This is a genomic window from Mycobacterium sp. NTMscope_Eco_3, from assembly GCF_976985685.1.
On sequence record NZ_CDRJYZ010000001.1, the window covers coordinates 288,357 to 402,736 of the forward strand.

Below are 114,380 nucleotides of genomic sequence, written 5' to 3' on the forward strand. Positions count from 1 at the left end.
TGACGGCTATGAGGAGAAGCAGGGTCGGAATCATCACGGCCATCACACTCCTGCGCATCCGCTCCGTACCTCCCGCCACCGTGCGGAAGACATCGAATGCGACCGATTTGTGCTCAAGTTCCTCCACGGCATGCCAGTTCAGCACGTTCCACACCTGCAACTCGCCCGGAATCGCCTGGATTTCCTCTTCGCCCAGCGTGCGCTCAGCAAGTACGGCGGTGAAGTGTTCTGCAGCTGCTGTTACCGCCAGGGGTAGCCGCGCAGGCAGCCGCTCCTCCAGTCGCTTGACCCAGTCGTTAAACTTCTTCGAATCCCACCAAGCGATCGGGTAACCCATGTCGATGAGTTTCTCGTTCAGCAGGCGGTGTTGCTGTCCGTGGACCGATTCCTGGCCGATGAAGCCCGCCACCCGTTTCTTCAACGTGGGATCGGTGACCTGACCGGAAAATAGACCCAGGTGACCGGACGCGGCGGAGCCACCCGGCGCAGCCGGGTGTTCTTTCTCGCAGTTGTCGGGTTGTGTTGTGGGAGTTGGCCGGTGTCAGGCGACGGGTTCGAGGGTGACGCGATAGCCCAGGGCTGCGAGCTGCGCGACGTGGTTACGGGTCCGGCGTTCGGTGTTGATGCGGGTCGCGTGGTAGTCGGCACCGAGATCGTGGAAACGGGCCGTGGGGTCGTGCAGCAGGTTCCAGATGATGACCAGGATGGATCGGGCAACAGCGACGAGGGCCTTGAGCTTGCCGCGGCGTTTGACGATGCGCCGATAGCGTTCACCGAGGAAGGTGTTGGTCTTGGCAGCGGCTGTCGCGGCTTCGCCGAGAGCACCTTTCAGATATGGGTTGCCTTTGCCCGCCTTGCCCGAACGTTGCACCGGACCGGACTGGATGGTGCGTGGACACAGTTTTGCCCACGACACCAGGTGTCCGGCCGTGGGGAACCGGCTCATGTCGAGCCCGATCTCGGCGAGAATGATCTGCGCGTTCACCGGGCCGACGCCGGGAATCTCATCGAGTCGGTCGATCGTGGTCAACTCGCCGGCTTTGCGCGAAGCGGGGTTTGCTCCGCCGGTGGCGTCCCCACCGTTGACAGGTTCGGGCTCCATTGCAGCCAACAGTTGGTCGATGCGGGTGGTGAGCCTGCCGATCTTGGCGTCCAGCGCGTCGATCTGATCGAGCAGCATCTGGGCAAGTTCGGCGTGGTGATCGTCGAATCTGCCGGTCAGCGCCTCGACCAGAGCGGCTTGCTTGGGTCTCATCTTGCCGCGCGCCAGCCCGGCCAGCCGGCGCGGGTCCCGCTCGCCAGCGATCAGCGCCTTGAGCATGTCGCGCACCGACAGGGTGTCCAGAGTCGAGGCCACCGACGACACCTTGATCAGCGCGTCCTCGAGCAGCTTCTCGATCCGTTGCCAGTACCGGGAACGTTCGCGAGTCATATCGATCCGTAACCGGGTGTAGTCGCGTAACTCGCGGATCGGCGCCGGCGGCACGAAACTTGGCCGCAGCAGACCTTTCTCGGTGAGCTTGGCTAGCCAGACCGCGTCGAGTTTGTCGGTTTTGGGCCGACCGGGCACGTTCTTCACGTCGCGGGCGTTGACCAGCTGCACGTCGAGCCCGGCCGCCTCCAGCAGGTAGTACCAGATCCGCCAGTAATCCGACGTGGACTCCACAGTGACCTTCTCAATCCGCTCGTCAACGAGGTAGTCGGTCAACTCACCGACTGCGCCGGACGTGGCGGCCACGTCCCACACTTTGCTGACCCGCCTGCCCGCGCGGCTGCCCACACGCACGCACACCTTGCCCGAGGCCTTGGCTACATCGATCGCGCACACACGCTCGATCACCAACTCATGCTCGGTGTCAGCAATCTCCTCCGGCTGCTGCTGCTTCAACTCGCTTGCCCTCCATCAACATCGACGCTCTCAACAAGGCGGGCCGCCCGGGGGCCTCGGTTCAGGGAATCGAAATTCTGACCGGCGTGCTCGAAGCAACAGTGCGTGACCCTTCCAGGTCGGGCCCCGGCACCAGGCTCATCAACAGGCTCACAAAACCCAAGTTAACGTCGGCGTCGGCAGGCAACCCGACCCCCATTTTCACGCCTGCGAGGCGTCACCCGAAGGGAAACAGGGGGCTCATCTGAGAATCGACGCACCGACCGAATAAACAACTCCTCCCCTGACGGGAACGCACCCGATAGGTTCGCCACGAAGTGGCTGAACACGATGTCGTCGTTGACGAAGTACTTGCCGTGTGTGCCGCCGTCGCCGCCAAACGGAAAGCTTATCCGTCGGGTCCTCGGATAACGGGATCCAGCGCTCGCTGCGGTCACCGACTTTGCCTCTTGCCTTGCGTGGTCACTCGCCATGAATGCTAGCCCCTTCCTTGAACGTGTGACGTGTAGTTCCAGGTACCAATAGTACTAGGTGTTGGAACCACGCTACTGCGGATCCACGAGGTCGGCAAGCATCCGGCAAGCATCACGAAAAGTGCCCGCGAAACGCCCTCGGTGCATCACGTAAGAATGCCCGCGAAACGGTGATCCCCGCCAGGCATGGAGAGTGGGCTGTCGATGTCGTCTCGTGCCGAGATCACCGCGAAGTTCGCCAAGGCGTATGTGAAGGCGTCGAAGGCGAATAAGGGGCAGATTCTGGATCAGGTGGTGGAGGTCACCGGCTGGTCGCGTGACAATGCTCGGCGCCGGTTGACGGCCGCGGCCCGGCCGCCGGGAGCGGGCCGGCAGGTCGCCAAACGACCTCGCCGGCAGCGCAAGCCGAAGTATTCCTATGACGCGCTGAAGGTGCTGGGCCACTGGAGCGAACGGCGACGTGCAGTGTCGGTTTGTCGTCGTCTGACTCGTCTGGGCGGGAGACTTGATCCCACATGGTGTCGATCATCGGTTGCAGGAAGAGCTGTCCCAGCTGTCGGACCATGATGTCGATGATCTGGGTGGATCCGCTTCGCTCCGCATTTGCGATACCGGCGTCGCGGGCTTTGATGAGCTCCGTTCGGGTCAGCTCTGTCAATCGCTGGAGCAGTTGGCCTTTAGACCCTGCGGGGTCCAGTAGCGCGCGGCGCAGATAGTTGACGACGGCTGGGTTCGATTCGAGCATCTCCTTCACAGCCACGTCACGCGCCGTGGCGACTTGTCTTGGTGTTCCATCAACGGGGACCTGCGCGATCGTCTGCGCGAAGTAGTCGACGACGAGTTGTTCAACGGCGCGGCGGATTCCGTCCTTGGTCTTGAAGTGGTGGACAACCAGCCCGACCGTGACGCCGGCTCTCGAGGCGATATTTCGCATCGACGTGCGGTCCTCCCCGAACTCCGCGAACAGGTCCATCGCGGCGTTGCGAATGCGCGCCTTCGCGGTCAGGTCGTCTGCGCCTGCGCGTGGATCGGCGAACGGTCCCATGCGTCTCCTTCGTTCCGGGCAAGTGTACAGTGAACATCACTTCTTGTACAGATAGGAAGCTTCCTGTACAGTCGTACGGTATCAATTGAAGGACCACATGGTGCAGGGCAGTCTGAACGGCGTTCGCATCGTGTCGCTTGCGGTGAACATCCCGGGCCCGCTCGCGGCGGCACGGCTGGCGCGCTTCGGCGCGTCGGTAACAAAGGTGGAGCCCCCTACCGGAGATCCCTTGGCCGCGGTCGCGCCCGGCTGGTACGCAGAGCTCGCCAGCAAGCAGACGGTCTTGGTTCTGGACCTCAAGGACGCCGGCGACCGCGCCAAGCTGGACGTCGAGCTGACTTCCGCCGATGTGTTGCTCACCGCCATGCGCCCTTCGGCGCTACGCAGGCTCGGGCTCGACGACGCGCATGTCAGGTATCCGGGGCTCTGTCACGTCGAAATCGTGGGCTACGACGGTGACCTCGAGGAGCGTCCTGGCCACGACCTGACCTATCAGGCCACGCACGGCACCCTGCAGCCCCCGTTGATGCCGGCGGTTCCGGTCGTGGACCTCCTGGGTGCCGAACGTGCCGTGTCCGGGGCCCTGTTGGCGCTGCTTGATAGGCCGAATTCCGGTGCCGGCCAACACGTCCGGATCGTACTGGCGGACGCCGCAGCCGACGCCGGCGCAGCCGTGCGGTACGGCGTCGCAGGGCCCGGCGACCCGCTCGGTGGCGCGACTCCGACCTACGGGATCTACGCCAGTGCCGACGGCTATATCGCCCTGGGCGCAATCGAACCGCATTTCCAGAAGCGGACCCTCGAGGTCCTGGGCGCAGCAGATACCCACGAGGATCTCGCACGAGTCTTTGCCGGACAAAGCACGCGCCACTGGGAAGAAGTCGCCGAGACGGTTGACATCCCCATCGTTGGAATTCGTACACCGGAACAAGGAGGAGTGGAACATTGAACGCGCGCGAAGCAGTGATTGTCGGGGCGGTGCGCACGCCGGTGGGTAAACGAGGTGGCGCTTTGAGCCGGTGGCATCCGGCCGACTTGCTCGGTCACACCTTGCGAAACCTGGTGGAGCGCAGTGCGATCGATGCCAAAGACATCGATGACGTCATCGTCGGCTGTGCGATGCAGCATGAGCACCAGTCCGGAAATATCGGGCGGCACGCGGTGCTGGCTGCGGGTCTACCCGAATCGGTGCCGGCGGTCACCATTGATCGCCAATGCGGGTCCGGTCAGCAGGCGGTCAACTTCGCTGCATTCGGCGTCACCGCGGGCATCTACGAGCTGGCGATTGGGTGCGGTGTGGAGTCGATGTCGCAGGTGCCGATGCCTGCGTCGTTCATGCCGGGCGCGCCGCTCGGTCCGCAGTACTCGCCCGTGGAGTTGGCCCGCTACGACGACAACTTGGTGGCGCAAGGGGCGGCGTCGGAGTTGCTGAACTCCAAGTTCGGTATTTCTCGCGAGGAACTCGACGAATTCAGTATCCGAAGCCATGAGCGAGCATTCGCCGCGACCCGGGCGAAAAAGTTTCGCGCGCAGTTGGTGCCGATCACCGTCGATCCGCTGGATCCGTCGGCGGCGCCCGTCAGTGCCGACGAAGGAATCCGTGAGCAGTTGGATCCGGCGAAGATCGCGTCGCTGGAGCCTGTTTTCGCGGCCGACGGCCGCACAACCGCGGCCAATTCTTCCCAGATCAGCGACGGGGCAGCGGCGTTGCTGATCGCCGAGCGTGGCTACGCAGAACGCAGCGGGCTGGTTTCGCGGGCGCGGTTCCTGGCGATGACGGTCGCCGCGGCGGACCCGGTACTGCAGTTCACCGCGGTACTGGACGCCACCCACAGGGCGCTCGAGCGCGCCAACCTGAGTGTCAGCGACATCGACTTGTTCGAGGTCAACGAGGCCTTCGCCGGGGTGCCGCTGATGGTGCAACGCGAGTTCGGCATTCCCGATGACAAGCTCAACGTCAACGGAGGCTCGGTCGCAATCGGGCATCCGCTCGGGTCGACCGGGGCCCGCATGCTCACCGATCTGCTGTGCGAACTCGAGCGCACCGGACAGCGCTACGGCCTGCAGACCATCTGCGAGGCCGGCGGAACCGCCAACACCACCATCATCGAACGAATCTAAGGCACAGACATGGTCAGGGAAATCGTGAAGGGCGTGCCGTCGACGCACGGCGACCACTACCAGCTCAACACCACCAACCTGATCAGACATGCGGCGCGCACCTATCCCGAGCAAGAGGTCGTCTACCGCACCACGGAGGGCGACTGGCAGCGGTACACCTACGCAGACTTGTACGTTCGGGTCAAGCGGGCGGCGAACGCGCTCAGAGGAATAGGGATCGGCCCGGCCGACACAGTCGGAGTGCTCGACTGGAACAGCAAGCGGCACTTTGAGCTCAGCTGGGCCATTCCCGGCATCGCCGCGGTGATGCTGCAGATGAATCTGCGGCTGGCCACCGAAGACCTGAGCTACGTCACTGACCACGCCGAGGCGCAATGGATCCTGGTCGACGAGACACTCCTTCCGGTCGCCGAGGCGTTGGCTCCACACGTGCCGAAGGTCAAGGGCTGGATCGTAATGTCGGATAAGCCGCTCACCGAGATCGACACCACGCTGGAAAACGTCTTTCACCTCGAGGACCTGATGGCCGAGTCCGACACCGAGATCGACTGGCGGGTCATCGACGAAACCTCTGCTTACAGCGCGTGTTACACATCGGGAACGACGGGTCGGCCGAAGGGCGTCTACTACTCGCATCGTGGCAGCTACCTACACGCGATGGCGATGGCAGCAGCGATCAATCTCCGTCGCGAGGACACCGCGATGCTCATCACCCCGATGTTTCACGGCCAGTCGTGGGGGCTTCCGCACACCGCGATGTGGACCGCGGCGAAGGTGATCCTACCCGGCCGCTACCTGGCCGAGAACACGCAAATGCTCGTCGACGTGATGATCGCGGAGAATGTGACCGTCGCGAACGGCGCACCGGCGATTTTCCAGCCGATGCTGGACTACATCAAGACCCTTGCTGTGAAGCCAGATTTCAGCAGGACGAGACTGCTGTCCGGTGCGACCGAGCCGGCGAAGTCGCTGATGCGCGATTTCCACGAGCTCACCGGCGCCGATTTTGTGCAGGGCTACGGTGCGACCGAGACGACGCCGCTGATCACGATGAACATGGGCATCAAACCGTCCCTGCAGGGCACGATCACCGACGACGAGAAATGGGATTTCAAGCGTTTTCAAGGGCTGCCCGCTTCCGGTATCGACATCCGGATCGTCGACGACAACGGCAATGACCTGCCGCACGACGGTAAGAGTGTCGGCGAGGTACTGATGCGTGGGCCCTGGGTCATCGAGCGATACCACCAGCTCGACGACGACGACAACGCCGACCGCTTCCTCGACGGTTACTGGCGCAGCGGCGATGTCGGCACAATCTACCCGAACGGGTATCTCAAGCTCACCGACCGCCTCAAGGACGTAGTCAAGAGCGGCGGTGAATGGATTTCCTCTATCGATATGGAGAACGCCATCGTCGGACATCCGCTGGTGAAGGAGGCCGCGGTTGTGGGGATCAGCCATCCGAAGTGGCAGGAACGTCCGCTGGCCATCGTCGTGCCCGTCGAAGGTGGCGTGCTGACCCGCGATGACATCGTCGGTTGTCTGCAGGGGCAGTTCGCCAAGTGGCAGATGCCCGACGCGGTTCTCTTCGTCGAGGCGTTGCCGCGCACCAGTGTCGGCAAATTGGACAAGAAGATCCTGCGGGCCGAACACGCCGACGTTTACCGGGATGCGGTCACGTGAACAAACAAATTTTGCGATCGACTCGCGACGGTGCGGTGGCCCTGCTGGAGATCAATCGCCCGAAGTCGAAGAACAGCCTCAACGACGAGCTGTTGGGCGCGATGGGGGCCGAGCTGGCGGCGTTGCGGTCCGACACGGCCGTGTTGGCCGTGGTCATCGCGGGCGCCCACGGCATGTTCTGCGCCGGCGCCGACATCACGGCGTTCGACGAGATCCGGGCCCGGCCACTGGTCACCGGAGAGTCCAATGAGAGCTTCTGGTCGATACTGGCTGCGTTTCCGAAGCCGGTCATCGCCGCGGTCGAGACATACGCACTCGGGGGCGGCTGTGAGCTGGCGTTGGCCTGCGACATTGTCATCGCCGGCGAGTCGGGCCAATTCGGACTTCCCGAGGTGAAGATCGGCGCAATCCCTGGCGCTGGCGGAACTCAACGCCTCATTCGGGCGATCGGCAAATCCAAGGCTATGGCAATGCTTTTGACGGGCGATTCCATCAAGGCCCAGGAGGCGTGCGATGCAGGGTTGGTAGCCGAAGTCGTCGCCGACGGCGAGGCCGTGCCACGGGCGCTGGCGATGGCGCAACGGATCGCGACGAACTCCCCGCTAGCGGTGGCGCTGGCCAAGGATGCCGCTGTGCACGCGTTTCAGACATCACTGACGCAGGGACTCGAACACGAGAAACGGAATTTCTACGTGGCGGTGCATTCCGCCGACAGTCACGAGGGCCAGGCGGCATTCCTCGCCAAGCGCGCGCCCCAGTTCACCGGAAAGTAGGTAAAGCATGCCCGGACTCTTATTCCCGGACTACGTCGTTCCGTGGGAGACCGAGGATCAAAAACTCCTGCGCAAGCACGCCGCCGAGTTCTTCCGCAAGGAAGCGACTCCCAACCAAGCCAGGTGGGCGAAACAGCAGAAGGTGGACCGAGAATTTTGGAACAAAGCCGGCGCTGCCGGGCTTTTGGGCCTCGACCTGCCCGAGCAATACGGCGGTGGTGGCGGCAGTTTCGGTCACGAGGCGGTGGTGATGCAGGAGCGCGCCTACGCGCACGACACCGCGTTCGGTTTCTCCGTGCATTCGACGCTGGCTTCCCACTACATCGCCGAGTATGCCTCCGAGGAGCAGAAGAAGCGCTGGATCCCGAAGATGGTCAGCGGGGAGATGGTGATCGCCGTCGCGATGACCGAACCGGGCACCGGGTCAGACCTGCAGTCGATTCGCACCACCGCGGTTCGCGACGGCGACGAGTACGTCATCAACGGCTCGAAGACCTTCATCTCCAACGGTTCCCACTGCGACCTGGTGGTGATCGTGGCCAAAACTGAGTCCGGACTGTCGCTGATGGTGGCCGAAACCGAAGGGCTGGCGGGTTTCCAGCGCGGCCGGGTTCTGGAGAAGGTCGGCCAGCACGGCCAGGACACCCGGGAGCTTGCGTTCACCGACATGCGGGTGCCGGCCGCAAACCTGCTCGGCGGCGTTGAGGGCAAGGGCTTCGCCCAGTTGATGGAGCAACTTCCGCGCGAGCGGTTGACCATCGGGGTCGAGGCGATCGCGATGGCGGAGGCGGCGGTAGTAGAGACGATCCGTTATGTCAAGGAGCGCACCGCGTTCGGCAAGCCCCTCCTCGCCTTCCAGAACACCAAGTTCGTGCTGGCCGAATGCAAGGCGGAGGTGCTGGCCGGCAAGGCGCTGATCGACTACTGCACCGGCCGGTACCTCGACGGAAAACTCGATGCCGCAACCGCATCGATAGCCAAGATGTGGGGATCTGACAAACAAGTAGAGGTCACTGACAAGTGCCTGCAGCTTTTCGGTGGATACGGCTACATGATGGAATACCCGATCGCGCAGATGTATGCGGCGGCTCGGGTGCAGAAGATCTACGGCGGCACCAACGAGATCATGAAGGTGCTGATCGCGCGAAGCCTGTAGACAGACACACAAAAGGAGCAGCCGAATGGACATCGCAGCTAGCAGCGCGGTCGTCACCGGTGGCGCGTCCGGGCTCGGTTTGGCGACGGTGGAGACGCTGGCGCGGTCCGGAGCGCGGGTGGTCGCCGTCGACCTGCCCAATGCAAACACGGACGCGCTAAGCCTCCTCGGCGACACCGTCCGGTTCGCGCCCGCCGACGTCACCGACGAGGATGCAGTGACCAGGGCCATCGAGATCGCCAACGCGGACAAGACATTGCGTATCATCGTCAACTGCGCCGGCGTCAGCGATGGCACCAAGACCGTCAGCAAGAAGGGCCCTTTCCCGCTCGACGCGTTCGAGAAAGTAATCAAGATCAACCTGATCGGGACCTTCAACGTCGTGCGCCTGGGCGCATACGCAATGTCGCAGAACGACCCCGTCGGCGGCGAGCGTGGCGTGATCGTCAACACTTCCTCCGGCGCGGCCTTCGACGGCCAGATCGGGCAGGCGGCCTACTCCGCTTCCAAGGGAGGTGTGATGGCGGCGACGCTGCCGATCGCGCGTGATCTGTCGTCGTACTTGATCCGGGTCAACACGATCGCTCCGGGGCTGTTCGAAACCCCGCTTCTCAACTCACTTCCAGAGGCTGCGCTAACCGCTCTCAAGGCGCTGACGTTGCACCCAAACCGACTCGGTGATCCTGCCGAGTACGCACACCTGGTCGTAGCCATCGTTGAGAATCCGATGCTCAACGGCGAGACGATCCGTCTCGATGGCGCAGTACGGATGCCTCCGAGGTGATGTCCGGCCGTCAGAGTTGCTGATTGGATCCCACAACTCCAGGAGAGAATCAACGTGCAGGACAGTGTCCGCGTCGTCGTCGACCATGTGAACGAACACGGAAAATCGCGGCTGAGCGAGCGGCGGGTGGTGGCATCGGTGGGCCAGGCACTGCGTTGCAAGATGCGCAACGAGCGTGAACGCAGTTTCGTCTTCGTCACTCCGAGTCGGAGTCGGAGAGAGAGAGGCTTAGTCACGTTAGCCAACAGTCGACGAGTTCCTGAGCCCACGGGTATCGCCCGTTAGCCCTTTCAACGCCTGGAACAGCCGTTGTTGGCGTGTCCCTCCATCAAAACTCTCTGATGAACCGGCATCATTCTTGCTGACTGAATAGTTGATCAGATGATGTTTCTTCACTTTAGGTGAAGTCGAGGAGGCGTGGGTTGGCTCTGGCTGTGGTCCGCGATCTGCGGGAACATCGAGTACCGGCGAGCGAGGAGGAGCTTGCCGACTTCGAGACCGATGTGTTGGCCGGGTTCGTGCTGGCACGGGCGTCGGCCGGATTGGTCGACAGCACGATCCGCAACGACATCAACCACCTCGAGCTGATCCACGACTGGTTCGGCCGGCCGCTGTGGGAGATGCGGCCCGCCGATGTCGACGTCTATTTCGGCAAGGTGCTGCGCGACGCCAACCCCTCGACTCGCACCGGGCGGGCGGCGGCACTGACCGTGTACTTCCAGTTCTTGGAGCTTCGGCACAAGATCGACCTGCACAACATGACAGGTCGGGTCGTCGAGTGCCCGCTGGACGAGATCAACCGGCCGCGAGCCTCGGTCGATCCGCAGCTGCGTATCCCTCCGACCGCCGACGAGGTGGAGCAGCTGTTCGCCGGGTGGCGCCAGGAACTGGCTGGATTCAATCGGTCGTTGCAACACCTCGATTCCTCGGAGGTGTGTGGTGGCGTATGGGAAGCGGCAGTTGGAGGTTCGTGCGTATCGGGGGCAGATGCCCTCCCCGGGGCGGCCGTCGGTGGCCTGGCGGCAGGACAGGGTCCGGTTCTGGGCGGGGATCGCTGCCGGAGCGATGACCGAGGACGCCGCTACCGAAGCGGGCGTGTCTTCGCCGGTCGGGTTCCGCTGGTTCCGCCATGCTGGCGGCGTGAATCCACGCTTGCCAGAAACTGTTTCGGGCTGCTACCTATCCTCGAATGAGCGCGAAGACATCGCTTTATGGCGTGCCCATGGTGCCGGAGTGCGCGAGATAGCCAGGAGGCTGCGCAGGGCGCCGTCGACCATCTCGCGTGAGCTGCGCCGTAACGCCTCGACGCGCACGTATCGGCTCGACTACAAGGCCTCGGTCGCGCAGTGGCATGCCGAAAGGCGGGCGAGGCGCCCGAAGACGGCCAAGCTGGTCGGCAACGACCGGCTGCGCCAGTACGTCCAGGACAAGCTCTCCGGTGTCGTTCGTGGCGCTTACGGGCAGATCATGGCTGGTCCGGCCGCGACGCCGTGGAAGGGACGCAACAAGCCGCACCGAGGGGATCGGGCCTGGGTGACAGCATGGAGTCCTGAGCAGATCGCCCATCGGATCAAGCTTGACTTCCCTGATGATGAATCCATGCGGATCAGCCACGAGGCCATCTACCAAGCGCTCTACGTGCAAAGCCGCGGTGCGCTCAAGCGGGACTTAATCACCTGCCTGCGCCGGGGTCGGGCATTGCGGGTGCCGCGGGCACGGTCTCGGCAGAAAGCGTGGGCGCACGTCACGCCGGAGACGTTGATCAGCGCTCGGCCGCCGGAGGTCGCTGATCGCGCGGTCCCGGGACACTGGGAGGGAGATCTGCTGATCGGGTTGCAGCGCAGCGCGATCGGCACGCTGGTCGAGCGCAGCAGTCGGTTCACGATGTTGATCCATCTTCCGCGGGAGGCCGGATACGGGCTGATTCCGCGGACCAAGAACGGGCCGGCTCTGGCCGGCTACGGCGCCCTCACGATGGCCAACGCCCTAGCGCAGACGATCACCTCGCTGCCCGAGGAACTGCGCCGGTCGCTGACCTGGGACCGGGGAAAGGAACTGTCGGCGCATGCCCAGTTCTCGATCGCCTCCGGGGTCAAGGTGTACTTCGCCGACCCGAAGAGTCCGTGGCAGCGTGGCACGAATGAGAACACCAATGGCCTGTTGCGCCAATGCTTTCCGAAGGGCACCGACCTATCCCGGTGGAACGCCGACGACATCGCGGCGATCGCTCACACCCTCAACACCCGACCACGCAAGACCCTCGGATGGCGCACCCCGGCCGAAGCGTTCAACGAACACCTACACTCACTTCAGCAAGCCGGTGTTGCAACGACCGATTGAATCCAGCCTGGTCACCTGCCGCAAGTTCGCCCCGGCCGCCCGCAACTACGCGGTCGCCCGGCTGGCGGCCGACGTGGGACTGCGCATCAACGAGGCGCGGATGCTCGACCTCGACGATGTGCGGTGGGAGCTGGGGCGGTTCGGCAAGCTGAACGTCCGTCACGGCAAGGGATCACGCCGCAAAGGCCCCAAACCGCGACTGGTGCCGCTGATCAACGGCGCCGACCGCAGCCTGAGATGGTTCATCGAAGACGTGCTTGGACTGTTCGATATCGACCCGAATAGCCATGCCGCGCCACTGTTTCCGTCCGAACGCAAGAACATCGACGGGACGTGCATGCGCGCGACAGCTGACGTCTATCGCCGATCGTTGGCGGAGGCGGCGGACCGGCATCTGCCTGCGTGGTCGGGGAAGCTGACCCCGCATGTGCTGCGGCACTTCTGCGCGTCCCAGCTTTACCTCGGCGGAATGAACCTGTTCGCCATCCAGGAATTATGTGGTCACGCCTGGACGGCCACGACGGCTCGATATATCCACGTCCACGCCACCCACGTCGAAGATGCCTGGGTCACAGCACAACGTAACAACACGAAGTAACTGCACCTACGAACTTAAGGATTGGCTCAATGAAGTGGAATCTACGCCTGACCGCGGCCAACCGCGGCATTTGGAAGGCCAGCGAACTCCAACGGATGCTGGCCGAGCGCGGCCTGGTGATCAGCGCCGGCAAGATGTCGGGCTTGTGGTCGGGCAACCCCAACGCCATCAAGCTCCACGATCTCGATGTATTCTGCGCCGTGCTCGACTGCGCCATCGACGAACTGCTGATCCCCGAGCCCGAAACCGTGGCCGCACCCACGCCGAAGGGTAGCGAGGAGGCCGCCGCTGCGGCCGGTGAGGCACGTCCCGTCACCCCGCGCGCTCGGACGGGAAGGTCGCTGCCGCCGCGATGAATTGCCTGCAATGCGGAGCCGAACTGCCAGCCAACGGTCGCCGCGACCAAAAATACTGCGGCAGAAGCTGTTCAAAAAAAGCGCACTACTATCGCGGAAAGGCGGGACTGCCTGCTCGCCCGCCCCGGCGGCATCCAGCCTTGGAATCCGACGACCCCGTGCTCGTGGCCGCTGCGGTATACGCCCGGGAACGCGCTGCCGCCCACGATTGGTGCGGTGAGACCACAAACCGATGCCTCGACGCCCTGGTCACCCTTCTGGCCGGTCGGCCCCCCGGTGATCGCGTGCCGCTCAAAGAGGTTCGAACACGGCCGCATCGGCTCGCGTCCCGTCGCAGGCTTGTCGAAATCCTCTCCCACTTCGACCTGCTGACAGACGACACCGAACCTCCGATCCGTGCCTGGATCGACCGCGTCACCGCGGAACTTCCGCCAGGGTTCGCCGAGCCGTCGCACCACTGGCTCCTTACCCTGTTGGTCGGCGGCGCACGTGCTCGCCCACGATCGCCCAGGACCCTCTACAGCTACTTCGGCGCGGTCAGGCCCCTTCTCGCGCACTGGTCCACCTCCTACGACCATCTCAGGGAGGTCACCAGGGCCGACGTCGACGCGACGCTGCGGCCGTTTCAGGGAAACCAGTGCCACAATCTGATCAAGGCGCTGCGGTCGCTGTTCCGGCACGCCAAGAAGAATGGTCTGGTCTTCAGCAACCCAACAGCGGGTTTGAAGAGCCAACCAGTAGACCAAGACCTCGTGCCCATCACCGATGATGAGGTGCGCTCGATCGAACAGCTCGCGAGCGAACCGCGTGCACGCCTAGTTGTGGCATTGAGCGTCGAACATGCCTGCCGCACAAGCGTTATACGCAAACTGGTGCTCGACGACATTGACCTGCCGAACCGGCGGATCACCCTTGCTGGACAACCAACGGCTCGGCGAGCTCACCCACAGAGCGCTGATCACATGGCTCGACCACCGCCGGGACAGATGGCCCCACACTCCGAACCGGCACGTTCTACTCACGACGAAAACTGCATTGCGCACAACGCCGGTGAGTCAAACATCGGTGAAACAATCGTTGAGCGACAATGGGTTCACGATCGAACGCATCCGTGCCGACCGAATCCTTCACGAAGCGCTGACCGCAGGCCCCGACCTGCTGCATCTGTCTCTCTCGTTTTCGGCATCTCCCACAACACCGCGCGGCGCTACACCACCGCGAGGGAGTATCCGAAATTCGGTGTAAGTGGCCCGACACGCCGGGTGTGAGCCTGGCGGGGAAGGTCCACGATGACCGAAACGATGAGGGCTGTGACAGCAACAGCCGATGTCCACGATGATGAAGTGATGGTCAGCTCTCCGACACCGGAGGAGCTGGCGACGGCCCGCGAGCTGGTGCGGGCGGCCCAGGCCCGCGGGGTGTCGTTCGCCGATACCGCTGACGGGGTGCTTAAGGCGCTGACCAAGACGGTGGTCGAGACCGCGCTGGAAGAGGAGCTCGCCGATCACCTCGGCTATGACAAGCACGATCCGGCCGGGCGGGGGGCGCCGAATTCACGCAACGGCACCCGCACCAAAACCGTGTTGACCGACACGGTCGGACCGGTCGAGATCGCCGTGCCCCGCGACCGCGGCGGCAGCTTCGAGCCCCAGATCGTCAAGAAAGCATCAACACCGGTTGACCCGGGTCGATGAGATCGTGTTGTCGTTGTATGCCAAGGGATTGACCACCGGGGAGATCGCCGCCCACTTCGACGAGCTCTACGACGCCAAGATCTCCCCGGACACCATCAGCAGGATCACCGACAAGGTCCTGGCCGACATGGCGGAGTGGACCGCGCGGCCGCTCCGTCTACGCCGCAATCTTCATCGACGCGCTGAGCGTGAAAGTGCGCGACGGTCAGGTCGCCAACCGACCGTTCTACGCCGCGATCGGGGTCGATCTGGCCGGGCACAAGGACGTGCTCGGACTGTGGGCCGGCGACGGCGCCGGGGAATCAGCCAAGTTCTGGTTCGCCGTATTGACCGACCTGCGCAACAGAGGCGTCACCGACACGTTCTTCTTGATCTGCGACGGACTTAAGGGGCTGCCCGACGTTGTCGGTGAGGTGTGGCCGGCCACCATCGTGCAGGCCTGCACCGTGCATCTGATCCGCAACAGCTTCCGCTACGTACCGCGCCAGCACTGGGACGCCCTGCGCCGCGATCTCAAACCGATCTACACCGCCCCGACAGCGGCGGCCGCAGAAGCGGCGCTCGAGGCGCTCGCCGACCGCTGGGGCAGCCGATATCCGGCCCTGATCCGACTGTGGCAGTCGTGTTGGAATGAGTTCATCCCGTTCCTGGATTACGACACCGAGATTCGGCGGGTTCTGTGTAGCACCAACGCAATTGTTATCTGGAGTCCTCCGGGCGGTGTCCTTGATGTCCGACACGAGGCGTTCAGATCCCAGGTTCTGCGTGGTGGACGTGATTATCTGCAGTCGTCCAGGAGGCAAGAACCTGCGGAGGGACGATGCAGATTGCGGTCAAGTCCAGGGACGTGGTGTACGACGTCGTCGTGTGATTCTTCGACTTGGTGGTTTAGGCGGTCAGTGCCGCCGGGGTGTCCTCCTGTTCTGTTGATGGCGTGTGGTCGGCGCGGGATTTGCTGAGGACGTCGAGGCCGAGGTAGCGGCGGGATTCGGCCCATTCGTCGTGTTGTTCGGCCAGCACCGCGCCGACGAGGCGGATTAGGGCGTTGCGGTCGGGGAAGATTCCGACGACGTCGGTGCGCCGGCGGATTTCCTTGTTGAGTCGTTCTTTTATCCGGCCCTCGGGGGCGGGTCAACCCGTCGGGGTGGGATGTTCATCGATCGAGGCGCTGGAGGTGGTCGGTAAGGGCGTGGGCGACGCGGTCGTGGCGGGCGGCTTCGTCGGTCCAGCCGCGGCACTCGGCGTCGGTTCTGAGGGCCTGGACGTCGGCGAGTTGGTCGGTGAGCGTGTCGCGGAATTCGGGGGCGGTGACGTAGTTGTCGCAGGTTTCGCAGATGTTGGCATAAGGGCACGCGCCCGCGGATTCGTGGCGAGCGCAGTATCCGTGTGCAACGCGGGTTTTCAGCATTTCACTGTGCAGCCAGCCGACCTTGTCGGGCAGGATCGGTTTGCCGACCGGGGTGAGGGTGAACTGGCGGCGCATCTTGCCCATCGCTTCGTCGTAGGCCGCGCGCAGGGTGGGCGAGGCCAGGGTGGCGTAGCGGATCGTCATTTGTGGAGTGACGTGCCCGAGTAAGGACATCAAGGCCTGCAGACTCATCCCGGCGTTGGCGAGTTCGGTGGCCCAGGTGTGGCGCAACTGATGTGGAGTGACCATCAGGACGCCGCCGTCGGGACGGTGCAACCCGGCGGATTCAGCGGCGGTGAGCAGCCCGTTGCGCAGCCGGGTGTAGCCCAGGCGGCGTCCGTGCCGGGTGAACAGAAAGTCGGTGAGCACGCCGGTGCGTGGGTGCGGCAGCGGCCGGTGCGTGCCGCGGAGGGCGACCCACTCGTCGAGCGCGGCGAGGGTCGCGGCGGAGAGCGGGACCATGCGTTCGGTGGCGAGCTTGCCCAGTGGCACCTTCAGCCAGGTTCCGGCCGGTCCGTAGTCGATGATGCTGCCCAGTTCGAGGTCGAGCAGTTCCCCCGCCCGCAGGCCGGCACCACGCAGCACGGTCAGGCCGATGCGGGCGAACGGATCCTGCAGGTGGGCAACGGCGTTCATCACTGCCGCGTCCACATCGGGTGCTAGCGCGCGTGGCAACGGCTGGTCGAGTTTGGGGACGTCGGCGGCGAATACCAACCGCCGTGGTGGGGCCTGCGCCCAGCCCCAGGCGGTGATGTCGTCGAGCAGGTTGCGCAGACTGAGCACTGCCGACTGGGCCACCGCGGCCGAGACGGTGCGCCCGGCGCCCGCGGCGGCGCGCTGACCACGCCAGCCCCGGGTGCGATTCCATTTCAGGTAGCCCTCGATGCAGCTCCGGTCGAGTTCACGCAGGCTGATGACGTCGGGATGGTGAGCGGTGAGGTATTCGGCGAAGGGCAGCAGGTCGTTGATCAGCGACTCGACCGATTTGGGCCGCAGCACCGCCGCGCGCACGCCGATGTAGCGCAGCAACGTCTGACGGATCGGGTCGGGCATCTCCACCTCGGTGAAGCGCTGCTCGAGGCTACGGGCCCACCGCCGGCGTTTCGGCGCGGTGTCGATGACCGCGGTCTCGAACAACAGCTGCCGCAGGCTGGCCAGCCGCCCCCTGTATGCCCGCCGCGACGATGGCGGCACCACGGTACGTGACAGCGCGGCGTCGAAGTCGTCGAGCGCGTCGCCGGTCAGGTCGGCGACCATTCCGCCGTGGTGTGCCAGCACTACCGCCAGACATTCGCCGAGGACCGTCTCGACCCAGGAACTCCTCCAGCCCAACCGAATTCCCGCATTCCGCAACGCGGCGAATCCGCTCGGATCCCGGTCCTCCACTGCGCGGCCCAGCCCGGTCAACTGTTTGACCGCGGCCAGCTCGACGTCCAGCCGTAACCGGCCGGTGCCGATCGTGTGACAGATCAGCGGCCACGCCCCGGTGTCCCGTATCTCGGCGATCCGCTCGGCTGCCGGCAGCGTCATCCAGGCGTGCAGGTCGCGGTGGCGTGCGGTGAAGTCGCGAGCGATCCGAATCCGGTCGCGTACCGCCCGCCCGCTCAAACCCAGGGTGGCGACGTGGTCGAGATAATCCGCCACCACCTCGTCGGCGCCTACGGGTTGGCCGACCAACACCGTGGTCACTGCCGGGCTCCGGCCAACGTCGCACGAGCAGCACCGTATTCGGCGGCGAGCTGCTCGATCGACAAATGCACGTAGCGGGCCGTGGTCTCCGGCGAGACATGCCCCATCAACGCCCGCAACGCCAGCAGATCGATTCCGGCCGCCGACAATTCGGTGCCGTAGGTATGCCGTAAACGGTGCGGGCGGACTCTTGTGGCGCCAGAGGTCTCCCGGTGCCGACGGAACAGGCTGCGCAGCCCGGCCTCGCTGACCGGTGCACCGGTCGTCGGGCCGCGCAGCACTACGAAGCACTGCGGCGTCGCCAACCCCGGCGGCCGCTCCCATCGCAGGTAGGCGGCGAGCTCGGTGAAGAACGCCGCATCGACCGGGACATGACGTTCCTTGCCGCCCTTGCCGATCACCCGAAGCCGGCGCCGGCCCATATCGACGTCGGCGAGCAGCAGGCCACGCGCCTCGGCCGAACGCAGCCCTCCGAGTAGCATCACCAGCACCATCGCCCGGTCCCGGTGCGTTGCCAGTGTCGCCAGGAACGCGTCGACATCGTTGGTGGACAACGATTCCGGAAGACGCTGCGGCTGACGCACCAACCTACCGCCACTGCGTGCACGCCCGGGACCCAGATGACCGAGCAACCCCCGCTGCGACTGGCGCAGCCCCTGTCCCCGCCGCGGCGACGGCACCGGATTGTCGGTGCAGACACCGGTCATCACCAGATACTCGAATAACGCGCGCACTGCCGCGACCCGGCGGTTCACCGTCGAAGCTGCCGGCGGGGTCGACGAGCGGTGACCGCCGGTGGGCTGGTCCGTTCGGCGGACGCCTTGCCAGTCGATCCAGTCGAACACCAACGGCGCATCGACCGCGGCGAGCCCGACCGCTTGCTGGACGAGGAACCGGCTCAAATTGGCGACGTCGAATGCGTAGGCCCGCACCGTGGCCGCGCTGAACCCCCGTCCCGCCAAATGGTTGAGAAACGCGTTCACCGCGTCCTGCCCGTCCCAGTCGCCCTCCAGGACATATCCGCTGTCGCTCTTGAGTACCCGCATCGCCGCTCCGCCTTCCCCCACCGAGATGCAGACAGCATCCATCCGTGCTCAGCGCTTGTGCGTGAACCTCACGCTGCAGCCCGAACCGTGTCCCCGGAGAGCCGGTTAACGGATAGTGGGTTGTTGGACCAGATCTGCCGCCAAATTTGTTTGGGGAAGGCGGTGAAGGCGAGCAGGTCGGCGCGGGCGTCTTCGAGGTGGTCGGCGACCTTGGGGAGCTTGTCGGCCAGTGCGTCGATGATGCGGTCATATTGGGCTGCAACGGAACCGGCGTCAGGTTGATCGAAGACCGAATGCAGTAGTGTGCGTACCCACGGCCACGATGATTTCGGAGTGATGGCCATCAGGTTGGTGGCGTAGTGGGTGCGACACCGTTGCCACGATGCCCCAGGCAGGGTGGCGCCGATCGCGGCCACCAGACCGGCGTGGGCGTCGGAAGTGACCAGACGGACCCCTGATAGGCCGCGGGCGGTCAGCGACCGCAGGAAGGTCAGCCAGCCGGCCCCGTCCTCGGCGGTGGTGACGTCGATGCCCAGGATTTCGCGGTAGCCCTCGGCGTTGACCCCGGTGGCGATCAGCGCGTGCACGTTGACCACCCGGCCTGCTTCGCGAACCTTGAGCACCAGGGCGTCAGCAGCCATGAACGTGTACGGGCCTGCATCCAGTGGCCGGGTCCGGAACGCCTCGACCGCGGCGTCGAGCTCTTTGGCCATCACGCTGACCTGGGACTTCGACAAGCTGGTGATGCCCAGAGTCTCGACGAGTTTGTCCATCCGCCGCGTCGAAACGCCCAGCAGGTAGCAGGTAGCCACCACCGTGGTCAGGGCCCGCTCGGCGCGTTTGCGCCGTTCCAGCAGCCAGTCCGGGAAGTACGAACCTTGCCTTAGCTTGGGAATCGCCAGATCCAATGTGCCTGCGCGGGTGTCAAACTCGCGGTGCCGATACCCGTTGCGGGAATTGGTGCGCTCGCTGCTGCGCTGGCCGTAGCCGGCACCGCACACCGCGTCGGCTTCGGCGCCCATCAGGGCGTGAATGAAGGCGGCCAACAACTCGCGCAGCACATCAGGGTGCGTGGTGGTGAGTCGTTCGGCCAGCACGGCAGACAGGTCGATATCGTGGGCAATGGTCATCGCGTTGATTCCTTTGCTCGAGTGACTTTGGTCGGTCCCTCGAAGAATCACGCGATGACCTTCATTCATCCGGCTACGACACGCCGGTCATCACCGGCTCGTACACCACTCTGCTGGACGCAACTCAGATTGCACGAGTTATCTCGCCGGTCTCGTTGCGTGAGTCGTGGACCGTTCTCGGCGACGACGATGCTCCGGTAGCGCCGGTCGACCGGTATCTGGCGTATCTGACCGACATCGAGCGATCACCGAACACGGTCAAGGCATACGCGCACGATCTCAAGGACTGGTTCGGTTTTCTCGCCGAGCGTGGTCTGGACTGGCGGGGCGTTCGGCTCGACGATCTCGGTGAGTTCGTGGCCTGGCTGCGGCTTCCGCTGCAGGCCCGGCATGGGCAGGTCGCGGTGTTGCCGTCGGTGCCGCATCATTGCACGGAATCGACTGTAAACCGCAAACTTTCGGCCGTCGGGGCGTTTTACACCCACGCTGCACGAGATGGGGTGGATGTCGGTGAGCTGCTGACCTCGTGGCAGGTCGGCGGCGCGCGCGGCGGTTGGAAGCCGTTCCTGCACCACATCAGCAAGGGCACGCCGAGGTCGAGGCGGGTGATCGCGTTGAAGACGCCGAAGAAGCTGCCGCGGGTGCTGTCGCCGGACGAGGTGCAGGCGATCCTGGACGGCTGCGGCCGGTTGCGGGACCGATTGCTCTTCGCCGTGCTCTACGACACCGGGATGTTCTCCAGGGCTCGGCCCCCGTGCGCCAGCGTGATTCTCTGAGTTTGTGCAGCTCAGAAGCTGATGTCGGAGATGCTATCCACCGCAACAGGTGTGGTGCAAGCAGACTCGCGCGTGTCATCGCAGCCGGGTTGGTGTGTTGAGTCGGGCCATGAGTTCGCGGTTGGCCGCCCGGGCTGCGGCGAGGTCTTCCTCGCGTTCGTCGAGTTGTTGCTTAAGGTCGAGGTTGTGCTGCTCGAGCTGGCTGATGCGCTGGTGGAGGGCGTCGATATCGGTGCGGGCGCCGAGCCCGGACTCGCGCCACGTCTGTTCACCGAGCGCTTCGGACAGCCGCTTCTCCAGCTGCTGGATGCGCGCGCCGAGCCGGGCGGCGCGTTCGTGGGCAGCGAGCAGATCGGCCTGCAGTGAGGCTCGGGTGACCCCAGGGCCGGTGTGCTCACTCGGGACTGGATCTGCTTGCAGCGCATGGATTTTCTCGAGCAGGTCGGGGTGTCGGTAGAGGAATGTGCGGTCAACGGCGGCGGCGCGGGCGATCGCGGTGGCGCTGAGCCGGTCGCCGGCGGCGGCGGCTTGGTCGATCGCGGCCAGCACGCGCCGGCGTCGGCGCATCGAGTCGTCGCGCCGGCCGTCAAGCATCGATCGGGTGCGTGTTGTCGACGAGACGGATTGTGCGGGTGTGTGATTCGACGTGGTAGCGGTGGTGGTCATGCGGTGGCCTCCGAGGCGATGGTTGTCGGTGCGGGTGGGGTGAGGCTGGGCATGCCCAGCGGGACGGTGTGGGCCGCGCGGTGACGGCGCACGATAGCGATCGCGTCGTCGATGCGGGCTTGCTCGGTCTCGTTGAGGTCGGCGACGTCTGCTTTGATGCGGTTGATCAGCCGCCGGATGCGGGTGATCTCCTCGTCGGTGGGGGTGGCATCGGCGCGGGCCCAGTCATCGACCCCGTCGATGGTGGCGGCCAGCCGTTCCCGGGTGCGTAGCAGATCATCGAGGTAGGCCTGCAGGTCGGGCAGGAACGCGATGTTGGTGCGGAAGTGATCGCAGCCCACGCAGCGGAACCGGACCGGGCAGGCCCCGCCGCCGGCCTTGACGTTGGTGGGTTCGGTGCAGGTGCCGTAGGGGACGGCGACCTCGCCGACGGCGTGGCGGGCGCGTTCGGATTCCAGCAGCATGCGCGCGTCACGCCAGATCCGGTTGCCGTGCCGGTCGAAACTGAGCGCGGTGACGGTGTCGACGGCGTCGCGGCGACGGTCCTCGCCGATGCGGTAGTAGCGCCGGGTCATGGAATAGCTACGGTGATCGAGCAATTCGGCCAGAACGTCGATCGGCACCCCGGCATCCGCGTGACGTTGGGCATAACAATGCCGATAGGCATAGGGCGTGACCTTGGTCTTGTCGACCTCGACCCCGTCGCGGGTGCGCAACACGGGCAGGGTCGAGATCCACTCGCGGTGCCGGTTGTCGAGCGTATCGATGCTGATCGGCTTTCGCCCCTCGGGGTTGCGGCGTGGTGTGGGCAGCAGTGTCAGTTCTGCGGGCGGGGTGTGAGGAAACATCGCCCGCACCCGGTCCTGCTGAGCGGCAATGACTTTCGCGGTAGCTTCGCCGATCGGCACACGCCGTCCGAGACGGTTGGCCTTGGCGTTGTCGTAAACCAGCACCGCCGATCCGTCCTTGTCGCGGTGCAGGCAGTTCAACGGCAAGGCGAGAATGTCCTCGGGCCGGCGCCCGGTGTCGATGCCGATCTGGGTGGCGACCCGCACCTCGACGGGTTCGAGGGCATCGAGGTGGGCGCACAGGATGGCCAGGACCTCCGGTGGCAGGTCGCGGCCGGGTTCGCCGCGTTCGGGTTCGGCGGGGATATCGCCGCGCTCGATGGCGAAATCGCCGGCCAGTCCGGCGGCTGTCTGCCCCGGCCGGGTCAGGCCGAGGGCGCGGATCCCGGCCAGCACCTCGCGCATGTCACGGCAGATGCCGTTGCGCCGGTATCGGCTGATCTCGCCGACGGACTCCAGATAAGCGAGTCGGTTGAGGAAATCCTCGATGTCGCTGCGGCCCAACGCCGAAGCGACGAGTCCACCATCGGGTCTGCGGCCGAGGAACTCCGACAGCAGCCGCAGCGCGTTGATCTTGCCGCGCACTCTCGCGGCGCCGCGACCTCGGTGGCGCGGGAGTTGTTCTGCTGCCCACCGCTTGACGGACTGGGCCAGCCAGGCCTGGCCGATCCCGGTGAACGACAAAGACCCGCGATGGCCGAAGACCGCGAGATCCCATGTGTCCTTTGCCTGTTCGCTGCCGGGATCGGCCAGAGCCCGCCGGACGTGCTGGGTCAGGGCGCTCCGCAGCGACCGCACGGACTTGTTGCGGGTGATCTCGGCCCGGTCGGTGGTGATCGAGGCGGCCTGTCGCCGGCGCAGCCCGTCGCAGAGCACCCGCAGCTCTACCTCGGTGATCTTCGCCCCGCCCCGGACGCGCTGCTGAACGCCGAACAGCACCTCGACCACCACCAGCACCGGCAGCGCGCGCAGGTTCACCCGCCCGCACTCGGCCACACCCGATTCCTGGGCTTGCCACCGATGCGAATCGAACTCAGGGTTGGTACCGAGCGCGCTACGCCAGCGCTGGTAGTGGGTGTTGCAGTAGCCGCGCGCGCTGTCGGCGGGCCGGGTGCACGCGGCCACCGCGCACGCGGGCATCGGCGGCAACGGCCGCACTCGCGGGTCGGCCAGGAACTGCTGCATCGACACCGGCGGTCGCCGCAGGCGGAACTTCTTGGCGTGCGGCTCGCACAACACCGCGTGCCGCACCGTCGGCACACACCGGCATCCCGGCACCGCGCACCGCGTCGCGGACGCGGGTTCGGCGGGCAGGCATGCGGCAGCGGCGATCTCGGCCGTGTTCATTCCCCGCCGAGTCAGGCGCGTGCAGCACCGATGACACACCGTGAGACCGGATTGCACGGTGTTCTGGCATCCCTCGGCCCGGCACACCGTCCGGCCCAACAATCGATGCTCCGCGAGCAACGACAACACCCTGGTCCGCGGATCCCACCCCGCCTCGTCCAAGAACCTGCGGTCGAGCATCCTCGCCAGCCGCGCGGCCGTGCCGATCACCACGACCCCGTCCAACACGTGCGGGGACTCGCCGCAGTCCTGCTCGACCGCGATTCTTTCAGCCAGCCCCACGGCGGTCACCGGGTCACCTGGGCCTGCTCGCGGGGACTGGGCACCGCATCCACGGCGGCCCGCAGCCGGGAGGAGTCCGGATGCAGGTAAACCTGCGACGAGGACACCGCGGCGTGGCCCATCAGGTCGGCGACCACATCGATCCCGGCCCCGGCATCAACAACGTTGCTGCCGAAGGCATGTCGCAACTGGTGGGGCCGCACCGCGACGTCGAGTCCGGCCCGCCGGGACGCCGCGGCCATCAACTCGCCGATCGCATCCGGCCGCATCGGCGCACCGATCCTGCCGCGGAACAGGTTAACGAACACGAAGTCACTGTCGGCGGCGCCGGTGACACGCATGCGTTCGAACTCGTAGACGTCGAACAGTTGCACCACAAGGAAATCCAGCGGCACCACCCGCTCCCGCCGCGACTTGGCCCAGGCCTGGTTCGGGTTGTCGTCTCGGCGCACCACATGCAGATGCGCGCGCTCGACATCGCAGCCCAGCCGCCGCGAGTCCACCAGCAGGTGCACATCGCTGCGCCGCAGCCCGCACACCTCCCCGCGGCGCAACCCGCCCCGCGCCATCAACAACACGATCAATCGGTCCCGCGCCGACCGGCACGCCCGCAGCAGCGCGACGATCTGCTCGTCGCTGGCCCGATCGATCGTCGTCTCCGGTTCCCGCAGCCGATGCCGGGCCCGCATCCGCCACGCCATCCGCCCGTCCTCGCCGCGGGCCTCCGCCGGCAGGTCCCGGTCATCGGCGACCTCATACAGCATCGACACCAGCCCCGCCGCGCCGTGGCCGGTCGCCACCGCGTGCACCACCATGCCCCGCACCGCGGTCAGCACCCCGTTGATCCGCGACGGGCCCCGCACCGCAGCAGCGCCAGGTCCGGCCACCACCACGCTCGCGGCGTCATCGACCGATGACCGGGCGTGAGCCAGCCACGTCATGAACAACGCGAAACCCTCCACACCGGCCTGCCAGGACCGGCCCGACCGGGCACACCAGCGCAGGAACAACGCGATCGAATGCGCATACGCCTTCGTCGTGGACTCGGCCGCGTCGTGGCCGAACCGCAGATGCCGCAGATACGCATCGGCGACATCAACCACCTGCAGGTCCTCATCCAGCACCGTCCAATACCGTTGCCCGGACGGCAAACTCACCGGGAATACTCGCATGGGCTCTCACTTTCGGGCCGACAGTCACAAACAACTACCAGCCACGAGCACCACACCCCCGGAGAAACGCCGAGCAACCCGCCCGATCATGTAGATCGAGCAACGTCCCGCAACAGGTCAGGAAACCCCGGAGAAGGGATGCGGATCGGCGAGGTACTTGGTTTGCGGCACAACGACATCGCCTCCGCTGAGCATGAAGTAACGGTGCGGCGACGCGACAACGCCAATGGCGCGCGCGCCAAGTCACAGACCGTCCGCACGATCCCGGTCAGCAGCGCGTTGATCCGATTGTTCGCCGACTACCTTCACACTGAGTACGGCGATCTGGACAGCGACTATGTGTTCGTCAACCTGTGGGGCCGTCCGCAGGGGCATCCGCTGACCTACGCCGCGGTCTATGACCTGGTGCGGCGGCTGCGCCGGCGGACCGGGATCGACTTCGACCCGCACTGGCTGCGACACACGGCCGCAACCCGGCTGCTGCGCGACGGAGTCAGCATCGAGGTGGTCGCGCATCTGCTCGGACATGCGCACGTGGCGACGACGACCACGACGTATGGGCACCTCACCGTGGAGGACGCTCGGCGGGTCATGGAACAGGCCGGTTGGTTCACCGATGGGCAGGTGCGGCTGTGAGGGCGCCGTCGCTCAAGCCTGCCGGCCCGTCGGGGCTGCTGGGCAAGCTGATGGCCGAGGTCCGCAACGAATTCCGCAGCAATGTACTGGAATTCGGGCCCGAGGATCCGGTGTTTGGTGGAGCCGAGTGCCGGGTTGAGGGGTGCGAGCGAACCGCCCGTGGACGCGGCCTGTGTGAAGGACATCGGCAACGGTGGCATGAAGAGGGGCGTCCGTCGCTGGAGCGGTTCGCCGTGTCGACCGATCCGCGGTGGCGGCGGCGACAACCCAACCAGCGCTGCCGGGTGCCCGGTTGCGGTTACGGCTCTGCCCGTGGCGGCATGTGCGGGCTGCACGCGCAACGATGGGAACGAGCCGGGCGCCCCAGCCTGGCGGGATGGCTGGCCGAACCACAGCCGTTCAAGCAGCCAGCGCCGGGCGCGACCTGCCGCATCCCGCATTGCGAGCTCTGGCCGCAGGGCACGTCTGCGTTCTGCCAAACCCACACCAATACCTGGAAGGGTCAACGGCAGACCCGACATTGACGAGTTCGCCGACCGCTTCGCCGCCGAAACCCCGCTGGCCAGCGAGCAGATCCGGCTCGACCGGCTGACCGGTCAGCTGAAGCTGGAACTGCAGTACGTGCTGCAACGCCGTCACGACGATCGGCAGGGCAAGCTGACCCCGGACGTGGTCATGCGCGTCGTGAAGGCACTGGCCGCAATAGGCGTGGGCTCCCTGCTCAACCACGACGAGGACATCTGGCACGACTGGGCTCGGTCGACGATCAATGACACTCGCTCCCGTGGGTTCCTCAGCTACGCATCCCGGGTGATCGCCGACCTGGCCGAAGCCGGCGGCTGGGACGCCGAATACCCGCGCGATGTCTGGCGCATGCGCCGGCTCGGCTACGACGGAGACCGCACGCTGCGGTTCGGCGGTATTCCGCAGCCGTGGCTGCGGGATCTGGCCAAGCGGTGGGCCCGGTGGCGGCTGTCGACCGGATTGGGCCTGGAAGCCGGCGGCGGCAGGCCGGTCGTTGTGCTCACCCGCTTCGCCGGGTTCCTCGCCGACATCGGCGTCGAGAGCATCGACCGGATCGACCGGCCGGTGCTGGAGCGCTATCTGGCCAACCTGCGCGGCGACTCCATCGGTGCCCAACGTCGCGGGACCCATATCGGGCTGCTCAACCGGTTCTTCGCCGCCGTTCGCCAACACCGTTGGGACACAGACCTTCCCGCAGACGCGATGTTCTTCGCCGAGGACTACCCGAAACGCGACGAACGGTTGCCTCGGGCACTGGCCGAACAGGTCATGGCTCAGCTCGAGGATCCCGACAACCTCGCCCGATTCACCGATCCTGCCCACCGGTTGATCACGATCATCTTGATGCGTTGCGGGCTACGGATCACCGATGCGCTACGGCTGCGCCGCGATTGTGTGGTCGCCGACGCCGAAGGTGCTCCGTATCTGCGCTACCTCAACCACAAGATGAAACGCGACGCGTTGGTGCCCATCGACGTGCAGTTGCGCGAGCTCACCGCCGAACATCGCAACCGCACCGCCCAGCGTTGGCCGGCAGGCACGCCGGTGTTGTTCCCACGGCCGACGAAGAACATTGACGGCACCCACCCGATCGCCAGCCCCACCTACCGGATGGCGCTGTTGCGCTGGCTGTCCGTCTGCGACATCCGTGACGAGCACGGCCAGCCGGTGCACCTAACCCCGCACCAGTGGCGCCACACCCTGGGCACCCGGCTGATCAACCGCGACGTCCCACAAGAGGTCGTGCGACGCATCCTGGACCACGACTCCGCGCAGATGACCGGGCATTACGCCCGCCTGCACGACACCACCGTGCGCCGCCAGTGGGAGGCGGCCCGCAAGGTCGACATCCACCGCACCACAATCATTTTCGACCCGTCCGGTCCGATCGCCGCGGCCGCCTGGGCCAAACAGCGCCTCGGCCGAGCCACCCAGGCCCTACCCAACGGCTACTGCGGACTGCCGGTGCAGCAGAGCTGCCCGCACGCCAACGCACCGTTGACTGAACTAACTGGCCCAGCCGCGTGGCGTGGCGCGGCGTAATGCGCCGGCCCCGATAGCTTTCGGCCATGAACCAAGAGCCAGTACAAACCAGGGATGTAGCCCGTCTTGTTGTTTCTCGCTGTGGGGAGCTCGCCTCAACCGGCGATCTGGGTGAGCCTTACCGGTTGATCGACGCCGAGGGCGCCGTCGTGGAATCAGTGGCCGCGTTTCTACGGGAGCTGCTCGCGGCTGGGCGTTCTCCAGCGACGCTGCGTTCCTACGGCATGGACTTGCTGCGGTGGTGGAGATTCCTCGGCGCGGTCGATGTCGATTGGCGCCGCGCGACGCGGATCGAAGCGCGCGATTTCAGCTGTTGGATTCAGCTGACGGTCAAACACCGGAGAAGGCCATCGTCGGACCAAGTGGTTGCAACCGTGGAGTCGGTTGGGCCGCCGAACCCCGTAACGGGCAAGGCCGCCCTCGGCCCCGGGTATGCCCCGGCGACGATCGCTCACAGCGAGACGGTGCTACGCGGCTTCTACGACTTCCAGCGTGACCTCGGTGCCGGACCGATCTTGAATCCGTTTCCCCTCGATATCGCACGTCGGTCGGAGCGGGCGAATGCCCACCACAACCCGATGGAGGCCTGGAAGCACGACCGTGTAGGGCGCTATCGCCCCAAAATGCCGCAGCGGATTCCGCGGGCGATACCCGACGATCGGTTCAACACGCTGTTCACCGCGCTGCCGTCGAATCGGGACCGAGCAATGGTTGCATTCTGGATCTCAACGGGAGCCCGCGCGTCCGAGCTGCTGGGGGTTCGCCAGTGCGATGTCGACCCAGGCCAACAACTGATCACCGTGGTGCGCAAGGGTTCCCGCGCCATACAGCAACTGCCCGCGGCGGCGGACGCATTTGTGTGGCTCCGCCTGTATCAGCAAGACCTGCAGGCCAAGTTGCCGCGTGGCCGGACCCGGCCGCTGTGGTGGACACTACGCCGACCACACCGTCCGCTGACCTATCACGCCGCGCACAGGATGTTCGAGCGGGCCAATGCCTGCCTGGGCTCGGATTGGACGTTGCACGACCTGCGGCACAGCGCCGCGATGCGGATGGCGCGGGATCCGCAGATGACGTTGAGCGACGTGCAGTGGGTGATGGGCCACGCCCACTTGACCACCACCGAGTTGTATTTGACGCCCTCCAAAGAGGAGGTCGTAGCGAGTGTGCTGGCTCACCACGCGCGGCAAGCGGCGCGGCGCGAAGATCCGGTTCCACCGCCGCCGGCGCCGGGCTACGACCCGCAGTCGCTGAGCGTCCTGTTCGGGAGGTCGATGTGACCACGATCGCCAAACACGTTGCGCGCAAACCACTTGCCGTGGCGAATGCGACCAAGACTCAGATCAGCGGGCGGAACAAGCAGCTGCGCGAACGGTTCCCCGCCCGTCAGCCCGAGCATTGTGGGGCAGCCACGGCCGGAACCGCCCAGGACACCATGGTCAGGCTGACCTCCGGATTGTTTACCTCGGATGTCAAGGGGACCCAGGCGGGTCGACGACGCGGTGTGACCAAGCTGCTGGACTGGCTGGCGACGTTTCCGGGCGACACCTGGCAACAGCGTTGGGAACTCAGTGGCGTCGAGCAGCATCCCGGCAAGACCTGGACCGGGCTCTCACTGAGGTGGCTGCAGGAGCGCGGTCAGGACGCGTCGTACGACGTCGACGATCTGGCCTCGGGCCTGCTCGTGTTGATCTGCGGCGACGTCATCCGTCCGGGTGTGCCGTGGATGCTTACCCGCACCCACGCCCGGCTGGCCGGTGCGATGGCGCACATCAGAGACCCGCAAGGGTTCGCCCAGCTGCGGCGACTCGCCGAGACCCAACCGGCCAGCTCCGCCGTCGACGCGCGGGTCGCGGCGACCAGGATCGCGACCATCCTCGCGTGCAAGGGCGGACGTGTCGCCGACATCACTGTCGGCGACTGTGTCGAACTGGTCGACACCCTGCGCCAGGTACACGCTCGCGGCGGACAAAAGAAGGTCGACTTCTACCTACGCCTGCGTGCGATTGGCATCTTCCCCGACGATGCGCCGCACACGATTCGCGCATTCGGGCAAGCCACCGGGCGACTCACGATCGAAGAATTAGTGGATCGATATCCGTTGCGTTGCCGACCCATTCGCGACCTGCTTGTCGACTACCTGCGGGAACGTCAGCCGTCGCTGGACTTCGCCAGCATCGACGCGATCTCCCGCAGCCTGGCCGGGCTGTTCTGGGCCCGCATCGAAGCCATCGCACCGGGCATCGACACCCTGCAGCTGCCCCAGGACGTCATCCGGACCTGGAAGGACGACCTGGCCACCAAGAAGCGAACGATCACCAACGCCGCCGGTGAGCAGATCGAGGTCGCAACCCCGCGACTCAACGCCAAAGACGAACTACTCCGGGTGCGAGCGTTCTACCTCGACATCGCTCAATGGGCCGTCGACGATCCCGCCCGATGGGCCCGGTGGGCGGCTCCCTGCCCGATTGGCGACGCCGAGATCCGACGAGCCAAGGAACGCAAACACCGCAAGGCTCGGATGGACCAGCGCACCCGCGAACGACTGCCTGTGCTGCCGGTGCTGGTGCGCACCGCGAACGAGCGCCGCCGCACCGCACAACAGTTCTTGCAGGCCGCTGACCAGACGGTGTCTGGAACCCTGATCCCCGGCACCGACGCCAAATTACGGAAAGCGCACGTCCCCAAAGCCATAGGCCGCCACGTCTGGGCCGACGACACGGCCACGGGCAAACGGCGCAACCTGTCCTACGAGGACGACGAGGCGTTCTGGGCGTTCGCGACGATTGAAGTATTGCGACTGACCGGCATCCGCTGTGAGGAACTGCTTGAACTCAGCCACCACAGCATCACCGAATACCGCCTGCCCTCCAGCGGCGAAGTGGTGCCGCTGCTGCAGATCGCCCCCTCCAAGACCGACACCGAACGCCTGCTGCTCGTCAGCCCCGAACTCGCCGACGTGCTCAGCGCCATCATCACCCGCCTCCGCGCACCAAGCGGTGCGATACCCCTGGTGCCGTCCTACGACACCCGAGAGCGAGTCTGGAACCCGCCGATGCCGCTGCTGTTCCAACGCGCCATCGGCAACGAGCACCGCCCCTTCACACCCAGTGCGATCCGCAAACTGCTCATCGACGCACTCGCCGCCAGCGGGCTCACCGACGCCACCGGCGAACCGCTGATTTTCTCGCCCCACGACTTCAGAAGGATCTTCGTCACCGACGCAATCATGAGCGGGCTACCACCGCACATCGCCCAAATCATCTGCGGGCACAAGACAATTGACACAACCATGGGATACAAAGCCGTCTACCCCATGGAAGCGATCGAAGCCCACCGAGCGTTCATCGCTCGCCGACGGGCAACCCGACCCAGCGAGGAGTACCGGACCCCGACCGAGGACGAGTGGGACGACTTCCTCGCCCACTTCGAGAAGCGCAAGGTGTCGGTCGGGACGTGCGGCCGCGCGTTTGGAACGCCGTGTTTTCACGAGCACGCTTGCGTCCGATGTTCGCTTCTCCGGCCGGACCCAGCGCAACGACCACGCCTGGAAGAGATCCGCAGCAACCTCGAGGACCGAATCGAGGAGGCCAAACTTCACGGCTGGCTCGGCGAAGTCGAGGGACTCCAAGTCAGCCTCGCCGGGGTGAAAGACAAACTCACTCAGATCGACACGAGCCGTCGCCTCGCGGTCGACCTCGGAACCCCCTCCCTACCAACAAATGCGCGGCCACGATGAACGGATCGCTAAGTGCCCCAGCTAAGTTCAGAGAAGCCTGTCTGACCTGTCCGATGTTCCTCACCACCGCCGAGTTCCTGCCCCAGCACCACCAGCAGCGGCAACAGAGCCTGCAGCTGATCACCGCCGCCCAAGCCCGCGGACAACAACGTCTGGCCGAGATGAACCACCAAATCCTGCACAACCTGGACAACATCATCACCGCCCTCAACGATCCACAACCAGGGAAGGCCAAACATGCCGGCTGACAACAGCATCCACCTCATCCACGCCGCCCAGCAGCGGCACGAACACACCCGCGCCAAGGCCATCGCTGCGATGCACGAACTCGACCGGACCGGCGCCCTGCTCACCTTCGAATCCGTCGCCCGCCACGCCGGTGTCTCCCGCTCGTGGATCTACACCCAAACCGACCTCAAAGACGAGATCCGCCGGCTCCGCACCCAACACCGACCCGAGCCAAGCACACCGTTACCCGCCCGACAACGCGCCAGCGACGACTCCCCGCGGCAGCGCCTCGAAATCGCCAACCGCCGCAACCGCGAACTCGCCGACGAGAACCGGCGGCTACGCCGCCAACTGGCGTGCGCCCTTGGCCAACTCCGCGACGACACCGGCCGACATCATGAACCGACGCATCGCGATTCGGTAACAATCGGGCCGTGCTAACCGCCAAGCGATATCCATCTCCAACCGCGTCATGGACACCCTCCACGACACAAACCTGCAGGTCACAACAGCTACCGCGGCCAGAACTCCAGATAACAATCGAGTCACTCAACGCCCGCTACCGACGGGCGATCAAGGCTCGCGGCCATTTCCCCTCGGAGGCCGCGGCGCTGAAGTGCCTGTATATGGTGACTCGCTCCCTCGATCCCAAGGGCACCGGCCAGCAACGCTGGGCGGTCCGCTGGAAGCCCGCTTTGAACGCGTTCGCAGTAACATTCGCCAACAGAATGCCCGACCTCAACCGAGGATAGGGAAACGCCACTTACACCGAATTCCGGATGGACCCGTCGGCGAAGTGCGCGGCCACTTCGCCGGTCGTTAATCCTTTAGCGGTCAACGACAACACGATCTCGTCGATGCCGGTCAGCCGACGTTGGCGCTTCTTGACGATCTGCGGATCGAACGAGCTGTTGGTATCGCGCGGCACCTCGATCTCGACCGGTCCGATCTCGGTGAACACCGTCTTGGCCCGGGTGCCGTTGCGGGCGTTGCCGCTGCCACGTCCGACCGGGTCGTGCTTGTCATAGCCGAGGTGCTCGGCCATCTCTGCGTCCAGCGCGGTCTCCAATACATTCTTGGTGATCTGGTTGAGTAGCCCGTTCGGGCCGACCAGCTCCACGCCCTGCTCCTTGGCCTGGGCCAATAGTTGTTCAGCGAGCTGCTTTTGATCCACCTCGGTAGCCATGGGCTCGAGTGTTTCGGACATCATCAGTCCTTCCCGCCAAGCTCACGCTCGGCGTGTCAGACCAAGGTCAGATCCACCGCTGTTCAGACAGTCCCCATCCTCAGTTTCGATTGCAGGGACCAGATCTTGTTGAGCAACAGTGCCTTTGTGTCGTAACGGTGGTAGCCGACCACGGTGCGCACGATCGCCCAGTTCTTCTGCTCGACGTGGCAGCCGTCGTTTTTGTTTCCGGGCCGCGAGCGGGTGAAGGTGATCTGGCGCCGCTCGCACCAAGCCAGCAGGTGGTGGTTGATGAACTCGCTGCCGTTATCGAAAGCCCAGGATCGGGAAGGGCATGGTGGTGGCGATCGAGGTGCCTCACCAAAAAGTGAGCGCGAAGCGTGGGCTGGTGCCTCACGCATGGTGAGCGCGTGGGGGCTTGCACTACTTCGCCTTGGCCAATCGGTCGATTGACGGTTGCAATGCTTCCAGGTCGATGTGGCGGGCGGCGGCAAGGGCGTCGGTCTTGGTCTTGGCCAGGTCCAGTAGCTGCATTTGGATGGTGTTGATCTGCCGGGTCAAATCGGCCGGGTTGATGCCCTCGATTCGGGCGGACACATGCGAAAGCTGTTGCGCATCAAGTATTCCCGATTCCTGCAGACGTTGCCACGGCGTGGCCGGCGTGTCGTAGATGCGCGTGCGGCGACTGGCCGCGGTGGTGCTGTAGCCGATGGGCTTTTTCGTCGGGGTGAAGAAGTTGCACCGCAGCGACACCAGCTTCCACAGCCGGTTGAGCAGCTCCAGCTCCTCGGAGGTGTCGTAGCGCCAGTAGAACGCGTGTTTGCGCACCACGTGGTTGTTTTTTGACTCCACGTGCGCTTGGTCGTTCTTCTGGTACGGCCGCGAGTGGGTCTGGGCGATGTCGCGGGTCTGCAGCCAGGCGGCGACCTCGTGATTGATGAACTCACCGCCGCAGTCCAAAGCGAAAATCACCAGATCGAACGGGAACCGCTGTTGCAGCTCGTCGATGCCGGCCGTGATCCACTTCGAGGCGTTGTTGCGGATCGAGAAGTTCTCGGTCCAGCCGATCACCAGGTCGGTCATCGTCAGCGTGCGGGCGAACTCGCCGATCAATGTCGGGCCGCAGTGCGCCACGGTATCGGCCTCGATCACCCTCGGGGCCTCAGGTGCCTCATCGGCGCAGGTACGGATGGCGATCGAGTTACGCAGCAGCGGCGACGGTTTGGTCGTCGAGATGCCCTTGATGCGCATCCTGTCCCAGGGCCGGTTTCAGGTAGCGGTCCAGGGTGGCCGCGCTCATCGCCTTCAGCTCCGCTGATGCCGCCTCGGTGGCGAACGGCCTGTCAAGATCACCGGATTCAGCCAGCAGCGGCAGCCACAGACCCACCATGACCACCAGGTACTTGCCGCACGGCATGCCCATCAAGGCCCACACATACTCCAGCAGTGCCCTGGCGTCGTCGCTGAAGCCCCGCGGCCGCAACGTACGCCTGTCAACCTGCTCGGCCGGGTCCGGCAGCCTCGGGCCGGTCAGCATCCGCCGAGCCGTCGAGCGGCCCATCCCCGTGGTGGACACCACCCGATCCAAAATCTTGCTCTTGTCCGCCTTCAACGCCTTGCGGTACTGACCTCGCAGTTTGTTCGCTACCTGCCGCCTCGCAGCCATGTCGATCTTGCCTTCCACATCGGGCAGGCCTTCCGGGCCACGCGCTCAAAATAGGTGAGGCACCACCGCCGGCCACGCGCTCAAACTCAGTGAGGCACGCCGGACTATTGACAATTGGTCGATCTTTGTAAAAGATTGGTAATACCGTCTGTCCGGGGTATTCGGGAGCAGCCAGTTGCCCGGTCGACGGCCGTCAGTATCCGGGAATGACGGGCAAGGGATCCACGCTATGCAAAGCACTATGCAAGACGTTCCGCTTTCTGTGACATCGATCGTCAAGCATGCCAACTCCATTCACGCCGACCGCCGCGTCGTCACACCGACCGAGTCGGGCTACCGGGCCGCGACCTACGGCGAGGTCGGCCGGCGGGTCGGTCAGTTAGCTAATGCGCTGCATGACCTTGGCGTCACCGGCGATCAGCGTGTGGCTACCTTCCAGTGGAGCAACCAGGAACACTTGGAGGCCTATTGTGCGGTGCCGTCGATGGGCGCGGTGTTGCACACGCTCAATATTCGTCTTACCGCCGAGCAGCTTGGCTACATCGCCAACCACGCCGACGACAACATCGTCATCGTCGACATGTCGTTAGCGCCGCTACTTGCGCGTTCTTTGCCGGCCATATCGTCGGTGCACACGGTGATTGCGGTCGGTGAGGGCGATCCCGAGCCGCTACGGGCGGCCGGCAAGGCCGTCGTTTCGTACGAAGACCTGATCTCGACACATCCCACCGAGTTCGACTGGCCTGAACTCGATGAGACGTCGGCCTCGGCGATGTGCTACACCAGCGGCACCACCGGAAACCCCAAGGGCGTGGTCTACAGCCACCGATCCACCTACCTGCATTCACTGGCCGTCTGCACTGGCAACGGGTTGGGCATCGCTGAAGCCGACCGCATCTTGGCTATCGTGCCGATGTTTCAAGCCAATGCGTGGGGCCTTATCTATGCCGCGCTGATGGCGGGGGCCGAACTGGTACTCCCGCACCGATGGCTACAACCTGGAGCGCTGGTGGCCATCATCGAGGACACCCGCCCGACCGTGGCCGGTGCGGTGCCCACAATCTGGAATGACGTCCGGCACTTCCTGGGCTGCGAGCCCGGTCATGACATCTCGTCGCTGCGTCTGGTCGCGTGCGGCGGATCGGCGGTACCGGTGTCACTGATGCGCGGCTTCGAACGCGACCACGGCGTACCGATCGTGCAGGCGTGGGGAATGACCGAAACCTCGCCGCTGGCCACGGTGGCCAAACCGCCGACTGGGCTCGACGAAGACCAACAGTGGGCGCTGCGTGCCACCCAGGGCCGCCCGATATGCGGCGTGGAAATCCGGCTGCGCAACGACCAGGATCGCACCCTGCCGTGCAACGGAGAAGCGGTCGGCGAGATCCAAGCCCGCGGGCCGTGGGTAACTGGCTCTTATTTTCGCGACGACGACGCCGACAAGTTCGACCAGGGGTGGCTGCGCACTGGCGATGTCGGCCACGTCGACGAGCATGGCTTCTTGACGCTGACCGACCGTGCCAAAGACGTCATCAAGTCCGGCGGGGAGTGGATTTCGTCGGTCGAATTGGAGAATTTGCTGATCGCCCATTCCGGGGTACATGAAGCCGCGGTCATCGGTGTGCCCGACGAGAAGTGGCAGGAGCGTCCACTCGCTCTAGTGGTGGTCAAACCCGGCGCCGATATCACGCCAGATGAGCTACGTGCCTTCTTAGACGGCAAAGTCGCTACGTGGTGGATCCCGGAGCGCTGGGCCTTCGTCCCCGAAATCCCGCGAACCAGCGTCGGTAAATACGACAAGAAAGTGCTTCGGGCATGTTACACCGCCGGTGACTACAACATCGTGGAATTCGTCTAGCGACCAAGGTTCGCTAGACCCGGCAATGCAGCCGAATAATTAAGGAGGTTACATGGCAACCACACGTTACCATTCGCTGGGTGCCGGCGGGCTGAACTGGGAAAGCGTGCCACTCAGGCTGTTCGCTGGCGGCATCGCCAAACTCTGGGACCCCGCCAATATCGACTTCTCCCGCGACAGCGCCGATTGGGAGGCGCTTTCCGACCGCGAACGCGTGTACGTCACCCGATTGTGCGCGGGCTTCATTGCCGGAGAGGAAGCAGTCACCCAGGACATCCAGCCGTTCATGGCCGCAATGCGGGCCGAAGGCCGGCTCGGCGACGAGATGTACTTGACGCAGTTTGCGTTCGAGGAAGCCAAACACACCCAGGCGTTCCGCTTGTGGCTCGATGCCGTCGGGGTGCGCGACGACTTACATAGTTTCCTCGATCAAACTCCGGCATACCGGCAGTTGTTCGACGAGGAACTTCACGAATCGCTCAACACGCTCTATGTGGATCCCTCGCCGGCTGCCCAGGTTCGCGCTTCGGTGACGTACAACCACATCATCGAGGGCATGTTGGCGCTGACCGGCTACTACGCCTGGCACAAGATCTGCGTGGAGCACGGCATTCTTCCCGGCATGCAGCAGCTGATTCGGCACATCGGCGACGACGAGCGACGCCACATGGCATGGGGCACTTTCACCTGCCGGCGCCACGTCGCTGCCGACGACACCAATTGGACGGTGTTCGAAACGCGCATGAACGAACTCATTCCGCTGGGGCAGCGCCTGATCGACGAGGGTTCTGCACTGTATGGCGACGACATACCCTTCAATCTGTCAATCGACGAGATGAGGACCTATGCCACCGACAAGGGGATGCGCCGGTTCAGCACGATCAGCAGCGCCCGCGGGCGACCGCCCGAGGAAATCGACCTCGACTACTCGCCACTGCAGCTGGAGGACACCTTCGCGGACGAGGACGCGAGGGTGCTGGCCGGTTCGGCCTGACTTCGACGAGATCGGCGCCAGTGCGTAAAAACGCGGAATTTTTGCGCTGGAGTCGATTCGGCACTGCGAGTACCAACACTGCTCCAGCTTAGTTGCCGTCGCCGGTGCCACTATCTCGGCACGCTTCAAAGATCCGCGATGGCGCAACGCTCCAAGCGGCGGCGAGGCCAGTCATTGACCGCACGACCCGGAGGAGACGACACACGATGCGTCGACCACTTGAGGACGGCTACTTCACGATGCCCAACGGCGATGAGCAGCCGCGGTTGATCGGTTCCTATAGCCCTGCTGCCGACAAGTACTTCTTCCCCCGCCGCCGCCGCTGTCCGTTGACGGGCGGCCCGGTCGAGGATGTCCTGCTGTCACCAACCGGCGAACTGTACGCCTGGACCTACGTCGAGTCGGCGTGGATGGGCAAGTCCCGGTTCGGCTCCACAGGCGACGGGCACGGTGTCGGCCAAGTTGACCTACCGGAGGGCGTGCGCGTGCAATCCATCCTGCGTGGCGAGATGGGCGACTGGGAGATCGGCATGCCCATGCAGCTTGAGGTCTACCCCCTCATGACCGATGCCGATGGCACTGAGCTGTGCTCGTTCCGCTTTTGCCCTACTCGACGGGGGGCATCTCGGTGATGGCCCGCGACGTCTATGTGATCGGCGTGGGGATGGCCCCGTTCGGCCAGCCGGACGCCAACGCGGCCGACTTGGGCTTCGGGGCCGGTGTCAACGCGCTCGGTGACGCCGGCATCGGCTTCGATGAAGTCGGCTACCTCTACAACGGCTACATCGGCGCCGGTCTGCTCACGGGTGTCACCCTTGCGAAGGATCTCGGGCTTACCGGCATCCCGATCACCCACGTCGAGAACGCGTCGGCCACCGGATCGTGCGCCTTCCATGAGGCGGTCCAGGTGGTGGCGGGGGGGAGCGTCGATATCGCGATGGCGCTAGGGTTTGACGACCTCAATCGCGCCACTCGAGCTATCGGGGGCAGCAAGCCCGGCATTGGCCAGGTGATCCTCCCGGCGGCGTTTTTCGCCATGTGGGCGACACGTCGCATGCACGAAGTGGGCACGACGGTCGAGACCTTCGCCGCCATCGCGGCAAAGAATTGGAACCATGCGCGGCTGAATCCCTACGCGCAACGTCGGGCCGACCATGAGGTCACCGTCGAAGAGATCCTCGCCTCGCGCATGATTTCCTACCCGCACACTTCGAAGATGGCCTGCGCCGCTGGCTCTGGGGCTGCGGCCGCGATCGTCGCGAGCCGCGAGGCGGCAGAGCGCGTGGCCGGTTCACGCCCGCTGGTGAAGGTGGTCGCCAGCCAGCAGCAGTCCGAGCAGTTCGTTGACGGCCACATTTTCATGGGTGCGGTCGTCGGTCCGGGCGAGCTCACCGCGGCCACGGCAAAGGCCGCCTACGACGAGGCCGGTGTCGGGCCGGCCGACCTCGACCTCGCCCACGTGCACGACGCATTCCCCATCGAGGAACTGATGTATTACGAGCTGCTCGGGGTGTGCGCGGCTGGGGAGGGGGACAAGCTCGTCTCCGAGGGCGCGACCAGCCTGGGTGGTCGTATCCCGTTCTCGACCGACGGCGGGCTGATCGGGCGCGGTCATCCCGGTGGGCCGACCGGCCTGGCCCAGATCTGGGATGTGACACGGCAGCTGCGGGGCGAGGCGGGCCCGCTGCAGGTCGAAGGCGCTCGAACCGGGCTTGCTCACATGATGGGCGCGGGCTCGGTCTGTGTCATCCACATCCTGCAGGCCGGGCGGTGACGTCATTCAACACATCCGATAAGAGAGAAATCGCCCTGCGGGGCGACAGCATGGAAGGGAAATCGCGTGGCTGAGCTTAGCTTCGACGGGAGGGTCGCCATCGTGACCGGGGCGGGAAACGGTCTCGGCAAGGAGCATGCGATGCTGCTTGCATCACGCGGCGCGCGCGTGTTGGTGAACGATCTCGGCGGCAGCGTCGCCGGCGTCGGCGCGGACCTGACCGCGGCGGAGGCCGTCGCTCAGGAGATCGAAGCCGCCGGCGGTATCGCGGTCGCCGATGGTCACAGCGTGGCGACCCGAGAAGGTGGGGCGGCCATCGTGCAGGCGGCTCTCGACGCCTTCGGGCGGGTCGACATCGTCGTCAACAACGCGGGCATCCTGCGCGACAAGTCCTTCCACAATCTCACGCCGGAGCTACTCGATCCGGTGATCGATGTCCATCTCTACGGCACCATCTGGGTGACCCAGCCGGCGTTCCTCAGGATGCGCGAGCAGGGCTACGGCCGGATCGTCAACACCTCCTCCGCCGCCGGGATTTTCGGCAACTTCGGTCAGACCAACTACGGGGCCGCGAAGATGGGGGTCATCGGCTTCACACGGGTGCTCGCCCAGGAAGGCGCGAAGTACAACATCAAGGTGAACGCGATCGCGCCGATGGCGCGGACCCGGATGACCGAGGAACTCCTCGGGCCGATCGCCAAGAAGCTGGACCCGGCACTGGTCGCCCCGGTCGTCGCGTATCTCTGCCATGAATCCTGCGATCTCACGTCGAGGATCTTCTCCGTTGGGGGCGGGCGAGTGGCCGAGATCTTCATCAGTGTGACGAAGGGCTTCTCATCGCCGACGCTCGATATCGAAGCGGTCCAGGACAACCTTGAGGCGATCTGCGACCGAGAGGGATACCAGACTCCAACGCAGGCCAACGACGAGATCGGCCTCGTGCTTCAAGCGCTCGGCTGAACACGTACGTACGTTGAGGAGGACCATGCCATGGCCGTGATCGACCTGCTGCGCCAAGCGGTAGAGGACCGACCGGACAAGACCGCCGTCATCGCCGAGGACGGCGCGGCCACTTTCCGCGAGCTCGACGCTGCCAGCAGCCGGGTCGCCCAGCAATTGCACGCCGCTGGGGTGAGCCGCGGTCACAAGGTGGCGATGCTGCTCGCCAACGACCAAGCGATGCATTTCAATGCAGTGTATTTCGGCATCCACAAACTTGGTGCCGTGCCGGTGCCGCTCAATACCCGGTGGGCAGCGCCGGAAAAGCTGTTCGTGCTTGAGCACAGCGACGCCGTGGCGGTGATCACCGGTCTCGCCCACCGGGAGGTTCTGGTTGCGCTTGCCGAAGGCGAATCTGTCGAGATCGGCGGCCGTCCCGGTAGCTTCCAACTTGAGCACTTCTTCGTGACCGGCAGCGAGGCGCTGGATGGATTCACCCCCCTGGGCGACGTGGTGGGCGCGGGCTCTGCGGACGTGCCGCTCCTCGAGCCTTCCCTGAGCGCCGACGACCCGGCGGATCTGCTCTATACGTCCGGCACCACCGGGATGCCCAGGGGCGTGCTGGTGCCCGAGGGCAACCTCGCCGACGAGCCCGGCCAGGCGAGCCTCGGGCAGCTTCTCGGCGCGATGTTCGGCGAGAGCCTGCTTCATGCGGTGCCCTTGTTCGGTTTCACGGGCTGCCATGGCCTGATGCTGCTAAGCATTCGTGCCGGGGTCACGCAGATCGTGTTGCCGCGTTTTGATCCCGAGCAGTTGCTCGCGGCGATCGAGCGCTACCGCGCCACGTCGATCATGGGTGTGCCGACAATGCTGAATTTGGCCATGAAGCACCCCACGGTGGGTGATCACGACTACAGCTCGCTGCAGCTCGTGTTTTTCGGGGCGGCGCCGATCCAGCCCGACACCGTGCGCAAAATGCGGCAGGTGTGGCCCGGAGCGAAGATGCTGAACGCTTACAGCCTCACCGAGGCCGGTGCCGGCGCGGCCTGCATCCTCGGTCCCGACCCAGATGACATCCTTGCCCGGCCGGGCTCGGTTGGCAGGCCCGTAGGATGCGAGGTTGTCGTCGTTGATGACTACGATAACCCACTCCCCCCAGGCAAGGTCGGCGAGATCTGCTTTAAGTCGAAGATAGCTCGGCGCAGCTACTACAAGGGGGAGCAGCCCACCGCGGAACTTTGGAGCGGTGGACTGTTGCACACCGGCGACGTGGGTTATGTCGCTGACGATGGCTACGTCTATCTGACCGAGCGCAAAAAAGACATGATCCTGCGCGGCGGCTACAACATCTTCGCCATCGAGGTCGAGCGCGTGCTGCTCGAGATGCCCGAGGTGCTCGAGGCCGCAGTCATCGCGGTGCCGCATTCGGACCTCGGTGAGGATCTCCTAGCGGTGATCGCGCCCAAGCCCGGGTTCAGCGGCGGCGAAGGCGAACTCACCGCGGAGCGGATCAACCAGTTCTGCCGCCAGCACCTCGCCGACTACAAATGCCCGCGCCACATGGTCGTAGTGGACGAGCTACCGAAGAACGCCATGGCCAAGGTCATGAAAAACGAACTCCGACAGCGCTTCCGAGATCACCTGTTCGATCAAGGGGCCGAAAACAAATGAATGCTCCTTGAATATCGGCTTAACAGCGCGACGGCGGCCATTCCGAGCAGTGTCCGGCGCATAGCCACAGAAGAACCGTAAAGCGAGCGGATGGGGACGGCGGAAGATGCCAAGGCCGGTGAGACAGTGCTTACGCGGAATTGATGAGCGCTTCGGTGTGTGGATTGGTCGATCCAGGCGACGGTAAGGCCGTCCCTATTTCTTTTCGCGACAACAACTGTTTGAAGAGAAGATGAGGTGCCATGTCATGGATTTCATGCTCAGTCCAGAACAGGACGATTTCCGCCAGACTATACAGCAGTTCGTTACCGAACTGTCACCGCTGGCCAAGGTTCGCCAGGCGGTAACAACTGCGCCGGGATATGACATCGACCTTTGGTCTCGCATGAGTCGGGAACTGGGGCTGCCGAGTCTGCTCGTACCGGAGGAGTACGGCGGTGCGGCAGCAACGATGATCGAGGCTGCTGTCGCCATCGAGGAGCTTGGACGCGGCATCGTGCCGTGCCCGCTGTTCGCGACCGTCGCGCTCGGTGTCGCGCCGATCTTGATCGCGGCCAGCCAGGAGCAGAAGAGAGAACTGCTTCCAGAGATAGCCGCGGGCGCTCGTACAGTCACGACTGCTATCAATGAACCGGGTTGCGTTGACGGCTTCGGTGCTGTAGCCATGCGAGCGGCGACAAATGGCGACGCCGTCACGCTGTCTGGGACCAAGATTCATGTGATCGACGGCCATAGTGCGGACACCCTGCTGGTGCTCGCTCTGCCGCCCGGTGACTCCGCTGAGCCGGCATTGTACCTCGTTGACGGTAACGCCGTCGGCCTCACCCGTACACGCGTCGAGACCCTGGACATCACCCGACCGCTGGCCACCCTGACCTTCGACGCCGTCTCTGCGGTTCCCTTGGCTGGCGCGCACGGCGTCGCGCCCATACGCCGTGCGTTAGATGTCGCGAAGACGTTACTCGCAGCGGAGATGGTTGGTGGCACCGAGGGCGCTATGACCATGTCCGTCGAATACGCCAAGGTGCGTCACCAGTTCAATCGGCCCATCGGCTCCTTCCAGGCGATCAAGCACCGATGCGCCGAGATGGCAATCGAACTGGACAGTGCTCGTGCAGTCACTCTCTACGCGGCTCATCTGGCAGCGGAGGAGAGCGCTGACCTCGCCAAGGCGGCCCCCATTGCCGTGGCAACCGCCGCGGCCGGATTTGACTTCACCGCATCGTGGAATGTGCAGATTCACGGCGGGATCGGGTTCACCTGGGAGCACGACGCACACCTCTACTACCGGCGGGCGAAAGCCGACCGGGTACTGCTGGGCTCAGTACGCGAGCAATGGCTCGAGGTCGCTGACCGCATCGGGCTCTAAACACCGCCACATACTTCGTCGGCACGAACAGAGAAAGATGACATGTGGATGGGGACCCCCTCAGCTCAGACGCTCGTTGATATAGGCGTTAGAGGAATTTTTCAGGAGCTCGAGGAGGTCCCGATGACGATGGTAGGCGGTTTCGACGTGCGGCGACAGCAGATCACATTCGATTACGTCGATTATGACGGCTTGTTGCGCTGGGGTCAGATCGGTCCGGCGACCCGGAAAGCGTTGCGGAACTGGCTGGCTGAGCACTGCAGCGATGGGGACGGCCAGTTCGCGCTGGAGGGCTGCCCGGGGTGGCGGTATGTGTGCGAGGAGCTGGCCGCTGCTGGGATCTGCGCGCACCTGGGGGATGCGGCCGAGATTGCCGTCTTACCGGAGCCCAAGAAGCGCGCCAAGACCGACCGCGCCGATACTCGGTTGCTGCGTACGCTGTTGTTCGAGGACCGGTTCCCCGAGTCGTGGATCCTACCCGCACACATGCTGGAGATCCGCACGCTGGGCCGGTTGTACTACACGTTGATGGACGAGCGGCGGGCCTGGCAGCAGCGCATCCATGTCCAGCTGTTCCATCAGGGCTGTCCACCGATTCGGGCGCTGTTATCCGGCGCAGGCCGCGCGGCGCTGGACAGCGTCGACTTGTCGGCGGCGGGCCGGCGGTGCGTTGACACTGCGCTACGGCGCATCGATCAGCTAAGCACCGAGATCGACCCGCTGCCAAGCCAATTAGTCAACTTCGCCCGACGCCAAGCCGGGTGTCAGGCAATGCAGCGCCATTACGGCATCGGTTGGTTGTGCGCGGCGATCATCTGGTCCGAGGTCGGTGATGTCCGCCGATTCAGCAGTTCCCATCGGCTGGTGCGGTTTGCTGGGCTGGATGTCACCGTGTACTCCTCTGATACCAAACGCTCACCAGGGCACCTGTCGCGAGAGGGCTCACCCGAGCTGCGCTGGGCGGCGTTTGAGGCAGCCGAGTGCGCGAGCCGGCGCCGTTCCCTTGATTACGGTTACTACCACAAGCTGGCAGCCAAGCGCGACGGCCACAACGGCAAGAATCCCCACCCTGGCGGTGGAACGCAAAATTCTGCGCCGATGCTATCACCCGCTGCGTGCGTTCGAAGATGGCGCCCTGGCGCTGCCAGTCCCCGAACGCCAGGAGGTGGCCTCTTAAATGATGCGTTGCGCGCCTGCCATGCCCATTAATCACCTGATGCTAATCACCTGATGCCTGCGGCCAGCGCCCGTGTGGTTCCTGTCGCCACTCCGCTGTTGGGTGGACTTCCCGGAAAGATTGAGCGGCCGCGCCTTCGTTGCCCGCACGTCGGGCACCCCATCGATCATCAAGTTGCCGGATATCGTCCGTGGACTCAGATAAGGCTGGGCGCCGGCACACGCGACGCGCGTCTTTCGCCCCACATTTATGCACCGGAGGGCAGCAGATGACTTGAACCACACCGTCTTTTCCTGTTCCCCGGCGGCCAAGTATGCGGCGGATCCTCGTCGGTCTCAAGGTCGTTCGTCCTCGCTACGCTGCGGGCGCTCCGCCTTGACCCCGACCGCGGTCCACCGCCTTCAAGCGGTCGAAAACGAAGCAAAACACGCAAAAAATAACCCAATGGATCCACCTTTACGCGGGTCCTCAACACAGATAAGGGACGACGATTCGATATGGACCTGTCTTATCCCCCGTCAGCTGAGGCGTTCAGGTCACGAGTGCGCGACTTCATCACCGCGAACGTCCCTGCCGACTTCGCTGGAATCGGGGCGTTGGATCAAACCCGGCGGAAGGAGTTCATCCGAGAGTGGCGGAAGACGCTCGCGGACAACGGCCTACTCGCCGTGTTGTGGCCAAAGCGATATGGCGGAGCGGGACTGACCCCACTCCACCAAGTCGTGCTGGCCGAGGAGTTTGCTCGCGCCGGGGTACCCGCCGGAACTGAGAACGACATGTTCGGGATTCAGCTGCTTGGCAACACGCTTGTCGTCTGCGGCACCGAGGACCAGAAGAATTGGTTCTTGCCGCGAATTCTGTCCGGTGATGATCGGTGGTGCCAGGGGTTTTCCGAACCCGACGCGGGATCGGATCTGGCCAGCCTGCGGACGAGAGCGGTTCTTGATGGCGACGAATGGGTCATCAACGGGTCCAAGATCTGGACTTCAGTGGGACACCTCGCCAACTGGATCTTCGCACTGTGCCGCACCGACATGGATGCTCCCAAGCACCGGGGGATCTCATTTCTGCTCGTGCCGATGGATCAGCCCGGCGTGGAGGTTCGACCCATCAAGAATATAGTGGGCCAGTCGATGTTCAACGAGGTGTTCTTCACCGACGCCCGAACCGCTGCAGACAACGTTGTCGGGGAAGTGAACGCAGGATGGTCGGTGGCCATGACGCTGCTGGGTTTCGAGCGTGGAACAAGTGTCACCACCGACGCGATTCGCTTCCAAGCTGAGATCGACCGGCTCTTCGAGCTGGCGAAAGAACGAGGTAAGACTAACGACCCGCATATCCGTGAGCAGCTCGCTTGGTGCTATGGTCGCGTCGAGATTATGCGGTGTCGTGGGTATCAGGCGTTGACGCGCTTCTTACACGGTGAGTATCCAGGTCCCGAGGCCGCGATGACCAAGATCCTCTGGAGCGAGTTCTTCCAACGCGAGACCGAACTGGCGATGGAGATCCTCGAGACGGACGTGTTGACGCTGTCGGGCACGGGAACGAACGGCGCCTTGGCGACTGCGGATGTCGGAACACCGAATTCGTCGCTCGCGTGGGTTGAGTCGGCATTGGCGGCGCGAGCCGCCACGATTTATGCGGGCAGTTCACAGGTGCAGCGCAATATCATCGGCGAGAAACTGCTCGGCCTGCCCAAGGAACCGCGCCTCTAGGATCCGAACAATGCCGGAGCCCGTAGACACCAGTAGTGCCGCTTCCGGTAGATGGGCGGCCATCTCGAATGCGGAATACCTGCGCAAGTGGCTGGGCCTTGGTATCGCGATCGGCACTCGGCGACGCCTGAAAACTGACCCCGTGTCGACGCAGATTTTGACCCCTTCGACCGATTCTCGGCTTGGGCCGAGAGGAGAAAGGAGTTGTTGTCAGTGGACGATTGGCTGAGATCCGCAGACCGCCGCTGTTGAAGATGTTGCCGAAAAGCGGTTCTCCGCGCAGCGGTCACCGTGCCGGTGATGGGTGCGACCAACCGATAATCCATTTTGATGATCATCACCGGCTCGTCGTGACGAAGTATCTTGCGGGAACAGCGGATGACACCGGACCGGATCCGCAGCGTCTTAGGACGATGCGGGCTTGCTCTTTGAGCAGCAAGGCCTCTGTCAATGGCCATTTAGAAGTGTCGCTTGCCAGGGTGATGGGGCCACCTGATTGCCAGGGGGATGGGACCACCGTGGCGCGTTATTGAGGAAGCTCGTCGTCGTGGTCTGGGTCAAGCTGGCTGGGTCGGGTGCGTTGACGGTAGGACGGTCCTTCGATGACGAGGGTGTGGGCGGTGGCCGTGAGTCGGTCGATCGCTGATTGGGCCAGCAGGGTGTCGGCGGTCATGGTCAACCATTCGGAGGGTTCTCGGTTGGAGGTCACGATGGTCGTTTTGGCGCGGTGGCGTTCGACGATGATTTCGTAGAAGTCGCTGGTCTCTGTGGCGCCGAGGGGTCTGAGCGCAAAGTCGTCGATAATGAGGACGTCGATGGTGGTGAGTCGGCGGATCTCGGCGTCGACGGTGTTGTCCAGGCGGGCGGCGCGCAGCCGGGTGAACAGCTTGTCGGATCGGGCGAACAGTACGGAGTTGCGTCGGCGAATTACCATGTGTCCCAATGCTGTTGCCAGATACGTCTTGCCTACTCCGACCTCGTGTCAATGGCCAAGTAGAAGTACCCGCTGGTGGCCGGATAAAAGTACCCACCCCGTGCAGTGATTCTTAGATTGGTTGGGGGTTCTCCTTCCGGTGTTGGGCGTCCTTCATTCGGTAGGACTGGCCGTCGGTGATGACGACGGTGGCGTGATGCAGGAGCCGGTCCAAGATGCTGACGGCGGTGGTCTGCTCGGGCAGGAATCGACCCCACTCTTGGAAGGGCCAGTGCGAGCCGATGGCCAGGGAGCGGCGTTCGTAGGCGCCGGCGACGAGGCGGAACAGCAGCTGGGTGCCGGTGTCGTCGAGTGGGGCGAAGCCCAGTTCGTCGAGGATGATCAGATCGACACGGAGCAGGGATTCGATGATCTTGCCGACGGTGTTGTCGGCCAAGCCGCGGTAGAGGGTTTCGACGAGGTCGGCGGCGGTGAAGTACCGGACCTTGTGCCCAGCATGAATCGCAGCGACCCCCAGTCCGATCAGGGTGTGGGACTTGCCGGTCCCAGCCGGTCCGATGATCGCCAGATTCTGTTGTGTGCGAACCCATTCCAGGCTCGACAGGTAGTCGAACACCTTGGGCTGAATCGACGATGCGGCCACGTCGAAGGACTCCAAGGTCTTGGTGACCGGGAACCCGGCAGCCTTGAGCCGGTTGACGACGTTGGAGGCATCCCGTGCCGCCAGTTCGGTCTCGACGAGGGTCCGTAGCACTTCTTCGGGGGTCCAGCGCTGGGTCTTGGCGGTGATTAGGACTTCGGGGGCGGTGCGCCGGATCGCGGCGAGCTTGAGCCGCCGCAGCCCGGCGTCGAGATCAGCGGCGAATTGCGGAGTGGACAGTGGTGCAACGGGTTTGGTTGCCTTGGCTGGCGTGCCGTTCATGACGTGGCACCACCGTCTGCGGCCGGGTTGACCGTGTAGGCAGCCAGGGATCGGGTCGAGGCGACTGGGAGGTCCAGGATCAACGCATCCCCGGCGGGGCGGGGCTGCGGCGTTCCGGCGCCGGCGGCCAGGATGGACCGCACGTCGATCGCGCGGAACCTCCGGAACGCGACCGCCCGGCGAAGCGCGCCGACCAAGGCGTCGGTGCCGTGGGCGGCGCCCAACGCCAGTAGGACTTCCAGTTCGGAGCCCAGCCGAGTGTTGCCGATCGCGGCGGCCCCGACCAGGAATGCTTGAGCATCCTCGCCGAGTGTGCAGAACTGTTGCTCAGCATGAGTTTTGGGTCGTGGTCCGCGGCTAGGTTCCGGGCGGGGACCGTCGTAGTGATCGTCGAGGACTGATGCGCTGCCTGGGGCACCCAGTTCGTGCTCAGCCACGATCACCCCAGTCGCGGGCTCCACGATGCACAGCGCGCCGTGATCGACGACGACGGCCACGCTGGTCCCGATCAGTCGGGTGGGCACCGAGTAGCGGGCCGAGGCATACCGGACACACGACAGCCGGTCGACCTTGCGGATCACCGACGGTGCCCCGATTCGAAGTTGCAGCGACGGCAACGGTTGCAGGAGTTCCCGTTCGATCAGCAGTTGCTCATCGGGGACCGCACAGATCTCCGAATGCACCGCGGCATTGACCTCCAGACACCACGCCCTGGCCGCAACGTTGGCAGCACGCAGATCAACCGGCACCCCGGCGATGGCGGCGTCGGTGAGCAGCGGGACGGCGAGGTCGCGTTGGGCGTAGCCGCACAAGTTCTCCACGATGCCCTTCGATTTAGGGTCGGATGCATGGCAGAAGTCCGGCGCGAAACCGTAATGACCTGCCAGCCGGACGTATTCGGCGGTAGGGATCACCACGTTGGCGACCACGCCGCCCTTCAGACAGGCCATCCGGTCGGCCAGCACCCGGGCCGGGACACCACCTATCCCGGCCATCGCTTCGGCGATCAACGCCAACGTCGTGGACGCCTTCTGGTCGGTGGCGAACGCGACGAAGCGCCACCGGGAGAACGCCAGCACTGCGCAGAACAGGAACAACCCGGGTGCGGCTTGGGCCCAGTCGATCACCAGATACTCACCCGGTGACCACACCGCCGGGCGACGTCCCCGGTGATGTTCGTTGCGCCACAACACCTTCGCCTCAGCAACGAGGCGACGGAAGTTGCGTGCCGACCCGTCGTAACCGGCGGCCTTCGCGATCGGCAACATCCGCTTCGCCGACATCCGACCCGCCGACTTCTCGACACGCTCGGCGACCAGATCGGCCACCGCATCGTAATTGTGGGCCCGCTCGACCCGCGGCGGTGCGCTCTCACCGGCTTCGAATTTCTCGACGACTTTCTTGACGGTCCTATGGGTGGTGCCGCACAGCTGCGCGGCGCCGCGGTATGACCCGACTTGTTGATAAGCAGAAATGATGTCCATGCGGTCCCTCGCAGACTTCAATGGAACTCCCCGGTGGTGACGATGAGTGGTTGGCACCTTCACCGTCACCACCGGGGCCCGCAGTTCCTGATCGACACGACGAACACGGGGTGGGTACTTTTATCCGGCCACCAGCGGATACCTCCACTTGGCCACCAGTGGGTACTTTTTCATGGCCACGGACACCTCGCCGGTGATCACGCCGATGCGGCGTTCGGCGATGCACCAGCCGATGCGGGCGAGGGCTTCGTTGTGGGCGCTGTGGCGGTGCAGCATGCCGGGGGCCAGGTCGCGGCCGAACGGCGTGCGCGAGAAACCGTAGTAGGAGATCAGGTTGTCCATCATCGGGGTTGGGCCTCTTCGCCGGTGAGTAGGTCGAGCTGGCCGGGGATCTGGTCGGCCCCAGTCAGGGCGGCGTAGTTGACGCCGCGGGCCAGTTCGGTCTGATGCGCGGTCTCGATCAGCCGCGCGTAGTCGACACCAGTGGGTTTCGGTGGTATCGACGGGGTTTCGGGTTTGGCCTTGGGGTGCGAGTGCCGCCCGATGTGGTGCGGGATCGCTAGCCCCATCGGCACGCCGGCCAGACGCACCTCGATGCGGGTCAAATCGAACGGGTCGAATACCAGCTCCACCTTGCGCCCAACCAGTGCGGGGTCGACCTCGTAGCTGTTGCCGTGCAACGAGACGGTCGCCGTCTTGGTGACGCGGCGGTGCTCCTCCCACAAAAACGCCTCGGTGAGCGCCTCCGGGGCGGGCAGGCCGACCGGGCCAGACGCGCACCAGCGGGCCAGCGGGGTCTGCCCGGTTTCGGAATGGACGGTGCGGTGGTAGACAGTTTCGACCCAGGCCGCAAAGAGCCGGTTCAATTCGGCCAGATCGGCGACGTGGTGGCGTCCGGCGACGTCGGGCTCGCCGGTGATCTCGACCAGGAACTGCTCACGCACGGTCCTGAAAAACCTCTCTATCTTCCCTCGCCCTTCCGGCCGATGCGGTGTCGAATGCACCAGGCGCACACCGAGTTTCGCGCACGCCCTCAACAACCACGTGTCTATATAGGCCGATCCGTTATCGACATACACGGCCTTGGGGACGCCGCGCGAAGCCAGCGCCGGGCGCAGTGCGGCGGCCAGCCGCACGGTGTCCTCGGCATACCCCCACCGATAGCCGGGCAGCAGCCGGGAATGATCATCCAAGAACGCGAATAAATAGGTTTTACGGGCCGCGATCGCGATGCCGTGCAGCGCATCCCCGGTCCACAGGTCGTTGGGGTGCTCAGCCTCGAACCGGCCGAACACCGGCGCCGACCCGCAACCGGTGCCGGCGGTCAGCCCCAACCGGTGGAAGTTGCGTTGCAGGGTCCGCTCATCGGGCGCCCAGCCCAACTGGGTGAGCAGGATCCGGCGGATCGCCGCGGCGGTGCGGGCGGGGTTCTCCCGACGCAGCGCCACCGCCAGCTCCAGCACTTCGGCCGGGGTGCGCGGCGTGCATTGGCGCGGGCTGGGCACCAGCGCATCGAACCCGCCGGCACGCCAGTCCCTAATCCACCGATCGATGGTCTGCCGCGAGATCCGCACCCGCCGCCCAAACGGGTCGGTGTGCTCGCGCGACGCCAACTCGCGCACTATCTTTCCCCGCTCCTTGGTGGAGTGCGCCGGCTCGGCGGCCTCCCGGATCAACTGGTACCGGAACAATCCGATCACCCGGGCCCGCTCGGCCCGCACCCTCGCCTCATCATCGCCGACCACCACCGGCCGCCTCCTTTGCTGTCTTTTAAACACACGACAGCGCACAGGATTACGGCCTCATCTGCCTTGGCGGCAGGGTCGACTCGTGTTGCACCCACTCCCCGGGCCAGCCCGACGCCAACAACCGGCCACCGGAGACCGCCACCGCGACTTCGGCCAGCGACACCTCGGGCAGCGCGAACCGGCGCTCGATCACGGACGAGGACGAAGAAGATATCGCCGATTGGTCCGTTGCCGAAGACCGCACGACCGACCCGCGACAAGACCGATGGATATTCAGTGACATACGGCGTTGCATGAGTGACGTACGCGAGATAGGCGACACCGGCCAGCAAGAACCCGAGAATGCAGGCCATCGCGGTGAGCACTCGACGTGCGTTGACGCCCTGCGGCTTTCGGAAGACGTCGACTGTATTTGGAAATCGCCTCAACCCCGGTCAATGACGAACCCCCGTTGGCGAACGAACGCAGCAAGGTCAGGATCGTGGCGCCCATCACCAAGCCGTTGCCCTGCTGTACCGGCACCGTTCCGGCCAGGTGATGCGGGTCGTACACCGGTAATTCCCAAAATATTTCGCGAATGACACCCACCACGATCGTCAGACTGATCATGGCGATGAAGGAGTAGGTCGCCACCGCGAACGGCATTCCCGCTTCCTTTAAGCCACGCAGGTTCAGGTAGCAGATGACAAGCACCACGCCAACCGTGATGGCTAGGCTGTAGGGACCCAACACCGGGATCGCCGACACCACCGCCACCGTTCCAGCCGCCGACTGCACTGCCACCGTGACCACATAGTCGATCAACAGTGCAGCGGCCGCGACCTGCGCGACCCGGGGTCCGAAATTCTCCCGCGCGCCAACGCCGCCAGCCCGGCCTGGGGCAGCAGTTCGATCAAGATCTGCTCCGGGCCGTATGCGGTCGATGAGATTGCGTCCGGTGAAAGTGCCCCAAGCGCAACGGGATTCGACAACTTCTCGGATGTCAGGTTCTCGGTAATCAGCGGCTTTCCCAGAAAGACGCGCTTGGCTATGTCCCCGACAGTCGCCGGGATACGCTGCTTGCCAGTCGAAGTTGTCACGACCACATTCTTTACCCGAGGTTGAGCGCTAAGGAAGCACTTGGCAACGCCTTCGATGCATTCTGCCGCCCGCCCCCTCCACGCGGGTGCGCAAGCTAAGCGAGGCGGCCGGCCGCGGCGGCGACGCGCTCGTCAGTGGCGGTCAGCGCAACCCGCACATGCTGTGCACCGCGCGGGCCGTAGAACTCGCCGGGCGCCACCAGGATGCCGCGCGTGGCCAACCACGGATGCTGTCCCGGCATGGCTCACCGCGGGTGGCCCACAAGTAGAGTCCTGCTTCCGAATAGTCGATAGCAAAACCGGCTGAGCGCAGCGCCGGCAACAGGGCCGCCCGCCGCCGCGCGTACCGCTCGCGCTGCAGCTTTTCGTGATCGTCGTCGTCCAGCGCGGCCACCATGGCAGCCTGCACCGGCGTCGGCACCATCATTCCTGGCATGTCTGCGTACTGCCAGCAGTTCGACGACCAGGGCGGGATCACCGGCGACGAAACCGGCCCGGTATCCCGCGAGCGACGAGCTCTTCGAGAGCGAGTGCAGCGCTAGCAGCCCGGTGTGGTCGCCATCGCAGATGGACGGATGCAGCACCGACAATGGCTCGGCATCCCAGCCCAATCCCAGGTAGCACTCGTCGGAAGCCACCACAACGCCACGATCGCGCGACCACCCCACCACCTTGCGCAGGTGTTCGGCGCCCAGCACGCGCCCGGTCGGGTTGCTCGGGGAGTTCAGATACACCAGTGTCACCGATTGCGGGCCCAACTGGGTCAGCGAGTCCGCGAGCAGCACCTGCGCTCCCGCCAGCCGGGCGCCGACGTCATACGTCGGATACGCCAGTTCCGGCGCCACGACCACATCCGCTGGGCCCAGGCCCAGCAGGGTCGGTAGCCAGGCGATGAGTTCTTTGCTACCGATCACCGGCAGCACGGCCGCCTTGGTCAGCCCGGTGATGCCGAAGCGGCGGTCAAGGGCAGCCACTGCCGCTTCACGCAGCCGCGCAGTACCGGCGGTTGCCGGATAGCCCGGCGCGGAACTGGCGGCCGCCAACGCCTCTCGGATCACCGGCGCAACCGGATCTACCGGAGTGCCGATGGACAAGTCGACGATGCCGTCCGGATGGGACCCGGCCAGCGCCTCCGCCTCGGCCGACGTGTCCCAAGGGAAATCCGGCAGGGAGGCCGACACTCCCCTGCGAGCGGGTGGTACCCCCAGTCGGCCCATCCCGGGCTTCTGCAGCACCGGCGCGCTCAGTCGCCTTCGCCCTGCGGTGGCAGATCCTTCACCACTTGGGGATCGTTCTCGGTCATGCCGACCTTGGCCGCACCACCCGGCGACCCCAGCTCAACGAAAAAGTCGGCGTTGATCTGCGTGTACTGGCTCCACTGTTCGGGCACATCGTCTTCGTAGTAGATCGCTTCGACAGGGCAGACCGGTTCACAAGCCCCACAGTCGACGCATTCATCGGGGTGGATGTAGAGCATCCGAGCACCCTCGTAGATGCAGTCGACCGGGCACTCCTCAATGCATGCCTTGTCCTTGATGTCGACGCAGGGTTCGGCAATTGTGTACGTCACGGACGTCTCCTCAAGGTGTCCTCCATGTAATGCCCCGTGTGGGCTGCCGTTCGCATTGTCGCGGCGGTTCTGGACCGCTTCCAGACAAAGCGTTTGATTACTGATACTAGACGTTGCACATACACGTCAACCACTTGGCACGCCCGTCAGACCGCAGTGCTATGCACCTAGTCGCACCTAGTCGCACAGCGGCGTGGTGTGCCATTTCTGCTGCCCGGATGGCACCGGCGTACGCGACCTTGGTGTCGCTGTGCGAACAGGCCGGCTCGGGCTACCAGTTACCCCCTGGTTGATCAAGTTCCTGTGGGAGTCCGATGCCCCAGAATTGGGGCGAGGAGGACTCGATTCATGGCACGTCGACGGCATACACCGGAGCAGGTGGTCCGCAAGCTTCGTGAGGGTGAACGGCTGCTCGGTGAGGGCAAAGACCTCGGGGAGGTCTGCCGGCATCTGGAGGTCAGTGAGCAGACCTGGCATCGCTGGCGAAATCAGTACGGCGGGATGAAAGCCGAAGACACCAAACGGCTCAAGGAGCTTGAGCGGGAGAATCAGCGGCTCAAGAAGCTGGTCGCCGAGCAGGCCCTCGACATCGACATGCTCAAGGAGATGAGCCGGGGAAACTGGTGAGCCCCGACCGTCGGCGGCGAGCGGTGGTGATGCTCGTCGAGCGGTTCGGGGTCTCGCAGCGGCGTGCCTGCCGGGTGGTCGGCCAACACCGCTCGGTGCAGCAGTATGGGCCGCAACGACCCGATGGCGTCGAACAGCGGCTGCGCGCCTGACTGCGGGAGATCGCCATCAGCCATCCGCGGTGGGGCTGGCGCAAGGCGCACGCCATCGCCAAGTCAGAAGGCCTCGTGGTCAATCCCAAACGCACGCACCGATTGTGGAAAGACGAACGGCTGCAACGTCCGTCGAAGACCCGCAAGCGGCTGCGCCTGGGCCACAGTGCGGCGCACCGGCGCATGGCGGCGGCCCGCCCCGATCACGTGTGGGCGCTGGACTACCAGCACGACCTCACCGTCGACGGCCGCCAGCTGCGTTTCCTCAACGTCATCGACGAGTTCACCCGCGAGGCGTTGGCGACACGGCCACGTCGGTCGTGGAACGCCGATCAGACCACCGGACTGCTCGACGAACTGATCATGACCACTGGCCGCAAGCCCGAACACATCCGAATGGACAACGGACCCGAACTGACCAGTCACGCCCTCGCCGACTGGGCCCGCTTCGGCTCGGTAGGCGCCGTGTTCATCCAACCCGGCGCACCGTGTTCGGGGGCATTCAGGTTGAGCACTTGGGGGTAGCGATCCGGCACTGACGGTGATCAGTTCGTCGGCCGGTCGTTTCTGCGTTTGGTCTTTGTGGTGTCGGGGCGGCACGGTGATCACGTCGTTGTGGGCGGCGGCCCTCCCGATGTCTCTGGGCGGAGTCTGCGGGAGGGCCGTCTTCGCGCTTGGAGGCGCAGTGGTCACGGTAGAGGCAGATGTCGATGTGGTCGAGCGCAGGCTGGCGGCGGGCGAGTTGAGCTGCCCGGCATGCAGCAGCGTGCTGGCGCGTTGGGGGTGGGCCAGGCCGCGACAGCTGCGCGGTCGGGACGGGTCGGTGCGGTTGTGTCCTCGCCGGTCGCGATGCACCGGCTGCGGGGTGACGCATGTGTTGTTGCCCGTGACCGCGTTGCTGCGCCGTGCCGACACTGCGGCGGTGATCGTGTCGGCGCTGGCTGCCAAGGCGTTGCGGCGGCGGGTGGGGTTTCGCCGGATCGCGGCCGACTTGGCCCGTCCGGTGGAGACGGTGCGGGGCTGGCTGCGTCGCTTCGCCGAGCGGGCCGAGGCGGTGCGGTCAATGTTCACGGTCTGGTTGCGCGCGGTGGACCCCGATCCGGTGATGCCTGAGCCGGCCGGCGGGGTGGTCGCCGATGCGGTGACGGTGATCGCCGCGGTCGCGGGCCCATTTCGATGATCGACCCGACATATCACGTGATCGAGGACCCCGCGAAGGCCGGCAGGCCCGGGGACTCCGGGGAATCCGGGCAACGCAGCGAAACGTAATCTTTTGGCCGGATATCGGGCTGACCCGAGGGGTGTAAATGGCCGAAAGCCGGGCAGTTAGATTCGTTAACTAGTGGGCGGTGTACGTCATGCCCGCGGTCGACGGAAAGGACAGCTGTGAAGCGACTGGCAGCCGTGTTGGTGTCCGTGTTGGGTTTCGCATTCACCGCCAATGGTTACCGGGCGCTGACTAAGCGCCCGTACGGCTCGGTTTTCGCGTCGGAACTTCCAATGCAATCGCTCGGCGTCCAGGTCACGGCGCTGGCGGCGGTGGCTGGGGCTGCTGGGCTTGCGCCACGTCGGGCGAAAGGCCGACGAACCGCTGACCGCTGCGCTCGATGCCGGCCTGGGTCCCGAGCGTCGCACCGAGTCGGGCGATCTATGGAAGCGGCCCGCGCCCGCAGGTGCGACCGCGAAGAAACCTGGCGTGGGACGAATGCTGCGGATCTACCGTGACTACGCGCATGACGGCGATATCAGTTACGGGGAGTGCGGCTCCAGGAACCATCTCGACATCTGCTCCGGTCCAGGTCGGGCCAGTGGGGCGTCGGCAACGTCGGAACGGTGGCGCTTCGCCATTTCGTCGGTAACCCTGCGTACGAGGTGGTCGGCGTGCTCTGTAATCGTCCGGAAAAAGTTGGCAAGGATGCCGGTGAGCTCGTCGGCGCCGCGCCGATCGGTGTGCTTGCGACCACCGACAAGGAAGCCATCGAAGCGCTTGACGCCGATTGCGTGTTCTATGCGCCACTTTGGTCCGATCCCGAAGAGGTCTGCCGTCTGCTGCGCGGGGGCAAGAACGTCGTCGCCTCGGGTGGCGCATGGTGGTATCGAACCGAACACAGCAAGGCGGATATCGACAAGATCGACGCAGCGTGTCACGAGGGCGGTACTTCGTTCCACGCAGGTGGTATCAATCCTGGCTTTGCCGGAGACCTGCTCGTGCTGACGCTGGCCCGAATCGTCAGCCGGATCGACGCTATCCACATCTACGAGGTGGTGAATTTCGGCAAGGACACTTTGAAGTACCTGCACGAGATGGGGATGGGGAGCGATCCCGAAGAGTTTCTGGCCGGACCGAATCTCCTGGGGAACGCATGGCCGTTGTTCGCCCAGTCGATGGCCATGGTGGCGGACGGATTCGGCAAGACGGTCGACAAGTACACAACGGATGTAGAGTTAGGGACGGCCACGCGCGACATCCGGTACGAAGGGGGGCCGACCAGCGACATGCCAGGCTTTAAGGGCGTGATCAAGAAGGGAACAGTCGCCTCACAGCATCACAAGTGGACGACTTGGGTGGACAACAAGACCTTCATCACATTCCACGAGATGTACACGATGGACGAATACAATGCCATTGAGCCGCAGCCTGATTGGGGCGGTCACTATCACTATCGCATCGTGATCGAGGGCGACGAACCCACCGAGCTGATCCTCCAAGCGCCTCCGGATGCGCAGGGCAACTACCCGAAGCCGGGCTACACCTGGACCGCGATGGGCCCCGCGAACGCGATTCCAGCCGTTTGTGACGCCCCGCCTGGATTCCTCACCCATAAGGAGCTCGGGCTTGTGCCGCTGCGCGGCCTGGTGCGCTTGTAGCGATTACAAAACCGCTGGGCCCGAATCAGCCGGGAGACGGCGGGAGGATCCCGCGAATCCGGGCCGTGAGCCACGAGGCCACCGCTCAGGTTTTGCGCGCCGTCAATGAGCTTGCGGACCAGGAGGGTTCTCGCTCCGGCGGGTATTTCGTGCGGGCAGTGGGGGCGATGAAGCCACGTCATCCTTGCGGTCGGGGTCGCTGTCACCTCGGTGCCGGCGGTGTCAAAAATCTTCGCCGACCTGAAAATCCTGGACACACGGTTCAGGCAAGACGACTCTGCATCCGTGGCAGATGTTCTGGCACCTTTTCGCAACGGTGGCCTACTTCATCCTCGGGCTCAAGCTTGTTCCACGCGTCATCAAGCGCATCAACACTTCTCGCTGGAATGTCTTTGCGCGGCAGTCGCCCACCGGCTACCCCATAGCGGTCCTGCTGGCATACTGCGCAGTTGTCGGAGCCCTCGACGTCAACCTCGTCTTCGCGGCGTTCCTCGCAGGTTTTGCCGTCGCGCATAGGAAGCGCAGGATCTTCGCCGACGCGCTCGAGGCAATCGGCAAAGTCTCCTTCGCCTTCTTCATTCCCATCTACTTCGCGATCGTCGGCCTGAAGCTGGATCTCATCCGCGGCGTCTCGGTATGGATGATCGTCATCTTCATTGTCGGCACCTGCGCGATCAAAGTGATGTCGGTATCGCTCGCCGGGCGGTTCGCGGGTTTCCGGGGACTTGACCTGATCAACCTTGCGATCACCACCAACGCCCGCGGTGGCCCCGGCATCGTTTTGGCCAATGTCGCCTTCGACGCCGGCATCATCAGCTCAAAGTTCTACACCACACAGGTAATCGCAGCCGTGCTCACCTCCCAGTTCGCCGGTACTTGGCTCGACTACGTCATGCGTAAAGGCTGGCGGGACTGTCTGAACAACGGTGGATCTGATCTTGGTCTGTCACGCCGAGCGTGAGCTTGGCGGGAAGGACTGACGATGTCAGAAACACTCGATCCTGTGGCGATGGAACTGGATCAACGGCAGCTCGCTGAGCAGCTGCTGGCGCAGGCAAAAGAACAGGGTGTCGAGCTGGTCGGCCCGAACGGGCTGCTGAATCAGTTGACCAAGAACGTGCTGGAGACCGCGCTGGATGCCGAGATGGCCGAGCACCTGGGCTATGACAAGCACGACCCTGCCGGGCGCGGCAGCGGGAACTCCCGCAACGACACCAGGGCCAAGACGGTGCTCACCGAGATCGGCGCCGTCGAGATCGAAGTGCCTCGCGACACCAACAGCAGCTTCGAGCCGCAGATTGTCAAGAAGCGTCAGCGTCGGCTGACGGGTATCGACGAGATCGTATTGTCACTCACGGCAAAGGGATTGACCACCGGTGAGGTCGCTGCCCACTTCGCCGACGTCTACGGCGCCACGGTATCCAAGGACACGATCTCGCGGATCACCGACAAGGTAGTCGCCGAGATGACCGACTGGTGTAACCGGCCACTGGTGCCCGGGCGGATTCCACTCATCGTTGCGAATCAGTGAAGTGTGTACTGACGCTCCCATCGTCGCAGAAGTTCGGTCGGGGTGTTGTCCTTGAGGCACAGTCGTGGGCGGTCGTTGAGTTCATCGGCGATCTGCCGGAGTTGGCCGTCGTCCCAGATGCTGAGGTCGGTGCCCTTTGGTAAGTATTGGCGTACAAGCCCATTGGCGTTCTCATTACTTCCGCGTTGCCAAGGTGAGTGTGGGTCGGCGAAGTAGATCTTCAGCCCTGTCGCCGCCTCGATACGTTTGTGATGAAACATCTCGTTGCCCTGGTCCCAAGTCAGGGTCCGGCGCAGTTTGACCGGCATTTGGGTGAACGTTGCGATCAGGGCATCCCCGACATGCTGTGCCGAATGTCCATTCGGCAGTCGAATCAGCAGTGTTAGACGCATCTTTCGTTCCACCAGCGTTGCGACCGCCGACCGCTGCTGGGCGCCGACGATGAGGTCACCCTCCCAGTGGCCCGCCTGTCGGCGGGTTTGGACGCTCGCCGGTCGCTCGTGGATTGACCGCAGCTTGGTGAGTTGTTTCAGCGCGCCGTCGATAGCGCGATCCGTACCGAGGCCGACACGCTGGAGCGCATTCGGCGGCTGGCAGCCCACTACGACGACGCGACGATCGCGCGTCTGCTCGCACGGCAGGGCGTGATGACTGCGACCGGGCTGGCGTTCACCCGCGACCGGGTTGGCAGCCTGCGCCGCAAACACGGTATCGCCGGGCCGACCGAGCCTGTCGTACCCGTCGGCGACGATGTACGCATGGTCAGTATCGCCGAAGCCGAGACGCTGCTGGGGCACCTCCCGCGCCACTCTCTACCGGTGGCTGGCAAGCGGCTTCATCCACGGCGAGCAACATCGCCCTGGCGACCCGTGGCGGATCCGCATCGACCCCGAGCTACGCGCCAATATCACCCCAGACACACCCGACGGATGGGTTGGGCTCGAGCAGGCTGCCCGCCGACTCGGCGTGGCCAAACAGACCGTCCTGGATCGAATCCGCCGCGGAGAGCTCAACGCCGTCCACGTCAACCGTGGCCAACGCAAAGGCCTGGCCATCCAACTGCCGCTGCCGGAGGAGACCTTGTTCACTACGGCGCCATGAAACGCCGACAGCAGCTTGTCGCATCCGGTCCAGAACACCTAATCGCACCACCCGCCCGACCATGAACACCAACAACAACGCAGCATTCGGCCCGAATCTGGACCGAATGAGACAAACGACGAAAGGAAATTAGCAGTGAGAACCGGGATCGACCGGGTTGCCCAACTCGTCGCGCAGATCGATCGTTCGCTTGCGTTCATGAGTCTATGCGGTAGCGCTGACAGGCTCGGTTGGCACCAGGCCAGTTTCGGTGTGATTTTGCGGATTCCTTTGCGGCAGTTCGGTCGGTGGGTCGTGCAGCGATCTGCGTAGGTCGGCCAGCAGCCGCAGCCCGGCCGGGGTCATGGTGAACCCGCGCCATCCGGCGCTGGCGCGGTCGAGTACGGCCCACACCAGTGTGAGGCAGGAGTACTCGCCGGGCAGGCGGCCGATCACCTTGACTCTGCGCCGTGTTTCGCCGAAGGTGCGTTCGATGAAGTTGGAGTGTCGGGCCCTGGGCCAATGCTCACGGGGAAACCGCAGGTAGACGGTCAGCGAGTCGCGGTCATCGAGCAGGGCCCGCACTGCGGCCGGGTAGGAGTCGCGCCAGCGCTTGGCGAACGCGTCGGTCCTGTTTTGGGCGAGTTTGACCGCGGCGATGCCGGGTTCGACATCGGCTGGTAGGTCGAAGACCGCCCAATAATCGGCTTTGACGTCAGCTTGGGCATTCTTGGGCACCTTGGCCAGGATGTTTCTGGCGCGATGAATAAGACACCGCTGCCGCAACGCCGCGCCCATGGTGGTCTCGACCGCGCCGATCAGCCCGGGTGCGCCGTCGCTGATCACCAGCAGTGGGCACGCCAGGCCGCGTTCGCCGAGCCCGCGCAAGAACCCTTCCCAGGCCGCACCGGATTCCGAGGAGGCCGCCTCAAGCCCGACGAACACCGGTTTGCCGTCGGTGTCGATACCCCACGCGGCCAGTACCGGCTCGGCTGAGGCGCCTGCGTGGTATTTAAAGTGCGACCCGTCCAGGAACAGGTAATCGAGCTCGACGTCGTCGAGGCGGCGAGCGCTCCACTGCTCGAACTGAGCCGTTGATGTCCTCGCAGATGCGCGACACCGTCGACTTCGACACCGCGGCGGCCTCGCCGAGCGCTTCGACCAGGGTGGCCTCCACGTCGCGGACCGACAACCCGCGCACGAACCCGGCGATCACCAATGCCTCCAATGCGTTGGTCTTGGTTACTCCCTTGCCGAACAGCTGGGAGGCGAACCGCTCGGTGGTGCCGCGCATCTTCGGCCGTGCCAGCGTCACCGGTCCCGCGGTGGTCTTCACCGTGGTCGGGCAGTATCCGTTGCGCATCCCGGCGCGGGCGTCCGCACAGCTCGCGGTCCGCTGGTAGCGGTCCCGGCCCAAAAACGCGGCCACTTCGGCCTCGATGGCGGTCTGCAGCAGCAACCGGGCACCAAGCCGGGCTACTTCCTCGATCGCGCCCGCCAGGTCCTCGCCGCCGGCGAACACACCATCAATTTCTGCCTGCAACCGCTGCACAGGCGATACCCTCTTCGACACGGACGTAGGCTCCTTCCATCAGACTGGCCGGTCTTCGAGGGAACCTACGTCCGGATTCTTTTACACCGCGGCAGGGACACGACCTAGCGAGGACACTGTCGCGTTAGAGGACTTGCTGACTCCGACACTCGACGAGTTGGACACGATCGCTACCAATGGCGGTCTGGCGCGGGGCGTGCCGACCGGATTCGCTGATCTCGATGAGATCACCTGCGGGCTTCAGCCAGGAACCATGGTTACCGTTGCGGCTCGTCCGGGCGTTGGAAAAGTCCGTTCTAGCACTGGATTTCATGCGATCGTGTTCGCTCAGACATCGGATGGCCAGTGTCATCTTCTCGTTGGAAATGAGTAAGTCCGAAATTGTGATGCGGCTGCTGGCGGCCGAAGCGAGGGTCAAACTTGCGGATATGCGTTCGGGGCGCATGAATGACGATGACTGGATCCGGGTGGGCGGCACCATGAGTCAAATCAGCGATGCCCGGATTCGGCCCGTTGCTAGGAGGCGGAATTCGTGGCCGCGATTAACGGCGATCTAGCTAACTACGAGACCGTGGATAGGCTTGCGGGCATCGCTGGTCTTTCACCAGTGCCACACGATTCCGGGCGCGTCACGGGCAACCTGAAACGTCCACGCAGGTATGACCGGCGCTTACTCCGAGCCTGCTACATGGCTGCCCACAACAGTCTCCGCACCAGTCCAGCATCGCGTGCCTTCTACGACCGGAAACGAGCCCAGGGCAAACGCCACAGTTGTCGGCGTCGTCTGAAAACTGACCCCGTGTCGACGCGGTGGTTTCTAGGTGCGGTCGCAACACTTCTCTAGATTCTGGAGGTTGTGTTGGCATCGTCGCGTCGGGTGAAGAAGGGGCCGGGACGTCGTCCGCAGTCGGCCAAGCGTCAGCGGTTCATGGAGTTGCGGGCTCGCGGGTGGAGCGTGCGGGCCGCGGCCCGCGAAGTCGGTGTGTCCCGGTCCGCTGCGACGAACTGGACACGCGGTTACAAGACCTACCGCAACGGCGTCGCGGTCGGGTTCGTCCCGCCGCTAGATCGACTAGCGGTCCGCCAGATCAGCACGCGATACCTGTCCCAGGACGAGCGCATCGAGATCGCCGATCTGCATCACTCAGGGCTGAGGGTGCGGACGATCGCCACCCGACTCGGTCGAGCGCCGTCGACGATTTCGAGGGAGCTACGGCGCAACGCACCAGCCGGCCGCGGATATCAGCCCTTCGATGCCCACCGGCGAGCCACCGCGCGACGAGCACGTCACCACCGCCGTCGGGTCGACACCAACGACCAGCTCGGTAACGCGGTCGCCGAGCTGCTTCTTCAGCGTTGGAGCCCCCAACAGATCAGCCGTCACCTCCGCCACCGCTTCCCCGATGATTCATCGATGTGGTTATGCCACGAAAGCATCTATCAAGCTGTCTATCAACCGAATTCACGTTTCATGCGGCCCTCGCGATTAGCGCCGCACCGACGCTCACCGCTGCGCACCGGTCGAGATCACCGCCGAGCGCATCACCGCCAGAGTTGCCGGCGGCCGCGGTTCCAGCAGCCGATGCTCACCATCCACGACCGGTCCTTCTCGGCTGTCGACCGGTCTGAAGCCGGCCACTGGGAAGGCGACCTTATCATCGGTAATAACCACCTCTCGGCGATCGGCACTCTGGTCGAACGCCAGACCCGGATGCTGCGGTTGGTGCATCTGCCTCGCAGTGACGCCGACTCCCTGCACGCGGCCTTGGTGGCCCGCATGAAGGATCTGCCACCCACGCTGATGCGGTCGATCACCTGGGACCAGGGCACCGAGATGGCGCGCCACCTTGCCACCACCGACAAGCTCGGCGCGCCCGTCTACTTCTGCGACTCCAGATCACCCTGGCAACGCGGCACGAACGAGAACACCAACGGACTGCTGCGCGACTACTTCCCGAAGGGCGTCACCCTCATCAGCCACCCGCCGGAGCAGTTGTTGGCCGTCGAACACGAACTCAACCATCGCCCCCGCATAGTCCTCCAAGACCGTTGCCCCGCCGATCTATTCGCTGCCCTGTTAGTCTCGAGTGATCCGTCGGTGTTGCGACGTTGAGTAGAACCCACCCCGTCGTCAACACCTCACACCTCTGCCGCGTGGACCGGCCCTAAGTCATTACGTCACGATCGGCGGTGCCCTTGCCGCCGCGAGTGTCCTCACGGGCAAGACACTGCGAAAAGACCGCGCTTCGGCTCCATCACCGCGAATCGTGCGTCGGGCACGGCCACTCGGATGTCGGTGGAGCTCAACATCTCGAATCCGCCCGCCACGCAAGTGCCGTTGACCGCGGCGATGATCGGCTTGTACACGGGGAAGCGATGCAGGACGGCGTGGATTGCGTCGAGCTTGTCCAGAGAAGAATCCGGTTATTTCCGCCTGCATCCTGCGAGTCCGAGGCGGTCGGCGGCATCTCGCTGCCAGATGTCAAGACCCGGGTGTGTGCCAAGTGATAGGTCGACGGTTCGGCGTGTTCGTTGGTCGCCTGTCTACCGGATGGTCATGAGGCGTTCGGTCGGCCCGGTGCCTGTAGGTGAGGGCGGGGTGGCAGCCGCGGTGTTTCTGTGGGACGGTGCGGCGCTCGATTCGATGCGGCTGCGGCCGGTGCTCATTGCGGCGATCCCCTCTTCGGGTGCGTTTCAGTAGATCTGCATATCAGTACGCGGATCAATGAGGGGTCCTGCACTTGGGCCCAAGGTGAGGCGCGGCACCCCTCGCGCGTCGTCGGCGATGAGTTGCCGGCGGGCGTCTGCTGAGGCCCTGTGTTGGGGACGGTCTAGGTGCACGCGGCGAGGTGTGACTGCTGATCGGACTACGCAGGGAGCGATTTTTGGCCAACAGCGATACTGAATTCTAGGAAGAAAGGTTTCTGCAGATATCGGGCACCAACCGAGTAAGTCTAGTTTGCTGGCACCTTGAAACTCTGATAATCGTAATCAAGTCAGACTCTGGCCTGAATGATTCACGTTGTGCTCGATATCAGTAAGTACGCAGACGCGAATTGGCGCATGTCAGTACACCAGTACATGGTTGTTGAACTGCTGCAATATACGATTGTAGGTGTGGAAGTCAGTGTCTACTGAAACACTGAATTTATGAATATGAATCACTTTGCAAACAAGGTAGCCCAATTGGCTTGACGCTCACTTTCTGTAGTAGCTAAGCTGCATTGCATAGCCAAAGTTCATACAGCTGGTGGCATTGCTATCACCAGTTGTGGGAATCCAGTTGTGGGAATGGAGGTGAGCCCCATTACCACCTAAGTGACTGTGCAACGCACGACAAGTGCGCCGATCATAACGCGATCATCTAATGATCCATGAATTCGGAGGGGAACATGACTTGCAAGACACGACGCCGCGGTATCACGATCAAGCTCGGCATGGCCGCAGGTGCAGCTTTGGCCGCCGGGCTCATCCCGATAGCCAGCGCGGGCGCTGCCTGGGCGGATGAGCCAGACCCAGGGATCACAGTTGGGGGCGGCGGGTCTGGTGGAGTGTCCACCCCGATCGGTGGGGGCAGGGCGTCGACCGGCGGGTCCGGTGCTTTCAACGACAATGGCGGCGGCTTCGGTACTGGCACGTCGGGCGGTTTGACCGGTCCGGGCGGCGCTGGGAGCGGCGCTTCCACCGGCGCGGGCGGTGGTTTCACCCTGCCGGGATTGCCGGGATTTTGAGGTAGGCACCGCAGCGGGAATCGACATTTGACTGGCGTGGCCGCTAGCCGCGCAGCAACGGATGTCGACATGCGGGGCAAGCGGATGACGCACCCCGAAGCCTCGGGAGAGGACGTTTGCTTGGTGATTGGGACCGGTCGCCCGAGTCGCGCACATCGTGGCCGGGCGACCGCTCGTCGGCGGGTATGACGGTCGGCTGCCGAACACGCCTGGCGCCTGAAGCGGCCACCCATGATGCCGAGCATGAAGTGTTGGTGCGCGCGCCCAGTCGCAAAGTTCGTGATTGAGGCGTGACGGGCGGTCCACCACGCAACGCACGATGTCTTGCGGTCACCATCTTCCACCATCTTCGAGCCAGCGCCCGTTCACATCCGGCCACCAGGTCGGCAACGGGTCGCGGCGGGCAAGGCGGGCGGTTCATCGCGCTGCGCGGCGCACCAGACAGCGCGGTCGCCTGGCGTTTCTGCCGCGCGCTCGCAACGCCGTGCTGCGCCGCTTCATCGAGGCTGCAGTGCGCTTCATCGCGTCGATGAGGTCCTTGGCCTCGCCGATCGATTCCAAAATGGCCACCCGAGCTTGGCCGGCCTCCTTAGTCAGTGGTGTGCCCAGGAGCTGCCAGTCCGAGCGCAGCCAGTCGCGCGCCGCGCTGAGCGCTGATCTCACTTCGTCGATGCAGGCGCGGGCGTTCTCGAATAGTTCGGGACGAGTTGGCAGGTCAGCCATGGGTTGTCCTTTGCGGCGGGTTGTAGCGGGAAGCCGTGGGAGTGACGGCCGGCGAGGTTTTCACCAGCCGGCGTAGGCAAGGGGCAGGTCGGCGATGACTTGTCGGCGTGATTCGTCGAGGCTGGCAGCAATGTCGCTGAGGCCATTTGCGCCAAGTGATCGCAAGAGTTCGCCGCCGGGCTCAGAGTTGTAAAAGCTCACCATCGCCGCAAGGAACATCGCTTCGCCCGAGGACAGCCATCCGATAGCTGATCGGATCTCGTCGACCCTCGGCGAGAGATCCCACTTGCTGGTCGCGCTGTCCGGGGAAGTCTGGCCGTCGGCGAACCATCGGGGACCGGCGATCTCTACACCGCGCTGCCACGCTTGAAAAACGGTCTCATCATAGAAACGTGCTGACATGTGTTCTCCTCCTGAGCCGTTCATGAGTTTCTTCCAGGTGTGACAATCGTTATCCCGAGGGCACGGGCGGCGTCGCTGAGTCGACTGTCATAGGCGACCATGGCGGTCAATGGTGCTGTGGATGCGGCGATTTGAGCGGTGGCCAGGTGTATCGCATCGAGCGAGCGCAGCGCCGGATCGGGGTAGGCGGCCGCGGTGGCGCGGATGACCTGGTCGATTTCGAACCGATCCAGTCTGGCCAGCACAGAGGGGACAGCAGATAAGCCATTTGGGGCGACTGCGCGGATGGCTCTGGGGAGCTCCACTTCAGCCAAGGCAGATGTTATCCAACGTGTTTCGGTGCGTTCATCGAGCCAGTCAGCTAGAGCATCAGATTCGACTTCGATCCGGATCAGCTTGACCAGAGCCGAGGTATCCAGGTAGATCACCGGCTAATACCTTTCCTCGGCGCGCAGACGTTGCAATAGCGCGCCGGCGTCGAGATTGTCGTGCATCGGAACGGTCGGCCGCGGGGCTGGGCCGGCCAGCGTCGCCGGTTGCACTCTGCCGGCAGTGATCAACGCATCCAGTGGGCCGGCGGTAGCGGGGATTATTCGGGCGATGACTTCCCCGCGCTCAGTAAGCGTGATCTCTTCGCCACGCTTGACGCGGGCCAAGACCTTTGCCGTCTCTTGGTTGAGCATTCGGAGAGGTACTTCACTCATACCAATAATGTACTACATAGTTGTACTACATGCTATGGTGGCGCAACTGGTTCGGAGCGCCGGCGGCCCATGTCCACACGCCCGCCCCCGAGAATCAACCTATCGACGAAGCCGTTCAGGAACTCCGCGCCGGCCTCGTCGTCAGGCTCGCGGCCATCGGTGCTCACAAAGGGACCTATCCGTCTCTAGCTGCCTTGTCAGCTCAATTCTCACAGGTGGGGCAGAGATATGCGACGGTCAGCGCGTGGTTATACGGCCGAGCCATTCGCTTGATGCCGGCGGTCTGCGGGCGGTGCCGCTCAGTCAGTGCCGTCGTCCCGACCATTGGTGGCGCCAGCCACTCGGCCAACCTAGCCTTGACCTGCTCCGCCTGCTCCCGACTGTGGCACATGTCGTTTGCCATCTTTCCGAGTGTTACGCGGCAGGGGAGAAGGTCAAGTCCAGGGACGTGGTGTACGACGTCGTCGTGTGATTCTTCGACTTGGTGGTTTAGGCGGTCAGTGCCGCCGGGGTGTCCTCCTGTTCTGTTGATGGCGTGTGGTCGGCGCGGGATTTGCTGAGGACGTCGAGGCCGAGGTAGCGGCGGGATTCGGCCCATTCGTCGTGTTGTTCGGCCAGCACCGCGCCGACGAGGCGGATTAGGGCGTTGCGGTCGGGGAAGATTCCGACGACGTCGGTGCGCCGGCGGATTTCCTTGTTGAGTCGTTCTTTTATCCGGCCCTCGGGGGCGGGTCAACCCGTCGGGGTGGGATGTTCATCGATCGAGGCGCTGGAGGTGGTCGGTAAGGGCGTGGGCGACGCGGTCGTGGCGGGCGGCTTCGTCGGTCCAGCCGCGGCACTCGGCGTCGGTTCTGAGGGCCTGGACGTCGGCGAGTTGGTCGGTGAGCGTGTCGCGGAATTCGGGGGCGGTGACGTAGTTGTCGCAGGTTTCGCAGATGTTGGCATAAGGGCACGCGCCCGCGGATTCGTGGCGAGCGCAGTATCCGTGTGCAACGCGGGTTTTCAGCATTTCACTGTGCAGCCAGCCGACCTTGTCGGGCAGGATCGGTTTGCCGACCGGGGTGAGGGTGAACTGGCGGCGCATCTTGCCCATCGCTTCGTCGTAGGCCGCGCGCAGGGTGGGCGAGGCCAGGGTGGCGTAGCGGATCGTCATTTGTGGAGTGACGTGCCCGAGTAAGGACATCAAGGCCTGCAGACTCATCCCGGCGTTGGCGAGTTCGGTGGCCCAGGTGTGGCGCAACTGATGTGGAGTGACCATCAGGACGCCGCCGTCGGGACGGTGCAACCCGGCGGATTCAGCGGCGGTGAGCAGCCCGTTGCGCAGCCGGGTGTAGCCCAGGCGGCGTCCGTGCCGGGTGAACAGAAAGTCGGTGAGCACGCCGGTGCGTGGGTGCGGCAGCGGCCGGTGCGTGCCGCGGAGGGCGACCCACTCGTCGAGCGCGGCGAGGGTCGCGGCGGAGAGCGGGACCATGCGTTCGGTGGCGAGCTTGCCCAGTGGCACCTTCAGCCAGGTTCCGGCCGGTCCGTAGTCGATGATGCTGCCCAGTTCGAGGTCGAGCAGTTCCCCCGCCCGCAGGCCGGCACCACGCAGCACGGTCAGGCCGATGCGGGCGAACGGATCCTGCAGGTGGGCAACGGCGTTCATCACTGCCGCGTCCACATCGGGTGCTAGCGCGCGTGGCAACGGCTGGTCGAGTTTGGGGACGTCGGCGGCGAATACCAACCGCCGTGGTGGGGCCTGCGCCCAGCCCCAGGCGGTGATGTCGTCGAGCAGGTTGCGCAGACTGAGCACTGCCGACTGGGCCACCGCGGCCGAGACGGTGCGCCCGGCGCCCGCGGCGGCGCGCTGACCACGCCAGCCCCGGGTGCGATTCCATTTCAGGTAGCCCTCGATGCAGCTCCGGTCGAGTTCACGCAGGCTGATGACGTCGGGATGGTGAGCGGTGAGGTATTCGGCGAAGGGCAGCAGGTCGTTGATCAGCGACTCGACCGATTTGGGCCGCAGCACCGCCGCGCGCACGCCGATGTAGCGCAGCAACGTCTGACGGATCGGGTCGGGCATCTCCACCTCGGTGAAGCGCTGCTCGAGGCTACGGGCCCACCGCCGGCGTTTCGGCGCGGTGTCGATGACCGCGGTCTCGAACAACAGCTGCCGCAGGCTGGCCAGCCGCCCCCTGTATGCCCGCCGCGACGATGGCGGCACCACGGTACGTGACAGCGCGGCGTCGAAGTCGTCGAGCGCGTCGCCGGTCAGGTCGGCGACCATTCCGCCGTGGTGTGCCAGCACTACCGCCAGACATTCGCCGAGGACCGTCTCGACCCAGGAACTCCTCCAGCCCAACCGAATTCCCGCATTCCGCAACGCGGCGAATCCGCTCGGATCCCGGTCCTCCACTGCGCGGCCCAGCCCGGTCAACTGTTTGACCGCGGCCAGCTCGACGTCCAGCCGTAACCGGCCGGTGCCGATCGTGTGACAGATCAGCGGCCACGCCCCGGTGTCCCGTATCTCGGCGATCCGCTCGGCTGCCGGCAGCGTCATCCAGGCGTGCAGGTCGCGGTGGCGTGCGGTGAAGTCGCGAGCGATCCGAATCCGGTCGCGTACCGCCCGCCCGCTCAAACCCAGGGTGGCGACGTGGTCGAGATAATCCGCCACCACCTCGTCGGCGCCTACGGGTTGGCCGACCAACACCGTGGTCACTGCCGGGCTCCGGCCAACGTCGCACGAGCAGCACCGTATTCGGCGGCGAGCTGCTCGATCGACAAATGCACGTAGCGGGCCGTGGTCTCCGGCGAGACATGCCCCATCAACGCCCGCAACGCCAGCAGATCGATTCCGGCCGCCGACAATTCGGTGCCGTAGGTATGCCGTAAACGGTGCGGGCGGACTCTTGTGGCGCCAGAGGTCTCCCGGTGCCGACGGAACAGGCTGCGCAGCCCGGCCTCGCTGACCGGTGCACCGGTCGTCGGGCCGCGCAGCACTACGAAGCACTGCGGCGTCGCCAACCCCGGCGGCCGCTCCCATCGCAGGTAGGCGGCGAGCTCGGTGAAGAACGCCGCATCGACCGGGACATGACGTTCCTTGCCGCCCTTGCCGATCACCCGAAGCCGGCGCCGGCCCATATCGACGTCGGCGAGCAGCAGGCCACGCGCCTCGGCCGAACGCAGCCCTCCGAGTAGCATCACCAGCACCATCGCCCGGTCCCGGTGCGTTGCCAGTGTCGCCAGGAACGCGTCGACATCGTTGGTGGACAACGATTCCGGAAGACGCTGCGGCTGACGCACCAACCTACCGCCACTGCGTGCACGCCCGGGACCCAGATGACCGAGCAACCCCCGCTGCGACTGGCGCAGCCCCTGTCCCCGCCGCGGCGACGGCACCGGATTGTCGGTGCAGACACCGGTCATCACCAGATACTCGAATAACGCGCGCACTGCCGCGACCCGGCGGTTCACCGTCGAAGCTGCCGGCGGGGTCGACGAGCGGTGACCGCCGGTGGGCTGGTCCGTTCGGCGGACGCCTTGCCAGTCGATCCAGTCGAACACCAACGGCGCATCGACCGCGGCGAGCCCGACCGCTTGCTGGACGAGGAACCGGCTCAAATTGGCGACGTCGAATGCGTAGGCCCGCACCGTGGCCGCGCTGAACCCCCGTCCCGCCAAATGGTTGAGAAACGCGTTCACCGCGTCCTGCCCGTCCCAGTCGCCCTCCAGGACATATCCGCTGTCGCTCTTGAGTACCCGCATCGCCGCTCCGCCTTCCCCCACCGAGATGCAGACAGCATCCATCCGTGCTCAGCGCTTGTGCGTGAACCTCACGCTGCAGCCCGAACCGTGTCCCCGGAGAGCCGGTTAACGGATAGTGGGTTGTTGGACCAGATCTGCCGCCAAATTTGTTTGGGGAAGGCGGTGAAGGCGAGCAGGTCGGCGCGGGTGTCTTCGAGGTGGTCGGCGACCTTGGGGAGCTTGTCGGCCAGTGCGTCGATGATGCGGTCATATTGGGCTGCAACGGAACCGGCGTCAGGTTGATCGAAGACCGAATGCAGTAGTGTGCGTACCCACGGCCACGATGATTTCGGAGTGATGGCCATCAGGTTGGTGGCGTAGTGGGTGCGACACCGTTGCCACGATGCCCCAGGCAGGGTGGCGCCGATCGCGGCCACCAGACCGGCGTGGGCGTCGGAAGTGACCAGACGGACCCCTGATAGGCCGCGGGCGGTCAGCGACCGCAGGAAGGTCAGCCAGCCGGCCCCGTCCTCGGCGGTGGTGACGTCGATGCCCAGGATTTCGCGGTAGCCCTCGGCGTTGACCCCGGTGGCGATCAGCGCGTGCACGTTGACCACCCGGCCTGCTTCGCGAACCTTGAGCACCAGGGCGTCAGCAGCCATGAACGTGTACGGGCCTGCATCCAGTGGCCGGGTCCGGAACGCCTCGACCGCGGCGTCGAGCTCTTTGGCCATCACGCTGACCTGGGACTTCGACAAGCTGGTGATGCCCAGAGTCTCGACGAGTTTGTCCATCCGCCGCGTCGAAACGCCCAGCAGGTAGCAGGTAGCCACCACCGTGGTCAGGGCCCGCTCGGCGCGTTTGCGCCGTTCCAGCAGCCAGTCCGGGAAGTACGAACCTTGCCTTAGCTTGGGAATCGCCAGATCCAATGTGCCTGCGCGGGTGTCAAACTCGCGGTGCCGATACCCGTTGCGGGAATTGGTGCGCTCGCTGCTGCGCTGGCCGTAGCCGGCACCGCACACCGCGTCGGCTTCGGCGCCCATCAGGGCGTGAATGAAGGCGGCCAACAACTCGCGCAGCACATCAGGGTGCGTGGTGGTGAGTCGTTCGGCCAGCACGGCAGACAGGTCGATATCGTGGGCAATGGTCATCGCGTTGATTCCTTTGCTCGAGTGACTTTGGTCGGTCCCTCGAAGAATCACGCGATGACCTTCATTCATCCGGCTACGACACGCCGGTCATCACCGGCTCGTACACCACTCTGCTGGACGCAACTGGGGAGAACTGGCACCGTGACGAATTGACCACCAAGATAGAGTTCAACCTACGCCCATCCGCTTACGATCAGAGATCTTCAGGGTCACCAATGTCCGATAAGGCACCGCGGCACAAGCCTGCAGAACGGATGACAGCGGAACAGCTCCGCCGAGCAGCCGACGCTTGCCGAGACCTCGACGATCCGACGTTGATGGCGAAGGCTTGGGACGAGCCACCGCCGCCCGATATGCAAGCTTCAACAAACACACCGCGTCAATTCGGCCAGCTACAGAATCTCTCAGTTTCCGACACCTTCGATAATCCGCTGCCTGACGTGGAAGTCGCTGCGTGGGAAGCCGATTGTCCCCTTAGGTCCCAGACTCCAACGCGGGCGTCCGCCTTACGAAATGCAACGTCGCAATTGTTACTCAATGGCCGGCGCGCCCTTGAACACCCCGGACTTGTCGTTGGACAGGTGCATTGTGAACGTACCGCGCAGCCAGGGCGTGTTTGGTGTTGTAATAGGAGACTCGTTATGCAGCCGGATCAGCAGATGATAGAAGCACTGGTCAATTTGGCGACGAACGGCGTGCTGGACCGCATCGGCAACCGTGCCAAGCGTGCGCGGAATTGCGGCAGTGGGGACTGCACCCGCACCATCCTGAGCCGGGGAGCCCGTTTGTCGGCGACGACGCCGCTTTTAAGGAGGCGTATCCCTTAGTGCCGGCGGGGGATGCGGCGGTTGTCCGTTATCACTGGATCTGGGGCATTCTCAATGAATCTGGGGCACGACGTCAGTCCCAGGGGTTGACCAGGTCGACGCCCGTTCCGTCGAAGTGGCGAGTATTGCGGGTAGCCACAGTTGCGTGCCGGGACGCGGCGATGCCGGCGATCTGCACATCACGAATTTCCACCGCACGCCCACCTCGTTGTTGGGTGGCGGCGATGGTCCCAGCGGCAAACGCAGCCGTCAGGTCGAAGGATTGCACACGACCATCAAGGTCTTCGTCGAGGAGTTGAGAAAAGATCTCGTCGAGCCGCTTGCGTCGGCGGCTTGGCGTCAAAAGTTCAATACCAGTGCGTATCTCGAATACTGTTACCGATGTCGTCCAGATTGATTCGGTGGGCTGATTATCGAGCCATTCCACGACGGCCGGATCGGGTGTGTCCCGCATCAACGCGGAGAGCACATTGGTGTCCAGCACGATCATGATTCGTTGAACTGTGCCGGCTGGACGGGCTGTCCCCGCAGTTCGGGTATGTCCTCGGTCAGGCCCACGCCTTTGAAGCGTGACGCGATACGAGACCCGAGCCGCCCAGGCGGATTATCGACGTGCCGGACTGCGTTCCGTAAGATCTCGCGCACCTCCTCCTCGGTGCTGCGACCGTGTTGACGGGCTAGTCGCTGCAATTTGGCCTTGGTGTCGTCCTCAAGTTGACGGATGAGAATCTGCGCCACAGAGCGATGCTATCACGATATCGTTCAGATAGTGCGTTGACCTCGCCTTCATTGAGAATGCCCCAGATCCGGTTATAACGGACAGCGGTCACCGAGGAGTGTTTGATTCCGATGATGAGCGCCACGGAGAACCTGTACGCGGCCGCGTTGCTCGTAGATCAACGGACGACGACGAGGAACCTCTACGCGTCGTCCATAATGCAACTATGCCGTTCGGCGATGGAGACATCGGCGCGAACCATCTGGTTGCTCAGCGACCCCGACAGGAACGTACGGCGGGATCAACGGGACGCGGATTCGCTCGTGCCCGAGCGCATGGAGCCGACCATCGCACGGTGGATGAGTCTCTACGCCTAGGTGGCTCGGACGCGCTCGCCGATCTTCTCGTGGTGACGTTCGCGGCTTATCTGTAATCGTGTCACCCGCGACGGCTCGCGCCGCGGGTTGCGCATGGGCCCACTTATGGCTGTTGGAATGGCCACGGATTTGGCCACAGAACACGGTGGAACCGATGCGAACAAGAGGGACGGAGCGTCACAGCGGGAACGGCTGAACCTCGCTGACGTGCAGCTATGAGACCGTGCGCACTGGAGGAGACGGTGACCGGTTAGCTCATACCTTAGAGGTCGAATCGTGGCCAGTGAGCGGCGTCGTTGGCGGCATTTTTGCGCGAACATGCTGATTCAACGGCTCCAACCGCGAACCGTAGGCCAGGCCTGGTGGCTATCAGGTGTAGCTTCAGGGTGTGTTCTCAGGTGTTTATGTGGTAGCGTCTCAGGTAGATCAACGTGGAGGTGCGATATGCCAGTCTTGACCGTCTCTGCGGCGCAGCGGCTTGATGATGAGGCAGCGACGCTTTCGATCCGCGAGATCGCCGCGTATCTGCAAGAGGCCGTCGGCCAGCGCGTCGCGGCGGCGATGGCGGGCTTGGCTGACGCCAAGCAAATCGGCCGCTACGCGCGCAAGGGCGGCCCGGAACCTCACGGCGCGACCGAGCGCCGGTTACGTGAGGGCTACAAGGTCGTCAGGATGCTCGTCGATGCTTACGACGACAAGACGGCGCGGGCGTGGCTGTTTGGCACCAACACGCGCTTGGACGATCGCGCGCCGATCGAGGTGCTCGGTGCGGCGGTCGACACCGCGGAGTTCGCGATGGTTGTCCGGGCTGCACGGCAGGTCGCCAGCTTCCAGTCGTGATCGCGGCGCCCGAGCAGGGGCGAACCCTGTGGCGGGTCGGCTATTACGCTGACCCGCTCGGCTTCACTCCGCTGGAGCTGTACCAGTTCAGTCACCGTTTCGACGACGTCTACCGCCGGTTCCGCACGCTCTATTGTGCTGACTTGGCGGAAACGTGTCTTCGCGAGGTGCTAGCCGACTTCCGGCCGAACCTCGGCGCGCTGCGCCGCCATGTTGAGCGCTACGGACCTGAGGCTGCCCAAGACTTCACTGAGAAGCCGGTCACTGCGCAGTGGCGCATACAGCACGCCCTCGTTCCCACAGTCCTGAAGCTCGATGGCCCCTTGATCGATCTCACCGACGTGCCCACACGCCAGGAGATCGAGGATCGCCACGTCGAACTGCTGCTCGAGCACGACCTGCAGCACCTCGATCTGCGCGAGATCACCACCAGTCGCCGCGCCATCACGCAGACGATCGCCGCGGACCTTTTTGACCGAGGCGCCGGCGCCGTCCGGTTCCCGTCCCGCCTGGACGGCAACGCTTGCGTCGCACTCTTCGAGGGGCGCGGCACCGCGAGCTTGGCCGGAGACCCCATCGCGCTCACCGACCCGCCGCCCGAACCGCTCCTCAACGTCACCACGCCGTGGGGCCTAGTGCTTGAGCCAGCGCCGGTGAAACTGCTCTAGATTGGGATGCGCGCGGTGGTGCCCATCGGACCACACGCAAGCAAATTGGACTGCATCCAGCCTTTCAGTTGCGGTCGATAGTTCAGTTGGCGTCTCTATGAGATCCGCCGGGACCGCCGCGCTCTGTTCGGTAAGCGAAAACCATCGCACTAAGACTTCGCCCAAGTCCGCTTCTACCGACCAAGTAACCCGATCGGCTTGCCACGCAGATTGGGTTATCTCATGGGGCCAACATGGGGCCAACGAGCCAGACCGACTGATCCAACACGTCCGAATGCCGGTTGCGCTTCTGGTCTGACCGGCTGAAACACATTGGTGTAGGCCAGAACTCCGCCTGAAAAGCGGAAGGTCGGCGGTTCGATCCCGCCCCTGGCCACCGTAGATGGTGATCGCCAAAGATCATCGAGATGGAGCGCGAGGTCGCCGCGACGCGGTCGGCTCATCAGCCCTCGCAAGATCCAGGCGGGCGTTGTGCGCCACCCTGACAGTCGCCAAAGCCAGCAGTGCCCACGGGGCCCTGCTGGCGTCGGCGAGTAAGCGAAATCCGCTACTTGAGCATGCTCCCGGCGTCGACGGTGACCGGAAGACCTGTGATGTAACGCGATTCGTCGGAAGCCAGGAACAGCACCGCGTTGCTGATGTCCACCGGTTCGACCCACCCGATCGGCAGCACGTGCATGAACTGCGCGGCGACCTTGAGGTCGTCCGGGCCGGGGTTTTCCAGGTCGGGCCGGAACAGCTTCATCGTCCCCTCGTTCATGAACATGGGCGTGTTCACGTTGGTGGGATGAACGGAATTCACCCGGATGAAGTGCTCGCCGAGTTCGACGGCGAAGGTGCGCATCAGACCGACCACGCCGTGTTTGGCGGCGATGTAGTGACCGGTGTGCGGGTAGGCCTTGAGCCCGCCGACGGAGCTGGTCAGAATGATCGATCCGCCTTGGCCCTGGGAAATCAGATGCGGCACACCGGCTTTGACGGTCTTCCAGACGCCGGAAAGGTTGACGTCGATCATGTCACGCCAGTCGTCTTCGCTGGTTTTGTCGAGGGTCAGGCCGCCGTTGCCGATTCCGGCATTGGCGCAGATGATGTCCAGCCGGCCGAGCTGTTCGACGCCGCTGTCGACGGCTGCCTTCAGCGCGTCGTAATCGCGGACGTCGACTTCGGCGGTCACGATGCGGCGGTTGAGGGCCTTGATGAGGTCGGCCGTCTCGGCCAGGTCGTCGGGTGTCGACGGCGGGATGACGCTATTGCTGCTGATCGGCGTGCAGACGTCGACGGCGATGATGTCGGCGCCTTCCTGTGCCAGGCGCACCGCGTGGCTGCGGCCCTGGCCGCGGGCCGCCCCGGTGATGAACGCGACCTTGCCCTCAACTCTTCCACCCATGACTGCACCTCACCTAGACGTTCGCGACATTATTTGTCGATCGATCAGGAAGGTTGGCACCATTCGGTCGCAGTGTCAACAGACATGTGCCCGGCCGCCCGGTTGGCGGCCCGCGACGCGGAAGTGGCTCTGCTGTCCTCGCGGCAGCGCTCGCGCGTGCTAGCCGCTGGGTGTGGCCGCGGCGGCGGGCGCCTTCAGCAGGCTCATCTGGCGCTCGACGAAGGCGCGCAACTCGTCGTGTCCCTGGGTGACACCGACGGCGCTCTCGTTGCACAGGCTGCGCGCCACCTGCGCGATCAGCATCGAGATCGCTACCGGCGGATATGCCTCGAGATCGACTTCGTTGGCCCGCAGCACCATGGTTACCGCCGCCGTCTCGATGTCGCGAACACGCTCGGCGTAGGCCTTGAGTTCGGCGCCAATTGCCTTGCGGTGGTTGGCCAATGCCATGAATTCGGCGTTGAGTGCGGTCACCGCCGTATCGCTGTTCATCAGCCACAGCGCTTGCAGTGGGTCGTCCTCCGTCAATAGGGCGCGCATGCGCGTCAGCGCGGTTTCCGCGCCGGCCCGCAGCACTTCGACGAACAGGTCGTCCATCGTCGGAAAGTAGTAATAGACCAGGGCCTGCTTGACGCCGGCCTCGGCGGCGACCCGCCGGGACGTGGCCGCGGCATAGCCTTCCTCGCGCATGATGTGGGCGGTGGCCTCGATCAGTTTGCCGCGCGCCCCGGCGTCGGGGGTCCTCCTGTTTTGGCGAGCCGCCCCGCGGTTGGGCGCGCCCGATTTGCTTGACCGGTCCGCGCGATCCGTGGTAGGCATACCGCATCCTAACAATTTGGTCGATCGATCAGTTTGTGGGTCGCAAACAGGAAAACGGGCCGGGCGGAGGGTCGAATGACGACAGCGCGCATGCGGGTCCGGGTGGATCCGCGCCTGTGTGAGGCGCACGCCCTCTGCGTGGAGATCGCTCCCGAGGTTTTCGGCCTGGGTGACGACGTTGCGACCTGTGACGAGGCACCGAGTGAAGCGTTGCGCCACAACGTGGAAGCCGCCGTGGCCGCCTGCCCACGGCAAGCCATCAGCGTGTCCACCGACGAAGCACCGGCGTGACCCACCGCGCTTTTCGGTGCCAGGAAAAGGAATTGAACCCATGACCGATCTCGCCAACGTCGACTACTTCACCGACGCCGACGTCGCGCAAGATCCCTATGACTACTGGGATTGCCTGCGCAGCCAGGGGCCGGTGTTTCGCGAACCGCACTACGGCGTCGTGGCCGTCACCGGCTATCAGGAGGTCCACGCCGCCTTCAAAGATGTCGACTTGTTCTCCGCGGTCAATGCGATCGGCGGTCCGTTCCCGCCGCTGCCGTTCACCCCGGAGGGTGATGACATCACCGAGCAGATCGAAGCGCATCGCCACGAATTCCCGATCTTCGAGCACATGGTCGTCATGGACCCGCCCGAGCACGAAAAGGCGCGTTCCCTGCTCGGACGGCTGCTCACCCCGCGCCGGCTGCAGGAAAACAAGGACTACATCTGGCAATTGGCCGACCGGCAGTTCGACGAGTTCATCGCCAACGGGCAGTGCGAGTTCCTCAGTGAGTACGCGAAGCCGTTCGCGACACTGGCGATCGCCGATCTGCTCGGGGTTCCCGACGAGGACCGCCCGGAGATCCGCCGCAATCTCGGGGCTGGGAATGCGCCGGGCGCCCGGGTGGGCGCGCTGGATCATGAACCGGTGGGCAGCAATCCGTTGCAGTACCTCGACGATCTGTTCAGCGCCTACATCACCGACCGGCGGCAGCAACCTCGCGAAGACGTGTTGACGGGCCTGGCGACCGCCACGTACCCCGATGGCTCCATCCCCCCGCTTCTGGAGGTCGTCCGGCCGGCAACCTTCCTGTTCGCGGCCGGGCAGGAGACGGTGACCAAACTGCTCAGTTCGGCGGTGCAGGTCCTCGGCGACGACCCCGAGCTGCAAGAGCGGCTGCGCTCAGATCGAAGCCTGATCGGCACGTTCATCGAAGAGGCGCTGCGCATGCAGAGCCCGACCAAGGTCGACTTCCGCCTGGCGCGCAAGACCACCACCCTCGGCGGGGTGCACATCCCGGCCGGCACCGTCCTCATGCTGTGCCTGGGAGCGGCTAACCGCGATCCGCGAAAGTTCGACAATCCCAACGAGTTCCGGGTCGACCGGAAGAACGTCCGCGAGCACATCGGATTCGGTCGCGGCATCCACACGTGCGCGGGCGCGCCCCTGGCGCGGGTGGAAGGGCAGATCACCGTCAACCGCCTCCTGGACCGGACGCGGGGATTCAGGATCAGCGAGGCCAAGCACGGCGTGGCTTCCGGCCGCCAGTACCGCTACGAACCGACGTTCCTGCTGCGCGGCCTGACGGAGTTGCACATCGAGTTCACCCCGGCCGAGTGACGCCGGAGACCGCCGACATCAACTTCCCGAGATGCCCGAGCGCGGTGGCGTATTCGTGCTCCGGCGGTGTCCCGTAACCGATGATGATCCCGTCTGTGCGCCGGGTTGCGCCGTGCCAGAAGGGCGACAGCCCGGTGAGGGCGATGTCGCGCTCGTGCGCGGCGGTCAGCACGTTGGCCTCCGAAATCCCCTCGGGGAGCGCCACAACGGCGTGCAGGCCGGCCGAGATTCCCAACGCCGGCATCCCGGGGGCGCACCGGTCGAGGGTGGAGACGAGGGCGTCGCGGCGGTTGCGGTAGCGCCGACGCATCCGCCGGATGTGCCGGTCGAGCGCCCCGGATTCGATCAACTCCGCGAACGTCAGCTGCGCCAGCACGTCGGTTCCGCGGTCGGCGCGTCGCTTGGCATCGACCACCCCGTCGACCAACGCGGCCGGCAACGCGAGCCAGCCAAGGCGGAGGCCGGGCGCCAGGCTCTTGCTGGCGCTGCCCGCGTAGACGACGTGCTCGGGCGCGAGGCCCTGCAGCGCGCCAACGGGGTGACGGTCGTAGCGAAATTCCCCGTCGTAGTCGTCCTCGATCAGATACGCGCCCCGGGTCGCGGCGATGTGCGCGAACTCGGTGCGCCGGTCGGCGTCGAGCGTCGCCCCGAGCGGAGCCTGGTGTGCCGGGGTGAGCACCGCCGCGGCGACGGCCGTATTGAATCCCTCGGGCCGCGCACCCCCGTGGTCGACGCCGAGGGGCTCGACGGTGAGGCCGCTCGCCGCCGCCGTCGCGCGATGGTCCGGCAGACAGGGATTCTCGAGCGCGATCGACCGGGCTCCGCCGGCGGCCAGCGCCTCACACACCAGCCGCAGCCCCTGCGTGAACCCGCTGCAGACGACGATGTGCTCGCCGGTGGTGAGCACCCCGCGCACGCGACCCAGGTAGTTGGCCAGCGCCGCGCGCAAGCGCGGCGACCCGCGCGGATCCGCCGGCCCGAGTTCGGCGTGGGGTGTGACCTGCAGGACTCGGCGCAGCGCGCGTAACCATTCGGCGCGAGGGAACATGCTGAGGTCCGGTCGGCCGAGGCGAAAATCGGCCGCATAGCGCCGAGTGGCGCGCGCGGGATCGACCGGTGTCTGAAGATGCGGCCCGCCCGCCACCTGAGTTGCCGCACCTGGACGGGTGCGGAGGTAGCCCTCGGCTGCCAGTTGCGCATAGACCTCGACGACCGTTCCGCGCGCGAGCCCGAGTTGTGTGGCGAGGGCACGCGAGGAGGGCAACACCTCGCCCGCGGCGAGGCGCCCACCCCGGATGGCTTGTCGCAGAGCGTCTTCGAGCGCAGCACGCCGTCCGCGTCCTGATGGCAGGTCAAGATGCAGGTCGACGCCGCTACCAAGATTGGTCCATGAATTCGTCATTGAATTGGACCTTACCGATGGTCCGGTCTGTTGGATAGCGTCGAAGACCGGGTAGTTCGTGCAAAGGGGAGTCAATGGTTGATGTGGGCACTCGGCGCCTCGATCACGCCGCGAGTTGGACCGCCGAAGTCAATGCGTTCCAACGCGCGGCGGAAACGCTGCGGCCACCGCGGCGGCGCCTCGTCGAAGACACGTATTCCCGACACTTCGTCAAACACCCCGCATTGCGCGCCATGCTGGTTCACCGCTGCGCGGCCGACGCCGCTCTTCGGATTTTTGACCGTCGGTGGGGAGGGCTGCACGCCCACATCGCGCTTCGGGTGCGCTACGTCGACGACGCATGTGAGAGCGCGATCGCCGCGGGAATCAGCCAACTCGTGCTGCTCGGCGCCGGCTTCGATACCACCAGCCTGCGGCGCGCGGGCACCCCGGTGACAATCTTCGAGGTCGACGCGCCGGCGACTCAAGCCGAGAAGCGCCCGGTCGTCGAACGGCTGCTGCCGCCGCAGCGCCTATGCCGAATACATTGGGTCGCTTGCGATTTAGAGCGGAATGCGCTCCGCGAAGCACTTCTCGCCGGTGGCTTCGACCCCACCGCGGCGGCGCTCGTGGTGTGGCTGGGTGTCACTCCGTACCTGACGCGCGGTGCCATCGACGCCACACTCGCCGACCTCGCCGGACTCTGCGCGCCGGGGAGTCGCCTCGTCCTCGACCACATCGCTGCGGGCGTCGTCACCGCAAGCACCCCGTGGACGAGCGCGGGCCGGATCACCCGGATGGTGGCCCGGCGCGGCGAACCGTATCGCAGCGACTTCAGCGAGGCCGACCTGGCCGCCACCTTGGCAGACCACGGATTTGACCTGCGCGAGCACGTGACTGTATCTGCGCTCCTGCGCCGCTATGACCCGTCACGCGCGAGCCGGCTGTCGGCCGACGACTGGCTCGCCGTGGCGACGGCAGAACGCGGATGAGGCGCAACCCGGCCACGCCTTGACGGCCCAGATAACCCGCCGCCACCGGATCAACCGGGACAATGGCCGGATGCGTCTTGCGTGGGTTTCCAAGCTGGCCGCCGCCGTTGTAATGGTCGCGGGATGCGGCGCGGCCTGGAGCACCCCTCGCGCCCCGGCCGGCCCCGACGTGCCGCCGGTGAGCGACGCCGCGCGAGCGGCCGGATTCGTCGACATCCGCACCGTCGTTCCCGACGCGGTCATCGATCTGCGCTACGCGACGACGAACAACTTCACCCACACGCAGTTGTATCCTTCCGACGCCAGATGCCTTGTGCACCAATCGATGGCCCCCGGGCTGGCCGCCGCCGCCACCGCGCTGCGCCCACAGGGCCACCTCCTGGTCTTCTGGGACTGCTATCGACCGCACGACGTTCAGGTCAAGATGTTCGCCCTGGTGCCCAACCCCGCCTGGGTGGCACGCCCGGGCCAGTACGCGCGCAGCCACGAGTCGGGACGCTCGGTCGATGTGACCTTCACAACGACCCAACAGCCGTGCCCATCGGGACAACACGCGGGCGGGCTTTGCCTGGCCGATATGGGCACCGACTTCGACGATTTCACCTCTCGGGCAACGGCTTTCAACACCCAAGGCATCAGCGCCGAGGCCGTCGCGAATCGAGCCGCGCTGCGCAAGGCCATGAACTATGGCGGTCTGAAAGTGTATTCGGGCGAATGGTGGCATTTCGACGGTCCGGGAGCCGGTGTCGACCTCCCGATTCTCAACGTCCCCGTGGACTAGCTGTCTCATAATATGAGATAAACATTTCATCATGTGACCGCTCGCCGGTAGGCTGGCGCCATGAATGACCGGCCCAGTTACACGCACGGACACCACGAGTCGGTGCTGCGCAGTCACCGGCGCCGCACCGCCGAGGACTCGGCGGCGTATCTGCTGCCACACCTGAAGCCGGGCCTCTCGGTGCTGGACGTCGGCTGCGGACCCGGCACCATCACCGCTGATCTCGCCGCACGCGTCGCGCCCGGATCCGTCACCGCCGTCGACCAGGTCGCGGACGTCCTGGGCGTGGCCCGCACCGAAGTCGAGCAACGCAACCTGTCCAACGTCGGGTTCGGCACCGCCGACGTGCACAACCTCGAGTTTCCCGACGGCACCTTCGATGTCGTCCACGCCCACCAGGTGCTACAGCACGTCGCCGACCCGGTACGAGCCCTCCGCGAGATGCGGCGAGTGTGCGCGCCGGGCGGCGTCGTGGCGGTCCGCGACGCCGACTACGCCGGGTTCATCTGGTATCCGCAGCTGCCCGCCCTCGACCTGTGGCGAGAGCTCTATCAACGGGTCGCCCGTGCCAACCGCGGCGAACCGGATGCGGGCCGACGACTGCTGTCCTGGGCGCAGCAGGCGGGATTTGACGACATCACGCCCACCGGCAGCCTGTGGTGTTATGCCACACCCGAGACCCGCGCATGGTGGGGCGGCATGTGGGCCGACCGAATCCTTCATTCGGCCGTGGCCCGCGACCTGGTGAGCCTCGAGTTGGCAACCCCGGCGCAGCTCGAGGAGATCTCCGCCGCCTGGCGAGAATGGGCCGCCGCCGAAGACGGCTGGATCGCCATCCCGCACGGCGAAATCCTTTGCCGCGCGTAGGAATTCAGTCCAGAAATAGGTCCGGAATCGGCTGCTCGCCGCCGCCGTACCGGGACAGGTCGGCCACCCCGGCCGATCGCAGCACCGCGGCGTCGATGTGGCACTCGCCGGTGGCTTCCCGCGCGGGTCGAGAGACGATCTCGACGGCGGCGTCGCCCATGATCTCGGGGCTGCGCGAGGACGCGGCCAACCGGTCACCATCGGCCATGTTGGTGACGGCGGCGGTGGCAATGTAGGTCTCCGGCCAAAGACAGTTCACGCCGATACCGTCGTCCGCGAACTCGGCCGCCCAGCCCAGCGACAGCAGCGTCATCCCGTACTTGGACAGCGTGTAGGCCGGGTGGGCGCCCAACCAGCGCGGGTTCATGTTGATCGGTGGCGAGATGGTCAGGACGTGCGGGTTGGCCGATTTCTGTAGATGGGGCACGCACGCCTTGGTCAGGAGGAACGTGCCGCGCAGGTTGACCTCCTGCATCAGGTCGTATTTCTTGGCCGACAGCGCGGCGGTCGGTTCCACCGCGATGGCGCTGGCGTTGTTGACGCAGACGTCGATGCCGCCGAACCGCTGCACCGCCGCCTCGACCACGCGCTGCACGTCGTCTTCGCGGCGCACATCGCCCACGACGGCCAGCGCCTTCCCGCCGGCGGCCTCGACGTCGGCCGCCGCGGTGTGCACGGTCCCGGGCAGGCGCGGATGCGGTGTGTCGGTCTTGGCCAGCAGCACCACGTTGGCGCCCTGGCGGGCCGCGGCGATTCCGATGGCGAGCCCGATGCCGCGGCTCCCACCGGAGATCACTACCGTGCGATCGGCGAGCACGTTGTTAGCCATTCGTCTCCTTTGACCTGGTCAAGCATGTGGTATTGGCATTCTCTTTTTTTGCAAGTACGTTATTCACCGATGGATAATACGGCCCACACTCCCTCCGGCATCCCGCTGCAGCCCGTATATGGGCCGGCGGATAGGGGCGCGGAGCCTCCCCAGCCCGGGGAGTTTCCCTTCACTCGCGGCAACTTCGCCTCGGGCTACCGGGGCAAGCTCTGGACCTTCCGCCAATATTCGGGGTTCGGCACCGCCGAGGAATCCAATCGCCGTTACCGCTACTTGCTGGATCAGGGCGGGACCGGGTTGTCGGTGGCGCTCGACCTGCCGACGCAGTGCGGATACGACTCCGACGATCCCGAGTTCGGCGAGGAAGTCGGCCGGGTCGGCGTCGCGGTGGACACCCTGGCCGACTTCGAGATCCTGTTCGACGGCATCCCGCTGGACAAACTCAGCACGAGCATGACCATCAACGGCACGGCGGCGATCCTGCTGGCGTTCTACGTCGCCGCCGCCGAGAAAAAAGGGATCCCGCGCTCGAAGCTCACCGGGACCATCCAGAACGACATCCTCAAGGAGTACGCCTCGCGCGGGACCTGGATCTGGCCGCCGGAGCCGTCGTTGCGGTTGATCGCGGACACCATCGAGTTCTGTGCGGCCGAGGTGCCGAGGTTCAACGCGATTTCGGTCGCCGGCGCGCATTTCCGCGACGCGGGGGCCAACGCGGTGCAGGAGATGGCGTTCACCCTCGCCGACGGCGTCACCTACTGCGACACGGTCGTGGAGCGCGGCCGCATGACGATCGACCAGTTCGCGCCGCAGATCTCGTTCTTCTTCTATACCCATGGGGACTTCTTCGAAGAGATCGCCAAATACCGGGCGGGACGGCGTCGTTGGGCGACGATCGTGCGGGAGCGCTACGGGGCGACGAAGGACAAGGCGGCGATGTTCCGCTTCGGCTGCGTCTGTGGCGGGGCGTCGCTGTATGCCCCGCAGGCCCACAACAACATCGTCCGCGTGGCCTACGAGGCCATGGCCGCCGTTTTGGGCGGTGTCCAGTCGATGTTCACGGCGGCCTGGGACGAGCCGTTCGCGTTGCCCACCGAGGAGACGACGACACTGGCGCTGCGCACCCAGCAGATCCTCGCGCACGAAACCGGCGTGGCCAGCGTCGCCGACCCGCTGGGTGGCTCGTACTTCGTCGAGGCGCTGACCGACGCGACCGAGGAGCGCATCATCGAGATCATGTCCGACCTCGAGCGCCACGGGGGGATGGTCCATGCCATCGAGGACGGTTACCTGCAGGGCCTGATCGCCGACGAGGCGTTCAAGATCCACCAGGACATCGAATCCGGCGAACGCCCGGTCGTCGGGGTCAACCGGTTCGTGACCGAGGAACCCGAACACGACGTCGTCACCTACGAGCTCGACGCCGAAGGGCGCGATCTTCAGCTCAAGCGGCTCTCCAAGGTAAAGTCCGAAAGGGATTCGGCCGCAGTGAAATCCAGCCTCGCCGCCCTGTCGCGTTCCGCCGAAGGAGACGACAACCTGATGCACAAGTTGATCGACTGCGCCAACGCCTACTGCACGATCGGTGAGATGGTCTCCGCGCTCAAAGCAGTGTGGGGCGAGTTCCAGCAACCGGTGGTGTTCTAAATGGCCGTTCGCGTTCTGGTTGCCAAACCCGGCCTGGACGGGCACGACCGCGGCGCCAAGATCGTCGCCCGCACCCTGCGTGACGCCGGATTCGAGGTCATCTACACGGGCATCCGTCAGCGCATCGAAGACATCGCCTCGATCGCCGTCCAGGAAGACGTCGCGGTGGTGGGCCTGAGCATCCTGTCCGGTGCGCACCTCGCGCTCACCGCGCGCACGGTCGAAGCGCTGCGCGCCGCCGACGCCGCCGATATCTCCGTCGTCGTCGGGGGAACGATTCCGCACGCAGACGTCCCCAAACTGCTCTCCGCCGGGGCCGCGGCGGTTTTCCCCACCGGGACACCGCTGGACAACCTGGTGCGCGAAATCCGCGCGCTGACAGGGGCCCCCGAGCCCGCTTCGGAAGAAAAAGAGGAACAGTGCGCGTCGGAGTAATGATCGGTGCCGAGCGTGGCGACATGGCCCGCAAGGTGCACAAGCTGGCCTCCGATATCGAATGGGCCGAATCCGCGGGTCTGGACACCGCGTGGATGCCCCAGGTGCCCAACGACTTCGACTGCTTGACCATGGTGTCGCTGATGGCCGCGCACACCTCGCGCATCGAGCTGGGCACCGCGGTGGTGCCGCTGCAGGCCCAGCACCCGATCGCCCTTGCCCGCCAAGCGCTTTCGACGCATGCGGTGGCCAGCGGGCGGTTGGCCCTGGGTGTTGGGCCGTCGCATCACTGGATCGTCCGGGACATGCTCGGCTTGCCGTATGAGAAGCCCGCCGCCTACACCCGCGACTACCTGCAGGTCCTCAACGCCGCCATCGCCGGGCCGGGGCCGGTTGACGTCGAGAACGATTCGTTCACGGTGCACAATCCGCTGGCGATCGGGGCCGACACCCCGATGCCGGTGTTGGTCGCCGCGCTGGGACCGGTGATGCTGCAACTCGCCGGTGAGCTCGCCGATGGCACGGTGTTGTGGATGGCCGACGAGCGCGCGATCGGTGATCACATCGCGCCGAAGATCACCAAGGCCGCCGCCGATGCCGGCCGCCCGGCGCCGCGGATCGTCGCGGGCATTCCGGTATGCCTGTGTGCGCCTTCGCAAGTCGAGGAGGCCAGACAGCGGGCCAACCGGATCCTGGGGGAGGCCGAGGTGTCGCCCAACTACCAGCGCCTGCTCGACCGCGGCGACGCCCGCGATGTTGGCGACCTGTGCGCGGCAGGTGACTCGGAACAGATCTTGGCCCGGATGCGTCGTTTCGCCGACGCCGGTGTGACCGATCTGTCGGTGCGGCTGCTGCCCATCGGCGACAACCGCGACGAGCTGGTCGCCTCCAAACGTCGCACCCGCGAAATGATCGCCTCGCTCGCGGCGGAATTGCGTTGACTGGCGGTAACACCGGGCCGCTGGCGGGGATCCGCATCCTCGAGGTCGGCACCATGCTGGCCGGCCCGTACGCCACCATGCTGCTCGCCGACCTCGGGGCCGAGGTCACCAAGATCGAACCCGCCGGCGGCGAGATTTCCCGCAGCGTCGGCGCCACGTACTTCGCCAGCCTCAATCGGAACAAGTCCAGCATCTGCCTGGACCTGAATTCGGATGCGGGACAACAGCGCTTGGGTGAACTGGTCGGCGAATCCCACGCGCTGCTGGTGAACCTGAAACCGTCCGCCATCCGCCGGCTGGGGCTCACCTACGAGCAGCTGCGACGGCACAACGACCGGATCGTTTGCGTGGCCATCACCGGCTTCGGCCTGTACGGTGGCGACGATCCCGCGTTCGACTACGTGGTGCAGGCCGGTGTCGGCACCGCCGCGCTGACGGGTGACCCGGACGGACCGCCGACGCTGCCCGGATACTCCTCGGCCGACAACTCCACCGGAATGTCCGCGGCGCTGGGCCTGTTGGCCAAGATCATCTCCGGCACCGGCGGGCAAGTGGATGTGTCGCTGCGCGACGTCATGCTGTCGCAGCTGAACTATCATGCCTCCGCCTATCTCAACAGCGGTGTGGAGCCCCAGCGTCGCCCGCACGGTGCCCACTCCTATTACGTTCCGGCTCAGCTGTTTCCGACCGCCGACGGATATCTGGCGCTGTTCATCACCCACGACGGGTTTTGGAAGTCTTTTGCCGCAGAGGCGGGCATCGGGGGATTCGAGACGATGGCCGAGCGGGTCGCCCGCCGCGACGAAGTGCTCGCCGTCGTCACGGCGATGCTGGCCACCGACAGCGCGGCCGGGTGGGAACGCCGGCTGCGCCCGCTCGGGGTTCCGGCCGCGGCCGTCAGGACCCTCCCCGAGGCCCTCGAGGCCACCCCGGAAGTGGTTGTGACAGCGGGTGATTTCCGTCTGGTGGGCAGTCCGATTCACGTCTCCGGCTACGAACCCGAGTACCGTCCACCGCCGGAACTGCCGAGGGTCGAGTAGTTGCGCGGAAATCGCCGATTTCGCGCAACAGGTCGACGTTGGACGCCAAGGCGCTGGCCACATCTCGCTGGTGAAAGGGGAATTCTCATGGGGCGCATCGGGGTCCTGAGCCGTTACCTGCGGAAGGCAGGGGTGCCGGCGTGAACGCGTTGCCAACGGTCGAGGATGTCATCGACTCGTACACCGGCCGATCGCGCGCGGTGCTGCAGTACGGCGCCACCACGAAGCGGCTCGTCGACCAAGCGAAGAAGCCGGGCTTCTCGGTGGACAGTTGGAGACCGCTGGCCGAGCTGGTCGCCGTCGGCGAATTCGAGCGAATCGGTGCGTTCAAAGAGGTGATGAAGTGGCCGGATTATGTCGAATTCCTCACCAATTGGGCGACAGCGTCGGAGTGGGAGTGTTCCTTCAAGCGCGTCACCGAGTCCGGTGGCCGCGTGTTCCTCGAACTCGAGGAACGGAGCGAGGTAGGCGAATTCCGTAGCGTGGTCAATTCGCTGACCGTCTATGAGTTCACCGATGATGACCGGATCCGCCACATCGACGTTTATCTTCAGATGACGCCGCCACCGGTCGAGATGCTTAAAAGCTTTGAGGGAGTGGAACTGCCGCAAGGCTAGTCCGTCCGCCGAACGTCGAGTAGTGGCGCCAAAATCGCCGATTTCGCGCAACAAGCCGATGCTCGGCGCAAAGAGTATAGGGTGCAACGATGGATTTGCAGCGGGTCGCCGACGAACTCGAAATCGGCGCTCTACTCAACAGATACGCCCGCGCGGTCGACGCCAAGGACTGGGAGCTGTACCGCTCGGTCTTCACCGACGACGCGCATATCGACTACTCCTCGGCGGGCGCGGCGGCGGGTCCTCGCGACGAGGTGACCGCGTGGCTGGAACAGGGCTTCGGCGCGATCCCGATGTCGATGCACTACATCACCAACGCGGAAATCCTGGCGCTCGACGGCGATTCCGCGACGGTGCGCGCCATGTTCTACAACCCCATGCAGCTGCCGGGCATGGCGGAGTTGAGTTACTGCGGCGGCTATTACCACCACGAGCTGACGCGCACGGCCGACGGTTGGCGCAGCCGCAGCCTGCGCGAGGAGAACGTGTGGTTCGTCAACCCGCCGACGGGCTGAGTGATCCCCGAACGTCGAGTTGTGGCGCAAAAATCGCCCTTGCCCAACAAGTCGACGCTCGGCGTTAAGAGGTGAGCTTCTCCTGATAGCGCCGCGCCCATTCGGCGCGCGACCGAATCGACACATCCACGTCGGTTGCCTTGGCGCGCAGGGCCTTAACGGTCGCCTGATCGCGGGGCGTGCGGGCGAACGGGTCCCAGCCGAAGAACCGGCAGGCGTTGGCCCAGGTGATCTTGTTGATGTCGGCGTCGTCGGCGCCGGCGGCGTTCAGTTCGGCCAGCACCTGCTCGGGCGCGTCGGGCCAGAAGCAGTCCGAGTGCGGGTAGTCGCACTCCCAGGCGATGATGTCGATGCCGATTTCGTGGCGCAGCTTCAGCGACGTCTTGTCGGTGACGTAGCAGGCCAGCGAGTGTTCGCGGAAGACGTCGCTGGGCAGCTTGTCGCCGAAGTCACGACGCAGCCATTTCTGGTTGGTGTAGTGCCGGTCGCTGCGGTCCAGGTAGAAGGGGATCCAGCCGATACCGCCTTCGGAGAAGGCGAATTTCAGGTCGGGGTAGTTACGCATGCCCGGGCCCCACAGCAGATCCTGGGCGCACATCGCCGAGACCTGGGTGGCCAGGATGATCATGTTGTCGATCGGCGCATTGGGGGCCATGCTGATCGCCCCGAACCCGGTGCCGATGTGCAGACACATCACCACGTTCTCCTCGGACAGCGTGCGGAACACCGGTCCCCAGTAGTCCTCGTCGTGATAGCTCGGAAGCCCTTCCAAATGAGGCAATTCCGGCATGGTGACCGCCCGGCAGCCCTTCGCGGCGACCCTACGGATCTCGGCGCACATGGCCTCGGGGTTCCAGGTGGGCAGGACGGCGATCGGGATGAACCGATCCGGGTAGGAGCCGGCCCACTCGTCGATGTGCCAGTCGTTGTAGGCCGACACCATCACCAGCGTCACCTCTTCGCGGTGCATGTTGAGGTGCCGGGCGGAGAACCCGGTGAACGTCGGGAAACACATCGACGCCAGGATGCCGTTGCGGTTCATGTCGCGGACGCGTTCGTGGACGTCGTAGACGCCCGGGCGCATCTCGGCGAAGCCGGCGGGATCGCGGCCCCACTCCTCGGCCGGCCACGACACCACGGCGTTCAGTCCGCTCACGCCCTGCGGCCGCCCCTGATACATCCACTGGTCGACGCCCTTGTCATCGGTGACGACGATCGGGGCCTCGTCCTTGTACTTGGCGGGCACGTGGCGCAGGAACATGTCCGGCGGTTCGACCACATGGTCGTCAATGCTCACCAGGATCAGGTCATCGGCCTTCATCAATGTGCTCCTCTTGTGTGCGCGACGCGAGCTCGGTCAGCCGCTGCACTCGGTGGTGGTTTCGAGCAGTCGTGGAATCGGTGCCGGGTCCAGCTGCAGGGCGTCGGACATGTGCAGCTGTCCGGCATTGGCGATCATGCCGTCCAGAATCGCCTGCAGATCGTCGCCTTCGATCTCGTAGATGGCGACATAGGGGCCGTCGCCGTCGACGGGTCGCAGCCGGCGTGCCGAGACGAATCCGTCGAGCGCCACCAGCTCACCCAGGTGCACCTCGTCGTACCAGGTGTTGTATTCCTGTTCCCGCTCCGGCGAGCTCGGCCGGCTTTCCACGAGGATGATGCCCTTGGCCATCGCTATCTCCTGGCTGCTACTCGTAGCGCACCGTGACCGACTCCGTATCCGGAACGCCCTGGCACGTCAGAATGTAGCCCTCGGCGACCTCGTCGGGTTCGAGAGCGTCGTTGACCCGCATGGTGGCGTGGCCCTCTTCCAGCATGGCCATGCATGTCCCGCAGTTGCCCGCCTCGCAACTGAACGGCGGCTCCAGCCCGGCGCGGCGCGCGGTCTCCAAAAGCGTCTCGCCCGGAACCCTGGGCACCGAGACCTTCTTGCGGTCGAGATGAATTGTCACCGTTCCGGCACCAGAGCCGTTTGTGGCCGGATCTGTCACCCGCGGGGTCTCCTCGATGATCCGGGTGACCGTCACGTTGACCGCCCCCTCCCGTACTTGCATTCTTCAGTATAGAGAATACTATTCTCACGAAGCGATAGCATCTTCTCAAGCCTTGTATGGATGTCGGGTCAGCCCGGTCTGTCAGGGAAGGACGGGACGTGACCGAGCCGGCGGCGCTCGTGTTCGAGGAACGGCGATTCAGCGCGCCCGAACTCCACGCGTTGGCCGACGGATGGGCCGCGGCCCTGGTCAAAGACGGCGTCACAGCGGGTCAGCGGGTCGCTGTCATGGCGTCCAACCGGCCGGAGTTCCTCGCCGTGGTGCTCGCGATCTGGCGGCTGGCCGCCACGGCCGTCCTCATCAGCCCGGCCTGGAAACGCGACGAGGTCGACCACGCGCTCGCGCTGACGGGCCCCGCGCACGCCGTCGGCGACCACCCGGTGCTGGCCGGCCTGATGCCGATGCTGCACCTGGACGAGCCGGTCCCGCCCGCCGAGCCGGCCGCCGGTCCTCCGCCGCCCCCTGAGGCCGACGCGGCGCTGGTGTTCAGTTCCGGCACCACCGGCCTGCCCAAGGCGGTCCGGCACACCCACGCCTCGCTCGACGAGGCCGTGCGGCACTGGCGGGACGCCCTGCAGTTGACACACCGCGACCGGATCCAAGTCGCCACCCCGCCGTCACACATTCTCGGGTTGCTGAACCTGCTGACCGCGTGGGAGACCGGCGCCTGCGTGCGGCTGCATCCCCGGTTCGACATCGACCGGGTGCTGCACCACATCGAAAGTGACCGCATCACAGTGGAAATGGCGGTCGCGCCGATCGCGCTCGCCATCGCCTCGCACCCGCGCTTGGAATCGTATGACCTGTCGTCGCTGCGCTACATCATGTGGGGGGCCACACCGGTCAACGCCCACGTCGCGGAGACGGTGACCCGGCGCACCGGCGTGAGGTGGCTGCCCGCCTACGGGACCACGGAATTGCCTGTCATCACGTGCAATTCGATCGAGGACGCGCGGCTCGACACCGTCGGGCGGGCGGTGCCCGGTGTGGACCTGCGGGTCGTCTCGCTGGAGACGGGCGAGCCGGTCGGCTCCGGTGAGGTCGGTGAGATTCAGGCCCGGTCGGCGTCGCTCATGGCCGGCTACCTGCCGACCGAAGCGACCAACGAGGCGATCCGCGATGGCTGGTATCGGACCGGAGACGTCGGCTGGCTCGATACCGGCGGGTGGCTGCGGATCACCGACCGCCTCAAGGAGATGATCAAAGTCCGTGGTTTCCAAGTCGCCCCGGCCGAGATCGAGACGGTGTTGCACGGTCACCCGGCGGTCAAAGACTGTGCGGTGTTCGGGATTCCCGACGGGATCAACGGCGAGGCGATCGTCGCCGCGGTCGCGGCCGCCGAGCCTGTCGATGCGTCCCAACTGACCGCCCTGGTGGACGAGAAGTTGGCGTCCTACAAACATCTGAGCCGCGTGGTGTTTGTGCCTGAAATTCCCCGCCTGCCCTCGGGCAAGGTGCTGCGCCGAGTGCTGAAGGAGCGCTATGGATGTACGTCTGACAACTGAACAACAGCAATTGCGCGACGCCGCCGCGAAGCTGGCCGACGACCTCGGACCTGCGGCGGTGCAGGAACTCGACGACCAGACCCGAATCACGCGCCTGGACAAGCAGATCGAGTCCACCGGTTGGCGCTCGTTGCGTTCCGATGGGGCCTCGGGGGTGGAAGTGGCCATCGTGGCCGAGGAATTCGGCCGCCGTCTGGTTGACTCGCCGTTTCTCGGCCCGGTGCTCGCCGACGATCTCGCCCGTCACATCGGCGAAGACGCCTCGGGGACAACGGTCGCGGTCGACGATCGGGTGATCGACGCCCGCGGCGCCCGGCGTGCGTTAGCTCTCTCGGGCGGCGCGGTCTCGGCCGTCGAGGTGCAGGCATTGACCGAGGGCGTCGATCTGACGCGGGCCGACGCGAAGATCGTGGGGTCACCGGTGGCGCTGGGCGAAGTGTCCACTGAGGTCGCCAAGCAATGGCGGGCGCTGGCTCTGGTCGCGACGACGGCGGATTTGGTCGGCGTCGCCCGCGGCGCGCACGCCGTCGCCTGCGACTACGCCAAGATCCGCGAACAATACGGCAAGCAGATCGGGTCGTATCAGGCCATCGCGCATCTGCTGGCCGAAAGCCTTGCGCTGATTGAAGGTTCGGTGAGCGTGTTGCGCCACGCCGCGTGGGCGGTCGATGAGCTGGCCCCCGCCGAAGCCATTCGGGCGGCCCAAATCGCCAAGGTCTACTGCGCGCGGGCCACCCGAACCGTCTGCGAGACGGCGATTCAGGTGCACGGCGGCATCGGCAACACCTGGGAGTGCGTGGCGCACGTCTATCTGCGCCGCGCCCTGACCTCGACCGAGCTGTGGCCGGTCGCGTTGAAGGAGATCGATCTTGGACTTTCGTGACTCACCCGACGAGGCCGCGTTTCGCGACCGTTTGCGCGCCTGGCTTTCGGCGCACGCCAAGGAGTTTTCCGGCTCGGGAGACGAGTATTGGGCGCGTATGGCCGACTGGCATCGCGCCCTGTACGACAACGGATTTTTCGGCCTGTCCTGGCCCCGCGAGTGGGGCGGGCGGGACCTGGCTCCGGTCTACGACGTCATCGTCGACGAGGAGCTGGTGCGTGCCGGCGCGCCCCCGCGACCCAGCGTCGGCTATCTGGTGTACGGGATCGGCGAGCACGCCAACGATGAGGTACGCAAACGCTTCCTGCCCGGCATCATCAACGGCACCGAGCGCTGGTGCCAGGGCTTCAGCGAGCCTGGCGCCGGCTCGGATCTCGCGTCGCTGACCACCACCGCCCGCCTCGAGGGCGACAAGTATGTGGTGAACGGCCACAAGATCTGGACCAGCTATTCCGACGTGGCCGACTGGTGCCTGCTGCTCGCGCGCACCGACCCCGAGGCCAAGCGCCACCGCGGCCTGTCGGCGTTTGTGCTGGAGATGAAACAGCCTGGCGTGCAACAGCGCCCGCTGCAGATGATCAACGGGGTGACCAACGAATTCGGTCAGGTGTTCTTTGACGATGCCACGGTCCCGGCGGACCGGATGGTCGGTGCTCCCGGCGACGGCTGGGCGGTGGCCATGACCGTCGTCGGGCACGAACGCGAACCCTCGACCCTGGGCTACGCCGCCCGCTACGGCAAGCTCGTCCGAGAGCTGTTGTCGCGCAACGACGGCGAAGTGCCCGAAGAGCTGGCGTGGGCCGCGGTTCAGTCGGACATGCTGACCCATCACGTGCGCCGGCGGTTGTCCGAACAGCTCGACGGGGTGTCCCACGGCTCGGAAGGGTCGCTGGACAAGCTGCTGATGACCTGGGTCGAACAATCCGTCGGGCACGCCGCCCTGGCCGTCGCGGGCACGCGCGATCCCGACCTGCTCAGCGCCTATCTGTACAGCCGGGCGCAAAGCGTCATGGGCGGGACATCACAAATACAGAAGAACATCATCGCCTCACGAATCTTGGGATTGTAGGAGTGATCGCGAGCGCGGGCGTAGCCCGGGTGAAGCGGGTCACGACCGTTGAAGGAGGAGTGATCGCGAGCGCGGGCGTAGCCCGGGTGAAGCGGGTCACGACCGTTGAAGGAGGAGTGATCGCGAGCGCGGGCGTAGCCCGGGTGAAGCGGGTCACGACCATCGAAGGAGTCTGACGTGTACGACATGCCTACCGAAATCGACGTCCAGGCCGACGGCGCGCTGCGCGTCATCACGCTCAACCGGCCGGATTCGCTCAACTCGGTCAACGACAACCTGCACGTCGGGCTCGCGCGGCTGTGGCAGCGGTTGACCGACGACCCCACCGCCCGCGCCGCGGTGATCACCGGCGCCGGTAGGGCGTTCTCGGCCGGCGGCGATTTCACGTATCTGGAAGAGCTGGCCAATGACGCTGAGCTGCGCGCCAAAACCATCCGGGACGGTCGCGAAATCGTGCTGGGCATGGCACGGTGCCGAATCCCCGTGGTGGCGGCCGTCAATGGCCCCGCGGTCGGGCTGGGTTGCAGCCTGGTCGCGCTCAGCGACATCGTGTACATCGCCGAGGACGCCTATCTGGCCGACCCGCACGTGCAGGTGGGATTGGTGGCAGCCGATGGCGGTCCGCTGACCTGGCCGCTGCACATCAGCCTGCTGCTCGCCAAGGAATTCGCGCTGACCGGGACCCGCATCAAAGCGCAGCGTGCCGTCGAACTCGGTCTGGCCAACCATGTGGTGGCCGACCCGTTCTCGGAGGCGATCGCCTGTGCGAAAAAGATTTTGGAACTGCCCCAGCAGGCGGTCGAGAGCACCAAGCGGGTGCTCAACATCCACCTGGAGCGCGCCGTGCTCGCCAGCCTCGACTACGCGCTGTCGGCCGAGAGCCAGTCGTTTGTCACCGAGGACTTTCGGGCCAACGTCGCGAAATTCAACGCGGCCAAGAAGAACTGACGCCGCTGCGGCGCGGCTGCTTCAGGCGTCGTGGCGAATCAGGAAGTCGCGCATCACCGAATCGAACTTGTCCGGCTCCTCGATGAACGGCATGTGGGCGCTGGATTCGAACAGCTCGAACCGGGAGCCCGCGATGCGCTGGTGCATTGCCCACATGTGTTCCGGCACGCATTCGTCGTAGCGGCCGGCGAGCAGCATTGTCGGCAAGGAGATTTCGGTGAGCCGATCGAACACGTCCCAGTCCCGGATCGTTCCGACGATGTGAAAATCGCTCGGGCCGAACATCGTCTCGAAGATTTCCGCCCCCATGCTTCTGAACGCCTCCTCGAGCTCGCGCGGCCAGGGCCGCACCCGGCACAGGTAGGTTTCATTCCAGGTGCGTATCGCGGCCTGGTATTCCGGTGCGTAGGTCGTGCCGGCGGCTTCATGCCGGTCGATGGCCGCCTGGGTGCCCGGATCCAGCTCGGACTTCAAGCGCGCCACCATCTTCGCGAACTCCGGGATGGACGCGATGCTGTTCGAGATGGTGAGGCTCGCGGCGCCCCCGGCGGCATTGTCGAGCACATACTGCTGCGCCAACATCCCACCCCAGGAGTTACCGAAGAGATGGAAGCCGTCCAGCCCCAGGGCCCGCACCACGGCATTCACCTCCGCCACCGAGCGGTCCATCGTCCAAAGCCCGGGGTTTGGCGCGCATTTGGAGTTCCCGCAACCCAGTTGGTCCCAGAAGATGACTTCGCGTTGCGTGGCCAAGCGTCCCAGTGGCCGCAGGTAGTTGTGCGGCAAGCCCGGGCCGCCGTGAATGACGAGCAGCGGCAGGCCCGCGCCGCCACCCGTCCGCTTGAACCACACCTCGCCGCCCGGGACCGCGACCCTTCCCTCAGTCATTGATCCACCATCGCAAATCGGCGCGTTTTCCGCAGGACCGCCGCGCACGCCGGTTGGGCGCATCAACCGGTATTCGGTGAAAACCTGCTGTACGAGCGGCGCCGCGCCCTGGCAGGATCATCACCGTGACAGCCGACACGGCTGCGACCCAAGTAGGAGGAACGGCAATGACCAGCGTCGCAAATCCGATTCCGCCGCAGGACTTTTCGGGAATCGTCGGGCACCGCTTCATTTACACCTATGCCAACGGATGGCAGTACGAGATGTACGTCAAGAACGCCACCACCATCGACTACCGCATCCACTCCGGGCATGTCGGCGGCCGCTGGGTCAAGGGCCAGGACGTCAACCTCGTCCAACTCGACGACGACAGTTTCAAAATCTCCTGGACCGAACCCACGGGAACCTGTGTCGCGGTCAACGTCCTGCCATCCAAGCGGCGCATCCACGGCGTCATCTTCTTCCCCCAGTGGATCCGCGTGCACGGCGAGCGCACTGTCTGCTACCAGAACGAACACCTGGATGAGATGCGGGCCTACCGAGATCAAGGCCCGACCTACCCGATCTACGAAGTCCCCGAATTCGCCTACATCACCCTGTTCGAATACGTCGGGACCGACGACGAGACCGTCATCGACACCGGCCCCGACCGCCTCCCGCCGGGATGGTCCGACCGCACCAACTGATCGGTCTTCCGCCGCTTGTTGCGACTCGTACTCTCGTAATGAGAGAATACGATTCTCGTGAATGTGCGGGTGGCTTTCACCGCCGCGCACCCACCGGCCGAACTGGAGAAGACCCGTGCCTGAAGCCGTCATCGTGTCCGCCCTGCGCACCCCGATCGGCACGGCCCGCAAGGGGACCCTGCGCGACACCAGCGCGTTCGATCTGGCGCACCACGTCATCACCGAAGCGGCAACGGATCTGGACCCCGCGCAGGTCGACGACGTAATCCTGGGCGAGGGCCTTTACGGCGGCGGCGTGCTGGCGCGCCACGCCGCCATCACCGCGGGCCTGACCCAGGTGCCCGGCTTGGCCAACAATCGCCACTGCGCGGCGGGCCAGGCGGCCGTGCAGAGCGCGGCGGCGAGCGTGCGCGCGGGAATGGACCAACTCGTCATCGCCGGCGGCGTGAACTCGGCATCCACGTCGCCGCGGTCGCGGATGCAGCTGGATGGCGAATGGGTCGACTGGTTCCCCCCGACCCACCCCGATCGCCCCGAAGCACCCAACATGGACATGTCCATTACGGTCGGCTGGAACGCCGCCGTCAAGGCCGGCGTGAGCCGCGAGGAGATGGACGCCTGGGCGCTGCGCTCGCACCGCAGCGCCATCGCCGCCATCGACGAAGGCCGCTTCAAAGAGGAGATCGTCCCGATCGACACCCCACACGGGTTGTTCGCGGTCGACGAGCACCCGCGACGCGACACCAGCATGGAGAAGCTGGCCGCGCTCAAGCCGTTGCACCCGGAGATCGAGGGCTTTTCCATCACCGCCGGCAACGCCTGTGGCGCCAACGACGGGGCCGCCGCGTTGACGATCGCCAGCGACCGGCTCGGACTACCCGCGCTGGCCACCATCCGGTCCTGGGCGTCCGTCGGTGTCGACCCGGCGATCACCGGCCTGGCACCCGTCGAGGCGATACCGAAAGCCCTTGGCCGCGCTGGTCTTTCAATCGCCGACGTGGACCTGTTCGAAATCAACGAAGCCTTCGCGGCGATGTGCGTGGCCACCATCAAGCTCCTCGAGCTTGACCCCGAGAAGGTCAACGTCAGTGGCAGCGGCTGCTCGCTGGGGCATCCCGTCGCGGCGACCGGAGCCCGGATGCTAGTCACCCTGGTGCACGAATTGCGCCGCCGCGGCGGCGGCATCGGCGTCGCGGCGATGTGCGCGGGCGGTGGAATGGGCTCGGCGACGGTGATCGAGGTCGCGGCCCCATAATGCGTACATGACCATCGCTGACCTGATTGACCGCGCGCGCAACGGATCTCCCCGCGCGGCAGGTCGGCTGCTCAGCCTCGTCGAGGGTGAACAGCGCGACGAGGTCCTGGCGGCGATCGGACCCGCACCGGAGGGCATGGGGCCGGTCATCGGCATCACCGGGCCGCCGGGCGCGGGCAAGTCGACGACGGTCGCCGCCCTGGTCGGCGCCTACCGCACGCGTGGGTGCCGGGTGGCGGTGCTGGCCGTCGACCCGTCGTCGCCGTTCAGCGGCGGTGCGCTGCTGGGCGATCGAATCCGAATGGCCGCGCATATCAACGACTCCGACGTGCTCATTCGCTCGGTGGCAAGCCGAGGCCATCTCGGCGGGCTGGCCGCCGCGGTTCCGGCGGCCATCCGCCTGCTGGGGGCGATCGGCTACGACGTCGTCCTGCTCGAGACCGTGGGGGTGGGGCAGTCCGAGATCGAGATCGCCGCCGTCGCAGACCCGACCGTCGTCATTCTCAATCCCGGGGCGGGCGATGCTGTCCAGGCCGCCAAGGCGGGAGTGCTGGAAGTCGCCGACATCGTGGCGGTCAACAAGGCGGACCGGGACGGCGCGAAGCAGACCGTCCGCGATCTTCGGGCCGAGACCAGCGCCCCGATCGTTCCGCTGATCGCCGCCAAGGGCGAGGGCATCGAGGACCTGATGGCCGTCATCGAGGACCACCGCCGCACCGACAGCCGCGCCCGCCGGCTGGCCCGTGCCCGCGCACAGATTTTGTCGCTGGCCCAAACCCGGCTGCGGACCCAGCCGGATCTCGACCGGCTCGCCGAGGCGGTCGTCGACGGCGACCAGGACCCCTACACGGCGGCCGATAGGCTGCTCTCACCGCGCACACCTCAGACGGACTGACCGCCCGTTTGTCCCGCAATCGGGGGAAAGGGCACCTGCGTTTTGCTAGTGCTCCAAGGCGGTCTGGATTGCACCTCGCCTCCACCACGTGAGTACCAGTGACCATGGCACGAGGTGAGTCTCGTTTGCGCTATCACCGGTGCTATCACAAACGAGACTCACCTGGTGGTCCTTAGCCGCAATCGCTGATGAGTAGGCGGTATCCGGCGTCGAGTTGTTGCTGTCCAAGCAGTTCCGCGTGTCGTTGCTGCCATCGTCCGGAGCGCAGGTCGGCCGCGAGCCGGCCCAATCCTTCGGCCAGGGCGCCGTGATCCGCGTAGGCCAGCATCGAGATCCCCGCGCGGACGCCGGGATCCAGATACGCATGCGGGCGGCGCCAAAAGGCGGCGCCGAACCCGTCGGTGCAATCGTGCGGCACGGGCACGGCGTGCACCTGCGCGCCGCCCAGCAACTCCACCAGTCGTTCGATCGGCACGTACAGTGCCTCGTTGATCCGTGCGGCATCGGGCAGATATTCACGTAGCAACCAGAAATCGCCTATCACCGCTTGATCCCAGGTGAAAATCACGATTCGGTGGCGGCTGACCCTGCGCAGCTCGCCGATCCCGGTGGCGAGATCGCCCCAGTGATGCACGGTCAACAAGGCCATTGCGGCATCAACACACTTGTCCCGCAGGGGCAGTGCCTCCGCCACGGCCTGGACACACGGCGCCGAGCCGGCAGGACGCTGCGCGATCATCACCATGCTGGGCTCGATCGCGGCGACGGTCTGGGCCGGTTCATAGGAGCCTGTGCCCGCGCCGACGTTCACGACGGAGCCCATCGTGGCCAGCGCGTCGCGCACCTGCCAAGCGATCCGCGGGTCGGGCCGGCGAGTGCTGCGATAGGTAGCACCGATCCGGTCGTAGGCCACCATCAACACAGGATGACGCAGGTCGGACCGATTGCGCCAGCCCCACTGTGGGTCACACGAATTCGAACCCGAAAAGAATTGGTGTGTAGCGAGGCAAGCTGTCACGCGGAGCCCTTGGTGCTTTACGTTTCGGGCGCGAAAACCAGCTGCCTACGCTGGGTACCTGCGGCGGATACCAGCACATTGTTCTTGAATTTGCCCGTAACGTACTCGGCTTCGACGATGCGCAGCACGCCGAATACGATCCGTACGGCTCTCTGCTGTTCATCTCATCATTGACGTGTTCCCTGGCGGGCCGAACCATGCCGGTCAACCTCCGGCCGGGATCACTGGCCGCGCAGTGCTATGGAGAGCGGCGAATTCACGAAAAGTACTACTGCAACTTCGGATTGAACGAAACCTATCGACCCGCGCTGGAGGAAGGTGGACTGCGCGTCACCGGAGTCGACGATGACGAAGAAGCTCGCGTCCTGGAGCTAACGGGCCACCCGTACTACATCGCCACGTTGTTCGTTCCGCAGAATCGCTCGACCATCGACGAACCTCATCCGCTTGTGACACAACTGTTGTGGGCGGCCGCCAACCGCAAACTCGCCGCGCAGCACGATCGGCCAGCAACTGGGTCGCGACCGGCGCCGTAAGAACCCACGCTCGGTACACCAGGCCGGCGTCGGCTACTCCAGGTCGACGGACTTCCCGGTGGCCGCCGCGTGACCGGCGCGATAGCCGAAAACCATTGCCGGACCGATTGTTCCGCCGGCGCCCCCGTAGGCTCGCCCGGTCACGCCGCCCATCGCGTTACCGGCCGCGAAAAGCCCCGGTATCGGCTCACCGCCGACGTGCAGAACGCGCGCGTCGTGATCGGTGCGCGGGCCGCCCTTGGTGCCCATCGCGCCGATGCTCACCGGCACCGCGTAATACGGGGCGGTGTCGATGGGCCCCAGCGTCTTGCCGGCCTGCGTGGTCGCGCTGTCGTCACCCCAGTAGCCGTCGTACGCGCTGGAACCCCGCCCGAAGTCGGGGTCCTCACCGGCCGCCACGTGACGGTTCCAGCTCTCGACGGTGCGGGTCAGGCCGCCAGGGTCGATGCCGGTCTTAGCGGCCAACTCGGCGAGGTCCGCCGACTCGCAGAACCACTCCGGGACGGGTTGTCCCGGTTCGACACCGAGGAATCCGTAGCGCTGCAGGTGCACCGAATCGAACACCATCCAGCCGCGATCGTTGACGTACCCGCCGCGAGGATCCAGATAATGGAAGGCGCCGGCCATCGAGTTGTAGTCGCAGGCCTCGTTGACGAAGCGCTGCCCGGCGGAGTTGACGATGATGCTGCGCGGTCGCGTTCTTTCCAGACGCACACTGCGGCTGCGTGGCTTGCCCTCGATGGTGTCGCCCGGGATTTGGACGATCGGCACCCACCACGCCTCGCCCATGTTGGCCAGGTCGGCCCCGTGGGCCATCGCCATGCGCAACCCGTCGCCGGTGTTGTTGGGTGGAGAGACCGCGCCGTGCATGGGGCCGCGCAGAAAGGCCTGTGCCAGAGCATGATCCCACTCGAAGCCACCGGTGCCCAGGATGACCCCGCGTCGGGCGCGGACGCTGATCGTCCGTTCCGGCAGCGCGACGCGCACCCCGGTGATCTCACCGCCCTCGGCGATGAGTTCCTCGGCCCGCGCATGGGTGTGGGGGGTCACCCCGGCGTCCAGCAGACCCTTCAGCAACCCCGCGATCAGCGCCGTGCCGGCGACGCACAGGTGGCCGGTTCGCTCGTCGATCGCCGCGTGCAGGCGTGCCCTGGTCTCGGCATCGAAACCGACGTTGGACCAGTCGGCTGGGAAAGACGTTATCCGCTTGGCCCATTCGCCCAACTGGGCCAGATCGAAGGGAGCCGCGCTCAGTGATCGGCCGCCGGTCGGTTGTCCCCCCGGCAACTCCGGCCGATAGTCGGGGAAGCCGGTCGCGATCTCGAAGTGCAGGCCGCTGTGCGCCTCGATGAAATCGAGCATCGCCGGACCGGTGCGCACGAACGTGTCGACCAGCTCGTCGTCCATCGAGCCGAGCGACTGGGCGCGCAGGTATTTCAACGCGTCGGATGGCGTCAATTCGCCGTCGGGAGAACGGTTGTGGGCGGGAATCCACACGATGCCGCCCGACACGGCGGTGGTCCCGCCTACCGTCGCGGCCTTTTCGTAGACCTCCACGGATGCGCCCGCCACGACCGCGGTCAGCGCGCCGGTGAGGCCCGCGCCGCCACTGCCGAGCACGACGACATCGACTTCGTGGTCCCATGACATGGACTGCTATCCCTTCAGCTCAGAAGCTCCGATAACTGCTTGGCGGCCTTGACGACCGCGTCTTTCCCGCGCAGCACCACGTCTTCTCGGTGCGAGATGAGGTTGATGCACGTCGGTGGGGACGGCGCCGGGCGGCGCACCCCCACGGCCAGGCCGTAGGTGTTCGGTTCGATCTCGCCGTACGTCGTCACCCAGCCACGCTCGCGCGCCCGCGAGACCAGCTCCCGTTCGCCGGGGCGCGGCGGCATGCACGCCAGCAGGGCGATCCCGGCGGCGCCGCGGTCGAGCGGGTAGCGGCTGCCTTCGTGAAAGGACAGCTGATAGGCGACGTGGCTGGGCACGATGACCGCAATCGCCACCTGCTGGTCGCCCTCGGCGATGAGCAACGACACCGTCGTGCCGAGATCGTCGGCCAGCGCGCGCAACGTCGGCAGACTCAGTTGGCGCACGTTGCGGTCGAAGGACGCGCCGAGCACGGCGAGACCGGCGGCGGGGCGGTAGCGCCCGTCTTCACCCTTGGCGACCAGCCGAAACTCGGCCAGCGTCGTCAGCAACCGGTAGGCGATCGTGCGGTGCACCCCGACCTGGTCGGCGAGCTGCTGCACCGTGAGCCCGGCGGGGGAATCGGCCACCATTTGCAGCGCGGTGAGTCCCCTGGCCAGGGTTTGCGACCCGGTACCGGAACCCGTCACGGCCTTGACAGACCTTCCCGCGAGAGCGAAGCTCTATATATAACGCACATCAGTGTGCGATATTAGCACACAAAATACGTGGAAAACGAGAACGAGATTTCCCCGATCTGGAGGCCGGACAGGACCGTGGCGGAGTTCGAGAGCATCTGGAGCGATCTCCAGGGCGTCGCGTTTGAGCAGGGCTACCTCGACGCCGGAGGAATACGGACCCGGTACCTACGGGCCGGGGACCCCGGCAAACCGGTGCTGGTTCTGTTGCACGGGTCCGGCGGTCACGCCGAGGCTTACGTGCGCAACCTCGCGGCCCATGCGGATCACTTCTGGACCTGGTCGATCGACATGCTGGGCCATGGCTACACCGACAAGCCAGGCCACCCGCTGGAGGTCCGCCACTATGTCGAGCACCTGATGGCCGTGCTGCGCACCATCGGTGTCGATCGCGCGTGCATCAGCGGCGAGTCCCTCGGCGGCTGGGTGGCCGCGCGGGCCGCCGTCGACCACCCCGACGTGGTCGACCGCCTGGTGCTCAACACCGCCGGCGGCTCGCAGGCCGACCCCGTCGTGATGCAACGGATTATCACGTTGTCGATGGCGGCCGCCGAGGATCCCACGTGGGAAACGGTTCAGGCGCGGATCAAATGGTTGATGGCCGACAAGTCCCAGGAATACGACGATCTGGTCGCCAGCCGCCAGCGCGTCTATCGCCAGCCGGGATTCGTCTCGGCCATGCGCGACATCATGGCGTTGCAGGATCCCGAGATTCGGGCGCGCAACATCCTGGGTCCGGCCGAGTACGGCGCGATCATCGCGCCGACGCTGGTGCTCTGGACCAGTGACGACCCGACCGCAGATGTCACCGAAGGCCGGCGCATCGCGTCGATGATCCCGGGCGCGCGCTTCGAGGTGATGCCCGGGTGCGGTCACTGGCCGCAGTATGAGGACGCCAAGACTTTCAATCGCCTGCATCTCGATTTCCTGCTGGGTCGCTGATGGCGGCTCCGGGGCAAGAGACACCTGACACCGAGACCGACGTACTCGTCGTCGGTGCGGGCCCGGTCGGCTTGACTTTGGCCAACATCCTTGGCCTGCAAGGGATCCGCACGGAGGTGGTCGACGAGCGGGACACCCTCATCGACTACCCGCGCGGGGTGGGTCTGGACGACGAGGCGTTGCGCACGTTCCAGTCGATCGGTCTTGTCGACCGGGTGCTGCCGCACACGGTGCCCAACCAGATCCTGCGCTTCATGGACGCCAAGCGCCGCGTGCTCGCCGAAATGGCCCCGCCCGACGCGCGTTTCGGCTGGCCGAAGCGAAATGGGTTCGTGCAACCGCTCGTTGATGCCGAGCTGCTGGCCGGCCTGGACCGATTCGAACACGTCCACGTGCGGTGGGGAAGCCCGATGGCGGGCTGCCGGGAAGACGCCGACGGGGTCACCGTCGAACTCGGCGGCGGCGCCGAAAGCAACGGCGGCACAACGCGAGTGCGGGCACGTTATGTGGTCGGCTGCGACGGCGGCCGCAGCATGACGCGCCGCGTGATGGGGGTCTCGTTCGACGGCACGACGTCCTCGACGCGGTGGCTGGTGGTCGACATCGCCAACGACCCGCTCGGGCACCCGAACAGCGAGGTCGGCGCCGACCCCGAGCGCCCGTACGCCTCGATTTCGATCGCCCACGGTATTCGCCGCTTCGAGTTCATGATTCACGCCGACGAGACCGACGAACAGGCGGAAGACCCGGCCTTCCTGCAACAGATGCTGGCCCGGATGGTGCCCCACCCCGACCGGGTCGACGTGATCCGGCGCCGGGTCTACACGCACCATTCGCGGATCGCCGGCGCGTTCCGCAAGGGCCGGCTGCTGCTGGCCGGCGACGCCGCGCACCTGATGCCGGTGTGGCAGGGGCAGGGCTACAACAGCGGGATTCGCGACGCGGCCAACCTGGGCTGGAAGCTCGCGGCGGTGGTGAGCGGCCGGGCCGAGGACAAGCTGTTGGACACCTACGACGTGGAGCGCCGCAAGCACGCGCGCGCGATGATCGACCTGTCGACCATGGTGGGCCGCGTGATCTCGCCGACCAACCGCCGGGTGGCCGGCGCGCGTGACCTGCTCGTGCGGTCGGCGTCAATCGTGCCGTCGCTCAAGCGGTATGTGTTGGAGATGCGGTTCAAGCCGATGCCGCGCTACGAACACGGTGCCGTCGTGCATGCCGCACCCGGCCGCGCCGATTCGCCGGTCGGAACGCTGTTCATCCAGCCGAGAGTCGACACCCGAGACCAACAGGATGTGCTGCTCGACGACGTGCTCGGCACCTGGTTCGCCGTGCTGTGCTGGAACAACAACCCCCGCAAACTCCTCGGCGAATCCGCCTTCGCCAGCTGGAAAGCCTTGGGCGCGCACTTCTTTGCGCTCCGGCCGGTGACGCAGTTGCACTGGACCGGGCACGACGACCCCGACGTCGTGGTGGTCGGCGATCGCCGCGGGGACCTCAAAGCGTGGTTCGACACCCACTCCGAATCGGTGTTGTTCCTGCGCCCCGATCGGTGTATCGCGGGCGCGTGCATCGCTCAGCGCACGCCCGACCTGAGCGCCGCGCTCCTGGACGCGCTGGCCCTGACGCCGCAAGGGGGTGATTTGCAACGTGGCACTGGCTCTGTGCTGTATGTCGCACAGCCCGCTCCTGAGTCTTCCGGGGCCGTCGCGGGACCTGCTTGATGACATCGAGTGCGCCATCGCCGAGGCGCGAGGATTTGTCGAGGACTTCGATCCCGAACTCGTCGTCACCTTTTCGCCGGATCACTACAACGGGTTCTTCTACAAGGTGATGCCGCCGTTCTGTATCGGCACGAGCGCCACCGGGGTGGGGGACTACGGCACCCATGCCGGCCCGCTGGACGTGCTGGAGGAGCTTGCCGGCGACTGCGCGAAGGCCATCCTCGACGCGGATGTCGACATCGCCGTATCCGCCAGCATGGACGTGGATCACGGTACCGTCCAGCCGCTCGAAAAGCTTTTCGGTGACGCCACTTCGCGTCCCGTGATCCCGATCTTCATCAACGCGATCGGCGTGCCGCTGGGCCCGATGCGTCGTTGCCGAGCGCTCGGTGCCGCCGTCGGCGCCTATCTCGGCACCCTGGACAAGCGCGTCCTGGTGCTGGGCTCCGGTGGGCTCTCGCACAGTCCTCCCGTGCCGACGTTAAAGACCGCGGGCCCGCCCGTGCTGGAGCGGATCGTGCATGGACGGCCGATGACATCCGAGCAGCGCCAGGCCCGGCAAGCGGCCGTCATCGATGCGGCCAAGAGCTTCGCCGCCGGAGACAGCGGCCTGCAACCACTCAACCCGACGTGGGATCACCGGTTCCTCGAAATCATCGACGGCGGCGGGCTGAGCGAATTGGATCAGTGGTCGAACTCGTTCGTGGCCCACGAGGGCGGCGGCTCCGCGCAGGAAATCCGCACGTGGGTAGCGGCATTCGCGGCGCTGGAGACCGCGGGCCCCTACGAAATCGTCGGACGCTACTACAAACCCGCTCCCGAGCTGATCGCCGGTTTCGCCATCCGAACGGCACTCCCGAGATGACGGACACAATGGACGATTTCGATCACGTCATCGACGTACTCATCGTCGGGTCGGGCGGGGGTGGCATGACGGCTGCCCTGACCGCCCAGGCCGCCGGGCTCGACGCCTTGGTGGTCGAAAAGTCCTCCCACTTCGGGGGTTCGACCGCGTTGTCGGGGGGCGGTATCTGGGTTCCGGGCGCGCCCGCGCAGCGCCGGGAGGGGTACGCGCCCGAACCCGAGGGCGTGGTGGGGTACCTCAAGCAGATCACCGACGGCCTGGTCAGCGAGGCACGGATACGGCAATACGTCGAGACGGCACCGCAGATGCTCCAGTTTCTGGAGCAACTGTCGGGCTGGTTCGAATTCGTCTGGAAGCCCGGGTATGCCGACTACTACCCGGAGCTGCCCGGCGGCTCCGAGCTCGGCAGCACCATCAACGTGCCGCCCATCGACCTGCGCGAGCTGGGCGCCGACGAGCAGCAGCTGCTGCAGCCGCTGGCGCTGGCGCCCAGGGGAATCTGGTTGGGCCCCAAGGAACTGCGCACCTTCTACCGAATCCGCCAGTCCTGGGCCGGCAAGGGCGTGTTGCTCAAGCTGATCGCGCGGATGGTCAGGGCGAGGGTTTTCGGCGAGCGGATGGCCGCGATCGGACAGTCGTTGGCGGCCCGGCTCCGGTTGGCGCTGAGGGAACGCGGCATTCCGCTGTGGCTGGACTCGCCGATGACGCAGTTGCTCACCGACGCCGACGGAGCGGTGACCGGCGCGGTGGTGGAGACCGGCGGCAAGTCCCGGCGGATCGGTGCGCGGCTAGGCGTGATCCTGGCGTCCGGCGGATTCGACCACGATCTCGCCTGGCGCAAGGAGCTGTTGCCCGAGGTGGACCAGGACTGGAGTTTCGGCAACCCGGCGGCGATGGGTGACGGTATCCGTGCTGCGCAAAAGGTGGGCGCCGCCACGGACCTGCTCGACGAAGCCTGGTGGTTCCCCGCGATCCAATGGCCGGACGGCCGCATGCAATTCATGCTCAACGAACGGATGATGCCGGCGCAGTTCATCGTCAACGGTGCCGGCAAGCGGTTCATCAACGAAGCCGCCCCGTACATGGATTTCGGCCACGCCATGATCGAGGGCCAGAGGTCCGGCGTCACCCACATCCCGTGCTGGCTGATCACCGACCAGCGGTCGTTCCACCGCTATGTCGTCGGCGGGCACCTGCCGATACCGAAGATCCCGTTCGCGCCGGTGCCGACCGGCCGGAAGGTTCCATCCGCCTGGCTGGAGTCGGGTGTGGTGAAGGAGGCCAAGACGTGGGAAGAAATGGCGGGCAAGATCGGCGTGCCCGCGGGCGAGCTCACCGAAACCGCCCGCCGCTTCAACGAACTCGCCCGCAAGGGTCACGACGACGATTTCAACCGCGGCGACAGCGTGTACGACAACTACTACGGCGATCACACGTTGCCCAACCCGAACCTGTATCCGCTCGGTGATCCGCCGTACTACGCGTTCCGAATCGTCCTCGGGGACCTCGGGACGTCCGGCGGCCTGCGCACCGATGAACACGCCCGGGTGTTGCGAAGCGACGACACCGTGGTGCCGGGGCTCTACGCGGTGGGCAACGCCTCCGCGCCGGTGATGGGACGCAGCTATGCCGGTGCCGGTGCGACCATCGGCCCCGCCATGACCTTCGGCTTTGTCGCCGCGAAACACGTTGCGGCACAAGCAGCCAATCGAGCCGTTAATACTCATAGGAGGTAGCAATGAAGATCTCGCTGTTCTACGAATTCGCCCTGCCGCGGCCCTGGGCTCCCGACGACGAGCACATCATGATGCAGGACTGTCTCGACGAGGTCGAGGCCGCCGACAAAGCGGGCTTCTCCACCGTGTGGCTGACCGAGCATCACTTCCTCGAGGAGTACTGCCACTCGACGGCGCCGGAAATCTTCTTGGCCGCGGCCAGCCAGCGCACCAAGAACATTCGCCTCGGCTTCGGCATCATGCACCTGCCGCCCGTGGTCAACCACCCCGCCCGGGTCGCCGAACGTATCGCCACCCTGGACCTGCTCTCCAACGGCCGTGTCGAATTCGGCACCGGGGAATCGTCGTCGGTCGGTGAGCTCGGCGGATTCAACATCGACCCCGCCGACAAGCGGGCCCAGTGGGAGGAGGCCCTCGAGGTCTCGATCCGCTGCATGATCGAGGAGCCGTTCACCGGTTTCAACGGTGAGCACGTTCAGATGCCGGCGCGCAACGTCGTTCCCAAGCCGCTGCAAAAGCCGCATCCGCCCGTCTGGGTCGCCTGCACGCGGCCCGCCAGCGTGCAGATGGCGGCCCAAAAGGCCATCGGCGCCTTGAGTTTCGCCTACACCGGCCCCGGACCGCTAACCGAGCGGGTCAACGGCTACTACAAGGAATTCGAAGAGAACGGCGTCCCGGTGACCCCGCGAATCAACCCGAACATCCTCGCCATCGGCGGCGACCTGTCGATGATGGTGGCCAAGACCGACGAGCAGGCGCTGCAGCGGCTCGGGCAGGGCGGCGGCTTCTTCTCGTTCGGCATCATGCACTACTACATGACCGGGGTGCACACGCCCGGGCGGACCGGCGTGTGGCAGCGGTACCTCGAAGAGGTCGACAAGGATCCCACGCTGGCTTACGGGCCGGGACGCGGCGCAATCGGGTCGCCCGCCACGGTGCGTGAATTCCTGCGCGGCTACGAGGAAAGCGGCGTCGACGAGATCATCCTGCTGCTCAACCCGCGCAGCCACGAGGGCACCATGGAATCCATCGAGCTGATGGGCAAGGAGGTGCTGCCCGAGTTCATCGAGCGCGACGCCAAGGCGGTGGCCGACAAGGCCACCAGGCTGGCGCCCGTCATCGAAAAGGTGGAGGCGCGCCGCCCGAAATCGACGGCGCCGCAGTTCGATGAGGACTACTCGTTTGGTGGACTGCCCACCGGCCGCGGCGGTAAATTCACCGCCAGCGAGATCCCCGAAGCGATGGCGGAGATCAACGAAGGCCGCGTGCAGGCCGCGCAGCGGGCGAAGGAACAGCAGAAGTAGAGCCCGAGTTTTACCGAGATGTCGGGGCGAGCCTTGGGAGCAATCGACGAGCTGTGGCGCTACGACGGCCGCCGGGCCGTGGTGACCGGATGCGCTTCGGGCATCGGCGAATACGTGGTGCGCCAGCTCACCGACCTGGGGGCCGACGTCGTCGGGCTGGACAAGCGCCGGCCCGACTTCGCTGTCAACGCGTTCCATGAGGTCGACCTCGCCGATCCGGCGTCGATCGATCGCGCGGTGGCGTCCCTCGACGGGCCGGTCGACGCGCTGTTCAATATCGCCGGGGTCTCCTCCGGCGTCGGCAACCCGAAGCTGATCGTCACGATCAACTTCTTGGGATTACGCCACGTCACCGAGGCGCTCATCCCGAAGATGACCGCGGGGTCATCCATCGTCAGCGTGTCCTCGCTCGCGGCGGCCGCCTACCGTGAACACCTGCGCGAGGTGGCGCCGTTGCTCGACACCGCGACCATGCCCGAGGGCATCGAGTGGTGCGACCGACACCCCGATGCGCTGGGCACCGGCTACCAGCTGTCCAAGGAAGCCATCATCCTCTACACCATGCGCAGTGCCACGCCGCTGGGCGCCCGAGGGATCCGCATCAACTGCACGGGGCCGGGGGTCACAGAGACGCCGATCCTGGACCAGCTGCGCTCGGCATACGGGCAGGGCTTCCTCGACGACATCCCCAAGCCGCTGGGTCGTGTTTCCGAGCCCGCCGAGCAGGCGGCGGTGCTGCTCTTCCTGAATAGCCGTGCGGCCAGTTATATTTCGGGTCAGGTTGTGTGGGTCGACGGCGGAAACGTGGGCGCCGCAATAGCTCGTGAACTCGAGGAAGGGCGTACTTCGTGGCCAGTGTGACCGACTTTCGCCGGGCCGCTCGCGATGTCAGCAACTGGGGCCGCTGGGGCGACGACGACGAGCTCGGCACGCTGAACTTCATCACCGAGGAAAAGATCGCTCAGGCCGCCGGCCTGGTCCGGCATGGCAAGGTGTTTCCGCTCGGCGTGGACTTCGGCTCGTCGGGACCGCAGGGCGCCTTCGGTTTTCGGCACAACCCCATCCATGTGATGACCGTGGACGGCGGTGACGCGAACACGCTGGCCCAGTACGGCCCCGGCTGGGACCGGAATCCGACGGCGGCGCAGATGGGCCCGTACTTCGTCGACAACCTCTTCCGGTTCAACGACGACATGATCATCATGCCGCTGCAGGCGGCCACCCAGTGGGATGCGCTGTCGCACGTCTATTACGACGACCTGCTCTACAACGGGATCCCGGCGGGCTCGGTGACCAGCCTGGGCGCCCGCCGCCTCGGCATCGAGAAGGTGGACGGGAAGGGCATCACCTCCCGCGGCGTGCTGCTGGACCTGGTGCGCCATCGGGGCGCGCAGGTCTTCCTGGAGCACGGAAACCCGATCACTCCCGAGGAATTGGACGACGTCGTTCGCTCCCAAGGCGTGACGATCGGGCGCGGCGACATCGTGTTGATCCGGACCGGTTGGTGGGCAAGGTATCTGGACACCGGCAACAAGACCGAACCCTATTCGGGACTGGACTGGCGATGCGCCCAGTGGCTGCACGATCACGAGGTTGCGGCGGTCGCGTCCGACAACCTCCAGGTCGAAGACCCGGTGTCCGGGGTCGACGGCGTGTTCTTGCCCTTCCACCTGCTGACCCTGCGCGACATGGGGCTGATGCTCGGCGAGTATTGGGACCTCACCGCCCTGGCGGCCGATTGCGCCGCCGACGGCGTCTACGAGTTTCAGCTCATCGCTCCGCCGCTGAGATTCGTTGGGGCCGTGGGATCCCCGGTGAACCCGATAGCGATCAAGTGATGCAGATTAGGCGCAAGACCATATCGGTCGACGGCCTGGCGACCAGCTACCTGGAAGCCGGCGAAGGCGATCCGGTGGTGTTGCTGCACGGCGGCGAGTTCGGCGCCGGCGCCGAACTCGGCTGGGAACGCAACATCGCCGCCCTCGCGGCGCGGTACCGGGTTCTCGCTCCGGACCAGCTGGGCTTCGGGCAGTCGGCCAAGGTGATCGACTTCGTCGACGGGCGCGGCATGCGGATCCGGCACATCGCCCGGTTTTGCGAATTGGTCGGCGCCGACTCGGCACACTTCGTCGGCAATTCGATGGGCGCCATCAACCTCCTCACCGACAGCACGTCGGAGACGCCGCTGCTGCCGGTCCGTAGCCTGGTGATCATCTGCGGCGGCGGCGAGATCCAGCAGAACCAGTACTTCGAGGCGCTGCAGAACTATGACGCCACGTTGCCGGCCATGCGCCGCATCGTCGAAGCGCTGTTCTCCGACCCGGCCTATGCCGCCGACGAGGAGTACGTGCGACGCCGCCACGAGTCGAGCACCGCACCCGGGGCGTGGGAGGCCATCGCCGCGGCCCGGTTCCGCCGCCCCGGGGCCGCCCCGTCCTCGACCCCATCCAGCGCGCGCGCCTACGAACGCATCGGCGTGCCAACACTTGTCATCGAGGGCGGCGACGACAAGCTGTTACCCGGCGGCTGGGCCGCCCAGATCGCCAAGCAGATCGACGGAGCCCGTTCGGTGGTCGTCGACAAGGCCGGGCACTGCCCCCAGATCGAGCAGCCGTCGGCGGTCAACCAGTTGCTGACGGATTTTCTGGGTGGCCTCTGAATCGTCAGAAGACGTAATCCAGTCGGGTCTCCATCCCGGCGACCTGGTGATAGGTGTTGTGGCAGTGCATCAGCCACGTGCCGGGGTTATCGGCAACGAGGACGGCGGCGAGCTTCTGCTTGGGCAGCACGATGACGGTGTCCTTGCGGGCGCCCGGGCTCCCGTCCGGTTTGATCACCTGGAACGTGTGCCCGTGCAGGTGAATTGGGTGATACATCGTCGTGGTGTTGTCGAACGTGATGGTGGGCCGCTGACCCTGTTGCACGCGCAGCGGGCTCGTCTTGCCGTAGGGCTGCCCATTGATCGTCCAGTTGTACTGCATCATGTTGCCGCCCAACACGACCGGAAGATTGAGGTTCGGGTCAAGGCGGCCCAGGTTGACCGGCGTTGTGGCGGTGAACATTTCGACGGTGCCCACGCGCTTGGTGAGTTCGCCCGGCTGCAACTGCGGATCGGGCGGGCTGCCCACGCCCGTGGACAGCAATGCCCGCGCCAGAGCGTTCTTGCCTTCCGCGACGGCGACCAGTGGGAAGACACCGTCCGCGGCGGTCACCGTGACGTCGTAGCGTTCGGCCATGCCGATGAGCAGCGCATCGACCTGAGCGGGCACCACGGGGTAGCCGTCGGTATGCGTCACCGTCATCGAATGGCCGGCCAGCGCCACCCGGAAGGTGGTGTCGGAGGCGGCGTTGATGAAACGGATGCGTATCCGTTCACCGGGCTTCGCATCGAACGTCATGGGGGAAGCGGGAATTCGCCCATTGATCAGGTAGTAGGGATAGGCGATGTCTCCGGCGTCGCCTCCGAGGAGGTCGCTGCTGCCGGCGCTTCCCGCGGACGGCGCGGGACCGCCGGACGCCGGACTCGACGAGGTCGTCGGGCTGGTCGACGTCGTCTCGGTCGTGCTCGTTTCCGTCGGCGTGGTGGTCGGGGTCGTCTCGGACGTGGTGGGCATGGGCGACTTGTTCGGGTTGCTCAGTTCGCTGTAGAGCTGTTGCGGACTCTTCCCGGCGCCGTCGGTCCAATCGTCAAGGACGACGATCCATTCGGCGTCGTAGTTGCCCTCGGTCGGGTCGTCGACGATGACCGGCAGGTATAGCCCGGTGTCCCCGTCCAGGCCGGTGTGGGGATGTGCCCAGTACGTGCCCGAATTGGGCACGGAGAACCGGTAAGTGAAGTCGTGGCCGGCCGCGATGTTGGGCGTCGCGGGCTCGGCGCCGTCCATGTCGTTGCGCATGGCGATGCCGTGCCAATGCACCGACGTCGGATGATCGAGCCGGTTTTTCACCGTCACCACGACTTCGTCGCCGATGCTGGCGCGGATCACCGGACCGGGGATGGAGTTCCCGAAGGCGAGCGTGCGGACGACCGGTCCGCCCAGGTCGATCTGGGCCTGCTGGGACGTCAGGGTGGCGGTGACGGTGCGGCCGCTGTGCGGCCGGGCGGCCTCGG

General features: G+C 65.3%; 97 protein-coding genes, 1 tRNA gene and 24 pseudogenes (2 of these 122 cut by a window edge). 72 read left to right on the forward strand and 50 right to left on the reverse strand.

All coding sequences use genetic code 11. The features are described from left to right. From AC0KTM_RS01330 to AC0KTM_RS01345, 4 genes and pseudogenes are all read right to left on the reverse strand, one after another. Positions 1 to 457, reverse strand: partial view of a metal-dependent hydrolase gene (locus tag AC0KTM_RS01330; RefSeq protein WP_080576326.1) — the 5' portion only. 233 nt of this gene lie to the left of the window's left edge; the window shows 457 of its 690 coding nt (coding positions 1–457); the start codon lies at positions 455 to 457; the stop codon falls past the left edge of the window. A gap of 84 nt (positions 458 to 541) precedes the next feature. Next, positions 542 to 1,888: an IS110 family RNA-guided transposase gene (locus tag AC0KTM_RS01335; RefSeq protein ID WP_007168418.1), complete on the reverse strand. Its 1,347-nt coding sequence runs from the start codon at positions 1,886 to 1,888 to the stop codon at positions 542 to 544. A 239-nt stretch (positions 1,889 to 2,127) separates the two neighbouring features. Then, positions 2,128 to 2,361, reverse strand: a pseudogene (locus AC0KTM_RS01340) (metal-dependent hydrolase); the annotation flags it as partial. A gap of 445 nt (positions 2,362 to 2,806) precedes the next feature. Continuing rightward, positions 2,807 to 3,406 (reverse strand): annotated as a pseudogene (locus AC0KTM_RS01345) (TetR/AcrR family transcriptional regulator); the annotation flags it as partial. 97 nt (positions 3,407 to 3,503) lie between these two features. Here AC0KTM_RS01345 and AC0KTM_RS01350 point away from each other — a divergent pair. The 13 genes and pseudogenes from AC0KTM_RS01350 (at position 3,504) to AC0KTM_RS01410 (ending at position 15,873) form a co-directional block, all read left to right on the forward strand. After that, on the forward strand, positions 3,504 to 4,355 hold the full coding sequence (locus AC0KTM_RS01350; protein ID WP_007168421.1) for a CoA transferase: 852 nt from the start codon (positions 3,504 to 3,506) through the stop codon (positions 4,353 to 4,355). Continuing rightward, positions 4,352 to 5,527, forward strand: a complete 1,176-nt coding sequence (locus tag AC0KTM_RS01355) for a thiolase family protein (protein ID WP_019732177.1) — start codon at positions 4,352 to 4,354, stop codon at positions 5,525 to 5,527. The genes AC0KTM_RS01350 and AC0KTM_RS01355 overlap by 4 nt, the downstream gene beginning before the upstream one ends. A gap of 9 nt (positions 5,528 to 5,536) precedes the next feature. Then, positions 5,537 to 7,213, forward strand: coding sequence for a long-chain-fatty-acid--CoA ligase (locus AC0KTM_RS01360; RefSeq protein ID WP_007168424.1), 1,677 nt, complete (start codon positions 5,537 to 5,539; stop codon positions 7,211 to 7,213). Then, entirely contained in the window at positions 7,210 to 7,986 is a 777-nt protein-coding gene (locus AC0KTM_RS01365; RefSeq protein ID WP_007168425.1) for an enoyl-CoA hydratase/isomerase family protein, read from the forward strand. Before AC0KTM_RS01360 ends, AC0KTM_RS01365 begins: the two co-directional genes overlap by 4 nt. 7 nt (positions 7,987 to 7,993) lie before the next feature. Further along, positions 7,994 to 9,142 (forward strand): acyl-CoA dehydrogenase family protein, encoded by a 1,149-nt coding sequence (locus AC0KTM_RS01370; RefSeq protein WP_007168426.1) that lies wholly within the window; start codon positions 7,994 to 7,996, stop codon positions 9,140 to 9,142. 25 nt (positions 9,143 to 9,167) lie between these two features. Then, the gene (locus AC0KTM_RS01375; protein WP_007168427.1) at positions 9,168 to 9,926 is read left to right on the forward strand and encodes an SDR family NAD(P)-dependent oxidoreductase; all 759 of its coding nucleotides are present in this window, start codon (positions 9,168 to 9,170) and stop codon (positions 9,924 to 9,926) included. Positions 9,927 to 10,348: 422 nt separating this feature from the next. Further along, positions 10,349 to 10,816 (forward strand): annotated as a pseudogene (locus tag AC0KTM_RS01380) (site-specific integrase); the annotation flags it as partial. Positions 10,817 to 10,913: 97 nt separating this feature from the next. Beyond that, the gene (locus tag AC0KTM_RS01385) at positions 10,914 to 12,266 is read left to right on the forward strand and encodes an IS30 family transposase (RefSeq protein WP_046184758.1); all 1,353 of its coding nucleotides are present in this window, start codon (positions 10,914 to 10,916) and stop codon (positions 12,264 to 12,266) included. A gap of 7 nt (positions 12,267 to 12,273) precedes the next feature. Then, positions 12,274 to 12,864: pseudogene (locus AC0KTM_RS01390) on the forward strand (tyrosine-type recombinase/integrase); the annotation flags it as partial. 29 nt (positions 12,865 to 12,893) lie between these two features. Next, positions 12,894 to 13,220 carry a helix-turn-helix domain-containing protein gene (locus AC0KTM_RS01395; protein WP_007168431.1) on the forward strand — a complete coding sequence of 109 codons (327 nt, stop codon included), beginning with the start codon at positions 12,894 to 12,896 and terminating at the stop codon, positions 13,218 to 13,220. Between the two features lie 140 nt (positions 13,221 to 13,360). Then, positions 13,361 to 14,488: an integrase gene (locus tag AC0KTM_RS01400; protein WP_224112882.1), complete on the forward strand. Its 1,128-nt coding sequence runs from the start codon at positions 13,361 to 13,363 to the stop codon at positions 14,486 to 14,488. A gap of 42 nt (positions 14,489 to 14,530) precedes the next feature. Further along, positions 14,531 to 14,914 carry a transposase gene (locus tag AC0KTM_RS01405; protein ID WP_057969888.1) on the forward strand — a complete coding sequence of 128 codons (384 nt, stop codon included), beginning with the start codon at positions 14,531 to 14,533 and terminating at the stop codon, positions 14,912 to 14,914. 4 nt (positions 14,915 to 14,918) lie between these two features. After that, a pseudogene (locus AC0KTM_RS01410) lies at positions 14,919 to 15,873 on the forward strand (IS256 family transposase). Here the strand turns inward: AC0KTM_RS01410 and AC0KTM_RS01415 are convergent. The 4 genes and pseudogenes from AC0KTM_RS01415 to AC0KTM_RS01430 all read right to left on the reverse strand — a co-directional run. Beyond that, positions 15,803 to 16,021: pseudogene (locus tag AC0KTM_RS01415) on the reverse strand (transposase); the annotation flags it as partial. The pseudogenes AC0KTM_RS01410 and AC0KTM_RS01415 sit on opposite strands and share 71 nt — an antisense overlap. A 46-nt stretch (positions 16,022 to 16,067) precedes the next feature. Continuing rightward, positions 16,068 to 18,011: a tyrosine-type recombinase/integrase gene (locus AC0KTM_RS01420; RefSeq protein WP_007172497.1), complete on the reverse strand. Its 1,944-nt coding sequence runs from the start codon at positions 18,009 to 18,011 to the stop codon at positions 16,068 to 16,070. Beyond that, positions 18,008 to 19,057: a tyrosine-type recombinase/integrase gene (locus tag AC0KTM_RS01425; RefSeq protein ID WP_007172498.1), complete on the reverse strand. Its 1,050-nt coding sequence runs from the start codon at positions 19,055 to 19,057 to the stop codon at positions 18,008 to 18,010. The genes AC0KTM_RS01420 and AC0KTM_RS01425 overlap by 4 nt, the downstream gene beginning before the upstream one ends. 116 nt (positions 19,058 to 19,173) lie before the next feature. After that, positions 19,174 to 20,187 (reverse strand): annotated as a pseudogene (locus AC0KTM_RS01430) (IS256 family transposase); the annotation flags it as partial. A gap of 155 nt (positions 20,188 to 20,342) precedes the next feature. On the opposite strand from AC0KTM_RS01430, the pseudogene AC0KTM_RS01435 reads away from it, so the two are divergent. Continuing rightward, positions 20,343 to 20,921, forward strand: a pseudogene (locus AC0KTM_RS01435) (tyrosine-type recombinase/integrase); the annotation flags it as partial. 117 nt (positions 20,922 to 21,038) lie between these two features. On the opposite strand, the gene AC0KTM_RS01440 reads toward AC0KTM_RS01435, so the two are convergent. Genes AC0KTM_RS01440 through AC0KTM_RS01450 form a run of 3 tightly spaced genes read right to left on the reverse strand, consistent with a single transcriptional unit; the run spans position 21,039 to position 25,278 of the window. Continuing rightward, positions 21,039 to 21,629 (reverse strand): hypothetical protein, encoded by a 591-nt coding sequence (locus AC0KTM_RS01440; protein WP_101930903.1) that lies wholly within the window; start codon positions 21,627 to 21,629, stop codon positions 21,039 to 21,041. Further along, positions 21,626 to 24,115 (reverse strand): tyrosine-type recombinase/integrase, encoded by a 2,490-nt coding sequence (locus AC0KTM_RS01445; protein WP_007168436.1) that lies wholly within the window; start codon positions 24,113 to 24,115, stop codon positions 21,626 to 21,628. The genes AC0KTM_RS01440 and AC0KTM_RS01445 overlap by 4 nt, the downstream gene beginning before the upstream one ends. Beyond that, positions 24,112 to 25,278: a tyrosine-type recombinase/integrase gene (locus AC0KTM_RS01450; RefSeq protein WP_007168437.1), complete on the reverse strand. Its 1,167-nt coding sequence runs from the start codon at positions 25,276 to 25,278 to the stop codon at positions 24,112 to 24,114. Before AC0KTM_RS01450 ends, AC0KTM_RS01445 begins: the two co-directional genes overlap by 4 nt. A gap of 135 nt (positions 25,279 to 25,413) precedes the next feature. Between AC0KTM_RS01450 and AC0KTM_RS01455 the strand changes: the two are divergent. From AC0KTM_RS01455 to AC0KTM_RS01485, 7 genes and pseudogenes are all read left to right on the forward strand, one after another. Beyond that, positions 25,414 to 25,914, forward strand: a pseudogene (locus AC0KTM_RS01455) (tyrosine-type recombinase/integrase); the annotation flags it as partial. A 312-nt stretch (positions 25,915 to 26,226) separates the two neighbouring features. Further along, the gene (locus AC0KTM_RS01460; protein ID WP_007168439.1) at positions 26,227 to 27,981 is read left to right on the forward strand and encodes a tyrosine-type recombinase/integrase; all 1,755 of its coding nucleotides are present in this window, start codon (positions 26,227 to 26,229) and stop codon (positions 27,979 to 27,981) included. A gap of 125 nt (positions 27,982 to 28,106) precedes the next feature. Continuing rightward, positions 28,107 to 29,261, forward strand: coding sequence for a tyrosine-type recombinase/integrase (locus AC0KTM_RS01465; RefSeq protein ID WP_007168440.1), 1,155 nt, complete (start codon positions 28,107 to 28,109; stop codon positions 29,259 to 29,261). Beyond that, entirely contained in the window at positions 29,258 to 31,720 is a 2,463-nt protein-coding gene (locus tag AC0KTM_RS01470) for a site-specific integrase (RefSeq protein WP_007168441.1), read from the forward strand. Before AC0KTM_RS01465 ends, AC0KTM_RS01470 begins: the two co-directional genes overlap by 4 nt. A gap of 53 nt (positions 31,721 to 31,773) precedes the next feature. Next, positions 31,774 to 31,968, forward strand: coding sequence for a hypothetical protein (locus tag AC0KTM_RS01475; RefSeq protein WP_007168442.1), 195 nt, complete (start codon positions 31,774 to 31,776; stop codon positions 31,966 to 31,968). After that, positions 31,958 to 32,389, forward strand: a complete 432-nt coding sequence (locus AC0KTM_RS01480) for a DUF6262 family protein (RefSeq protein WP_007168443.1) — start codon at positions 31,958 to 31,960, stop codon at positions 32,387 to 32,389. The genes AC0KTM_RS01475 and AC0KTM_RS01480 overlap by 11 nt, the downstream gene beginning before the upstream one ends. Continuing rightward, a complete protein-coding gene (locus tag AC0KTM_RS01485; protein ID WP_075630241.1) occupies positions 32,383 to 32,700 on the forward strand; it encodes a transposase in 318 nt (105 codons plus the stop codon). Before AC0KTM_RS01480 ends, AC0KTM_RS01485 begins: the two co-directional genes overlap by 7 nt. Positions 32,701 to 32,735: 35 nt before the next feature. Here AC0KTM_RS01485 and AC0KTM_RS01490 read toward each other — a convergent pair. The 4 genes and pseudogenes from AC0KTM_RS01490 to AC0KTM_RS01505 all read right to left on the reverse strand — a co-directional run. Next, positions 32,736 to 33,134: pseudogene (locus AC0KTM_RS01490) on the reverse strand (transposase); the annotation flags it as partial. A 143-nt stretch (positions 33,135 to 33,277) separates the two neighbouring features. Then, a pseudogene (locus AC0KTM_RS01495) lies at positions 33,278 to 33,445 on the reverse strand (integrase); the annotation flags it as partial. Between the two features lie 112 nt (positions 33,446 to 33,557). After that, on the reverse strand, positions 33,558 to 34,385 hold the full coding sequence (locus AC0KTM_RS01500) for an integrase catalytic domain-containing protein (protein ID WP_224112851.1): 828 nt from the start codon (positions 34,383 to 34,385) through the stop codon (positions 33,558 to 33,560). 25 nt (positions 34,386 to 34,410) lie between these two features. Further along, positions 34,411 to 34,695: pseudogene (locus AC0KTM_RS01505) on the reverse strand (integrase catalytic domain-containing protein); the annotation flags it as partial. 334 nt (positions 34,696 to 35,029) lie between these two features. On the opposite strand from AC0KTM_RS01505, the gene AC0KTM_RS01510 reads away from it, so the two are divergent. The 9 genes from AC0KTM_RS01510 to AC0KTM_RS01550 all read left to right on the forward strand — a co-directional run bounded on the left by AC0KTM_RS01510 (position 35,030) and on the right by AC0KTM_RS01550 (position 46,297). After that, positions 35,030 to 36,658 (forward strand): long-chain fatty acid--CoA ligase, encoded by a 1,629-nt coding sequence (locus AC0KTM_RS01510; RefSeq protein ID WP_007168449.1) that lies wholly within the window; start codon positions 35,030 to 35,032, stop codon positions 36,656 to 36,658. Positions 36,659 to 36,710: 52 nt separating this feature from the next. Further along, positions 36,711 to 37,652, forward strand: coding sequence for a R2-like ligand-binding oxidase (locus AC0KTM_RS01515; RefSeq protein ID WP_007168450.1), 942 nt, complete (start codon positions 36,711 to 36,713; stop codon positions 37,650 to 37,652). Between the two features lie 206 nt (positions 37,653 to 37,858). After that, positions 37,859 to 38,284, forward strand: a complete 426-nt coding sequence (locus AC0KTM_RS01520) for a Zn-ribbon domain-containing OB-fold protein (RefSeq protein WP_007168451.1) — start codon at positions 37,859 to 37,861, stop codon at positions 38,282 to 38,284. After that, the gene (locus AC0KTM_RS01525; RefSeq protein WP_007168452.1) at positions 38,239 to 39,426 is read left to right on the forward strand and encodes a thiolase family protein; all 1,188 of its coding nucleotides are present in this window, start codon (positions 38,239 to 38,241) and stop codon (positions 39,424 to 39,426) included. The genes AC0KTM_RS01520 and AC0KTM_RS01525 overlap by 46 nt, the downstream gene beginning before the upstream one ends. A gap of 66 nt (positions 39,427 to 39,492) precedes the next feature. Further along, the gene (locus tag AC0KTM_RS01530) at positions 39,493 to 40,386 is read left to right on the forward strand and encodes an SDR family oxidoreductase (protein ID WP_007168453.1); all 894 of its coding nucleotides are present in this window, start codon (positions 39,493 to 39,495) and stop codon (positions 40,384 to 40,386) included. Positions 40,387 to 40,416: 30 nt separating this feature from the next. Next, positions 40,417 to 42,036: a class I adenylate-forming enzyme family protein gene (locus AC0KTM_RS01535; protein WP_007168454.1), complete on the forward strand. Its 1,620-nt coding sequence runs from the start codon at positions 40,417 to 40,419 to the stop codon at positions 42,034 to 42,036. Positions 42,037 to 42,283: 247 nt separating this feature from the next. Beyond that, the gene (locus tag AC0KTM_RS01540) at positions 42,284 to 43,405 is read left to right on the forward strand and encodes an acyl-CoA dehydrogenase family protein (protein WP_050790029.1); all 1,122 of its coding nucleotides are present in this window, start codon (positions 42,284 to 42,286) and stop codon (positions 43,403 to 43,405) included. A gap of 42 nt (positions 43,406 to 43,447) precedes the next feature. Further along, the gene (locus tag AC0KTM_RS01545) at positions 43,448 to 44,614 is read left to right on the forward strand and encodes an IS110 family transposase (RefSeq protein ID WP_007168456.1); all 1,167 of its coding nucleotides are present in this window, start codon (positions 43,448 to 43,450) and stop codon (positions 44,612 to 44,614) included. 465 nt (positions 44,615 to 45,079) lie between these two features. Continuing rightward, positions 45,080 to 46,297 (forward strand): acyl-CoA dehydrogenase family protein, encoded by a 1,218-nt coding sequence (locus AC0KTM_RS01550; protein ID WP_007168458.1) that lies wholly within the window; start codon positions 45,080 to 45,082, stop codon positions 46,295 to 46,297. 526 nt (positions 46,298 to 46,823) lie between these two features. Here the strand turns inward: AC0KTM_RS01550 and AC0KTM_RS01555 are convergent. The 9 genes and pseudogenes from AC0KTM_RS01555 to fdxA all read right to left on the reverse strand — a co-directional run. Further along, positions 46,824 to 47,273: pseudogene (locus AC0KTM_RS01555) on the reverse strand (ATP-binding protein); the annotation flags it as partial. A 70-nt stretch (positions 47,274 to 47,343) separates the two neighbouring features. After that, the gene (istB, locus tag AC0KTM_RS01560; protein ID WP_007172566.1) at positions 47,344 to 48,153 is read right to left on the reverse strand and encodes an IS21-like element helper ATPase IstB; all 810 of its coding nucleotides are present in this window, start codon (positions 48,151 to 48,153) and stop codon (positions 47,344 to 47,346) included. After that, positions 48,150 to 49,658: an IS21 family transposase gene (gene istA, locus AC0KTM_RS01565; protein WP_238958373.1), complete on the reverse strand. Its 1,509-nt coding sequence runs from the start codon at positions 49,656 to 49,658 to the stop codon at positions 48,150 to 48,152. Before istA ends, istB begins: the two co-directional genes overlap by 4 nt. A gap of 162 nt (positions 49,659 to 49,820) precedes the next feature. Beyond that, positions 49,821 to 49,982: pseudogene (locus AC0KTM_RS01570) on the reverse strand (ExeA family protein); the annotation flags it as partial. Further along, complete coding sequence (locus tag AC0KTM_RS01575) at positions 49,979 to 51,385, reverse strand: DDE-type integrase/transposase/recombinase (protein ID WP_007168461.1); 1,407 nt, start codon at positions 51,383 to 51,385, stop codon at positions 49,979 to 49,981. The gene AC0KTM_RS01575 and the pseudogene AC0KTM_RS01570, both read right to left, overlap by 4 nt. Positions 51,386 to 51,431: 46 nt before the next feature. Continuing rightward, a pseudogene (locus AC0KTM_RS01580) lies at positions 51,432 to 51,584 on the reverse strand (hypothetical protein); the annotation flags it as partial. After that, positions 51,577 to 52,464, reverse strand: a pseudogene (locus tag AC0KTM_RS01585) (APC family permease); the annotation flags it as partial. The pseudogenes AC0KTM_RS01585 and AC0KTM_RS01580, both read right to left, overlap by 8 nt. Before the next feature lie 95 nt (positions 52,465 to 52,559). Beyond that, positions 52,560 to 53,645 (reverse strand): annotated as a pseudogene (dapC, locus tag AC0KTM_RS01590) (succinyldiaminopimelate transaminase). 62 nt (positions 53,646 to 53,707) lie between these two features. Continuing rightward, the gene (gene fdxA, locus AC0KTM_RS01595) at positions 53,708 to 54,034 is read right to left on the reverse strand and encodes a ferredoxin (protein WP_007168467.1); all 327 of its coding nucleotides are present in this window, start codon (positions 54,032 to 54,034) and stop codon (positions 53,708 to 53,710) included. A 348-nt stretch (positions 54,035 to 54,382) separates the two neighbouring features. Here fdxA and AC0KTM_RS01600 point away from each other — a divergent pair, with 348 nt between their 5' ends. The 7 genes and pseudogenes from AC0KTM_RS01600 to AC0KTM_RS01630 form a co-directional block, all read left to right on the forward strand. Then, positions 54,383 to 54,661, forward strand: a complete 279-nt coding sequence (locus AC0KTM_RS01600) for a transposase (protein ID WP_007168468.1) — start codon at positions 54,383 to 54,385, stop codon at positions 54,659 to 54,661. Further along, positions 54,658 to 54,813, forward strand: coding sequence for a hypothetical protein (locus tag AC0KTM_RS01605; protein WP_154074411.1), 156 nt, complete (start codon positions 54,658 to 54,660; stop codon positions 54,811 to 54,813). The genes AC0KTM_RS01600 and AC0KTM_RS01605 overlap by 4 nt, the downstream gene beginning before the upstream one ends. A gap of 75 nt (positions 54,814 to 54,888) precedes the next feature. Next, the gene (locus tag AC0KTM_RS01610) at positions 54,889 to 55,338 is read left to right on the forward strand and encodes a DDE-type integrase/transposase/recombinase (RefSeq protein ID WP_007168470.1); all 450 of its coding nucleotides are present in this window, start codon (positions 54,889 to 54,891) and stop codon (positions 55,336 to 55,338) included. Positions 55,339 to 55,741: 403 nt separating this feature from the next. Further along, positions 55,742 to 55,975 (forward strand): annotated as a pseudogene (locus tag AC0KTM_RS01615) (hypothetical protein); the annotation flags it as partial. Positions 55,976 to 56,571: 596 nt separating this feature from the next. Next, a complete protein-coding gene (locus AC0KTM_RS01620; protein ID WP_007168472.1) occupies positions 56,572 to 57,681 on the forward strand; it encodes an NAD(P)H-dependent amine dehydrogenase family protein in 1,110 nt (369 codons plus the stop codon). Between the two features lie 292 nt (positions 57,682 to 57,973). Further along, complete coding sequence (locus tag AC0KTM_RS01625; RefSeq protein ID WP_007168473.1) at positions 57,974 to 58,642, forward strand: cation:proton antiporter; 669 nt, start codon at positions 57,974 to 57,976, stop codon at positions 58,640 to 58,642. A gap of 48 nt (positions 58,643 to 58,690) precedes the next feature. Then, positions 58,691 to 59,173: pseudogene (locus AC0KTM_RS01630) on the forward strand (transposase); the annotation flags it as partial. Between the two features lie 32 nt (positions 59,174 to 59,205). On the opposite strand, the gene AC0KTM_RS01635 reads toward AC0KTM_RS01630, so the two are convergent. The 3 genes and pseudogenes from AC0KTM_RS01635 to AC0KTM_RS01645 all read right to left on the reverse strand — a co-directional run bounded on the left by AC0KTM_RS01635 (position 59,206) and on the right by AC0KTM_RS01645 (position 61,865). Then, a complete protein-coding gene (locus AC0KTM_RS01635; RefSeq protein ID WP_225589814.1) occupies positions 59,206 to 60,009 on the reverse strand; it encodes an IS30 family transposase in 804 nt (267 codons plus the stop codon). 97 nt (positions 60,010 to 60,106) lie between these two features. Continuing rightward, on the reverse strand, positions 60,107 to 60,388 hold the full coding sequence (locus tag AC0KTM_RS01640) for a hypothetical protein (protein WP_136244823.1): 282 nt from the start codon (positions 60,386 to 60,388) through the stop codon (positions 60,107 to 60,109). Between the two features lie 129 nt (positions 60,389 to 60,517). After that, a pseudogene (locus tag AC0KTM_RS01645) lies at positions 60,518 to 61,865 on the reverse strand (IS256 family transposase). A 76-nt stretch (positions 61,866 to 61,941) separates the two neighbouring features. On the opposite strand from AC0KTM_RS01645, the pseudogene AC0KTM_RS01650 reads away from it, so the two are divergent. From AC0KTM_RS01650 to AC0KTM_RS01660, 3 genes and pseudogenes are all read left to right on the forward strand, one after another. Further along, positions 61,942 to 62,344 (forward strand): annotated as a pseudogene (locus tag AC0KTM_RS01650) (DnaB-like helicase C-terminal domain-containing protein); the annotation flags it as partial. Next, positions 62,337 to 62,631 (forward strand): annotated as a pseudogene (locus AC0KTM_RS01655) (transposase); the annotation flags it as partial. The pseudogenes AC0KTM_RS01650 and AC0KTM_RS01655, both read left to right, overlap by 8 nt. A 72-nt stretch (positions 62,632 to 62,703) precedes the next feature. Next, the gene (locus AC0KTM_RS01660; protein ID WP_420492649.1) at positions 62,704 to 63,957 is read left to right on the forward strand and encodes an IS30 family transposase; all 1,254 of its coding nucleotides are present in this window, start codon (positions 62,704 to 62,706) and stop codon (positions 63,955 to 63,957) included. Between the two features lie 101 nt (positions 63,958 to 64,058). On the opposite strand, the gene AC0KTM_RS01665 is transcribed toward AC0KTM_RS01660, so the two are convergent. After that, positions 64,059 to 64,211, reverse strand: coding sequence for an enoyl-CoA hydratase-related protein (locus AC0KTM_RS01665; protein ID WP_007168480.1), 153 nt, complete (start codon positions 64,209 to 64,211; stop codon positions 64,059 to 64,061). Positions 64,212 to 64,422: 211 nt separating this feature from the next. On the opposite strand from AC0KTM_RS01665, the gene AC0KTM_RS01670 reads away from it, so the two are divergent. Next, positions 64,423 to 64,545: a hypothetical protein gene (locus AC0KTM_RS01670; RefSeq protein WP_255250777.1), complete on the forward strand. Its 123-nt coding sequence runs from the start codon at positions 64,423 to 64,425 to the stop codon at positions 64,543 to 64,545. 1,447 nt (positions 64,546 to 65,992) lie between these two features. On the opposite strand, the gene AC0KTM_RS01675 is transcribed toward AC0KTM_RS01670, so the two are convergent. The 8 genes and pseudogenes from AC0KTM_RS01675 to AC0KTM_RS01710 form a co-directional block, all read right to left on the reverse strand. Beyond that, positions 65,993 to 66,298: a hypothetical protein gene (locus tag AC0KTM_RS01675; protein ID WP_007168485.1), complete on the reverse strand. Its 306-nt coding sequence runs from the start codon at positions 66,296 to 66,298 to the stop codon at positions 65,993 to 65,995. A 60-nt stretch (positions 66,299 to 66,358) separates the two neighbouring features. Then, positions 66,359 to 66,700 carry a hypothetical protein gene (locus AC0KTM_RS01680; protein WP_007168486.1) on the reverse strand — a complete coding sequence of 114 codons (342 nt, stop codon included), beginning with the start codon at positions 66,698 to 66,700 and terminating at the stop codon, positions 66,359 to 66,361. A 20-nt stretch (positions 66,701 to 66,720) separates the two neighbouring features. Continuing rightward, positions 66,721 to 67,128 carry a type II toxin-antitoxin system VapC family toxin gene (locus AC0KTM_RS01685; RefSeq protein WP_007168487.1) on the reverse strand — a complete coding sequence of 136 codons (408 nt, stop codon included), beginning with the start codon at positions 67,126 to 67,128 and terminating at the stop codon, positions 66,721 to 66,723. A 3-nt stretch (positions 67,129 to 67,131) separates the two neighbouring features. Beyond that, positions 67,132 to 67,404, reverse strand: coding sequence for a type II toxin-antitoxin system Phd/YefM family antitoxin (locus AC0KTM_RS01690; protein ID WP_033711258.1), 273 nt, complete (start codon positions 67,402 to 67,404; stop codon positions 67,132 to 67,134). 489 nt (positions 67,405 to 67,893) lie between these two features. Next, positions 67,894 to 68,112: pseudogene (locus tag AC0KTM_RS01695) on the reverse strand (transposase); the annotation flags it as partial. A 46-nt stretch (positions 68,113 to 68,158) separates the two neighbouring features. Next, positions 68,159 to 70,102, reverse strand: coding sequence for a tyrosine-type recombinase/integrase (locus AC0KTM_RS01700; RefSeq protein ID WP_007172497.1), 1,944 nt, complete (start codon positions 70,100 to 70,102; stop codon positions 68,159 to 68,161). Then, positions 70,099 to 71,148 carry a tyrosine-type recombinase/integrase gene (locus AC0KTM_RS01705; protein ID WP_007172498.1) on the reverse strand — a complete coding sequence of 350 codons (1,050 nt, stop codon included), beginning with the start codon at positions 71,146 to 71,148 and terminating at the stop codon, positions 70,099 to 70,101. The genes AC0KTM_RS01700 and AC0KTM_RS01705 overlap by 4 nt, the downstream gene beginning before the upstream one ends. A 116-nt stretch (positions 71,149 to 71,264) precedes the next feature. Next, a pseudogene (locus AC0KTM_RS01710) lies at positions 71,265 to 72,278 on the reverse strand (IS256 family transposase); the annotation flags it as partial. 641 nt (positions 72,279 to 72,919) lie between these two features. On the opposite strand from AC0KTM_RS01710, the gene AC0KTM_RS01715 reads away from it, so the two are divergent. Continuing rightward, a complete protein-coding gene (locus AC0KTM_RS01715) occupies positions 72,920 to 73,105 on the forward strand; it encodes a hypothetical protein (RefSeq protein WP_132160383.1) in 186 nt (61 codons plus the stop codon). 73 nt (positions 73,106 to 73,178) lie between these two features. Here AC0KTM_RS01715 and AC0KTM_RS01720 read toward each other — a convergent pair whose 3' ends face one another. Together AC0KTM_RS01720 and AC0KTM_RS01725 are read right to left on the reverse strand one after the other, a co-directional pair. Further along, positions 73,179 to 73,595: a type II toxin-antitoxin system VapC family toxin gene (locus AC0KTM_RS01720; protein ID WP_007168492.1), complete on the reverse strand. Its 417-nt coding sequence runs from the start codon at positions 73,593 to 73,595 to the stop codon at positions 73,179 to 73,181. Beyond that, positions 73,592 to 73,843, reverse strand: a complete 252-nt coding sequence (locus AC0KTM_RS01725; RefSeq protein ID WP_007168493.1) for a FitA-like ribbon-helix-helix domain-containing protein — start codon at positions 73,841 to 73,843, stop codon at positions 73,592 to 73,594. Before AC0KTM_RS01725 ends, AC0KTM_RS01720 begins: the two co-directional genes overlap by 4 nt. Positions 73,844 to 74,644: 801 nt before the next feature. Between AC0KTM_RS01725 and AC0KTM_RS01730 the strand changes: the two genes are divergently transcribed. The 3 genes from AC0KTM_RS01730 (at position 74,645) to AC0KTM_RS01740 (ending at position 76,084) form a co-directional block, all read left to right on the forward strand. Beyond that, on the forward strand, positions 74,645 to 75,040 hold the full coding sequence (locus AC0KTM_RS01730; RefSeq protein ID WP_007168495.1) for a hypothetical protein: 396 nt from the start codon (positions 74,645 to 74,647) through the stop codon (positions 75,038 to 75,040). Then, a complete protein-coding gene (locus AC0KTM_RS01735; RefSeq protein WP_007168496.1) occupies positions 75,037 to 75,708 on the forward strand; it encodes an RES family NAD+ phosphorylase in 672 nt (223 codons plus the stop codon). The genes AC0KTM_RS01730 and AC0KTM_RS01735 overlap by 4 nt, the downstream gene beginning before the upstream one ends. Before the next feature lie 317 nt (positions 75,709 to 76,025). Then, a tRNA-OTHER gene (locus AC0KTM_RS01740) sits at positions 76,026 to 76,084 on the forward strand. Between the two features lie 171 nt (positions 76,085 to 76,255). On the opposite strand, the gene AC0KTM_RS01745 is transcribed toward AC0KTM_RS01740, so the two are convergent. After that, on the reverse strand, positions 76,256 to 77,095 hold the full coding sequence (locus tag AC0KTM_RS01745; protein WP_225329039.1) for a mycofactocin-coupled SDR family oxidoreductase: 840 nt from the start codon (positions 77,093 to 77,095) through the stop codon (positions 76,256 to 76,258). A gap of 159 nt (positions 77,096 to 77,254) precedes the next feature. Then, on the reverse strand, positions 77,255 to 77,809 hold the full coding sequence (locus AC0KTM_RS01750; protein ID WP_472417336.1) for a TetR/AcrR family transcriptional regulator: 555 nt from the start codon (positions 77,807 to 77,809) through the stop codon (positions 77,255 to 77,257). A 195-nt stretch (positions 77,810 to 78,004) separates the two neighbouring features. Here AC0KTM_RS01750 and AC0KTM_RS01755 point away from each other — a divergent pair, with 195 nt between their 5' ends. Both AC0KTM_RS01755 and AC0KTM_RS01760 read left to right on the forward strand, forming a co-directional pair. After that, positions 78,005 to 78,205, forward strand: coding sequence for a ferredoxin (locus AC0KTM_RS01755; RefSeq protein ID WP_472417338.1), 201 nt, complete (start codon positions 78,005 to 78,007; stop codon positions 78,203 to 78,205). A gap of 40 nt (positions 78,206 to 78,245) precedes the next feature. Further along, the gene (locus tag AC0KTM_RS01760) at positions 78,246 to 79,526 is read left to right on the forward strand and encodes a cytochrome P450 (protein WP_472414813.1); all 1,281 of its coding nucleotides are present in this window, start codon (positions 78,246 to 78,248) and stop codon (positions 79,524 to 79,526) included. On the opposite strand, the gene pdxR is transcribed toward AC0KTM_RS01760, so the two are convergent. Then, positions 79,510 to 80,928, reverse strand: a complete 1,419-nt coding sequence (gene pdxR / locus AC0KTM_RS01765; protein ID WP_472414815.1) for a MocR-like pyridoxine biosynthesis transcription factor PdxR — start codon at positions 80,926 to 80,928, stop codon at positions 79,510 to 79,512. The genes AC0KTM_RS01760 and pdxR overlap by 17 nt on opposite strands. A gap of 83 nt (positions 80,929 to 81,011) precedes the next feature. Between pdxR and AC0KTM_RS01770 the strand changes: the two genes are divergently transcribed. The 3 genes from AC0KTM_RS01770 to AC0KTM_RS01780 all read left to right on the forward strand — a co-directional run bounded on the left by AC0KTM_RS01770 (position 81,012) and on the right by AC0KTM_RS01780 (position 83,547). After that, positions 81,012 to 81,899 (forward strand): class I SAM-dependent methyltransferase, encoded by an 888-nt coding sequence (locus AC0KTM_RS01770; RefSeq protein WP_308011574.1) that lies wholly within the window; start codon positions 81,012 to 81,014, stop codon positions 81,897 to 81,899. Positions 81,900 to 82,011: 112 nt separating this feature from the next. After that, positions 82,012 to 82,680 (forward strand): M15 family metallopeptidase, encoded by a 669-nt coding sequence (locus AC0KTM_RS01775; RefSeq protein ID WP_238958406.1) that lies wholly within the window; start codon positions 82,012 to 82,014, stop codon positions 82,678 to 82,680. Between the two features lie 60 nt (positions 82,681 to 82,740). Continuing rightward, positions 82,741 to 83,547, forward strand: coding sequence for a methyltransferase domain-containing protein (locus AC0KTM_RS01780; RefSeq protein ID WP_238958369.1), 807 nt, complete (start codon positions 82,741 to 82,743; stop codon positions 83,545 to 83,547). A 4-nt stretch (positions 83,548 to 83,551) separates the two neighbouring features. On the opposite strand, the gene AC0KTM_RS01785 is transcribed toward AC0KTM_RS01780, so the two are convergent. Then, positions 83,552 to 84,376 (reverse strand): SDR family oxidoreductase, encoded by an 825-nt coding sequence (locus AC0KTM_RS01785; protein ID WP_238958368.1) that lies wholly within the window; start codon positions 84,374 to 84,376, stop codon positions 83,552 to 83,554. A 69-nt stretch (positions 84,377 to 84,445) separates the two neighbouring features. On the opposite strand from AC0KTM_RS01785, the gene AC0KTM_RS01790 reads away from it, so the two are divergent. The 6 genes from AC0KTM_RS01790 (at position 84,446) to AC0KTM_RS01815 (ending at position 89,571) form a co-directional block, all read left to right on the forward strand. Then, the gene (locus AC0KTM_RS01790) at positions 84,446 to 86,023 is read left to right on the forward strand and encodes a methylmalonyl-CoA mutase family protein (protein WP_238958367.1); all 1,578 of its coding nucleotides are present in this window, start codon (positions 84,446 to 84,448) and stop codon (positions 86,021 to 86,023) included. After that, positions 86,024 to 86,458 (forward strand): cobalamin B12-binding domain-containing protein, encoded by a 435-nt coding sequence (locus AC0KTM_RS01795; protein WP_225329046.1) that lies wholly within the window; start codon positions 86,024 to 86,026, stop codon positions 86,456 to 86,458. Beyond that, on the forward strand, positions 86,443 to 87,399 hold the full coding sequence (locus AC0KTM_RS01800; protein WP_472414816.1) for an LLM class F420-dependent oxidoreductase: 957 nt from the start codon (positions 86,443 to 86,445) through the stop codon (positions 87,397 to 87,399). The genes AC0KTM_RS01795 and AC0KTM_RS01800 overlap by 16 nt, the downstream gene beginning before the upstream one ends. Continuing rightward, positions 87,396 to 88,439 (forward strand): CaiB/BaiF CoA transferase family protein, encoded by a 1,044-nt coding sequence (locus AC0KTM_RS01805; RefSeq protein WP_472414818.1) that lies wholly within the window; start codon positions 87,396 to 87,398, stop codon positions 88,437 to 88,439. The genes AC0KTM_RS01800 and AC0KTM_RS01805 overlap by 4 nt, the downstream gene beginning before the upstream one ends. 140 nt (positions 88,440 to 88,579) lie before the next feature. After that, entirely contained in the window at positions 88,580 to 89,056 is a 477-nt protein-coding gene (locus tag AC0KTM_RS01810; protein WP_472414819.1) for a hypothetical protein, read from the forward strand. A gap of 89 nt (positions 89,057 to 89,145) precedes the next feature. Further along, the gene (locus tag AC0KTM_RS01815; RefSeq protein ID WP_472414821.1) at positions 89,146 to 89,571 is read left to right on the forward strand and encodes a nuclear transport factor 2 family protein; all 426 of its coding nucleotides are present in this window, start codon (positions 89,146 to 89,148) and stop codon (positions 89,569 to 89,571) included. A gap of 64 nt (positions 89,572 to 89,635) precedes the next feature. Here AC0KTM_RS01815 and AC0KTM_RS01820 read toward each other — a convergent pair whose 3' ends face one another. Genes AC0KTM_RS01820 through AC0KTM_RS01830 form a run of 3 tightly spaced genes read right to left on the reverse strand, consistent with a single transcriptional unit; the run spans position 89,636 to position 91,598 of the window. Next, positions 89,636 to 90,892 (reverse strand): amidohydrolase family protein, encoded by a 1,257-nt coding sequence (locus tag AC0KTM_RS01820; RefSeq protein WP_238958362.1) that lies wholly within the window; start codon positions 90,890 to 90,892, stop codon positions 89,636 to 89,638. Positions 90,893 to 90,928: 36 nt separating this feature from the next. Beyond that, complete coding sequence (locus AC0KTM_RS01825; protein ID WP_225329051.1) at positions 90,929 to 91,243, reverse strand: DUF4286 family protein; 315 nt, start codon at positions 91,241 to 91,243, stop codon at positions 90,929 to 90,931. A 16-nt stretch (positions 91,244 to 91,259) separates the two neighbouring features. Continuing rightward, complete coding sequence (locus AC0KTM_RS01830; protein WP_225329085.1) at positions 91,260 to 91,598, reverse strand: 2Fe-2S iron-sulfur cluster-binding protein; 339 nt, start codon at positions 91,596 to 91,598, stop codon at positions 91,260 to 91,262. 125 nt (positions 91,599 to 91,723) lie between these two features. Here AC0KTM_RS01830 and AC0KTM_RS01835 point away from each other — a divergent pair, with 125 nt between their 5' ends. The 4 genes from AC0KTM_RS01835 to AC0KTM_RS01850 all read left to right on the forward strand — a co-directional run bounded on the left by AC0KTM_RS01835 (position 91,724) and on the right by AC0KTM_RS01850 (position 96,030). Next, positions 91,724 to 93,130: a class I adenylate-forming enzyme family protein gene (locus AC0KTM_RS01835; RefSeq protein WP_225329052.1), complete on the forward strand. Its 1,407-nt coding sequence runs from the start codon at positions 91,724 to 91,726 to the stop codon at positions 93,128 to 93,130. Then, positions 93,108 to 94,013: an acyl-CoA dehydrogenase family protein gene (locus tag AC0KTM_RS01840; RefSeq protein WP_225329053.1), complete on the forward strand. Its 906-nt coding sequence runs from the start codon at positions 93,108 to 93,110 to the stop codon at positions 94,011 to 94,013. Before AC0KTM_RS01835 ends, AC0KTM_RS01840 begins: the two co-directional genes overlap by 23 nt. Further along, positions 94,000 to 95,082, forward strand: coding sequence for an acyl-CoA dehydrogenase family protein (locus tag AC0KTM_RS01845; RefSeq protein WP_225329054.1), 1,083 nt, complete (start codon positions 94,000 to 94,002; stop codon positions 95,080 to 95,082). Before AC0KTM_RS01840 ends, AC0KTM_RS01845 begins: the two co-directional genes overlap by 14 nt. A 177-nt stretch (positions 95,083 to 95,259) precedes the next feature. Then, positions 95,260 to 96,030: an enoyl-CoA hydratase/isomerase family protein gene (locus AC0KTM_RS01850; RefSeq protein WP_225329055.1), complete on the forward strand. Its 771-nt coding sequence runs from the start codon at positions 95,260 to 95,262 to the stop codon at positions 96,028 to 96,030. 21 nt (positions 96,031 to 96,051) lie between these two features. Here AC0KTM_RS01850 and AC0KTM_RS01855 read toward each other — a convergent pair whose 3' ends face one another. Then, the gene (locus tag AC0KTM_RS01855) at positions 96,052 to 96,918 is read right to left on the reverse strand and encodes a proline iminopeptidase-family hydrolase (protein WP_225329056.1); all 867 of its coding nucleotides are present in this window, start codon (positions 96,916 to 96,918) and stop codon (positions 96,052 to 96,054) included. A gap of 167 nt (positions 96,919 to 97,085) precedes the next feature. Between AC0KTM_RS01855 and AC0KTM_RS01860 the strand changes: the two genes are divergently transcribed. From AC0KTM_RS01860 to meaB, 3 genes are all read left to right on the forward strand, one after another. Beyond that, positions 97,086 to 97,604, forward strand: coding sequence for a phenolic acid decarboxylase (locus AC0KTM_RS01860; RefSeq protein ID WP_225329057.1), 519 nt, complete (start codon positions 97,086 to 97,088; stop codon positions 97,602 to 97,604). Positions 97,605 to 97,719: 115 nt separating this feature from the next. After that, on the forward strand, positions 97,720 to 98,859 hold the full coding sequence (locus tag AC0KTM_RS01865; protein ID WP_472414822.1) for a thiolase family protein: 1,140 nt from the start codon (positions 97,720 to 97,722) through the stop codon (positions 98,857 to 98,859). A 7-nt stretch (positions 98,860 to 98,866) separates the two neighbouring features. Then, positions 98,867 to 99,754, forward strand: coding sequence for a methylmalonyl Co-A mutase-associated GTPase MeaB (gene meaB, locus AC0KTM_RS01870; RefSeq protein WP_225329059.1), 888 nt, complete (start codon positions 98,867 to 98,869; stop codon positions 99,752 to 99,754). Positions 99,755 to 99,926: 172 nt separating this feature from the next. On the opposite strand, the gene AC0KTM_RS01875 is transcribed toward meaB, so the two are convergent. After that, on the reverse strand, positions 99,927 to 100,670 hold the full coding sequence (locus AC0KTM_RS01875) for a class I SAM-dependent methyltransferase (RefSeq protein ID WP_238958359.1): 744 nt from the start codon (positions 100,668 to 100,670) through the stop codon (positions 99,927 to 99,929). A 95-nt stretch (positions 100,671 to 100,765) separates the two neighbouring features. On the opposite strand from AC0KTM_RS01875, the gene AC0KTM_RS01880 reads away from it, so the two are divergent. Further along, positions 100,766 to 101,308 carry a glutamine amidotransferase-related protein gene (locus AC0KTM_RS01880; protein WP_275254910.1) on the forward strand — a complete coding sequence of 181 codons (543 nt, stop codon included), beginning with the start codon at positions 100,766 to 100,768 and terminating at the stop codon, positions 101,306 to 101,308. A 33-nt stretch (positions 101,309 to 101,341) separates the two neighbouring features. Here AC0KTM_RS01880 and AC0KTM_RS01885 read toward each other — a convergent pair whose 3' ends face one another. Then, entirely contained in the window at positions 101,342 to 102,958 is a 1,617-nt protein-coding gene (locus AC0KTM_RS01885; protein ID WP_225329062.1) for an FAD-dependent oxidoreductase, read from the reverse strand. Between the two features lie 14 nt (positions 102,959 to 102,972). Beyond that, on the reverse strand, positions 102,973 to 103,650 hold the full coding sequence (locus tag AC0KTM_RS01890; RefSeq protein WP_225329063.1) for an IclR family transcriptional regulator: 678 nt from the start codon (positions 103,648 to 103,650) through the stop codon (positions 102,973 to 102,975). Between the two features lie 126 nt (positions 103,651 to 103,776). Here AC0KTM_RS01890 and AC0KTM_RS01895 point away from each other — a divergent pair, with 126 nt between their 5' ends. Genes AC0KTM_RS01895 through AC0KTM_RS01930 form a run of 8 tightly spaced genes read left to right on the forward strand, consistent with a single transcriptional unit; the run spans position 103,777 to position 112,928 of the window. Then, entirely contained in the window at positions 103,777 to 104,640 is an 864-nt protein-coding gene (locus AC0KTM_RS01895; protein WP_225329086.1) for an alpha/beta fold hydrolase, read from the forward strand. Further along, positions 104,640 to 106,364 (forward strand): bifunctional 3-(3-hydroxy-phenyl)propionate/3-hydroxycinnamic acid hydroxylase, encoded by a 1,725-nt coding sequence (locus tag AC0KTM_RS01900; protein ID WP_472414824.1) that lies wholly within the window; start codon positions 104,640 to 104,642, stop codon positions 106,362 to 106,364. Before AC0KTM_RS01895 ends, AC0KTM_RS01900 begins: the two co-directional genes overlap by 1 nt. Then, on the forward strand, positions 106,312 to 107,229 hold the full coding sequence (locus AC0KTM_RS01905) for a 3-carboxyethylcatechol 2,3-dioxygenase (protein WP_472414825.1): 918 nt from the start codon (positions 106,312 to 106,314) through the stop codon (positions 107,227 to 107,229). Before AC0KTM_RS01900 ends, AC0KTM_RS01905 begins: the two co-directional genes overlap by 53 nt. 8 nt (positions 107,230 to 107,237) lie before the next feature. Further along, positions 107,238 to 108,965: an FAD-binding protein gene (locus AC0KTM_RS01910; RefSeq protein ID WP_225329087.1), complete on the forward strand. Its 1,728-nt coding sequence runs from the start codon at positions 107,238 to 107,240 to the stop codon at positions 108,963 to 108,965. Positions 108,966 to 108,967: 2 nt separating this feature from the next. Continuing rightward, positions 108,968 to 110,269: an LLM class flavin-dependent oxidoreductase gene (locus AC0KTM_RS01915; protein ID WP_225329066.1), complete on the forward strand. Its 1,302-nt coding sequence runs from the start codon at positions 108,968 to 108,970 to the stop codon at positions 110,267 to 110,269. Positions 110,270 to 110,302: 33 nt separating this feature from the next. Beyond that, positions 110,303 to 111,130 (forward strand): coniferyl-alcohol dehydrogenase, encoded by an 828-nt coding sequence (locus AC0KTM_RS01920; RefSeq protein ID WP_225329067.1) that lies wholly within the window; start codon positions 110,303 to 110,305, stop codon positions 111,128 to 111,130. Beyond that, positions 111,118 to 112,107: a cyclase family protein gene (locus tag AC0KTM_RS01925; RefSeq protein ID WP_472414827.1), complete on the forward strand. Its 990-nt coding sequence runs from the start codon at positions 111,118 to 111,120 to the stop codon at positions 112,105 to 112,107. Before AC0KTM_RS01920 ends, AC0KTM_RS01925 begins: the two co-directional genes overlap by 13 nt. Further along, positions 112,107 to 112,928 carry an alpha/beta fold hydrolase gene (locus AC0KTM_RS01930; RefSeq protein WP_472414829.1) on the forward strand — a complete coding sequence of 274 codons (822 nt, stop codon included), beginning with the start codon at positions 112,107 to 112,109 and terminating at the stop codon, positions 112,926 to 112,928. The genes AC0KTM_RS01925 and AC0KTM_RS01930 overlap by 1 nt, the downstream gene beginning before the upstream one ends. A gap of 4 nt (positions 112,929 to 112,932) precedes the next feature. Here the strand turns inward: AC0KTM_RS01930 and AC0KTM_RS01935 are convergent, their stop codons facing one another. Next, positions 112,933 to 114,380, reverse strand: the 3' portion of a protein-coding gene (locus AC0KTM_RS01935) for a multicopper oxidase family protein (protein ID WP_374109721.1). It continues 160 nt past the right edge of the window; the window shows 1,448 of its 1,608 coding nt (coding positions 161–1,608); its start codon lies off the right edge, out of view — the gene reads right to left on this strand; its stop codon occupies positions 112,933 to 112,935.

What these genes read in the sequence shown, in the direction of transcription:
- AC0KTM_RS01350 (WP_007168421.1), top strand. Translation starts at nt 3,504, where the DNA reads ATGGTGCAGGGCAGTCTGAACGGCGTTCGCATCGTGTCGCTTGCGGTG.
- AC0KTM_RS01360 (WP_007168424.1), top strand. Translation starts at nt 5,537, where the DNA reads ATGGTCAGGGAAATCGTGAAGGGCGTGCCGTCGACGCACGGCGACCAC.
- AC0KTM_RS01370 (WP_007168426.1), top strand. Translation starts at nt 7,994, where the DNA reads ATGCCCGGACTCTTATTCCCGGACTACGTCGTTCCGTGGGAGACCGAG.
- AC0KTM_RS01375 (WP_007168427.1), top strand. Translation starts at nt 9,168, where the DNA reads ATGGACATCGCAGCTAGCAGCGCGGTCGTCACCGGTGGCGCGTCCGGG.
- AC0KTM_RS01385 (WP_046184758.1), top strand. Translation starts at nt 10,914, where the DNA reads ATGCCCTCCCCGGGGCGGCCGTCGGTGGCCTGGCGGCAGGACAGGGTC.
- AC0KTM_RS01395 (WP_007168431.1), top strand. Translation starts at nt 12,894, where the DNA reads ATGAAGTGGAATCTACGCCTGACCGCGGCCAACCGCGGCATTTGGAAG.
- AC0KTM_RS01425 (WP_007172498.1), bottom strand. Translation starts at nt 19,057, where the DNA reads ATGCGGGTACTCAAGAGCGACAGCGGATATGTCCTGGAGGGCGACTGG.
- AC0KTM_RS01440 (WP_101930903.1), bottom strand. Translation starts at nt 21,629, where the DNA reads ATGACCACCACCGCTACCACGTCGAATCACACACCCGCACAATCCGTC.
- AC0KTM_RS01450 (WP_007168437.1), bottom strand. Translation starts at nt 25,278, where the DNA reads ATGCGAGTATTCCCGGTGAGTTTGCCGTCCGGGCAACGGTATTGGACG.
- AC0KTM_RS01475 (WP_007168442.1), top strand. Translation starts at nt 31,774, where the DNA reads ATGTTCCTCACCACCGCCGAGTTCCTGCCCCAGCACCACCAGCAGCGG.
- AC0KTM_RS01480 (WP_007168443.1), top strand. Translation starts at nt 31,958, where the DNA reads ATGCCGGCTGACAACAGCATCCACCTCATCCACGCCGCCCAGCAGCGG.
- AC0KTM_RS01500 (WP_224112851.1), bottom strand. Translation starts at nt 34,385, where the DNA reads ATGCGCATCAAGGGCATCTCGACGACCAAACCGTCGCCGCTGCTGCGT.
- AC0KTM_RS01510 (WP_007168449.1), top strand. Translation starts at nt 35,030, where the DNA reads ATGCAAAGCACTATGCAAGACGTTCCGCTTTCTGTGACATCGATCGTC.
- AC0KTM_RS01515 (WP_007168450.1), top strand. Translation starts at nt 36,711, where the DNA reads ATGGCAACCACACGTTACCATTCGCTGGGTGCCGGCGGGCTGAACTGG.
- AC0KTM_RS01520 (WP_007168451.1), top strand. Translation starts at nt 37,859, where the DNA reads ATGCGTCGACCACTTGAGGACGGCTACTTCACGATGCCCAACGGCGAT.
- AC0KTM_RS01535 (WP_007168454.1), top strand. Translation starts at nt 40,417, where the DNA reads ATGGCCGTGATCGACCTGCTGCGCCAAGCGGTAGAGGACCGACCGGAC.
- AC0KTM_RS01540 (WP_050790029.1), top strand. Translation starts at nt 42,284, where the DNA reads ATGGATTTCATGCTCAGTCCAGAACAGGACGATTTCCGCCAGACTATA.
- AC0KTM_RS01545 (WP_007168456.1), top strand. Translation starts at nt 43,448, where the DNA reads ATGTGGATGGGGACCCCCTCAGCTCAGACGCTCGTTGATATAGGCGTT.
- AC0KTM_RS01550 (WP_007168458.1), top strand. Translation starts at nt 45,080, where the DNA reads ATGGACCTGTCTTATCCCCCGTCAGCTGAGGCGTTCAGGTCACGAGTG.
- istB (WP_007172566.1), bottom strand. Translation starts at nt 48,153, where the DNA reads ATGAACGGCACGCCAGCCAAGGCAACCAAACCCGTTGCACCACTGTCC.
- AC0KTM_RS01600 (WP_007168468.1), top strand. Translation starts at nt 54,383, where the DNA reads ATGGCACGTCGACGGCATACACCGGAGCAGGTGGTCCGCAAGCTTCGT.
- AC0KTM_RS01625 (WP_007168473.1), top strand. Translation starts at nt 57,974, where the DNA reads ATGTTCTGGCACCTTTTCGCAACGGTGGCCTACTTCATCCTCGGGCTC.
- AC0KTM_RS01675 (WP_007168485.1), bottom strand. Translation starts at nt 66,298, where the DNA reads ATGGCTGACCTGCCAACTCGTCCCGAACTATTCGAGAACGCCCGCGCC.
- AC0KTM_RS01680 (WP_007168486.1), bottom strand. Translation starts at nt 66,700, where the DNA reads ATGTCAGCACGTTTCTATGATGAGACCGTTTTTCAAGCGTGGCAGCGC.
- AC0KTM_RS01690 (WP_033711258.1), bottom strand. Translation starts at nt 67,404, where the DNA reads ATGAGTGAAGTACCTCTCCGAATGCTCAACCAAGAGACGGCAAAGGTC.
- AC0KTM_RS01705 (WP_007172498.1), bottom strand. Translation starts at nt 71,148, where the DNA reads ATGCGGGTACTCAAGAGCGACAGCGGATATGTCCTGGAGGGCGACTGG.
- AC0KTM_RS01715 (WP_132160383.1), top strand. Translation starts at nt 72,920, where the DNA reads ATGCAGCCGGATCAGCAGATGATAGAAGCACTGGTCAATTTGGCGACG.
- AC0KTM_RS01720 (WP_007168492.1), bottom strand. Translation starts at nt 73,595, where the DNA reads ATGATCGTGCTGGACACCAATGTGCTCTCCGCGTTGATGCGGGACACA.
- AC0KTM_RS01730 (WP_007168495.1), top strand. Translation starts at nt 74,645, where the DNA reads ATGCCAGTCTTGACCGTCTCTGCGGCGCAGCGGCTTGATGATGAGGCA.
- AC0KTM_RS01745 (WP_225329039.1), bottom strand. Translation starts at nt 77,095, where the DNA reads ATGGGTGGAAGAGTTGAGGGCAAGGTCGCGTTCATCACCGGGGCGGCC.
- AC0KTM_RS01755 (WP_472417338.1), top strand. Translation starts at nt 78,005, where the DNA reads ATGCGGGTCCGGGTGGATCCGCGCCTGTGTGAGGCGCACGCCCTCTGC.
- AC0KTM_RS01760 (WP_472414813.1), top strand. Translation starts at nt 78,246, where the DNA reads ATGACCGATCTCGCCAACGTCGACTACTTCACCGACGCCGACGTCGCG.
- pdxR (WP_472414815.1), bottom strand. Translation starts at nt 80,928, where the DNA reads ATGACGAATTCATGGACCAATCTTGGTAGCGGCGTCGACCTGCATCTT.
- AC0KTM_RS01775 (WP_238958406.1), top strand. Translation starts at nt 82,012, where the DNA reads ATGGTCGCGGGATGCGGCGCGGCCTGGAGCACCCCTCGCGCCCCGGCC.
- AC0KTM_RS01780 (WP_238958369.1), top strand. Translation starts at nt 82,741, where the DNA reads ATGAATGACCGGCCCAGTTACACGCACGGACACCACGAGTCGGTGCTG.
- AC0KTM_RS01785 (WP_238958368.1), bottom strand. Translation starts at nt 84,376, where the DNA reads ATGGCTAACAACGTGCTCGCCGATCGCACGGTAGTGATCTCCGGTGGG.
- AC0KTM_RS01790 (WP_238958367.1), top strand. Translation starts at nt 84,446, where the DNA reads ATGGATAATACGGCCCACACTCCCTCCGGCATCCCGCTGCAGCCCGTA.
- AC0KTM_RS01795 (WP_225329046.1), top strand. Translation starts at nt 86,024, where the DNA reads ATGGCCGTTCGCGTTCTGGTTGCCAAACCCGGCCTGGACGGGCACGAC.
- AC0KTM_RS01815 (WP_472414821.1), top strand. Translation starts at nt 89,146, where the DNA reads ATGGATTTGCAGCGGGTCGCCGACGAACTCGAAATCGGCGCTCTACTC.
- AC0KTM_RS01820 (WP_238958362.1), bottom strand. Translation starts at nt 90,892, where the DNA reads ATGAAGGCCGATGACCTGATCCTGGTGAGCATTGACGACCATGTGGTC.
- AC0KTM_RS01825 (WP_225329051.1), bottom strand. Translation starts at nt 91,243, where the DNA reads ATGGCCAAGGGCATCATCCTCGTGGAAAGCCGGCCGAGCTCGCCGGAG.
- AC0KTM_RS01840 (WP_225329053.1), top strand. Translation starts at nt 93,108, where the DNA reads ATGGATGTACGTCTGACAACTGAACAACAGCAATTGCGCGACGCCGCC.
- AC0KTM_RS01855 (WP_225329056.1), bottom strand. Translation starts at nt 96,918, where the DNA reads ATGACTGAGGGAAGGGTCGCGGTCCCGGGCGGCGAGGTGTGGTTCAAG.
- AC0KTM_RS01860 (WP_225329057.1), top strand. Translation starts at nt 97,086, where the DNA reads ATGACCAGCGTCGCAAATCCGATTCCGCCGCAGGACTTTTCGGGAATC.
- meaB (WP_225329059.1), top strand. Translation starts at nt 98,867, where the DNA reads ATGACCATCGCTGACCTGATTGACCGCGCGCGCAACGGATCTCCCCGC.
- AC0KTM_RS01875 (WP_238958359.1), bottom strand. Translation starts at nt 100,670, where the DNA reads ATGGTGGCCTACGACCGGATCGGTGCTACCTATCGCAGCACTCGCCGG.
- AC0KTM_RS01885 (WP_225329062.1), bottom strand. Translation starts at nt 102,958, where the DNA reads ATGTCATGGGACCACGAAGTCGATGTCGTCGTGCTCGGCAGTGGCGGC.
- AC0KTM_RS01900 (WP_472414824.1), top strand. Translation starts at nt 104,640, where the DNA reads ATGGCGGCTCCGGGGCAAGAGACACCTGACACCGAGACCGACGTACTC.
- AC0KTM_RS01905 (WP_472414825.1), top strand. Translation starts at nt 106,312, where the DNA reads ATGTCGCACAGCCCGCTCCTGAGTCTTCCGGGGCCGTCGCGGGACCTG.
- AC0KTM_RS01910 (WP_225329087.1), top strand. Translation starts at nt 107,238, where the DNA reads ATGGACGATTTCGATCACGTCATCGACGTACTCATCGTCGGGTCGGGC.
- AC0KTM_RS01915 (WP_225329066.1), top strand. Translation starts at nt 108,968, where the DNA reads ATGAAGATCTCGCTGTTCTACGAATTCGCCCTGCCGCGGCCCTGGGCT.
- AC0KTM_RS01930 (WP_472414829.1), top strand. Translation starts at nt 112,107, where the DNA reads ATGCAGATTAGGCGCAAGACCATATCGGTCGACGGCCTGGCGACCAGC.